Source organism: Streptomyces sp. NPDC042102 (assembly GCF_055582305.1).
In genome coordinates this window covers 1,011,519-1,125,313 of sequence record NZ_JBVJDL010000001.1, presented here as the reverse complement: position 1 = coordinate 1,125,313, position 113,795 = coordinate 1,011,519, and the positions used below count along the sequence as shown (strand labels likewise).

Annotated in this window: 96 protein-coding genes and 4 pseudogenes (2 of these 100 cut by a window edge); 34 read left to right on the top strand and 66 right to left on the bottom strand. The window is 72.5% G+C overall.

Translation table 11 applies throughout. The features are described from left to right. Positions 1-2,460, bottom strand: partial view of a bifunctional lysylphosphatidylglycerol synthetase/lysine--tRNA ligase LysX gene (gene lysX, locus ACZ6KO_RS04650; RefSeq protein ID WP_469299914.1) — the 5' portion only. It extends 843 nt beyond the left edge of the window; only the first 2,460 of its 3,303 coding nucleotides appear in the window; it begins with the start codon at positions 2,458-2,460; the stop codon falls past the left edge of the window. 115 nt (positions 2,461-2,575) lie between these two features. Then, entirely contained in the window at positions 2,576-3,787 is a 1,212-nt protein-coding gene (locus ACZ6KO_RS04645) for a CapA family protein (protein ID WP_469299912.1), read from the bottom strand. A 319-nt stretch (positions 3,788-4,106) separates the two neighbouring features. Here ACZ6KO_RS04645 and ACZ6KO_RS04640 point away from each other — a divergent pair, with 319 nt between their 5' ends. Next, positions 4,107-4,640 (top strand): sigma-70 family RNA polymerase sigma factor, encoded by a 534-nt coding sequence (locus tag ACZ6KO_RS04640; RefSeq protein ID WP_469299910.1) that lies wholly within the window; start codon positions 4,107-4,109, stop codon positions 4,638-4,640. Between the two features lie 258 nt (positions 4,641-4,898). Then, on the top strand, positions 4,899-5,369 hold the full coding sequence (locus ACZ6KO_RS04635) for a hypothetical protein (RefSeq protein WP_469301541.1): 471 nt from the start codon (positions 4,899-4,901) through the stop codon (positions 5,367-5,369). A gap of 12 nt (positions 5,370-5,381) precedes the next feature. Here ACZ6KO_RS04635 and ACZ6KO_RS04630 read toward each other — a convergent pair whose 3' ends face one another. The 4 genes from ACZ6KO_RS04630 to ACZ6KO_RS04615 are packed head-to-tail and all read right to left on the bottom strand — an operon-like array spanning position 5,382 to position 10,041. Next, entirely contained in the window at positions 5,382-5,801 is a 420-nt protein-coding gene (locus tag ACZ6KO_RS04630) for a hypothetical protein (RefSeq protein ID WP_469299908.1), read from the bottom strand. Positions 5,802-5,818: 17 nt separating this feature from the next. Then, complete coding sequence (locus ACZ6KO_RS04625; RefSeq protein WP_469299906.1) at positions 5,819-6,682, bottom strand: Fpg/Nei family DNA glycosylase; 864 nt, start codon at positions 6,680-6,682, stop codon at positions 5,819-5,821. Between the two features lie 43 nt (positions 6,683-6,725). Next, complete coding sequence (locus ACZ6KO_RS04620; RefSeq protein WP_469299904.1) at positions 6,726-8,768, bottom strand: SpoIIE family protein phosphatase; 2,043 nt, start codon at positions 8,766-8,768, stop codon at positions 6,726-6,728. A gap of 25 nt (positions 8,769-8,793) precedes the next feature. After that, on the bottom strand, positions 8,794-10,041 hold the full coding sequence (locus tag ACZ6KO_RS04615; RefSeq protein WP_469299902.1) for a DUF6777 domain-containing protein: 1,248 nt from the start codon (positions 10,039-10,041) through the stop codon (positions 8,794-8,796). A 174-nt stretch (positions 10,042-10,215) separates the two neighbouring features. On the opposite strand from ACZ6KO_RS04615, the gene ACZ6KO_RS04610 reads away from it, so the two are divergent. The 3 genes from ACZ6KO_RS04610 to ACZ6KO_RS04600 are packed head-to-tail and all read left to right on the top strand — an operon-like array spanning position 10,216 to position 13,060. Beyond that, on the top strand, positions 10,216-11,067 hold the full coding sequence (locus ACZ6KO_RS04610) for a YndJ family protein (protein ID WP_469299900.1): 852 nt from the start codon (positions 10,216-10,218) through the stop codon (positions 11,065-11,067). 11 nt (positions 11,068-11,078) lie between these two features. Continuing rightward, positions 11,079-11,612, top strand: a complete 534-nt coding sequence (locus ACZ6KO_RS04605; RefSeq protein WP_469299898.1) for a DUF1990 family protein — start codon at positions 11,079-11,081, stop codon at positions 11,610-11,612. A gap of 11 nt (positions 11,613-11,623) precedes the next feature. Beyond that, the gene (locus ACZ6KO_RS04600) at positions 11,624-13,060 is read left to right on the top strand and encodes a lipase maturation factor family protein (RefSeq protein WP_469299896.1); all 1,437 of its coding nucleotides are present in this window, start codon (positions 11,624-11,626) and stop codon (positions 13,058-13,060) included. Positions 13,061-13,140: 80 nt separating this feature from the next. Here the strand turns inward: ACZ6KO_RS04600 and ACZ6KO_RS04595 are convergent, their stop codons facing one another. Then, on the bottom strand, positions 13,141-14,124 hold the full coding sequence (locus tag ACZ6KO_RS04595; RefSeq protein ID WP_469299894.1) for an NAD-dependent epimerase/dehydratase family protein: 984 nt from the start codon (positions 14,122-14,124) through the stop codon (positions 13,141-13,143). 150 nt (positions 14,125-14,274) lie between these two features. Beyond that, a complete protein-coding gene (locus ACZ6KO_RS04590) occupies positions 14,275-14,451 on the bottom strand; it encodes a hypothetical protein (RefSeq protein ID WP_469299892.1) in 177 nt (58 codons plus the stop codon). Between the two features lie 329 nt (positions 14,452-14,780). Here ACZ6KO_RS04590 and ACZ6KO_RS04585 point away from each other — a divergent pair, with 329 nt between their 5' ends. Then, a complete protein-coding gene (locus ACZ6KO_RS04585; protein ID WP_469301540.1) occupies positions 14,781-15,308 on the top strand; it encodes an HD domain-containing protein in 528 nt (175 codons plus the stop codon). A 135-nt stretch (positions 15,309-15,443) separates the two neighbouring features. Here the strand turns inward: ACZ6KO_RS04585 and ACZ6KO_RS04580 are convergent, their stop codons facing one another. Next, on the bottom strand, positions 15,444-16,925 hold the full coding sequence (locus ACZ6KO_RS04580) for an SDR family NAD(P)-dependent oxidoreductase (protein ID WP_469299890.1): 1,482 nt from the start codon (positions 16,923-16,925) through the stop codon (positions 15,444-15,446). Positions 16,926-17,171: 246 nt separating this feature from the next. On the opposite strand from ACZ6KO_RS04580, the pseudogene ACZ6KO_RS04575 reads away from it, so the two are divergent. Beyond that, positions 17,172-17,984, top strand: a pseudogene (locus ACZ6KO_RS04575) (DMT family transporter); the annotation flags it as partial. A 24-nt stretch (positions 17,985-18,008) separates the two neighbouring features. Here the strand turns inward: ACZ6KO_RS04575 and ACZ6KO_RS04570 are convergent. After that, positions 18,009-19,352, bottom strand: coding sequence for a transglycosylase family protein (locus ACZ6KO_RS04570; protein ID WP_469299888.1), 1,344 nt, complete (start codon positions 19,350-19,352; stop codon positions 18,009-18,011). Positions 19,353-19,537: 185 nt separating this feature from the next. On the opposite strand from ACZ6KO_RS04570, the gene gndA reads away from it, so the two are divergent. Then, positions 19,538-20,980, top strand: coding sequence for an NADP-dependent phosphogluconate dehydrogenase (gndA, locus tag ACZ6KO_RS04565; RefSeq protein WP_469299885.1), 1,443 nt, complete (start codon positions 19,538-19,540; stop codon positions 20,978-20,980). Positions 20,981-21,089: 109 nt separating this feature from the next. Here the strand turns inward: gndA and ACZ6KO_RS04560 are convergent, their stop codons facing one another. The 7 genes from ACZ6KO_RS04560 to ACZ6KO_RS04530 form a co-directional block, all read right to left on the bottom strand. Beyond that, a complete protein-coding gene (locus tag ACZ6KO_RS04560) occupies positions 21,090-21,389 on the bottom strand; it encodes a hypothetical protein (protein ID WP_469299883.1) in 300 nt (99 codons plus the stop codon). A 424-nt stretch (positions 21,390-21,813) separates the two neighbouring features. Continuing rightward, entirely contained in the window at positions 21,814-23,394 is a 1,581-nt protein-coding gene (locus tag ACZ6KO_RS04555) for an FG-GAP repeat domain-containing protein (protein WP_469299880.1), read from the bottom strand. A 221-nt stretch (positions 23,395-23,615) separates the two neighbouring features. Next, positions 23,616-23,999 (bottom strand): VOC family protein, encoded by a 384-nt coding sequence (locus ACZ6KO_RS04550; protein WP_469299878.1) that lies wholly within the window; start codon positions 23,997-23,999, stop codon positions 23,616-23,618. A gap of 139 nt (positions 24,000-24,138) precedes the next feature. Further along, on the bottom strand, positions 24,139-24,558 hold the full coding sequence (gene panD / locus ACZ6KO_RS04545; RefSeq protein WP_469299876.1) for an aspartate 1-decarboxylase: 420 nt from the start codon (positions 24,556-24,558) through the stop codon (positions 24,139-24,141). A gap of 346 nt (positions 24,559-24,904) precedes the next feature. Beyond that, a complete protein-coding gene (locus ACZ6KO_RS04540) occupies positions 24,905-26,017 on the bottom strand; it encodes a serine hydrolase domain-containing protein (RefSeq protein WP_469299874.1) in 1,113 nt (370 codons plus the stop codon). Positions 26,018-26,409: 392 nt separating this feature from the next. Continuing rightward, entirely contained in the window at positions 26,410-27,510 is a 1,101-nt protein-coding gene (locus ACZ6KO_RS04535; protein WP_469299872.1) for a serine hydrolase domain-containing protein, read from the bottom strand. 243 nt (positions 27,511-27,753) lie between these two features. Further along, on the bottom strand, positions 27,754-27,933 hold the full coding sequence (locus ACZ6KO_RS04530; RefSeq protein WP_469299870.1) for a hypothetical protein: 180 nt from the start codon (positions 27,931-27,933) through the stop codon (positions 27,754-27,756). A gap of 154 nt (positions 27,934-28,087) precedes the next feature. Between ACZ6KO_RS04530 and ACZ6KO_RS04525 the strand changes: the two genes are divergently transcribed. The 3 genes and pseudogenes from ACZ6KO_RS04525 to ACZ6KO_RS04515 form a co-directional block, all read left to right on the top strand. After that, positions 28,088-28,417 (top strand): histidine kinase, encoded by a 330-nt coding sequence (locus ACZ6KO_RS04525; protein ID WP_469299867.1) that lies wholly within the window; start codon positions 28,088-28,090, stop codon positions 28,415-28,417. Then, the gene (locus tag ACZ6KO_RS04520; protein WP_469299865.1) at positions 28,417-28,584 is read left to right on the top strand and encodes a hypothetical protein; all 168 of its coding nucleotides are present in this window, start codon (positions 28,417-28,419) and stop codon (positions 28,582-28,584) included. Before ACZ6KO_RS04525 ends, ACZ6KO_RS04520 begins: the two co-directional genes overlap by 1 nt. Before the next feature lie 110 nt (positions 28,585-28,694). Continuing rightward, a pseudogene (locus tag ACZ6KO_RS04515) lies at positions 28,695-30,023 on the top strand (amidase family protein); the annotation flags it as partial. A gap of 87 nt (positions 30,024-30,110) precedes the next feature. Here the strand turns inward: ACZ6KO_RS04515 and ACZ6KO_RS04510 are convergent. Continuing rightward, the gene (locus tag ACZ6KO_RS04510; RefSeq protein WP_469299863.1) at positions 30,111-30,671 is read right to left on the bottom strand and encodes a hypothetical protein; all 561 of its coding nucleotides are present in this window, start codon (positions 30,669-30,671) and stop codon (positions 30,111-30,113) included. A gap of 169 nt (positions 30,672-30,840) precedes the next feature. Here ACZ6KO_RS04510 and ACZ6KO_RS04505 point away from each other — a divergent pair. Then, positions 30,841-31,131, top strand: a pseudogene (locus tag ACZ6KO_RS04505) (hypothetical protein); the annotation flags it as partial. Between the two features lie 58 nt (positions 31,132-31,189). On the opposite strand, the gene ACZ6KO_RS04500 reads toward ACZ6KO_RS04505, so the two are convergent. The 14 genes from ACZ6KO_RS04500 to ACZ6KO_RS04435 all read right to left on the bottom strand — a co-directional run bounded on the left by ACZ6KO_RS04500 (position 31,190) and on the right by ACZ6KO_RS04435 (position 50,778). Continuing rightward, positions 31,190-32,866, bottom strand: coding sequence for a PucR family transcriptional regulator (locus ACZ6KO_RS04500; protein ID WP_469299861.1), 1,677 nt, complete (start codon positions 32,864-32,866; stop codon positions 31,190-31,192). Then, positions 32,863-33,780: a serine hydrolase gene (locus ACZ6KO_RS04495; protein WP_469299859.1), complete on the bottom strand. Its 918-nt coding sequence runs from the start codon at positions 33,778-33,780 to the stop codon at positions 32,863-32,865. The genes ACZ6KO_RS04500 and ACZ6KO_RS04495 overlap by 4 nt, the downstream gene beginning before the upstream one ends. Next, positions 33,777-34,883: an o-succinylbenzoate synthase gene (gene menC, locus ACZ6KO_RS04490; RefSeq protein WP_469299856.1), complete on the bottom strand. Its 1,107-nt coding sequence runs from the start codon at positions 34,881-34,883 to the stop codon at positions 33,777-33,779. Before menC ends, ACZ6KO_RS04495 begins: the two co-directional genes overlap by 4 nt. After that, positions 34,880-35,773 carry a GNAT family N-acetyltransferase gene (locus ACZ6KO_RS04485; RefSeq protein ID WP_469299854.1) on the bottom strand — a complete coding sequence of 298 codons (894 nt, stop codon included), beginning with the start codon at positions 35,771-35,773 and terminating at the stop codon, positions 34,880-34,882. Before ACZ6KO_RS04485 ends, menC begins: the two co-directional genes overlap by 4 nt. Next, the gene (locus ACZ6KO_RS04480; RefSeq protein ID WP_469301538.1) at positions 35,770-36,849 is read right to left on the bottom strand and encodes a M20 family metallopeptidase; all 1,080 of its coding nucleotides are present in this window, start codon (positions 36,847-36,849) and stop codon (positions 35,770-35,772) included. Before ACZ6KO_RS04480 ends, ACZ6KO_RS04485 begins: the two co-directional genes overlap by 4 nt. Positions 36,850-36,943: 94 nt before the next feature. After that, complete coding sequence (locus ACZ6KO_RS04475) at positions 36,944-38,320, bottom strand: serine hydrolase domain-containing protein (protein ID WP_469299851.1); 1,377 nt, start codon at positions 38,318-38,320, stop codon at positions 36,944-36,946. A gap of 315 nt (positions 38,321-38,635) precedes the next feature. Further along, positions 38,636-40,633 carry a S9 family peptidase gene (locus ACZ6KO_RS04470; protein WP_469299849.1) on the bottom strand — a complete coding sequence of 666 codons (1,998 nt, stop codon included), beginning with the start codon at positions 40,631-40,633 and terminating at the stop codon, positions 38,636-38,638. Further along, positions 40,630-41,388, bottom strand: coding sequence for an ATP-binding cassette domain-containing protein (locus ACZ6KO_RS04465; protein WP_469299846.1), 759 nt, complete (start codon positions 41,386-41,388; stop codon positions 40,630-40,632). Before ACZ6KO_RS04465 ends, ACZ6KO_RS04470 begins: the two co-directional genes overlap by 4 nt. Then, the gene (locus ACZ6KO_RS04460; protein WP_469299842.1) at positions 41,385-43,283 is read right to left on the bottom strand and encodes a dipeptide/oligopeptide/nickel ABC transporter permease/ATP-binding protein; all 1,899 of its coding nucleotides are present in this window, start codon (positions 43,281-43,283) and stop codon (positions 41,385-41,387) included. The genes ACZ6KO_RS04465 and ACZ6KO_RS04460 overlap by 4 nt, the downstream gene beginning before the upstream one ends. A gap of 2 nt (positions 43,284-43,285) precedes the next feature. Then, complete coding sequence (locus ACZ6KO_RS04455) at positions 43,286-44,299, bottom strand: ABC transporter permease (protein WP_469299839.1); 1,014 nt, start codon at positions 44,297-44,299, stop codon at positions 43,286-43,288. A gap of 4 nt (positions 44,300-44,303) precedes the next feature. Continuing rightward, positions 44,304-45,890 (bottom strand): ABC transporter substrate-binding protein, encoded by a 1,587-nt coding sequence (locus ACZ6KO_RS04450; RefSeq protein WP_469299837.1) that lies wholly within the window; start codon positions 45,888-45,890, stop codon positions 44,304-44,306. Positions 45,891-46,025: 135 nt separating this feature from the next. After that, positions 46,026-47,387, bottom strand: a complete 1,362-nt coding sequence (locus ACZ6KO_RS04445) for a serine hydrolase domain-containing protein (protein ID WP_469299835.1) — start codon at positions 47,385-47,387, stop codon at positions 46,026-46,028. 227 nt (positions 47,388-47,614) lie between these two features. Next, positions 47,615-50,056 carry an ABC transporter permease gene (locus ACZ6KO_RS04440; RefSeq protein WP_469299832.1) on the bottom strand — a complete coding sequence of 814 codons (2,442 nt, stop codon included), beginning with the start codon at positions 50,054-50,056 and terminating at the stop codon, positions 47,615-47,617. After that, a complete protein-coding gene (locus tag ACZ6KO_RS04435) occupies positions 50,053-50,778 on the bottom strand; it encodes an ABC transporter ATP-binding protein (RefSeq protein ID WP_469299830.1) in 726 nt (241 codons plus the stop codon). Before ACZ6KO_RS04435 ends, ACZ6KO_RS04440 begins: the two co-directional genes overlap by 4 nt. Positions 50,779-50,959: 181 nt before the next feature. Between ACZ6KO_RS04435 and ACZ6KO_RS04430 the strand changes: the two genes are divergently transcribed. From ACZ6KO_RS04430 to ACZ6KO_RS04415, 4 genes are all read left to right on the top strand, one after another. Then, positions 50,960-52,192 carry a sensor histidine kinase gene (locus tag ACZ6KO_RS04430; protein ID WP_469299827.1) on the top strand — a complete coding sequence of 411 codons (1,233 nt, stop codon included), beginning with the start codon at positions 50,960-50,962 and terminating at the stop codon, positions 52,190-52,192. Further along, positions 52,180-52,815, top strand: coding sequence for a LuxR C-terminal-related transcriptional regulator (locus ACZ6KO_RS04425; protein ID WP_469299824.1), 636 nt, complete (start codon positions 52,180-52,182; stop codon positions 52,813-52,815). Before ACZ6KO_RS04430 ends, ACZ6KO_RS04425 begins: the two co-directional genes overlap by 13 nt. A 183-nt stretch (positions 52,816-52,998) precedes the next feature. After that, a complete protein-coding gene (locus tag ACZ6KO_RS04420) occupies positions 52,999-53,166 on the top strand; it encodes a hypothetical protein (RefSeq protein WP_469299822.1) in 168 nt (55 codons plus the stop codon). A gap of 325 nt (positions 53,167-53,491) precedes the next feature. After that, complete coding sequence (locus ACZ6KO_RS04415; protein WP_469299818.1) at positions 53,492-53,866, top strand: nucleoside-triphosphatase; 375 nt, start codon at positions 53,492-53,494, stop codon at positions 53,864-53,866. Between the two features lie 135 nt (positions 53,867-54,001). Here ACZ6KO_RS04415 and ACZ6KO_RS04410 read toward each other — a convergent pair whose 3' ends face one another. Then, positions 54,002-54,901, bottom strand: a complete 900-nt coding sequence (locus ACZ6KO_RS04410) for a LysR family transcriptional regulator (protein ID WP_469299815.1) — start codon at positions 54,899-54,901, stop codon at positions 54,002-54,004. A 107-nt stretch (positions 54,902-55,008) separates the two neighbouring features. On the opposite strand from ACZ6KO_RS04410, the gene ACZ6KO_RS04405 reads away from it, so the two are divergent. Genes ACZ6KO_RS04405 through ACZ6KO_RS04395 form a run of 3 tightly spaced genes read left to right on the top strand, consistent with a single transcriptional unit; the run spans position 55,009 to position 56,354 of the window. Beyond that, entirely contained in the window at positions 55,009-55,746 is a 738-nt protein-coding gene (locus ACZ6KO_RS04405; protein ID WP_469299813.1) for an SDR family NAD(P)-dependent oxidoreductase, read from the top strand. Continuing rightward, the gene (locus ACZ6KO_RS04400) at positions 55,746-56,138 is read left to right on the top strand and encodes a nuclear transport factor 2 family protein (protein WP_469299811.1); all 393 of its coding nucleotides are present in this window, start codon (positions 55,746-55,748) and stop codon (positions 56,136-56,138) included. Before ACZ6KO_RS04405 ends, ACZ6KO_RS04400 begins: the two co-directional genes overlap by 1 nt. 6 nt (positions 56,139-56,144) lie before the next feature. Continuing rightward, on the top strand, positions 56,145-56,354 hold the full coding sequence (locus ACZ6KO_RS04395) for a tautomerase family protein (RefSeq protein WP_469299809.1): 210 nt from the start codon (positions 56,145-56,147) through the stop codon (positions 56,352-56,354). Here the strand turns inward: ACZ6KO_RS04395 and ACZ6KO_RS04390 are convergent. The 7 genes from ACZ6KO_RS04390 to ACZ6KO_RS04360 form a co-directional block, all read right to left on the bottom strand. Continuing rightward, complete coding sequence (locus ACZ6KO_RS04390) at positions 56,272-57,030, bottom strand: HAD family hydrolase (protein WP_469299807.1); 759 nt, start codon at positions 57,028-57,030, stop codon at positions 56,272-56,274. The two genes, ACZ6KO_RS04395 and ACZ6KO_RS04390, sit on opposite strands and share 83 nt — an antisense overlap. 139 nt (positions 57,031-57,169) lie before the next feature. After that, positions 57,170-58,915 (bottom strand): beta-galactosidase, encoded by a 1,746-nt coding sequence (locus ACZ6KO_RS04385; protein WP_469299806.1) that lies wholly within the window; start codon positions 58,913-58,915, stop codon positions 57,170-57,172. Between the two features lie 64 nt (positions 58,916-58,979). Then, complete coding sequence (locus ACZ6KO_RS04380) at positions 58,980-60,905, bottom strand: glycoside hydrolase family 5 protein (RefSeq protein ID WP_469301534.1); 1,926 nt, start codon at positions 60,903-60,905, stop codon at positions 58,980-58,982. 136 nt (positions 60,906-61,041) lie between these two features. After that, a complete protein-coding gene (locus ACZ6KO_RS04375; RefSeq protein ID WP_469299803.1) occupies positions 61,042-61,896 on the bottom strand; it encodes a carbohydrate ABC transporter permease in 855 nt (284 codons plus the stop codon). Continuing rightward, positions 61,893-62,909, bottom strand: a complete 1,017-nt coding sequence (locus ACZ6KO_RS04370) for a carbohydrate ABC transporter permease (protein WP_469299800.1) — start codon at positions 62,907-62,909, stop codon at positions 61,893-61,895. The genes ACZ6KO_RS04375 and ACZ6KO_RS04370 overlap by 4 nt, the downstream gene beginning before the upstream one ends. Then, positions 62,906-64,189: an ABC transporter substrate-binding protein gene (locus ACZ6KO_RS04365; protein ID WP_469299798.1), complete on the bottom strand. Its 1,284-nt coding sequence runs from the start codon at positions 64,187-64,189 to the stop codon at positions 62,906-62,908. Before ACZ6KO_RS04365 ends, ACZ6KO_RS04370 begins: the two co-directional genes overlap by 4 nt. Positions 64,190-64,340: 151 nt before the next feature. Then, complete coding sequence (locus tag ACZ6KO_RS04360) at positions 64,341-65,528, bottom strand: ROK family protein (RefSeq protein WP_469299796.1); 1,188 nt, start codon at positions 65,526-65,528, stop codon at positions 64,341-64,343. Positions 65,529-65,706: 178 nt separating this feature from the next. Here ACZ6KO_RS04360 and ACZ6KO_RS04355 point away from each other — a divergent pair, with 178 nt between their 5' ends. Both ACZ6KO_RS04355 and ACZ6KO_RS04350 read left to right on the top strand, forming a co-directional pair. Continuing rightward, positions 65,707-67,857, top strand: coding sequence for an alpha-galactosidase (locus ACZ6KO_RS04355; protein WP_469299793.1), 2,151 nt, complete (start codon positions 65,707-65,709; stop codon positions 67,855-67,857). Positions 67,858-67,904: 47 nt separating this feature from the next. Next, positions 67,905-68,768: an alkaline phosphatase family protein gene (locus ACZ6KO_RS04350; RefSeq protein WP_469299790.1), complete on the top strand. Its 864-nt coding sequence runs from the start codon at positions 67,905-67,907 to the stop codon at positions 68,766-68,768. A 15-nt stretch (positions 68,769-68,783) separates the two neighbouring features. Here the strand turns inward: ACZ6KO_RS04350 and ACZ6KO_RS04345 are convergent, their stop codons facing one another. The 5 genes from ACZ6KO_RS04345 to galT form a co-directional block, all read right to left on the bottom strand. Next, complete coding sequence (locus ACZ6KO_RS04345; protein WP_469299787.1) at positions 68,784-70,826, bottom strand: APC family permease; 2,043 nt, start codon at positions 70,824-70,826, stop codon at positions 68,784-68,786. Between the two features lie 88 nt (positions 70,827-70,914). Next, entirely contained in the window at positions 70,915-71,688 is a 774-nt protein-coding gene (locus tag ACZ6KO_RS04340) for a GNAT family N-acetyltransferase (protein WP_469299784.1), read from the bottom strand. A 113-nt stretch (positions 71,689-71,801) separates the two neighbouring features. Then, entirely contained in the window at positions 71,802-73,952 is a 2,151-nt protein-coding gene (gene kdpB / locus ACZ6KO_RS04335) for a potassium-transporting ATPase subunit KdpB (protein ID WP_469299782.1), read from the bottom strand. Between the two features lie 561 nt (positions 73,953-74,513). Continuing rightward, the gene (gene galK / locus ACZ6KO_RS04330) at positions 74,514-75,725 is read right to left on the bottom strand and encodes a galactokinase (RefSeq protein ID WP_469299780.1); all 1,212 of its coding nucleotides are present in this window, start codon (positions 75,723-75,725) and stop codon (positions 74,514-74,516) included. Beyond that, positions 75,722-76,774 carry a galactose-1-phosphate uridylyltransferase gene (gene galT, locus ACZ6KO_RS04325; protein ID WP_469299778.1) on the bottom strand — a complete coding sequence of 351 codons (1,053 nt, stop codon included), beginning with the start codon at positions 76,772-76,774 and terminating at the stop codon, positions 75,722-75,724. The genes galK and galT overlap by 4 nt, the downstream gene beginning before the upstream one ends. A 137-nt stretch (positions 76,775-76,911) precedes the next feature. Between galT and ACZ6KO_RS04320 the strand changes: the two genes are divergently transcribed. Further along, positions 76,912-77,721 (top strand): DeoR/GlpR family DNA-binding transcription regulator, encoded by an 810-nt coding sequence (locus ACZ6KO_RS04320; RefSeq protein ID WP_469299775.1) that lies wholly within the window; start codon positions 76,912-76,914, stop codon positions 77,719-77,721. Between the two features lie 97 nt (positions 77,722-77,818). On the opposite strand, the gene ACZ6KO_RS04315 is transcribed toward ACZ6KO_RS04320, so the two are convergent. Genes ACZ6KO_RS04315 through ACZ6KO_RS04295 form a run of 5 tightly spaced genes read right to left on the bottom strand, consistent with a single transcriptional unit; the run spans position 77,819 to position 83,757 of the window. Continuing rightward, complete coding sequence (locus ACZ6KO_RS04315) at positions 77,819-78,832, bottom strand: LacI family DNA-binding transcriptional regulator (protein ID WP_469299771.1); 1,014 nt, start codon at positions 78,830-78,832, stop codon at positions 77,819-77,821. Next, on the bottom strand, positions 78,829-80,649 hold the full coding sequence (locus tag ACZ6KO_RS04310; protein ID WP_469299767.1) for a glycoside hydrolase family 36 protein: 1,821 nt from the start codon (positions 80,647-80,649) through the stop codon (positions 78,829-78,831). Before ACZ6KO_RS04310 ends, ACZ6KO_RS04315 begins: the two co-directional genes overlap by 4 nt. Before the next feature lie 2 nt (positions 80,650-80,651). Then, complete coding sequence (locus ACZ6KO_RS04305) at positions 80,652-81,479, bottom strand: carbohydrate ABC transporter permease (protein ID WP_469299764.1); 828 nt, start codon at positions 81,477-81,479, stop codon at positions 80,652-80,654. Next, positions 81,476-82,423: a carbohydrate ABC transporter permease gene (locus tag ACZ6KO_RS04300; protein WP_469299761.1), complete on the bottom strand. Its 948-nt coding sequence runs from the start codon at positions 82,421-82,423 to the stop codon at positions 81,476-81,478. Before ACZ6KO_RS04300 ends, ACZ6KO_RS04305 begins: the two co-directional genes overlap by 4 nt. Continuing rightward, positions 82,420-83,757, bottom strand: a complete 1,338-nt coding sequence (locus tag ACZ6KO_RS04295) for an ABC transporter substrate-binding protein (RefSeq protein ID WP_469299758.1) — start codon at positions 83,755-83,757, stop codon at positions 82,420-82,422. Before ACZ6KO_RS04295 ends, ACZ6KO_RS04300 begins: the two co-directional genes overlap by 4 nt. Before the next feature lie 261 nt (positions 83,758-84,018). On the opposite strand from ACZ6KO_RS04295, the gene ACZ6KO_RS04290 reads away from it, so the two are divergent. Next, entirely contained in the window at positions 84,019-86,001 is a 1,983-nt protein-coding gene (locus ACZ6KO_RS04290; protein ID WP_469299756.1) for a hypothetical protein, read from the top strand. A gap of 97 nt (positions 86,002-86,098) precedes the next feature. Next, a complete protein-coding gene (locus ACZ6KO_RS04285) occupies positions 86,099-86,608 on the top strand; it encodes a P-loop nucleotide/nucleoside kinase family protein (RefSeq protein WP_469299754.1) in 510 nt (169 codons plus the stop codon). Between the two features lie 15 nt (positions 86,609-86,623). Here the strand turns inward: ACZ6KO_RS04285 and ACZ6KO_RS04280 are convergent, their stop codons facing one another. Further along, the gene (locus ACZ6KO_RS04280) at positions 86,624-87,217 is read right to left on the bottom strand and encodes an MBL fold metallo-hydrolase (RefSeq protein WP_469299752.1); all 594 of its coding nucleotides are present in this window, start codon (positions 87,215-87,217) and stop codon (positions 86,624-86,626) included. 94 nt (positions 87,218-87,311) lie between these two features. On the opposite strand from ACZ6KO_RS04280, the gene ACZ6KO_RS04275 reads away from it, so the two are divergent. Beyond that, positions 87,312-88,286: a GlxA family transcriptional regulator gene (locus ACZ6KO_RS04275; RefSeq protein ID WP_469299751.1), complete on the top strand. Its 975-nt coding sequence runs from the start codon at positions 87,312-87,314 to the stop codon at positions 88,284-88,286. A gap of 28 nt (positions 88,287-88,314) precedes the next feature. Here the strand turns inward: ACZ6KO_RS04275 and ACZ6KO_RS04270 are convergent, their stop codons facing one another. After that, positions 88,315-88,989, bottom strand: a complete 675-nt coding sequence (locus tag ACZ6KO_RS04270; protein WP_469299748.1) for a TetR/AcrR family transcriptional regulator — start codon at positions 88,987-88,989, stop codon at positions 88,315-88,317. Between the two features lie 92 nt (positions 88,990-89,081). Here ACZ6KO_RS04270 and ACZ6KO_RS04265 point away from each other — a divergent pair, with 92 nt between their 5' ends. Continuing rightward, the gene (locus tag ACZ6KO_RS04265; protein ID WP_469299746.1) at positions 89,082-90,128 is read left to right on the top strand and encodes an aldo/keto reductase; all 1,047 of its coding nucleotides are present in this window, start codon (positions 89,082-89,084) and stop codon (positions 90,126-90,128) included. 80 nt (positions 90,129-90,208) lie between these two features. Here ACZ6KO_RS04265 and ACZ6KO_RS04260 read toward each other — a convergent pair whose 3' ends face one another. Further along, positions 90,209-91,741 (bottom strand): amino acid permease, encoded by a 1,533-nt coding sequence (locus ACZ6KO_RS04260; protein WP_469299744.1) that lies wholly within the window; start codon positions 91,739-91,741, stop codon positions 90,209-90,211. A 167-nt stretch (positions 91,742-91,908) separates the two neighbouring features. After that, entirely contained in the window at positions 91,909-92,889 is a 981-nt protein-coding gene (locus ACZ6KO_RS04255; RefSeq protein ID WP_469299741.1) for a hypothetical protein, read from the bottom strand. A gap of 424 nt (positions 92,890-93,313) precedes the next feature. On the opposite strand from ACZ6KO_RS04255, the gene ACZ6KO_RS04250 reads away from it, so the two are divergent. From ACZ6KO_RS04250 to ACZ6KO_RS04240, 3 genes are read left to right on the top strand one after another with little or no spacing between them, the layout of a single operon-like run. Further along, on the top strand, positions 93,314-94,753 hold the full coding sequence (locus ACZ6KO_RS04250) for an FGGY family carbohydrate kinase (protein WP_469299739.1): 1,440 nt from the start codon (positions 93,314-93,316) through the stop codon (positions 94,751-94,753). Beyond that, on the top strand, positions 94,750-96,147 hold the full coding sequence (locus tag ACZ6KO_RS04245) for an FAD-dependent oxidoreductase (protein ID WP_469299736.1): 1,398 nt from the start codon (positions 94,750-94,752) through the stop codon (positions 96,145-96,147). Before ACZ6KO_RS04250 ends, ACZ6KO_RS04245 begins: the two co-directional genes overlap by 4 nt. Beyond that, positions 96,144-97,346 carry an NAD(P)/FAD-dependent oxidoreductase gene (locus ACZ6KO_RS04240; RefSeq protein ID WP_469299734.1) on the top strand — a complete coding sequence of 401 codons (1,203 nt, stop codon included), beginning with the start codon at positions 96,144-96,146 and terminating at the stop codon, positions 97,344-97,346. Before ACZ6KO_RS04245 ends, ACZ6KO_RS04240 begins: the two co-directional genes overlap by 4 nt. 139 nt (positions 97,347-97,485) lie before the next feature. Here the strand turns inward: ACZ6KO_RS04240 and ACZ6KO_RS04235 are convergent, their stop codons facing one another. Next, positions 97,486-98,241 (bottom strand): ArsR/SmtB family transcription factor, encoded by a 756-nt coding sequence (locus ACZ6KO_RS04235; RefSeq protein ID WP_469299731.1) that lies wholly within the window; start codon positions 98,239-98,241, stop codon positions 97,486-97,488. Between the two features lie 36 nt (positions 98,242-98,277). On the opposite strand from ACZ6KO_RS04235, the gene ACZ6KO_RS04230 reads away from it, so the two are divergent. Both ACZ6KO_RS04230 and ACZ6KO_RS04225 read left to right on the top strand, forming a co-directional pair. Then, positions 98,278-98,511 (top strand): alpha/beta fold hydrolase, encoded by a 234-nt coding sequence (locus tag ACZ6KO_RS04230; RefSeq protein WP_469299728.1) that lies wholly within the window; start codon positions 98,278-98,280, stop codon positions 98,509-98,511. Positions 98,512-99,532: 1,021 nt separating this feature from the next. Next, positions 99,533-100,531 carry a calcium-binding protein gene (locus ACZ6KO_RS04225; RefSeq protein ID WP_469299724.1) on the top strand — a complete coding sequence of 333 codons (999 nt, stop codon included), beginning with the start codon at positions 99,533-99,535 and terminating at the stop codon, positions 100,529-100,531. Between the two features lie 38 nt (positions 100,532-100,569). On the opposite strand, the gene ACZ6KO_RS04220 is transcribed toward ACZ6KO_RS04225, so the two are convergent. The 4 genes from ACZ6KO_RS04220 to ACZ6KO_RS04205 all read right to left on the bottom strand — a co-directional run bounded on the left by ACZ6KO_RS04220 (position 100,570) and on the right by ACZ6KO_RS04205 (position 103,937). After that, entirely contained in the window at positions 100,570-100,881 is a 312-nt protein-coding gene (locus ACZ6KO_RS04220; protein ID WP_469299721.1) for an NAD(P)H-binding protein, read from the bottom strand. A gap of 66 nt (positions 100,882-100,947) precedes the next feature. Continuing rightward, entirely contained in the window at positions 100,948-101,769 is an 822-nt protein-coding gene (locus ACZ6KO_RS04215; RefSeq protein WP_469299718.1) for a hypothetical protein, read from the bottom strand. 10 nt (positions 101,770-101,779) lie between these two features. Next, complete coding sequence (locus tag ACZ6KO_RS04210; protein WP_469299715.1) at positions 101,780-102,742, bottom strand: hypothetical protein; 963 nt, start codon at positions 102,740-102,742, stop codon at positions 101,780-101,782. A gap of 10 nt (positions 102,743-102,752) precedes the next feature. Then, a complete protein-coding gene (locus tag ACZ6KO_RS04205; RefSeq protein ID WP_469299713.1) occupies positions 102,753-103,937 on the bottom strand; it encodes a hypothetical protein in 1,185 nt (394 codons plus the stop codon). Positions 103,938-104,047: 110 nt separating this feature from the next. Between ACZ6KO_RS04205 and ACZ6KO_RS04200 the strand changes: the two are divergent. Both ACZ6KO_RS04200 and ACZ6KO_RS04195 read left to right on the top strand, forming a co-directional pair. Continuing rightward, positions 104,048-104,341 (top strand): annotated as a pseudogene (locus ACZ6KO_RS04200) (hypothetical protein); the annotation flags it as partial. 154 nt (positions 104,342-104,495) lie between these two features. After that, complete coding sequence (locus ACZ6KO_RS04195; RefSeq protein ID WP_469301611.1) at positions 104,496-104,672, top strand: hypothetical protein; 177 nt, start codon at positions 104,496-104,498, stop codon at positions 104,670-104,672. Positions 104,673-104,761: 89 nt separating this feature from the next. Here ACZ6KO_RS04195 and ACZ6KO_RS04190 read toward each other — a convergent pair whose 3' ends face one another. Then, on the bottom strand, positions 104,762-105,379 hold the full coding sequence (locus tag ACZ6KO_RS04190) for a TetR/AcrR family transcriptional regulator (RefSeq protein ID WP_469299711.1): 618 nt from the start codon (positions 105,377-105,379) through the stop codon (positions 104,762-104,764). 68 nt (positions 105,380-105,447) lie between these two features. Here ACZ6KO_RS04190 and ACZ6KO_RS04185 point away from each other — a divergent pair, with 68 nt between their 5' ends. Continuing rightward, complete coding sequence (locus ACZ6KO_RS04185) at positions 105,448-106,782, top strand: alpha/beta hydrolase (protein ID WP_469299709.1); 1,335 nt, start codon at positions 105,448-105,450, stop codon at positions 106,780-106,782. Between the two features lie 233 nt (positions 106,783-107,015). On the opposite strand, the gene ACZ6KO_RS04180 is transcribed toward ACZ6KO_RS04185, so the two are convergent. From ACZ6KO_RS04180 to ACZ6KO_RS04155, 6 genes are all read right to left on the bottom strand, one after another. Continuing rightward, positions 107,016-107,729 (bottom strand): thioesterase II family protein, encoded by a 714-nt coding sequence (locus tag ACZ6KO_RS04180; RefSeq protein WP_469299706.1) that lies wholly within the window; start codon positions 107,727-107,729, stop codon positions 107,016-107,018. A gap of 13 nt (positions 107,730-107,742) precedes the next feature. After that, positions 107,743-108,585, bottom strand: coding sequence for an ArsR/SmtB family transcription factor (locus tag ACZ6KO_RS04175; protein WP_469299704.1), 843 nt, complete (start codon positions 108,583-108,585; stop codon positions 107,743-107,745). A gap of 65 nt (positions 108,586-108,650) precedes the next feature. After that, positions 108,651-109,829, bottom strand: a complete 1,179-nt coding sequence (locus ACZ6KO_RS04170; protein ID WP_469299701.1) for a cytochrome P450 — start codon at positions 109,827-109,829, stop codon at positions 108,651-108,653. A 72-nt stretch (positions 109,830-109,901) separates the two neighbouring features. Then, positions 109,902-111,257: an MFS transporter gene (locus ACZ6KO_RS04165; RefSeq protein ID WP_469299697.1), complete on the bottom strand. Its 1,356-nt coding sequence runs from the start codon at positions 111,255-111,257 to the stop codon at positions 109,902-109,904. Then, positions 111,257-112,237, bottom strand: coding sequence for a TauD/TfdA family dioxygenase (locus ACZ6KO_RS04160; protein ID WP_469299695.1), 981 nt, complete (start codon positions 112,235-112,237; stop codon positions 111,257-111,259). Before ACZ6KO_RS04160 ends, ACZ6KO_RS04165 begins: the two co-directional genes overlap by 1 nt. Positions 112,238-112,258: 21 nt before the next feature. After that, a protein-coding gene (locus tag ACZ6KO_RS04155) for an amino acid adenylation domain-containing protein (protein ID WP_469299693.1) crosses the window boundary here: on the bottom strand, positions 112,259-113,795 show its 3' portion. Its footprint extends 10,907 nt past the window's final position; the window shows 1,537 of its 12,444 coding nt (coding positions 10,908-12,444); its start codon lies off the right edge, out of view; its stop codon occupies positions 112,259-112,261.

The following is a 113,795-nucleotide window of genomic DNA, read 5'->3' as shown; positions in this document are numbered from 1 at the left end:
GATGTGGGTGCGGAAGGGCCGGGCGTTGGCGCCGCCGTGGATCTGCTGGAGCATCGGGGTCTCGACCTCCAGGTAGCCGCGGTCCAGCAGTCCCTGGCGCAGCGCCTGGACGGCCGCCGAGCGGGCCCGGACCACGTCGCGCGCCTCCGGGCTGGCGACCAGGTCGAGGTAGCGGCGGCGGACCCGGGCCTCGGGGTCTGCCAGGCCCTTGCGCTTGTCGGGCAGCGGGCGCAGGCACTTGCCGGTCAGCTGCCAGGAGCGGACCACGACCGACAGCCGGCCGCTGCGGCTCGCGCCGACCTCGCCGCTCGCCACCACGTGGTCGCCGAAGTCGACCTCCGCGGTGAAGGCGTCCAGGGCGGCGGGGCCGGACTCCTCGCGGGTGAACATCAGCTGGAGGTCGCCGGACCAGTCGCGCAGGACGGCGAAGACCACGCCGCCCAGGTCGCGTACGACCATCACGCGCCCCGCGACGGTCACCTCCTGCCCGGTACGGGTCCCGGCCGGGGGCCCGGGGTGCGCCGCCCGCAGCTGGGCGACCGTGTGCGTGCGCTGCGGGATGCCCACGGGGTACGGGTCGGTGCCCTGCGCGATCAGCCGTTCCAGCTTGCGGTGGCGGACCCGGACCTGCTCCGGCAGGCGCTCGGCGGCCGGTCCCGCGCCCTCCTGCGCCACGGCCTCCAGGCCCAGGGAGTCGATCGGCGGCAGCCCCGCGGTGGTGACCGGGGCGGTGACCCCGCGGGGATGGCCGTTGCCCCACAGCTTGCGCAGGCTCGGTACGGAGACGAAGCCCTCGGCGACCCCGGAGGCCAGACTCACCCGCGCGAGTGAACCGGCGTCCTGGTAGCAGAGGAACCGGGGGTACCACTCGGGACCGTACTTGACGTTCGAGCGGTAGAGGGCTTCGAGCTGCCACCAGCGGGAGAAGAACAGCAGCAGCCGGCGCCAGAGTTTCAGCACGGGTCCGGCACCGATCCGGCCGCCCTCCTCGAAGGCGGACCGGAACACCGCGAAGTTCAGGGAGATCCGGCGCACGCCCAGCTTGGGGGCGGTCGCGCACAGCTCGGCGACCATGAACTCCATCACGCCGTTGGGCGCGGCGCGGTCGCGGCGCATGAGGTCCAGGGAGATGCCGTCCTTGCCCCAGGGGACGAAGGACAGCAGGGCGATCAGCTCTCCGTCCGCGTCGAAGGCCTCGACGAGCAGGCAGTCGCCGTCGTCCGGGTCGCCGAGCCGGTCCAGGGCCATCGAGAAGCCGCGTTCGGTCTCCGTGTCGCGCCAGCTGTCGGCCCGTTCGATGATCCGCCGCATCTCCTCCTCGGACAGGGCCGAGTGGCGGCGGATGAGCGTGGTGGCGCCGGTGCGCCGGACCCGGTTGACGGCCTGGCGGGTCACCCGCATGTCGCGGCCGTCCAGGTCGAAGTGGGCGACGTGCAGGATCGCCTCGTCGCCCAGTTGCAGCGCGCTCAGTCCGGAGCGGGCGTACGCGGTGGCGCCCTCCTCGGAGGCGCCCATCACGGCGGGCTGCCAGCCGTAGCGGCGGGCGACGCCCAGCCAGGCGTCGATGGCCGCCGACCAGGCGCCCGGGTCGCCCACCGGGTCGCCGCTGGCCAGGCACACGCCGACCTCGACGCGGTAGGTGACGGCCGCCTTGCCGCTGGGGGCGAAGACCACCGCCTTGTCGCGGCGGGTGGCGAAGTAGCCGAGCGAGTCGGCCCGTCCGTACGCCCCCAGCAGCGCCCGGATCCGGGGCTCCTCGTCGCCGTGCAGCGCCGCCGTCATCCGCTGGGAGCGGAACAGGGTGGCGGCGGCGTTCAGCAGGGCGAGGGCGCCGAAGAGGCCGAGCAGGAAGTACAGCGGGCGGGGTGGCCGGCCGTCGAACTGGCGGGCCGAGAAGAGGCCGCCGAAGACCTGCTTGGCGGCCCAGTCCAGCCATTGCCCCTGGGGCAGCGTGCCGGGGAAGAGCGCCACCAGTGCCCAGCCGAGGAACACCGCGGCCAGCAGCCCGAGGCCCAGGACGAGCAGCGCCCGCCAGAGCGCGCCGGGCCGGGACGCGGCGTAGAACTCGCCGCGCGCGACGACGAGGACGACCAGCGCCGCCACCGCCAGACCCATCGAGGGTCCGCCCACCAGGTAGTAGCCCTCGGCCATGATCAGCAGATCGACGAGGATCAGCAGGGCCAGATAGGCGACGACGATCCACCAGGCGACCTTCTTGCGGGTGCCGAGGGCGGCGGCGAGCAGGAAGAGGAAGACCGCGTACGCGAGGTTCGCGCTGACCGGGACCACGAAGATGTCGAGGAACCGGACCACCGGACGCAGCAGCCGCCGCAGGGTCGGAGACAGCGCGAGCAGCGCGCACAGCAGGCCCAGCGCTCCGAAGAACGCGCCGAACCCGTCCGGCACCCGGTTCAGGAAGCGGTGGCGGGTGCCGTGGATCTCCGGTGCGGTGACACTCATGGTTGGCACTGTAGGGAGCGTGGAGCGGGACCGCGCGCCGAGTCACCACGGCCCCGACGGGGTGACGGGCGCCGGGGAGCACGGCCCTCGAACACGGGACCGACGGGGGCGCGGCCTACTTGCCCAGGGTGAGGCCGTCCTTCGCCGCGCCGCGGCCGAGCACGGCCTCCGAGATGGCCTCCTGCGCCCGCCGGTAGTCGGCGTTGTCCGGGTCCTCGGCCAGGGCCACCGGGAGGTTGACCACCTTGCCCGCGCCGATGTCCATCCACTGCGGGATGAACTCGGCCTTCGTCACCTGCCAGCGGCTGCCCGCGGCCGCCGGCGGTTCGAAGCGGAAGCGGCCGATCGAGCCGTAGTTGCCCCGCGGGTCGTACGCGCCGCTGTGGTTGAACATCTGGCCGGCCACCTGGTCGCCCATCCCGTAGATGATCCACGTGCCGTTGACCTTCTCGTACGCCTGCGGGACGTGCGCGTGTGTGCCGAGGATCAGGTCGATGTCCGGGCGTCCGGCCGTCTGCGAGGCCGTCAGCGACTTGCCCAGCGTCAGCTGCCGCTCGTCGGCCTCCGTCTGCCACTCCGTGCCCCAGTGCAGGCTCACCAGGACCACGTCCGCGCCGGCCCGGCGGGCGGCCCGCGCGTCCGCGACGATCTTCTTCTCGTCGATCGTGTTGACCGCCCACGGGCGGCCCTCGGGCAGCGGGTAGCCGTTCAGGTCGAACGTGTACGCCAGATGCGCCACCTTGGCGCCGCCCGCCGAGTACGTCGTCACCGTGGCCGCCTCCGCCGCGGTGCGGGCCGAGCCGGCGTGCTTCAGGCCGACCTTGTCGAAGCGGTCCAGGGTGCGCGCCAGGCCCGCCGCGCCGTCGTCCAGGGTGTGGTTCGACGCGGTGGAGCAGCCGTCGTACCCGGTGTCCTTCAGGCCGTCGGCGACCTGCGGCGGGGACCGGAAGGCCGGGTAGCCGCTGAAGGGCCCGCCGTCCTCGCCGTAGATGGTCTCCATGTGGCACAGCGCCACGTCCGCGGCCGAGACCACCGGCTTGACCAGGGAGAACATCGGCCGGAAGTCGTATCCGTCGCCGCCCGCGTCGGCGTGGGCCCGCTGGTAGACCGACGGGTGCGGCAGCACGTCGCCGGTCGCCACCAGGGTGAACCCCCGGGCGGCGGCGGACGGCGGCGCGGCCGCCTGGGCCGGCCCCGACGCGCCGAGACGGGCCGGGGCCGCGTCCTTCGAGGCCGTGGAGGCCGAACAGCCCGCCGTGGCCGCCACGGCCGCCACCAGCAGGAGGGCCGGCGCGGCCGTGCGGGCGCGCCACGTGTGCTTGGTCATCGGTGCCGTCTTTCCCGAGAAGAGACCATAAATATGACTATCTGATCACCTGAATCCATCAAGGGAGACGACGCAAATCGAGGAACGGTGCCGTCCGCAAAAGCCCCCGGCCACTCCGACGGCCCCGTGTGAAAACCGGGGGACGGCGAGGGCCCCAACCGTTCGCCGCGCCGCTCGACCGTTCGTCGCCCGGTGCGGCCGCCCACCGGCCCCGCCGGGTGCTTGGGCGCACGGCCCGCACCCGACGGTTCCCGGGGCCGCTCCCCGCAGGTCAGGGTGGGCGTGTCGGAGCCCCCGCATCCCGGAAGGAGCCGCCCCGGTGCCCCCCTCCCCCACCCTGCCGCGCACGGACCCCCAGGCGCTGGCCGAACTCCAGCGCGAGCACGGCCGGGCCCTGTTCGGCTTCCTCCTCGGGCTGACGGGCGGCGACGCCCAGCGCGCCGAGGACCTGGTGCAGGAGACCCTCTTCCGCGCGTGGCAGCACCCGGAGGCCCTGGTCAGCGGCCACGACTCGATGCGGCCCTGGCTGTTCACGGTCGGCCGGCGGCTCGCGATCGACGCCCGCCGGGCCCGGCTGTCGCGTCCGCAGGAGGTGGACCCGGAGGGTCTGGAGCAGGCGCCCGCCCCCTTCGACGGCGTGACCAGTTCGGTCACCGCGATCGACGTACGGCGGGCCGTGGGAAGCCTGGGCCCCGAGCACCGCGAGGTGCTGATGCAGGTCTACTTCCGTGACCGCTCGGTGGCGGAGGCCGCCGCCGAACTCGGCATCCCGGCCGGAACCGTCAAGTCCCGGACCTACTACGCCCTGCGCGCGCTGAGGAAGGACCTCCAGGGGTACGGACTGGGCGCCTGACCCCCGGTCCGGCGCCGTCGCGCCCGCGGGCCACCGCTGGAGAACGGCTCAAGGATTGATCTGAATCCGCACGAAACAGGCGCGGAGCGCATCGAAATCGGCATCAGACCGTTCAAGTTGAGTAAACATCCCCCGCCCTGCGAGCCCCTCGGGGAAGGCTCGTGACCGACGGCGGGACGGCTCGAAGTGCGGGAGAAGGTGGCAACGGTGCAGCCCGAGGGTTCGAACGGCACCAGTGGCGGCGGGCTCGCGGTGCCCATGGCATGGCTCTACGCGGAGTACATCGCGGACGAGCTGCTGCGCACGGGACGGCTGATCCCGGTCAGCACCCTGGAGTTCCGGGCCGGCCGCGACACCCTGGCGCTGACGATCTACCTCTCGGACGCGGCCGGCGAGCTCTCCGGCATCCGGGTGGTCTCGCAGCTCGACGAGTGGCTCTCGCTCACGGCGTACGGTCACCCGTGGCGCGACTGGGTGCACACCCGGCTCCTGGACCTGGGCGAGGAGGCCCGGGAGGCCGGCCGGGGCGAGGACCCCGACCTGGAGCTGGCCCGCTCGGCCTGGAGCTGGCTGGAGCGCACCGAGCTCTTCGCCACCAACCTCGACCCGGGCCACCACGGCCACGGCCACGCGGACGTCCCCTCCGGCCTGGACGAGAACGCCCGCGTCTGGACGCCCGCCTGGCAACTGGGGTTACCGCTCGGGCACCTGGCCATGCACCTGTTCTGACGCCCGCGGGCGCTATTCGGTGTTCCGGGGCGGGCCGGCGGGGTGGCGGCCGGGGGTCTCGGCGGAGTCCGCGACCAGGCCGGTGAAGTCGGCCTCGTTGCGTTCGGCGCGGTGCACGTAGCGGCGGGCGATCAGCCACATCACCGGGTAGACGGCGACGCCCAGCACCACCCACACCAGCTGCGCCGAGGGGCCGGCCCGCAGCGTGAACAGCACGGGGAGCGTCCCGATCAGGAGGGTGAGCGCGGCCAGCGCGCCCAGGCCGGCCCGCAGCTGACTGCGCATGAGGGCCCGGACGTAGGTGGTGCCCAGCGTGGTCTGTTCGGAGATCTCCGAGCGGGCGGGGGCGTGCGCGGGCGGCCGGCGGCGGTCGCCGCGCGGCACTCCGGTGACGATCTCCCGCCGCGGCGGGGGCTGCTGCTCCTCGGCCATGGGGCGGGAGTCTACGGCTACTTCAGCAGCCGGGACATGCGCCGGTCGGCCAGTGGTTCGCCGCCGGTCTGGCAGGTGGGGCAGTACTGCAGCGAGGAGTCGGCGAAGGACACCTCGCGGATGGTGTCCCCGCACTCCGGGCAGGGTTCGCCGGTACGGCCGTGGACCCGCAGGCCGCTCTTCTTCTCCGCCTTCAGCCGGCCGGCCTCGATGCCGTGCGAGCGGGCGACGGCCTCGCGCAGGGTGTCCTGGACGGCGGCGTACAGGTGGGTGATCCGGTCCTCGTCGAAGGAGGCCGCGAGCTTGAACGGCGAGACCTTGGCCCGGTGCAGGATCTCGTCGCTGTAGGCGTTGCCGATCCCTGCGATCACGCTCTGGTCCCGCAGCACGCCCTTGATCTGCCGCCGCTCCCCGGCCAGCAGCGCGGCGAAGGCGTCCCGGTCGAAGCCCTCGGCGAGCGGATCGGGACCGAGGCGGGCGATGCCGGGGACCTCCTGGGGGTCATGGACGACGTACACCGCGAGCCGCTTCTGGGTGCCGGCCTCGGTGAGGTCGAAGCCGCCGCCGCCCTCCAGGGCCACGCGCAGGGCGAGCGGGCCCTTGCCGCCGGGCCGGGGCGGCCGCTCGGGCAGGGTGTCCTGCCAGCGCAGCCAGCCGGCCCGGGCCAGGTGGGTGACGAGGTGGAGGTCGCCGATGCGCAGGGCCAGGAACTTGCCGTACCGGGCGACGGTGCCGGCCCGCCCGCCGTGCAGGGCGGTGAGCGGCGGGTCGTACGTCTTGAGCACGCTGACGTTGAGCGGCAGGACGCGCTCGACCACCCGTCCGGTGAGGTGTTCGGTGAGGAATTCCCTGAGGGCCTCGACCTCCGGCAGCTCCGGCATGGTCCCAGCCTGCCGTCCGCGGGGACGGAACGCGAGCCGGGTGTCAGGTCAGGCCGAACTCGCACCATACGCACTTGCCGCCGCCCCGCGGCTCGACACCCCAGACGTCCGCGAGGCGGTCCACCAGCATCAGGCCGCGGCCCGACACCCCGGACTCGCCGGCCACCCGGCGGCGCGGCAGGGCGCTGGAGCGGTCCTCGACCTCGACGCGCAGGCGGCGTTCGGGGCCGGTGAGGACGCGGAGGGTGACGATGGCCGGGCCGTCGGTGTGCATGAGGGCGTTGACGATGAGCTCGTCGGCGACGAGTTCGATCTCGTCGGCTCGGTCGCGGGCGCCCCAGGCCCGGACGGCGGCCCCGATCATGTGGCGGGCCGAGACCAGGGCCTCGGGGTCGCCCGGGGCGACGTGCTGCTGGATGCGGCCGCCGAACTGCGGGACGTCCTCGGCGCGGCGGCGCAGCAGCAACAGGGCCATGTCGTCGTCGCCGCCGCGTTCGTCGATGGCCCCGCAGAGCCGGTCGGCCAGGTGCTGGAGTTCGGCGGGCCCGTCGCGGACCAGGGTGGTCAGCAGCCGGATGCCGTCGTCGAGGTCGGCGCCGGGCTGTTCGACGAGGCCGTCGGTGCACATCAGGAGCGCCTCGCCGGGGTCGAGTTCCACCGTGGTCACGGGGTATTCGAGACGGCCGAACTCCGCCGAGACGCCGAGCGGCATGCCGCCCTCGACGGGCAGCCGGCGGCAGTCGCCGGTGCGGGTGCGCAGCAGGGGGTCGATATGGCCGGCCCGGACCAGCTGGAGGACTCCGGTGGAGAGGTCGGCCTCGGCGTAGGTGCAGGTCGCGAAGCGGTCGGTGTCCAGTTCGTGCAGGAAGACCGAGGCGCGGGCCATCACGGTGGAGGGCGAGTGGCCCTCGGCGGCGTAGGCGCGCAGCACGATGCGCAGCTGTCCCATGACGGCCGCCGCGTGGGTGTCGTGGCCCTGGACGTCGCCGATGACCGCGCCGACCCGGCCGCCGGGCAGCGGGATGACGTCGTACCAGTCGCCGCCGATGTCGCGCCCGAGCCGGGCCGAGCGGTAGCGGACGGCGATCTCGGCGCCGGGCACGGTGGGGATCCGGCGGGGCAGCATGGCCTGCTGGAGCCCTTCCGCGATGTCGTGCTCCTGTTCGAGGAGCATGGCGCGCTGGAGGCTCTGGGCGATGCTGCTGCCGAGGGCGACCAGCAGGTTCCGCTCGTCCTGGGTGAAGCCGTCCTTGTCCTGGTAGAGGAGCCCGATCGCGCCGATCGGGCGGGCCTGGGCGATCAGCGGCAGGTACGCGGCGGCCGAGATCCGCATGTACGTGATCTTCGCCCACAGGGCCGGGTAGCTCTGCGCGAACTCCTCGGCGTCCATGAACCGCGGTTGCAGGGAGCGCACGACCTCGCTCATGGGGTAGTTCTCGTCGATGCGGGTGTACCGGGTGCCGGGCACGAAGCTGCCCTCCGGGCCCTCCGCGACCAGGTGCACCCGCCCGGCCTCCACCAGGCCCATCACCATGCCCATGGTGCCGAGCCGCTCCAGGCCCTGGGAGTCGCTGAGCGCGTTGATGACGTCGCGGACCGTGCGGGCGTGCGCGAGTGCCGCGGTGGTGCTCTCGACCACCGAGGTCTGCCGGCGCCGCTCCTCGTCCAGGCCGAGCCGTTCGGCGGAGTGGCTGAGCTCCTCGGTCGCGTCCCGGACAATGCCGATGATGCGGAACGGGCGGCCCCGCTCGTCCCGCATCACCCGGCCCTGGGTGTGGGTCCAGCGCATGTGGCCGTCGCGGCAGCGGATGCGGAAGTAGGCGCCGTAGGTGTCCTCGCCGCTCTTGAGCGCGCCGGCGACCAGCGCGTCCAGCCGGACCGCCTCGTCCGGCGGGACGCGTGGGGAGAGCGACTCGGGGCGGCCGTCGTACGCGTCGGCGGGCGTGTCGAAGACCTCCAGCGCCGGTCCGTCCATGTGCATGAGCCCGGTGACCAGGTCCCAGTCGAAGCTGCCCATCCGGTTCAGCGCGAGGGACAGGTCGGGGTGGGCGGGCCAGTCGTCCGGCAGCGATACGGTGCTCGGCACCGGTCCACCATGACACAGGAGCGGGTCAGGCGCTCTCCCGGTCGTGGGAACCGGAGGACGACTCCGCGCCGTCGGGCACGGCGAAGGGGTCCACCGGGTTCACGGGGTCCACCGGGTCCACGGGGTCGCTCGGCTCGGCGGCCTCGGGCGGCAGGACCGGTTCCGCCGGGGCGGCGGGGTCGGCGGAACCGGCGGATTCGGGCAGGATCTCGCTGTCCAGCGGTCCGGGGTCGAGGTAGAAGTCCATGCCCGGGTCGCCGGGCTCCGCCGAGGGGTTGCGGGGCAGGGACGGGGGCGCGTCCGGGGTCTGGGGGACGGTGGGCCGGGTGCGCGGGGGCAGCGGCACCCGGGAGGCGTCCGGGGGCGTGTCCTGCGACTGGTTCCGGGGGGCCTGGGGGGCCACCGGGTTCTGGGGGTCTCGGGGGTCCTGGGGGTCCTGCGGGTTCGCCGGGGTCTCGGGGGTGACCGGGATGCCGGCGGCCGGGTCGTACGGCGGGGCGGCCTGCGGAGGCCGGTCCTGGGCGCCGTCGTCGCCGGCGGTGCGCTCCAGCCAGGTGTTGTTCAGGACGTTGACGATCGTCAGGTTCGCGATGGCCTGCATGGTCGGCTCGATGACGATGGTCTGGTTGGGCTGGTAGCCGGGCCACTGCTCGCCCTTGTGCACGGGCTTGCCCTTGGCGGCGCGCGGCGAGAGCAGCGGGTTGCCGCAGCCGCAGCGGACCCGGGGCATGCCGTGCCCGTCGACCAGGACGGCGGTGCCGGCCTGGAGGACGGCCTGGTAGGCGTGGGCCGCACCGTCGCGGAAACCGTGGTTGGTGACCCGGGTGTCGGCCCGCAGCACCACGGGGGTCAGGCCGCGCAGGAATTCCGGGACGCCGGAGACCTCGATGCCGGAGGCCTGGGCGAAGGCGCGGGCCTTGTCGTCGTCCTCGGTGAGGTTGCGCAGCTGCTGCTCGATGTCGCAGCTGCCCAGCCGTTGGGTGCCGCCGTACAGGCCCGGGGTGGCACCGCCGACGGTGCGGATGCCTTCTCCGGTCGGGTTGGGCACGGGGGCCTGGAGCGGCGCCGACTCCTGTGTGGCGGAGGAGCCGGTGAACGGGTCGGGGCCGGCCGCGGCGACCGGCTGGAGGTAGAGGTCGTTGCTCTCCGCGCTGGTCCGCTTCGGTTCGTCCGAGCCGCCGCAGCCCGCGGCGAGCAGACCGAGGGCCGCGAACAGCGCGGCTGCGGCCGGTGCGTGACGGCGCGGCGCCTGACGGGGTGTCGGTGCGTGCACGTGAAATCTCCCTTTCGCCCCGGATCCTCCCTCTTGTCTGCCGTATGTCCGCAGCGCCCGCAAGCCGAGATCCGCCGTCCGCCTCGCCTTGAACATGTTCAACAGAAGCCCTAGGCTCAGTCCTGCGAGTTGAACGCGTTCAAAGCGTCGACCGCACGGGGAGGGGAGTCCACGGTGACGGTGCTGGTGAATCTGATCGTCACCCTGGGCATGGCCGTCATCGTCCCCGTCGGGCTGCGGCTCATGGACCCGGCCGGCCCGCACGTCCTGGCCCGCTGGTGGCCCCTGCTCGCCGCACCCGGGGCCGTCTGCCTGTGGCTGCCGCGCGGGACCACCGCCACCGTGCTCGCCGCACTCTACGCGGCGGCCACGCTCGCCCTCGCCCTGCGCGGTCTGCTGCGGCTGCGCTCCGCCCTGCGCCGTACGCCGCACGCGGGGACGCGGGCGCCGGTACCGGCCGAGGTGGCGGTGGTCACCGCACTGCTCTCGCCCGCCGTCGCGGCGACCGCGCTGGTCGCCGAGCGTGCGGGGGTGCGCCTGTTCGGCTTCGACCTCGACATCCTGGCGCTGACCGTGCCCCACTTCCACTACGCCGGGTTCGCCGCGGCCCTGGTCGCGGGGCTGGTGTGCCGCGCGGCCCCGGCCGGGCCGTGGGCGCGCTGGGCGGCGTACAGCGTGCCGGGCGGCACCGCTCTGGTGCTCGCCGGGTACTTCGTCGACGACTGGGCCGAGCTGGCCGGCGCGCTGGTGCTCACCGCCGGGATGTGGGCCGTGGCCCTGCTGACCTGGCGCGAGATCCGGCCGTCCGCGCCGCGGCGCGGCACCCGGGCCCTGCTCGCCGTCTCGGCCGCCGTGCTGGTGGCCACCATGCTGCTCGCCCTGTGGTGGGCCCTGGGCGAGGCCACCGGGATCCCCCACCCCACCCTGACCTGGATGGCCGCCACGCACGGCCTCGGCAACGCCCTGGGCTTCGCCCTGTGCTCGGTACTGGCCTGGCGCCGGCTGACCGCCGGCCACCGACGTTGAGGAGATCACCGATGACCCGACTGATGAGCGCCGGACGGGACACCCTGAACTACCCCGACCGCGGCGCGACGGCCCGCCGGCCGCTGCCCGCCGGATACCACCACCTGCACCACCGCGCCCCGCTCGGGCACGGCCGGGCCGTCTTCGAGGCCGCCGGTGCGGCGGTGACCACCCTCGCGCTGCACCGCGCCACCGGCTTCACCGTCCGCGCGGACCACGCCTCGGTCCGGCCCGGCAGCCGCGTCGAGATCGGCATCGGTCTCGGGCCGCTGCGGATCACGGCGCCGTGCGAGGTGATCTGGACGGCGTACGCGCCCGGGCGCGCGGGGTTCGCGTACGGGACCCGCGACGGGCACCCCGAGAGCGGGGAGGAGTCCTTCCTGGTGGAACTGGCGGCCGACGGCACGGTGTGGTTCGAGGTGACGGCCTTCAGCCGGCCCGCCACCTGGTACACGCGGCTGGCCGGCCCGGTCGTCCCCTTCCTCCAGCTGCGCTACGCCCGCCTGCTGACCCGCACCCTGCGCGCCCTGGCCGCGGGCGGCTGATACTGGAGTCGATGGACTGGTTCGTGGCGCCCGGGTACTGGCTGGGCCGGCTGGTCTTCCAGCGGGCTCTGGCCGGCGTCTACCTCTTCGCCTTCCTCGGGGCGGCGCTGCAGTTCCGGGCGCTGATCGGGGCGCGCGGGATGCTCGCGGTGCCCGAGTACGTCAGCTGGGTGCCGTTCAAGCGCGCCCCGAGCCTGTTCCAACTGCGCTACTCCGACCGGCTGTTCGCCTGCTGCGCGTGGGCGGGTGCGGCGGTGGCGGCGGCGCTGGCCGCGGGGGCGGGCGACGCCGTACCGCTGGGCTGCGCGATGGCCATGTGGGCGCTGCTGTGGGTGCTGTACCTGTCGATCGTGAACGTCGGGCAGACCTGGTACGCCTTCGGCTGGGAGTCGCTGCTGCTGGAGGTGGGGTTCCTCGCCGTGTTCCTCGGCAACGCGGACGTGGGGCCGCCGGTGCTGGTGCTGTGGCTGCTGCGCTGGGTGCTGTTCCGGGTGGAGTTCGGCGCCGGGCTGATCAAGATGCGCGGCGACGCCTGCTGGCGCGACCTTACCTGCCTGTACTACCACCACGAGACGCAGCCGATGCCCGGGCCGCTGAGCTGGTTCTTCCACCGGATGCCCCGGCGGCTGCACCGGCTGGAGTGCGCGGCCAACCACGTGACGCAACTGCTCGTGCCGGTGCTGCTGTTCACCCCGCAGCCGGTGGCCTCCGTCGCGGCCGGGGCCGTCGTGGCCACCCAGCTGTGGCTGGTGCTGTCCGGCAACTTCGCCTGGCTGAACTGGCTGACGATCACCCTCGCGCTGTCGGCCGTGGACTTCACCGGGCTCGCGGGTCCGCCACCGGCAGCGGCCGGGAACCCGGCGCCGCTCTGGTTCGCGGTGCTGGTGTGCGCGCTGACCGTGCTGGTCCTGGCCCTCAGCCGGCACCCGGTACGGAACATGATCTCCAGGCGCCAGGTGATGAACCGCTCCTTCGACGCCCTCCACCTGGTCAACACCTACGGGGCCTTCGGCACGGTGGGCCGGATCCGCGACGAGGTGGTGGTGGAGGGGACGGCCGATCCCGTACCGCGCGAGGACGGGCAGTGGCGGGAGTACGGCTTCAAGGGCAAACCGGGTGCGCTGCGCCGCGTCCCGCGCCAGTTCGCCCCGTACCACCTGCGGCTGGACTGGCTGATGTGGTTCGCCGCGCTCTCCCCCGGCTACGCGCGGGACTGGTTCGGGCCGTTCGTCGAGCGGCTGCTGGCGGGCGACCGGGACACGCTGCGGCTGCTGCGCCACAACCCGTTCCCGGACGCCCCGCCCCTGTTCGTACGGGCCCGCGTGTACCGCTACCGGTTCACCACCTGGCGGGAGCTGCGCGAGACAGGTGCCTGGTGGCACCGGACGCTGCTGCGCGAATACCTGCCGCCGACCCGGCTCGCGTCGTCCGGGTTCCCCCGCGCCTGAGCCCTGGCCGGAACCCGGCGCCGGGCCCGTACGACGCGCCGCCGGGCCGGCGCGCCGCGCCGGCGGCGCGTGGGCCCTCGCTACCGTGCGAGCAGCGCCGCCTCGCGCTCCGGGTCGAGGCCCGGACGGGGCCGGTCGGCGCGCTGCGGGGCGGCGCCGCCGAGCTCCGTCAGCCAGGCCCAGGTGCCGGCCACGGTCTCCTCGACCGGGCGGCACTCCAGGCCCGCGGCCACCGCCCTGGTGACGTCGCCGCCGTACATGAAGTCGTACAGCTCGCCCCGGGGGAGCCACACCGGCAGCTCGGTCCAGGGCTGCACCCCGGCGTCGAGGAGCCGCTGCGGGTCGGTCCAGTGGAGCTCGGCGCGGCCGCCGGTCGCCTCGGCACAGGCCTGGAGCAGGTCGCCCAGGGTCGCGTGCCCGTTCGGGCAGGCCAGGTTGTACGGACCGGTGAGCCCTGCCGCGGCCGCGTCCAGGGTCCAGCGGGCCAGGTCGCGCACGTCGACGTACTGCAGGGGAAGGTCGCGGGGGCCGGGGGCGAGAACCGGGCCGCCCTGCGCCATCCGGGTGAGCCACCAGGGCAGCCGGCCGACGTTCTCGTACGGGCCGAGGATCAGTCCGGCGCGCACCAGCAGGCTCGCGTCCCCACCGAACGTGGCGGCGGCCAGCTCCCCGCCGCGCTTGTCCTCGGCGTAGGCGACGGAACCGGCGTCCGGCGAGCCCTCGACCAGGGGGCCGTCCTCGGCCAGGCCGAAGGGCGCGGGGTAGGAGTAGACGGAGCGGCTGGAGACGTAGGTGTAGTGGCGTGCGCGGCCGTGCAGGCGGCGGGCGGCGTCGCGTACGGCGGTCGGGGCGCCGCCCCAGGTGTCGACGACGAGGTCCCACTCCCCCGCGGCGAGGGCGTCGAGCCCGCCGGGAGCCGTGCGGTCACCGTGCAGCGGGGCCGCTCCGGGCGGCGGGGCGTGGTGGCCGCGGTGGAAGACGGTCACGTCCCAGCCCCGGTCCAGGGCCTCCTCCGTGAGCGCGCGGCCGACGAATTCGGTACCTCCGAGCATCAAGAGCTTCATGGCGGCCAGCCTGCCGGGGTGCCGGACGGGGAGGGAAGCCTTGATCGCCCACAGCGATGACGCTGTGGGCGTACGCGGCGCCCCCGCGCCGGCGGGCGTCGGGGGCGCCGGGGGCGGCACCCTGGGGGCCGCCCGCGAGAGGTCCGGCGATCAGTCGATGCCGGGCAGGATGTGCGGTTCGGCGAGGTCGTCCTCGTACCCCGCGAGCCGGATCGGTGCGGAGCGGGCCCACACCTCCAGGCTGCCGAGCTCGTCGGAACGCGTGCGTCCGCGCCGTTCAGGCCGCTCGCCGCGGCCTTGGTCCTGTTGCGTCATTTCTGGTGTCACCGCGCACTCCTTTGTGTCGGGTAACCCGTCGGGCGTACCGCGCCGGGCAGGTAAACAGGGCATCCGAGCGCGGTGGCGCTGTCGTTCTCGACACGGAGAGTGGCCCTGGTGGGGCCGTCCGTGTGCATCAGAGTACACATATGAGCGGGCCCCCGCTCGATGGGAAAGTAAAATCCGTGTTGCCCCCTCACCTTCGCCCCATGTTCATGAAGTCGCACGTCGGCGTGTCGCCGGCAGATGATCTGCTCGCCGGCGTCACATGCGGACGACGGAAGGGAGTGGCGGTGGGAGACGTCCGGGTGCCGACGGTGGACACGGTCGAGGAACTGATGGATCTGCTGCGGGCCTGCCAGGGGGCGTGGGACACGCCCGACCGCAGCGGCGACCCGGTGGACCTGCACGACCACGGGCTGCAGACGGCGGCGCTGCTGCGCCGCTCGCACCCCTTCGACAAGGAGCTCCAGGTCGCCGGCCTGGTGCACGACCTCGGGCACCTGCTCTTCCCGGGCGACGACGCGGGCCACGCCGACCGCGCCGCCGCGGCGGTCCGGCCGCTGCTGGGCCACCGGGTCGCGCGGCTGGTCGCGCTGCACGTGCCCGCCAAGCGCTACCTGTCGGCCGTCGAGCCGGAGCGGCCGCTGTCCCCGCAGAGCGAGCTGACGCTGCACGCGCAGGGCGGGGTGATGGGCGAGGCCGAGGTACGCGCCTTCGAGGCCGACCCGGATGCGGCGGCCGCGGTGATCCTGCGTCAGGCCGACGACGCCGGCAAGGTGGTGGGACTCGACGCGGGCGTGATGGAGGACTGGCGTCCGGTCCTGGAGCTGGTCGCGGCGGGGGCGTACGACCGCACGGTGTGAACCGCACGCGGTGAACGGCACCCTGTGAACCGCACGCGGTGGGACGCCTCGCCCCCGGCCGCGTGCTCGCGGCCGGGGGCGTGGCGTCCGGGGGCGTGGCGTCCGGCACGGGCGGGGCCGGGCCCGCCCCCGCGGCTACCAGTTGGCGGGCGCGTAGTCCTTGAGGAAGACGCCGTACAGGTCCTCGCCCGCCTCGCCGCGCACGATCGGGTCGTAGACCCGGGCCGCGCCGTCGACCAGGTCGAGGGGCGCGTGGAAGCCCTCCTCGGCCAGGCGCAGCTTGTCGAAGTGCGGGCGCTCGTCGGTGATCCAGCCGGTGTCGACCGAGGTCATGAGGATCCGGTCGGCCTGGAACATCTCCTGGCCGCTCGTCCGCGTCACCATGTTCATCGCGGCCTTGGCGGCGTTGGTGTTCGGGTGACCCGCGCCCTTGTAACCGCGGCTGAACACCCCTTCCATCGCCGAGACGTTGACGACGTACGCCCGCCCGCCGGCCGACTTCCGGGCGGCCTCGGCCATCGCCGGCCGCAGCGCGCTGATCAGGATGAACGGCGACGTGTAGTTGCACAGCTGGGTCTCCAGCAGCTCGACCGGAGTGATCTGGTCGATGGTCTGCACCCAGGTGTTGGACTGCACCACGTCCGGCAGCAGGCCGCCCGCGTCGATGGCGGTGCCGTCGAGGTGCCGCTCGAGGCTGGCGTTGCCCGCGACCAGGGCCAGGTCGGCGACCTTCTGCGCCTCGAGCCCGCTCACCCCGACCGGCAGCGCCGCCAGGCCGTCGACCGCGCCGGAGTTGAAGGCGCCGATGACGTGGTGGGCGGGCAGCTCACCGGCCGGCAGCGGGGCGCTCTCCCCCTCCACCAGTGCCGCGTACGCGGTGGGCAGGCGGCGCACGGTCTGCGTGGCGTTGTTGATCAGGATGTCCAGCGGGCCGTCCGCGGCCACCTGGTCGGCGAGCGCGACGGCCTGCGCCGGGTCGCGCAGGTCGATGCCGACGACCTCCAGGCGGTGCATCCAGTCCGCCGAGTCGTCCATCGCCTTGAAGCGGCGGATCGCGTCCTTGGGGAAGCGGGTGGTGATCGTGGTGTGGGCGCCGTCGCGCAGCAGCCGCAGCGCGATGTACATGCCGATCTTGGCCCGGCCGCCGGTGAGCAGCGCGCGCTTGCCGGAGAGGTCGGCGCGGGCCTCGCGCTTGGTGCGGTTCAGCGCGGCGCAGTCCTGGCACAGCTGGTGGTAGAAGTAGTCGACCTCGACGTACCGCGTCTTGCAGACGTAGCAGGAGCGCGGGCGCTGGAGTATCCCGGCGATCCGGCCGGCCTCCGTGACCGAGGAGGGCAGGATGCCCTCGGTCTCGTCGTCGATGCGCTGCGCGGAACCGGTCGCGGTGGCCTCGGTGACGGCCTTGTCGTTGGCGGTCTTGGCGGCGCGGCGCTCCTGGCGGCGGCGCTGCTTGACCGTACGGTAGATCCCGGCGGTCGCGCGGCGGACCGTGATCGCGTCGGGGTGGTCGACGTCGATCTTGTCCAGCTCGTCGAGCACGCTGAGGCAGACCGCCAGTCGCTCGGGATCGATGCCCGGCCCGTATGCCTGGTTGTCTTCGGTCTCGGTCACCGTCATGGCCGCTGCCGTTCCTCGATGCTCGCCCGCAGCCCGCTGGGTGAGCGCGGCGCGGAAATCCTGCGGGAAGTCCCCAAAAGGGGAACTGTACGGATCCGGCGGGCTCCGGGACAAACCCGCGGGCGTGCACCTCACCCATCGCGAGCGGATCATCACGTCGCGTACTCCCGTACTACGACTGGAGTATGAGTGATCACCTCCCGTGGAGGGAGGCACGGAGGCCTGTGAGCAGGCATCGTGGAATACATGAGTGCCCTGGTGCTGTCCGTCCTGCTCTGCCTGGTCTCCGCCCTCGCCTACGCGGGTGGCGCCATCGTCCAGGAGCAGGTCGCCCGCAGCACCCCCGACCGGCGGTACGCTCCGCTGCGCCGGCCCGTCTGGTGGCTGGCCGTGGGGCTCAACGGCATGGGCGCGCTGCTGCACGTGGCGGCGCTGGCCTACGGCCCGCTGAGCCTGGTGCAGCCGCTGGGCGCGCTCACCATCGTCTTCGCGCTGCCCATGGCGGCCCTCTTCGTACGCCGCCGGGCCGGCGCGGCCGCCTGGCGGGGCGCGCTCATGGCCACCGTGGGGCTCGCCGGGCTGCTGGCCCTGACCGGCGGCGACGGGCGGGCCGAGCCGGTCCTGGCGGGCGACGAGCAGACGCTGCTGCTGTCGCTGACGGGGGCCGGGGCGGCGGTGCTGTTCCTGGCGGCGCAGCGGATGCGCCGGCCGGTGCTGCGCAGCGTGCTGCTCGCGGCCGCGGCAGGGACGGCCTTCGGCATGGCCTCGGTCTTCACCAAGTCCGTCGCGGACGGCTTCACCGGCGGCGCGCCGGACGTGCTGTGGACGCAGCTGGCGGCGATCGCCGTGCTGGCCTCGGCCGGCCTGCTGCTGTCCCAGGCGGCGTACCAGGGCGCGGGCCTGACCGCGCCGCTGTCCACGGTGACGGTGGTCAATCCGGTGGTCGCGACGGCGGTCGGCATCACGCTCTTCGACGAGGGCTTCCGCTACGGGACGGCGGGGGCCGCGGCGGCCCTGGCGGCCGGCACGCTGGCGGCGGCCGGCCTGCTGCTGCTCACGGCCGTGCCGGCGCAGCGGCGCGGGTCAGATCCGCACCCCCTGGGCGCGCAGATACCGGAGCGGGTCGATGTCGGAGCCGTAGCCGGCCCCGCTGCGCATCTCGAAGTGCAGGTGGGGGCCGCTGCTGTTGCCGGTCGACCCGGAGCGGCCGATCCGCTGGCCGCCGGAGACCTGCTGGCCGGCCTTGACCGACACCGCCGACAGGTGCGCGTACTGGGAGAACTTGCCGTCGGCGTGGCGGATGACGATCTGGTAGCCGTACGCCCCCGCCCAGCCGGCCGAGACGACCTGGCCGGGGCCGACGGCCTTGACGGAGGTCCCCGTCGGTACCGGGAAGTCGACACCGGTGTGGTAGCCGCTGCTCCAGGAGGATCCGGAGACCCTGTAGGCGGTGCCGATGGCCGCGTCGACGGGGGCCGTGAAGCCCACCGAGGGTGCCTTCTGCCCCGCTGACACGGGCTGGGTCCGCTGCTGCTCTGTGGGCTTGGCCTGCGGGGTGGTGGGCTGGGGCGCAGGGGTGGGTTTGGCCTGCTCCTGCGGCGTGGGCCGCGGCTTCTCGGACGGCTTGGGCGCGGGCGGCTTCTGCGCCTGCGGGGGCTCGCCGGGCTTGACCGGATCGGCGGTGCGCGGGGGCTTCTCCGGGGCCGGGGCGGGCGGGGTGAGGGTGACCCGCAGGGTCAGGCGCTGGCCGGGGAAGATGAGGTCCGGGTTGTCGCCGACGGTGGCGCGGTTGGTCTCGTAGAGGGCCTGCCAGCCGCCCTCGACGTGCTGGCGCTGGGCGATGGCGGAGAGCGATTCGCCGGGGGCCACGACGTACGGGCTGGGCAGCACCGTGGTGCCGGTCGGGCGGGGTGCGGCGCCCTGCGGGGGCTGCGCCGGGGGCTTGGCGGCCTGCGAGGGAGCCTGCTGCGGGGAGGCCTGCGTGCGCGGGGGCTGGGCGCCCGGGGCGGACTTCGCCGAGGGGGCGGGCGTCAACAGCGGTGCCGGACCGCCGCGGGCGAGTCCGGCCTTCTTGGAGCACACCGGCCAGGCCTGCGGCCCCTGCCCCTTGAGCACCTTCTCGGCGACCGCGATCTGCTGTTCCTTGGTGGCCAGGTCGGCGCGCGCGGCGTAGGCGGTGCCACCGAAGGCCCGCCAGGTGCTCTGCGTGAACTGGAGCCCGCCGTAGTAGCCGTTGCCGGAGTTGATGTGCCAGTTGTTGGTGGACTCGCAGGCCGCGACCTTGTTCCAGGTGTCGACCGACGCCGCCTCCGCCGTGCCGGCGCCTATGAAGGGGAGCGCTATGCCGGCTCCGCCGGCGGTGAAAGCAAGCGACGCCCGGTTGATGCTGCTCGGCTGGTACCGGCGGTGCCGGCCCCGTACACCCATGGGGAGCCCCCTTGAAGACATCAGGAACCGCACAACCTAACGGGGCGCCCAGGGCATGACAAGGGGCGCAAGCGGGCGCACTCAAGGGGAAGTTGACATTCCATAGCCCCGTAAGCGGGCCGTCCGTGCCGGTACCGGGGTAGCGTCGGTACGGACCGCACACCGAGGCATTCAGGAGCGCACGCATGAGCAGCACAGCCCAGATCGGCGTCACCGGGCTCGCGGTGATGGGCAGCAATCTGGCCCGCAACTTCGCCCGTAACGGCTTCACCGTGGCCGTGCACAACCGCACGGCCGCCAAGACCCGCGCACTGGTCGAGGAGTTCGGCCACGAGGGGACGTTCGTGGCCGCCGAGTCGGCCAAGGACTTCGTCGCGGCGCTGGAGCGCCCGCGCCGTCTGATCATCATGGTGAAGGCCGGTGAGCCGACCGACGCCGTCATCCGCGAGTTCGCCGAACTCCTCGAGCCGGGCGACGTCATCATCGACGGCGGCAACGCCCACTTCGAGGACACCCGGCGGCGTGAGCGGGAACTGCGCGAGCAGGGCATCCACTTCGTGGGCGTGGGCATCTCGGGCGGTGAGGAGGGCGCGCTGCTCGGCCCGAGCATCATGCCGGGCGGCTCGCAGGAGTCCTACGCCTCCCTCGGCCCGCTGCTGGAGAAGATCGCCGCCAAGGCCGCCGACGGCACGCCCTGCACCTCGCACGTGGGCCCCGACGGGGCCGGCCACTTCGTGAAGATGGTGCACAACGGCATCGAGTACGCCGACATGCAGCTGATCGCGGAGGCCTACCACCTGCTGCGCGACGTCGCCGGCTACTCCCCCGCCCGGATCGCCGAGACCTTCCGGACCTGGAACAAGGGCCGGCTGGACTCGTACCTGATCGAGATCACGGCGGAGGTGCTGGCCCACACGGACGCCGCGACCGGGCAGGCGTTCGTCGACGTGATCGCCGACGCCGCCGAGCAGAAGGGCACGGGCCGCTGGACCGTGCAGATCGCCCTGGACCTCGGGGTCCCGGTGTCGGGCATCGCCGAGGCCGTCTTCGCGCGGGCCGTCTCCGGCCACGGCGCGCTGCGGGTCGCGTCCGCCTCGCTGGCCGGCCCGAAGGCCGCGGCGCTGTCGGGCGAGGCGGCCGACGCGTTCGCCGCGCGGGTCGAGCAGGCGCTGTACGCGTCGAAGATCGTCTCGTACACGCAGGGCTTCCACCAGATCCAGGCCGGCAGCACCGAGTACGGCTGGGGCGTGGACCTGGGCGCGGTGGCCTCGCTGTGGCGCGGCGGCTGCATCATCCGGGCGGCGTTCCTGGACCGGATCCGGGCCGCGTACGACGCCCGGCCGAACCTGCCGAGCCTGCTGGCCGACGAGGGCTTCGCGGGCGAGATCGGCGCGGCGCAGGACGACTGGCGCGCGGTGCTGGTGACGGCCGTGGAGCAGGGCATTCCGGTGCCGGCCTTCGCGGCGTCGCTGGCCTACTACGACGCGCTGCGCGCCGAGCGCCTCCCCGCGGCGCTGACCCAGGGCCAGCGCGACTTCTTCGGTGCCCACACGTACCGCCGCACGGACCGTGAGGGCTCGTACCACACCCTGTGGAGCGGCGACCGCTCCGAGGTCCGCACGGACTGACCGGGCTGCCCGGGCTGCCTTGGCATCACGGGCATCACAGGCATCACAGGCCGACGGCGGCGGCCCCTCGGGGCCGCCGCCGTCCGCTGAACGCCGGGAGTCGCGGGCCTTACCTGCCGATGGCTCCCCGCATCAGGGCCTCGTTGCTCAGGATCCGGGTCCCGGGCAGGCCCGCGATGCCGATGTCACCGGCGGCCGCGGCGCCGTTGTGGGAACCGACCGTGTTGTCGCGGCCGGCGTTGAAGACGTCGTCGCCGGCCACCTGGGTCAGGTCGCCGAAGACGATCGAGTACGTCTGGCTGATCGGTGCGTAGACGGTGAAGTCGTCGGCGGCGCAGGCACTGGACGCGCCCGCCAGGACGAGGCCGGCGGCGGCGAGAGCGGTCAGGGCGGAGCGGATCGATCGCACGGGTACTGCCTTTCGTGGAGGAGCTGGGCAGTGCGAACGTAGGCCGCCCGGCACGACGAGACCCCGTACCCGCCGCCGAACGGCCCGAGTCCATCCGTACGGCGCAGCCGCCCGGCCGCGCTCCGGCCGGCCGGCTCAGGGGCCGGGGCCGCCGGACGCCCCGCGGCCGAGCGGGCCGGGCTGGGGGATCGGGGCCGGGGCCGGCGGGGTCGGGACCGGGTCCGGTTCGGGGAACGGGCCGGGTTCGGGGGGAACGGGCCGCGGGATCGGCTCGGGGTCCGGGAAGGGTCCCGGGCCCGGCTCCGGCGGGGGTTCCGGAGGCGGGGGCTGGGTCTGATCGAGATGTGGTGCCATGCACCCCACCTTCCCCCGATCCGTCCCGGTACGCCCGCCGTCGTACGCCCGCCGTCGTACGCCGCGCCGGTCAGCCGACGACGACCGGCGTGCCGTCGATCCCGGTGGCGGTGCCCCGGAAGTACACGGTGCGGCCGGTGGCGTCCACGGCCGGCAGGTCCGCCAGGCCGTCACCGGTGAGGTCACCGGCCGTGCCGAGCGACGGGAACGCGGCCGCGGTCACGCCCGAGCCGATCTTCACCCGGGGGGCGGTGGCCCAGCGCGCCGGGTCGAGGCGGCCGTCGGTGCCGTGCGCGCCGCTGACCCGGTAGAGGTCGCCGGTGGTCCCGTGGCGCAGCCACAGGTCCGCGATGCCGTCACCGTCGGTGTCGCCGGGCGCGGTGACCGTGTAGGCGTCCCAGTCGGCCTCGCCGACCAGCAGCGGCGGCCGCACCGCGTCCAGGTAGCTGCTGCCGCCGAAGTACACCCACAGCCGCTTGCCCTGCTGCACGAGCAGCTCGGGCCCGCCGTCGCCGTCGAGGTCACCGGCGGCCGCGATCGCCTGCGCGTCGCCCCAGTGCTCGTTGCCGGAGTCGCAGCCCATGTCGGGGTCCTGGACCGGGCAGAACACCGACAGTTCGAAGGAGTCCGACGGCAGGCTGGTTCCCATGCCCAGGTTCTTGTGGACCCACAGGCGCCGGTCCTGGCCGCCCGGGCCGTGGAAGGCGATCAGGTCGTTGTACCCGTCCTCGGTCCAGTCGCCGCTGACGACGGCCTGGGCGCCGGCCGGGAAGGCCGGGCCGGCCTCGACGGGCGCGGCGAACGTGCCGTCGCCGCGGCCCGGGAAGAGGCGCAGCCGGTGGTCGGCGCCCACGCTCCACAGGTCGCGGTGACCGTCGCCGTCGAGGTCGCCGGGCGCGTCGCGCAGCCCGGTCCGGTCGGCCATGAAGAGGTAGTTGACGGTGTCGGAGCGGTTGCCCGCCCGGTCGACGCTGTAGGCGCGGACGTAGTGCGGGCCGGCGTTGGGCGGGGTGATCACGACGCTGCCGCCGGGGGCCACGGTGGCCTCGGTGCGCGACCAGTCGGTGGAGTAGACGATGTGGTCGACGTCCTCGACCCCGCCCGCGTCGAAGCGGAAGGTGCCCGGCGTACGCGCCTTGCCCGTCCCCGTGCCCGCGGAGCCGTCCCGCTCCGGGAACTGCTCGGAGCTGACCTTCGGCGGCACCGCGGGCCGGGTCAGGTCCAGGGAGAACGCGCACCCGGCGGACCAGGGCGAGGTCTGCCCGGCACCGTCCTTGGCGCGGACCGTCCAGCGGTAGTCACCGGCCGGCAGGGTGCCGTCCCGCAGCACCACCGTGCTGACCCGGCCCCGGGCGGCGGGGACCGTGTAGGCCGCGGCGGGGGCGCTCTCGCCCACGCGGGTGACCTGGAACTCGGCCTCGTACCCGGAGGCGCCCGCGCCGTCCGGGACGTCGACCGTCGCCATCAGGCTCAGGCTGGTGAGCCCGACCGGGCCGCCGGAGCACGGCGTGGCCGGGAACGTGTTCAGCGCGGTCGGGGTGGCCGGCGGGGCGGCGGCCGCGGTGGCCGCCGGTGCCAGCAGGCCGAGGGTGGTGGCGGTCAGGCCGACGACGAGGGCCAGCGCGAGCGGCCGCGGTCGGGTGCGATGCATGCGTACTCCTGGTATCTGATGATCATCGCGACCCTAACCGCCGTGTCCGGTGACCGGACAGGAATATCCGCGCCACCCGTCACCCCCGCCACGGCCGGGAGTCACCCCTGCCCCGACCCATGCCCCATGGCCGCATGGCCGCCGCGGCCACGCGGTCTCGGCCGAGCAGTCCGGCGCCACCACGTGCCGCAGCACCGCCCCGCGGTGCTGCCTTCGCCCCGTCACTCGCCGTTCTGCTGGAGTACGGAGAGGATGTTGCCCGCGGGGTCCTTGAACCATGCGATCGCAGGTCCGGGCGGGTTCTCGCGGGCGATTCCCTTGTCGTCCTGACCGAATCCCTCGTAACGCTCGAAGGTCACCCCGCGCGCGAGGAGGCCGTCGACGGCCTCGTCGATGTCGGCGACGGGGAAGTTCAGCACCGTGAAGGTCGCGGGCTCGTGGTTGTCCTTGGGGTAGAGCAGCACGGTGGTGTCCCCGCCGAGATTCAGGAACAGCATGCCCTGGTCCCCGGAGACGCGGACGCCGAGCGTCCCGCCGTAGAACTCCCTGGCCCGCTCGATGTCGTCCACCGAGAAGCCGCTGAATGCTTTGCTGTCGCCCAGCATGGCCGCCGCCTTCCGCCGTCGGAGGGATCGCGCCTCGGCCGACAATCCGGTCCATCGGCCCGTCGGCCCGTCGCTCCCATCGTCCCTCCGGCGGCGTGCGCACGCACCGCCGGGCGATCACCGCCCGGCGGTGCGCCCGTCAGAGCGCGACGGCCTGCGGGCTGCGCAGCTGGTCGGTGCCCGGCACCGGGGCGGACGGGTCCGCGCCCAGCTCGACGATCCGGTTGTCGGCGTCGACGTGCACGACGCGCGGGGTCAGCGTGCGCGCCTCGGCGTCCTCGACCTGCGCGTAGCTGATCAGGATCACCAGGTCCCCGGGGTGCACGAGGTGGGCCGCGGCGCCGTTGATCCCGATCACGCCCGAGCCGCGCTCGCCCTCGATGACGTACGTCTCCAGGCGTGCGCCGTTGTCGATGTCGACGATGTGCACGAGCTCCCCGGGCAGCAGATCGGCCGCCTCCATGAGGTCGGCGTCGATCGTCACGGACCCGACGTAATGCAGATCGGCCTGGGTGACGGTGGCCCGATGGATCTTGGACTTGAACATTGTACGCATCATCGAGGTACTCCTGGACATAGGCTCCCTGCCTGCGTTTTTGCAGGTCAAGGGCGGTTTCCCTACCTTACAACGAGTCGCATTTTCGGTCAGCCTTCACCAGGTTTTTGAGGACTGATGCTGATCAATTGCTGACTTTTCTGACGCACCGTCAGGTGGCTGCAGGAGAGCTTCGCCAACCCTCCTGGGCCCCACCGCGACGACTGCACAAGCCTACGCAGCAGCCTCCGAAGGGTGTCCGTGATCACCGTCACTCTGGCGGTCTGGGCCGAGGAACGGGGCCAGGGCCGGGGCCGCCGGAACGCGTCGGCGACCCCGCGGGCCGTCATCCCGCCTGCCTCTGCCTGGATCAGCGGCACAGCGCCGTGTCGACGGCAGCCTCCACCCGCTGGGAGGCTGCACCCGTCGGGGCGGTGGTTACCGCGATGCCGGCGGCGCGTCCGTCCTCTGTGACGCCTCCTCGTGTCCGGTATCCCAGGGCGGTTCCGCCGTGGCCCCAGTAGACGCCGCCGCATGACAGCGGCGTGCTGGTGAGGCCCAGTCCGTAGCGGACGCCGGGGCCGCGTGCCTCTGCGGGGACGGTGGTGCGCATCTGGGCGAGCTGGGCCGGGGGCAGGAGCTTGCCGTCGAGGAGTGCGGTGTAGAAGCGGTTGAGGTCGCTGTTGGTGGAAACCAGGGCACCCGCAGCCCACCCCATGGACATGTCCATGGTGGTGTAGTCGATCAGAGGTCCGTCGTCCGTTTCCCGTTCGTAGCCCTTGGGGTGGGGCTCGCGGAGCGTCGTCTCTCCGGGGGTGGGGAAGTAGGTGTGGCGCAGTCCGATGCGGTCGACGATGCGCCGGTCGATCTCCTCACCTATGGGGCGGCCGGTGACCTTCTGGATGATCAGGCCCGCGACCAGGTAGTTCGTGTTGCTGTACTCCCACTTCGCGCCCGGGGAGAAAGGGGCCTTCTGCGCGAGGGCGCCGTCGAGCAGGTCGCGTGGCTCGAAGTACCGGTACCGGACGGCGGGGAAGTCCGCGAAGACGGGGGCCTCCATGTATTCGGGCAGGCCGCTGGTGTGCTGGAGGAGTTGGCGGATGGTGATGTGGCGTCCGTCGATGCCCTCGCCGCGCAGCAGGCCGGGCAGGTAGGTGTCGACGGGGGCGTCCAGGGCGAGCTTCTCCTCGGCGACCAGCTGCAGCGTGACCACGGCCGTGAAGGCCTTGGTGTTGCTGCCTGCCCGCACCTGCCCGTCCTCGGGCACCTTCGCGCCGGTCCTGAGGTCGCCGACACCTGCGGTGTAGTGACGCGTCCGGCCCTTGCTGTCCGCGACGCTCGCCGACGCGGAGGGCATCTTGTCGTCAGTCACCAGGGCGTTCAGGCTTTTTTGAAGGGGGTCCGGCTTGGCGGCGGAGGCCGCGGACGGGAACAGCGCACCGGTGGTCATGACGGCCCCGGTGAGCACGGTCACGGCCAGCAAGGCCTTACGCCGGCCGCCTCGCGAAAGAGTGGGACGAAACCTCGGCGATACACGTGCGTGCATGGAACAACTCCTGTCGTGACTGTGAAGAGCAAGCGAAGAGCGAGTCGGTGCGCGCCTCGTGACGGTGGCGGATTCCGTCTCCGGGACCGGATACGGGCTCTTGCAGGATGTGGGCCATGGCGGACGGCCCGTCGCTCCGGTGGCCTGGCGACGCTCGTGAGCACGGGCCCGCCGGGGTATCGGTCGCCGTTCCCGCGAGCGGGAGCGGCGACCGATACCGTCAAGCGCCGGTGGCGGCAGGGGCCCGCCCACCGGCCTGACCCGCCCTCATCGGGCGTCTGCGGCCGCGGTGCGGGAGCGGTGGCTTTCCGGTTGGGTCAGTGAGGGTTTCAGCGGCACAGGGTCGTTTCGATGGCGGCCTGTGCGTGCTGTTCGGTGGCACTGTCGGCCGGCATGGCGGTCAGTGCGATGTTGACCGCACGGCCGTCCTCCGTGACACCTCCCAAGGTGGCGTATCCCGGAATGGTTCCGCCGTGGCCCCAGTAGACGCCGCCGCACGGCAACGGCGTGCTGCTCAGGCCCAGTCCATAACGGACACCCGTGGCGCCTGCGGGGACGGTGGTGCGCATCTGGGCGAGCTGGGCCGGGGGCAGGAGTTTGCCGCCGAGGAGTGCGGTGTAGAAGCGATTGAGGTCGCTGTTGGTGGTGATCACCGCACCCGCGGCCCAGCCCCAGGACGGGTCGAGTTCGGTGACATCGCGCCAGGGCGAGTCGGCTGTGTCCCGGTGGTAGCCCTTGGCGTGGGGCTCGTGGATGGTCATGTCTCCGGGGGTGGGGAAGTACGTGTGGCGCAGTCCGATGCGGTCGACGATGCGCCGGTTGATCTCCTCGCCCAGCGGGCGGCCGGTGACCTTCTGGATGATCAGGCCCGCGACCAGGTAGTTCGTGTTGTTGTACTCCCACTTCGCGCCCGGGGAGAAGTGGGCCTTCTGCGTGAGGGCGCTGTCGAGGAGCTCGCGCGGCTCGTAGTACCTCTGCGGATCCTTGAGGACAGCGCGCTTGTCCAGGTATTCGGGCAGGCCGCTGGTGTGCTGGAGGAGTTGGCGGATGGTGATGTGGCGTCCGTCGATGCCCTCGCCGCGCAGCAGGCCGGGCAGGTAGGTGTCGACGGGGGCGTCCAGGGCGAGCTTCTTCTCGGCGACCAGCTGCAGCGTGACCACGGCCGTGAAGGCCTTGGTGTTGCTGCCTGCCCGCACCTGCCCGTCCTCGGGTACCTTCGCGCCGGTCCTGAGGTCGCCGACACCTGCGGTGTAGTGACGCGTCCGGCCCTTGCTGTCCGCGACGCTCGCCGACGCGGAGGGTATCTGGTCGTCGACCACCAAGGTGTTCAGGCTCTTTGAAACGGTGTCCGGCTTGGCGGCGGAGGCCGCGGACGGGAACAGCGCACCGGTGGTCATGACGGCCCCGGTGAGCACGGTCACGGCCAGCAAGGCCTTACGCCGGCCGCCTCGCGAAAGAGTGGGACGAAACCTCGGCGATACACGTGCGTGCATGGAACAACTCCTGTCGGTAGGGGAACAACATCAGTGGGTCAGTGAGAGGTGGTCGTGGTGCGACGGGCCTGCCGGTGGCTCGGCCTGGTCCTGTGATGGTCGCGGCGCATGAAGGAACCGCTTTCCGCTCGTGCCCCCGCCCGAGGACGGGAAGCATGAGAGAGGCGGGGCCTGGTTCCGCTACGTGATTCGAGGAGACCTTCGGCGGCGCAGCAGCCGGCGGGCGGGCAGCATGACAGCCGCCGTGCCCGACAGGAACACAGTGCCGAGTACGGCCGCGCAGACCGAGGGGGACACCGACAGCGTCTGGGAGACCTCTTTCAGGGCCACGGCGAACGGCGTGGCCCGGGTCGTCGTCATCGGTTGCACGGTGGTCCTTCGGTTCCCTCGATCGGCCAGAACGGGTACCGAACGTAATCGCGCAAGCCCAGAGGGCGGCAGCGGTCCCTCCCCCGAACCGGGGGTGTAGCGCACTCCACCTGCCGGGTGGACCCTGCCCCCCCTCACCACCTGGATGCAGGCGATCGTCCTGTCCGCGGTGTGCGTCCGGCTCTTCGCCGCCCTCTTCTTCTGGCTGGCCCCCGCCATGGTGAGGCTGGAGACATGGATCGCGGAGACCATGCTCGGTACGTGGACCGGCGCCGGCCGGCGGATCGAGGAACTGACCGCCTCGCGCGCGGGATCCCTCCAGGCCCACGAGGCGGAACTCCGACGGATCGAACGCGACCTCCACGACGGCACCCAGGCTCAGCTCGTGGCGGTGGCCATGCGACTGGCCCTGACCGAGCGCCGGTTCGAAAAGGACCCCCAATTGAGGCCAGGACCACCGTGGACGAACCCCTGATGAAGCCCGTGCTCTGGCTGGTGCTCTTCGCCTCCACGGTGGCGGCGGTCTACGTCAGCACCTTCACCCACTCCACCGGTACCACGAGGGTCCTGGCCGGGGTCGGCACCGGCGTCGTCTTCGTCGGATCGGCGCTGGGACTGTGGCTGACCAGCGGCAAGAAGTGACCTGTAGCGGCGAGAGCGCCTGAGGAGGGGGTGTCCGGCAGTGAGCCGGACACCCCCTCCTCCCGCGTGACGCGGAGAACGGACACCCCCTCAGGAGGTGTAGTCCGCACCACTCCCGAACGGGGAGTCATCCCTGTCGTTCCGAAGCGCTGGACATTGCACGCAAGAGCGACGAGCTGCGCCGCACCGGTGAAGTGCGGGGGCCGCTGGAAGGCATCCCCGTTCTCATCAAGGACAACATCGACACCGCAGACCGCCAGCCCACCACCGCCGGCTCCACGGCCCTGTTGCACTCCAAGCCGGCACAGGACGCCTTCCTGGTAAAGAAACTGCGCGACGCGCGTGCGGTGATCCTGGGCAAGGCCAACATGTCGGAATGGGCCGACTTCAGGTCCCCCGGGCAGACGGCCGGCTGGAGTGCCACTGGCGGCCAGACCCGTAACCCCTACGTACTCGACCGGAGCCCCTGCGGATCGTCCAGCGGCTCCGCAGTCGCCGCCGCAGCCGCCCTGGCCGCTGTGACCATCGGCTCCGAGACCGACGGCTCCATCGTGTGCCCCGCGAGTGTCACCTCCACCGTCGGCATCAAGCCCACCCTCGGCATGGTCAGCCGCAGCGGCATGATCCCTATCACCAGCCGCCACGACACTGCCGGCCCGATCGCCCGCAATACGACGGACGCCGCCCTGGCGCTCTGGGCCATCCATGGATCGGACACCGCCGACACGGCCACGTCAGACGCCGACACCGCCCTCCCCTCCGACTACCGCGAGGTGCTCGACCCGGACGTGGACCGCGCCTTCGACATGGCTGTCCAGCGGCTCCGAGCGCTCGGCGCAACCATCGTCGAGGGCGCGGACGTGGCCGACTCCAAAGACATGATGCAGAAGGACATGCTTCCCGCCGTGCTGACCGAGTTCAAGCACGACCTCAACGCCTACCTGGCCGCCACCCCAGGCCTCCACCCCAAGAACCTCACCGAACTCATCGCGTTCAACAAGCGGAACTCCACCGTCGAGATGTCGAAGTTCGGCCAGGAACTCTTCGAGATGGCAGACAAGACCGACGGAGATGTCAACGCACCGGCCTACCGTCAGCACCGCAGCGCCGCGACCCGTCAGGCCCGTCAGGCCATCGACGGCGTCCTCGCCGAGCACCGGCTCGACGCCATCGTCACCCCCACTGGCATCCCCGCTCCTACCGTCGAAGCGCTCGACCCCACCCCCTTCGAAAGTTCCACCCGTAACTCCGCAGTGGCCGGCTACCCCCACATCACCGTGCCCGTCGGCTACGCACGGGACACGCTGCCGCTGGGCGTCTCTTTCCTCGGAACGCGCTACAGCGACGCGAACCTGCTCAGCTACGCGTACGCCTTCGAGAGGGCCACCCCGGTCCGCAAGGCGCCCGCCTACCTCCCCACCCTGCCCGGCCGGTCCTAGTGCTACAACGGTCTTTGCTGTGACGGGCGGGCAGGGCTCACGTCGGGCCGGCTGATGCCTGGCAGGGAGTGCCGGCCGAAGGCTTCGTCAGTGGCTTTCCCGGTCACCGGCGGTCGGGCTCGCTGCCCTTTCACGGTGGAGGTGGTGGCTGGTGGCGTTCTGGGAGAGGGCGAAGCCGAGGATGTAGATCTTCTGCCGGGCCAGGCCGTAGGAGATCATGCGGCGGTTCCACAGGCTCTGGTCGAGCCGGTTGTGGAGGGACTCGGCGTCGCTGCGGTAGGGGTAGAGCAGCTGGTGGGCGCGGGTGTTCTGCGGGATCTGCTGGAGGTGCTCGGCGCGGTGGAAGTCGCGCTCGGTATCGCTGGGGCGGGGCTTGCCGGTTGTGCGGTCGGTGCCGGTGCGGTCGGCGGGGTGGGTGGTGATGGCCACGGGGACAGGCACGGTGTGGGTGCCGTGGCGGCAGGGGATGCGCACCAGGTGGTACCAGCGGCTCTTCGCCGCCCCGAGGCGCGGCTCGAGACGGGTGATGGAGACGAGCAGGAGGTGGCTGGTGCCGTCGTCGAGCCCGACGCGTTCGGCGATGCGGCCATCCTGCCACCACAGGTCGTGGCGGCAGCGGCCGTAGCGCAGTACAGCACCCCCATGCACCCGGGCAGGTGCGAGGACTGGCGGGTGAAGGTGCGTACCGCGACGGTGGCCTCGTCCTCGTAGGCGCCGTCGGCGACGTGGCGGAAGGCGAGGATGACGCGTCGCCAGTACCCGTCCTCGCGCCACGAGGCGAAGAACCACTTCGTGCCGCGCGCGGCGCGCTTCTCCTTGGCTCGACGCGTTCGCCGCCTGGTACCACTCGGAGACCGACCTGCGGGGCCGCGACGACAGGCTCGGTCGGCTGCACGCCGTCGCGCATGGTGCGGACCTGATGTGGTTGTTTGCCTGCGTGCTCTGGGGCCGTTGGTCCCGGCGCTCGCTGCCCAGCATTCAGGTGGTTCGGGTAGGCCTTCCGGGGTGCGGTCAGTCTCCACCCGCGACGTTCGGGCGCAGGCGGGCCGTGTGGCTGCACTGCTCGACGGACTCGGGCTGCGGAACGTCGCCGTGGCCGGTCGCTTGAGCGGCGGGTACGTCGCCGAATGCGTTCGGGCCACGGCGCGCTGTCTGGATCGACCACGTCATGGCCCGGTGTCTTCCGTCTCCCCCCGCCCCTTCCATGGGTGGCGTGCAGGTTGGGCCGGACGGGACGGAGCCGTTCCGGGAGGGGGAGGCGGTGTCAGGCGGAGGTGAAGCATGGCCTCGAAGCGGGCCGCTGGGTCGCCGGGATCGAAGCCCGATACCTGCGCGAGGCGTTTGAGTCGGTAGCGGAAGGTGTTGGAGTGGACATGGATCGCGGCGGAGGCGGCGATGACATCGCCGAAGTTGTCGAGCCAGGCGGCGAGCGTCTCGGTGAGCGCGCTGTGGTGTTCGGCGTCGTAGGCGCGGAGACGGGTGACGGGATCGTCGGACGGATGGGCATCGATGTGGACCTGGTCGGCGAGATCGAGGAGCAGGGAGGGCAGGTAGACGTCTTTGAGCGCGGCGGCGCGGTGGGGAGTGCCGGTGGCGGTGAGCACACGCAGGGCGCGGTCGGCATCTGCGCGCGAGCGGGGCAGATCGCTCGGGTCGGCGGCGGGTCGGCCGATGCCGATGACGGCCGGGACTCTGCTGCCCACCCGGGAGAGGAACGCGTCGGCCACGCGTGTGGCCGTCTCGTCGGAGCTGCCCGGCAGCACGGCGTACGTCACGTCGCCGAGGTACGCCGTAGCGGCCCGGGGATGGACCGCGGAGAGGTGAAGCGCGAGTGCCTCCGCGGTGCGACGACCCGTGGCGAGCAGGTCGGGGGCGACGTCGTCGCCCAGCACAGCGAGTGCCAGGACGCAGGCCGACTGGTGCGTCAGGCCGAGTCGGGCCGCGGCCCGGGGTGCGGCGGCGCCACCTTCGAGGACGGTGGCCACGAGGTCGGCGCGCAACCGGTGGCCGACGTCCTCACCGGCCCGGCGGCGCAGCAGATGCAGCGCGGCGACGTTCGCGGCCTCGACGAGGGCGCGTTCGCCGTCAGGGCCCAGGCGGTCCCGGATGATCACCCAGATGGAGCCGAGGATCTCCCCGCCGGCCCGGACGGCGATCGCCGCCCGTGGCTTGTCGTGCGGGCCGGCGACGTACAGCACCCCCTCGCTGCGGTAGAGGGCGTGGAAGGCGCCGCGTGCCTCCAGATCGCGCAGCTTGTCGGCCGGCACCTGGCGGTCCAGGACGGTCGTGATCCGGGCCGGGTCGCCCTCGTCCTGACGGCTGGAGAAGGCGAGTACCTTCCCGCCGCGATCCTCCACCGTGACCGGACCGTCGAGGAGTGCCGCGATCGCGTTGGCCAGGGCGAACAGATCGCCCGAGAGGGGGTTGTCCCACGCTGACCCGCCTGGGGTCTCGTCCGCGAAGTCGTCGACGGCCAGCAGGCCGCGGAGCAGTGCGGCCGCCTGGGCCCAGGAGGCGCCCTGGGTGAGACCGAGGACGGGTACGCCGGTGCGGTTGGAGGCCGCCGTGACCGCGTCGTCGACGTCCACCGGGGATCGGACGACGATTGCCGCCGCGCCGATCCCGGCCGCCCGCTCCGTGAGCGCGGCGACCGAGGGAGCGCCGGCGACGCCGACGCCGAGGACGACGGCACCCGGCCACCGTGCGGGCTCCTCCAGAGGATCGTGGATGAGCACGCCGGACACCGGACGGGAGGGGTCCGGGGTGCCGGCGGCGAGTTCCACGAGGGTCGACCCGAGATCGGCCAGGACCCGCCCGAGGACGACCGGGGCCGCCGGGGTCATCGTCCCGCCGCCACGGGGGCACGGAGCGCGTCGACCGCGATCCGGGCCGCCCGTCCGATGACCCGGTCCGCCTCGGGATCGAGCTCGCGTGGTGTCGCGGCCCTGGTGAACACCGCGACCGCGTAACGGCCGCCGTCGCGGTGCTCGACGACTCCGGCCTCGTTGCGCCAGCCCGGCAGGGTGCCCGTCTTGCCCGCGATCCGGTAGCCGTCGCCGAATCCGGATGCCAGCCGGTGCGGCCAGATCTGGCGGGCCATCACCTCCCTCACCTCGCGGCAGGCCGCGGCCGGGCCCGCTTCGTCCCGCCAGATCTGGGCGAGGAGGGCGGCGGTGTCGCGGGCGGTGGACCGGGTCGTGCGTTCCGGCACGCACAGCGACAACCGCATGAGCTCCTCGGCGGGCAGAGCGGCGAGGGCGGGCTGAGCCTCGGCCAGGGAGGTGGCGCCGAGTTCGGCGAGCAACGCCCCGATGAGGTCGGAGCAGCCGCCCACCAGATGGGTGTGGGAGCGGCCGAGACCGGCGAGGAGGCCGTTGACCCGGGCGAGGCCCACCCGGCGCAGGACGACGTCGGTGGCGGCGTTGTCGCTCATCGTCAGCATCATGCCGACGAGGTCGCGCAGACTCATCTCGACCCGGTCCGCGCAGCCGGAGATGCCGATGCCGCCGTCCCGCAGTCCCAGCGGCACGGGGTGGCGCTCGGTGCGGTCGAGCCGGCCGGCCTCCGCTTCGCATGCGTACGCCAGGGCGATCGGGATCTTGAAGACCGAGGCCAGCACGACGGGGGCGTCCTCATCGAGTCCGACGGCCGCCCGTCCGTCGATGTCCTGGGCGAAGAGGTGCCCCTGGACGCCGGCTTCCGCGAACGCGGTCTCCAGGGTCCGATGCGCGGTGGCCGTGGTGACGACGGTGTTCACGGCGTGATCCATTCGGTCGACACGGTGATGTCGGAGAGGAGACCGGGAACGGGCGTCACCCCGAGCCCCGCGCCACGGGGCACGTCGAGGTGCCCGTCGCGCAGGACGAACGGCTCGGTGATGTCCGTGCGGTAATAGCGGCTCGATGCCGAGACGTCGCCGGGGAGGGTGAAGCCGGGGAGGGCGGCCAGCGCGACGTTGGCGGCCCGGCCGAGCCCCGTCTCCAGCATGCCGCCGCACCACACGGGCACACCGTGCGCGACGCTCACGTCGTGGATCCGCCGGGCCTCCAGGTAGCCGCCGACCCGGCCGGGCTTGATGTTGACGACGGCGCACGCGCCCATGGCGATGGCGTCGGCCGCCGAGCGGGCGGACACGACCGACTCGTCGAGGCAGACCGGGGTGCGCAGTTGCCGCGCGAGCAGGGCGTGTGCGCGCATGTCCTCCTCGTCGAGCGGCTGCTCGATCAGCAGCAGGTCGAACTCGTCCAGTCGCGCCAGGTGGTGTGCGTCGGCCAGGGTGTACGCCGTGTTGGCGTCGACCTGGAGCGGTACGTCGGCGCCGAAGCGTTCCCGTACGGCGCGCACGGGCTCGACGTCCCAGCCCGGCTGGATCTTGAGCTTGATACGACGGTAGCCGTCCTCCAGGTACCCCTCGACTGCGTCGAGCAGTTCGGGGACCGAGTCCATGATTCCCACAGAGACGCCGGCCGCGACCCGGTCCGCGGTGGCGCCGAGCCACTCGGCGAAGGACAGCGAGCGGGCCCGCAGCCAGGCGTCCAGGACGGCCATCTCCACCGCGCTCTTGCCCATCCGGTGCCCCTTGAAGGAGGCCAGGGCCGGGGCGACCGTCCACGGCGTCACCTCCGGCCTGGCGAAGAGGCCGGGCAGCAGGTGGCGGCGGAGCACGTCGGCGGCCGCGTCGGTGTACTCGGAGGAGTACACCGGGGAGGTCATGGTGGCGCACTCGCCCCAGCCGTCCCCTCCGGTGGTCTCGATCCGCAGCAGAAGCAGGTCGCGTGCGGTCTGTGCGCCGAAGGACGTCCGGAACGGCGACACCAGGGGCATCGCGATCCGGCGCAGTTCCGCTCCGAGGATCTTCATGCGTCAAGCTCCAGACGTGGTGACAGGACGTACCAGCCGTCCCGGGTGAAGGTGATGACGGTGTGCCGCCCGGCGGCCATCAGGCTGCCGAGGACGTCGCGTACGGCCAGACGCCAGGCGGTGGCGGCCGCGGCGCGGCCGTCCCTCCGCAGCGCCTCGATGTCGGGCGGGACGCGGACCAGGACGGTCCTCCGGGACACGTTGCCGGGCCGCTCGCCCTGGACGGGGAGGCCGTCGGGGCCGATGTCGAGGGCGACCACGGCGGACGGGCACGGCGCGGCCGGCTCTCCGGCGCGCCCAGTGCCCGGCGTGGGGCGAGCCGCCGGTCCGGCGGTGAGGTCCCAGCGCACGAGCAGCCGGTCGGAGTCGGTTCCCGCGTTGACGCCGTCCCGCATGGCGCCGTAGAAGTTCGGAAGGTACTCCGTGGGTACGGCTCCGAGTTTGCGGAGGTTGAAGTAGGCGTTGCGGCTGACCAGTGGGTCGTAGGTCCACGTGATCGTGGTGATGCCGCGGCCGAGGGACCAGGCACGCTGGTGGAGTTTGAGCGCGAAGCCGATGCTGCGGCCCCGGGCACCGTCGTCGACGGCGGCGACATGGGAGTGGAGTCCGGCCGTGGACAGCAGCCCGAGGCAGGTGCCGATCATCCGGCCGTCCTGCTGGACGGCGACGACGTAACTGCCGGAGTGGGCCAGCACCAGAAGCAGTTCCGGAGTCATCAGGGGGTTGTCCGGTGCTGGGCGCCACACGCGGTGGAGCAGGTCGCGCGCCTCGCACATGGCGTCGAGGTCGTGCAGCTCGCGGATGGTGACCCCGGCGGCCAGAGCGGCGCGCTCGGCCGCAGGCAGGGCGGAGCCGAGCTCTTCCGAGGGAGCGGTGCGAGGGCCGGTCATCGGGACCGCCCGCAGAACTCGTCGACGAGCGCGGCCACCAGAGCGGCTCGTGCCGGGAGTTCGGCGACGGCGACGTGCTCGTCGTCGGCGTGCGCGCCGCCGCCGACCGCGCCCAGGCCGTCCAGGGTGGGGGCGCCGACACCGGCGGCGAAGTTGCCGTCGGAGCCGCCTCCGACGGCCGCGCCGCGCAAGGGGCCAAGGCCGAGGGCGGTGTTCAGCTCCTTGGCCAGGGCGAACAGTCCGGCCGACGAAGTGGCGGAGAGCGGTGGCCGGTTGGGGCCGCCGGCCAGGGTGAGTTCCGCGCCGTCCAGCGCGCACGCCAGGCCGCGCAGGGCGGCGTCGACCCTCCACTGTTCCCGCTCGGTCCGGGCTCGGACGTCGATCTGGAGGGACGCCGTGTGGGGCACGGTGTTGCGGGTCGTGCCGGCGCCGGCGACGGTGGGCGTCACGGTGGTGCCGGCGGTCCGGTCGGTCAGACCATCGACGGCGAGGACCTGATGGGCCAGCTCCGTGGTGGCGTTGACTCCTCGCTCCGGCTCCAGGCCGGCGTGCGCGGCGCGTCCGGTGATCGTCAGGTCGTACAGTGAGGCGCCCTTGCGCTCTGTCTTCAGGGCCCCGTCCTCGGCGGCCTCCAGGACCAGGACTGCCCCCGTGCGGCGGGCCTCGTCCTCGATCAGGGCGCGGGAGTCGGCGGAGCCCGCCTCCTCGTCGGAGGTGACGAGGACGGTGACTCCGTCCAGGTCGTCGAGGCTCGCCAGGGCGTGGAAGAGCTGGACGAGTCCGGCCTTCATGTCGAAGCAGCCGGGCCCGGTGAGGATGCCGTCCTTGACCGCGAAGGGGTGGGTGGCCAGGGAGCCGACAGGCCAGACGGTGTCGAGGTGGCCGAGGAGCAGGACGCGGTCGCCGCTGCCGAAGCGCCAGCGCAGGTGCGGTCTGCCGGTGTCCTGGAGCCATTCCGGGGACTGGCCGGTGAGCCGGGTGCCGAGCGCGGCGAGCACCGCGGCGCAGTGGGCGACGGCGTCGATGTCCGACGTCGGGGACTCCGCGGTGACGAGGGCCTCGACGTCGTCGATCATCTCGGGGAGCCGGGCCCGCAGCCGGGCGACGGCGGCGGGTGAGGCGGAGCGCGGGCGCGCGGGGGTGCGGGGCCGGGCGGTGGAGGGGTTCATCTCAGCTCACCTTCGGGGTCGCACGGCCGCCGTGGTGCACGAAGCGCGAGCCGTCGGGCAGGGTGAAGAACGCGACCGGCATCCAGCTGCCGTCGTCGGGGCGCCGGGCCACGAAGGTCCCGGGCGCCAGTGGTCGCAGCGGAAACTCGGTCTCGGGCCGCTCGGCCAGACCGGCCAGGATCCCGGTGAAACGGTCGCGCAGCAGCAGCCCGCCGTCCTGTTCGACGACCTCGATCCGGGTGGAGCTGCGCTCGTACACGCCCGTCACGTCGGCCGGGTCCACGTCGACCGGGCCTTCGGCGGGGAGCAGGGCAGCCGGCATGGACACGCCCGCGAATTCGTCGGCGATCTCCCGGAACAGCTCCGCGTACAGGGCGCCGGCGCTGCCGCCGTTCGCGCAGAGGCAGATCGCGAGATCGACCTCGGGCAGCACCCGCAGGTACGCGCTCTGTCCGATGGTGCTCCCGTCGTGCCCGTACGTCGCGAGCCCGTCCCACTCGCCGAGCACCCAGCCGAGGCCCCAGGCACGGCCGGCCGGGTACGGACCGGGCAGTTCGACCTGCGGGGTCTGCATGGCCCGCACGGAGTCGCCGCTCAGCAGCCGGGTGCCGTCCCCCGTGGAGCCTCCGTCCAGGTGGAGGCGGACGAAGGCCAGGACGTCGGCGGTGGTGGAGCAGATCAGACCGGTCGGGCCCGTGGAGCGTGCCATCGCCCACTCCGCGACGACCCGGGGCGGGTCGCCGTAGTGACCCGTCGCGGCGCGGTGGCGCAGGACGTCGTCCGGGAGGGTCGCGGTGTGGGTGAGCCCGAGGGGCCGGAAGAGCCGGTCTCGCATCAGCGCGTCCCAGCGGATTCCAGTGACCCGTTCCATCACCCGGCCGATCAGCGTGTATCCGGCGTTGCAGTACGACATGGTGGCGCCGAGCGGATGACACGCCGGCAGGTCGGCGAGTAGTTCCGCGTACCGCTCCAGACAGTCGTCGCCCCGGCCGGTGTCCGGGAAGAAGTCGCCGTCGATGCCGCTGGTGTGGGCGAGCAGATGCCGCAGCGTCACGCTCCGGGTCAGGTGCTCGTCGGCGAGGCGGAGCTCGGGCATGACCTCGACGAGCGGGTGGTCCAGCGTCAGGGCCCCCTCGTCCACGAGACCCATCGCCGCCGTGGCGGTCCACACCTTGGTGATGGAACCGATCTGCCACAGCGTGTCGGTGGTCGCCTCGATCCGGGCACCGGCGTTGGCGAGGCCGGCGGCGGCCTCGATCTGCCGCCCCTGGTACCAGATGCCCAGACCCGCTCCGGGCACCGAGTGGCGGGCGGCGAGGGCGGTCAGTCGTGCGGTCCAGTGGGCCGTGTCGGGCGGGATGGTCGGTTTCGCGGTCACGATGAACTCCTGAGGGGCGTGCGGATCGTGGGTGGCGCGGTTCGTGTGGGTGCGCGGGTGGTGTGCGTGGCGTGGGTGGTGTGCTGCCGCGGAGGGCGGGTGCCGGTCGCGGCTCCCCCTGCCTGGTGGGGCGGAGGGCCGCGACCGGCCGTGCGGAGGCCGGCCGGATGGGGCGGAGTCCGTACGGGGCGGAGCCGGTGGCCCTCGTGGGGGCGGCTCCGGGCTCGGCGGAGTCGACGTCAGGGCGACTCGCAGCGCCGAGAGTCGGGGGCCGGGCGCCGGTGAGGACGGAGCCCGGCGGGCGGGTGCCGGAGGTCAGCGGGAGCCGGCGGGTTCGGGGGCCGAAGCGGCGTGCGGGACCGGGCCGCCGAAGGGGCGGAGGGTGTGCCCGGTGACCCAGTCGACGACACGGCGGCAGTAGTCGGCGCGCTGCGACGGCCGGCCGTTCAGGACGAACAGATGCGAGCCGCCGGGGTAGAGGACCATCCGGACGGGCACCCCGCGGGTGCGCAGCGCGTGGAACCACTGCTCGGCCTGGCCTGCCGGGCAGACGTCGTCGGCCAGACCGTGGAGGATCAGCGTGGGGGCCCGCACTTCGTCGACGTGGGTGAGCGGGGAGAGCTCCCGCCGCCGGCCGGCGTCCGCGATCTCCTCGTGCGCGATCTCCAGGCCCTCCACGGAGGTGGCGACCAGCGACGGCAGGTCGGCGATCAGACCGCCCGGCACGACCGCGGCGAAGAAGTCGCTGCGGGCGGAGAGCCAGCAGCTGAGATAGCCGCCGTAGCTGTAGCCGGTGAGAGCGATCCGCTCCGGGTCGACGAGCCCTTCGGCGACCATCGCCCCGACCGGCTCCAGCACGTCGCGCTCGTCGCCCTCGCCCCAGGCGTCGACGGCGGCGGTGAGGAAGTCCTCGCCGTAGCCGTCGCTGCCGCGGATGTTGAGGGCGAGGATCGTCCAGCCGCGGCTGACCAGCTCCTGGTGGTAGAGGTGGACGGGGTCGGCGTGCGGGGCCCAGCAGTTGTGCGGTCCGCCGTGGAGATCGACGAGCAGCGGCCCGCCGGCGGGTGCCCGGGGGTCACGGGTGACCAGGCCGTGCACCCGCGTGCCGTCCGAGATCGTGAACTCCCGTTCGGTGACGGGCGCGAGCGTCACCTCGGGGAGCGCCCCGGCCATGTGCGCGGTGAGCCGGGCGCGTGCGCCGGTCTCCAGGTCGAGCAGCTCGATCTCCCCGTACGAGGCGCCGTCCGCCACGGCGAGCGCGGCCTTCCCCGCCGCGACCGAGCAGCCCGACACTCCGCTGCCCGCGGGAAGCGGAAGTTCCACCGCGGGGGCGCTCCCGAGGGCGGGTCCGCCGTCCAGGCGCAGCCGGTACAGCCGGGTAGCGCCCCGGTCCCGGGCGCAGAAGACGACGCTCTCGCCCTTCGATCCGTGGAACTGCGGGAGGGCGCCCGGATAGCCCGAGCCGCCGGGCATGACGTTGCGGTCCAGCCCGGCGGCGAGCTCCGTGGGCGCCGAGCCGTCCAGCGGCTGGAGCCGCAGCGACTCGTGGCCGGCCCCGTGGGCGGTGCGGCCGGTCAGCAGCAGGGCGTCGCCGTCCGGGTGCCAGGCGACCGCGCGGACCGGTCCGGCGGTGGGCCCGACGGGGGTCGGCAGGGCCGAAGGGCCGAAGGCGTCGACGACATGGGCGGCGACGGCCCCCGTGAGGTCGTAGTCCCTGCCGACGACGGCCGGAAAGGCCAGTCGGGTGCCGTCCGGCGACCAGGCGGGCGTACCCGTGACGTGGAAGTCGCCGAGGGTCAGCCGGGTCACCCGGCCCGAGGCGGTCTCCACGACGAACAGCTGGGTGCGGCCGGTGCCGCGCATGCCCCGCCCGTCCACCTTGCCGAGGCGGTCCACGACGACGGGTTCGTCCGGGGCCTGGCGGTGCACCTCGGCGGTGACGGCGATCCGCGAGCCGTCCGGGCTCCACACGGGTATCGCCGCGCCGTGGTCGAGCTCGGTCAGCCGACGGACCCCGCCGTCGTCGCAGCGGAGCAGATGGAGCTGCCCGCCACGCAGGAACGCCAGCGTCGTGCCGTCCGGGGACCAGCTCGGGGTGTGGTCGTCCGGCCCGGAGGTGAGGCGGTGGGGGGCGGGGCCCGCCGGCCCGCCGCCGGTGGCGACGAGCCACAGCGAACGCACCGGCCGGTCGAGCCCGGCGTCCTGAGTCGTCAGGGTGTACGCGACGCGGCCGCCGTCCGGCGCCAGCGCCGGCTGGTCGGGGATCGCGAACCGGTACAGGTCGTCGACGCGCAGGGGCCTGGTCGTGGTCACGGGGTCTCCTCCAGGGTGGGGACGCAGGACAGCAGGGACGCGGTCACCGCGTGGCCGGGGGCGTGCAGGACCCGGTCGGCGGGCCCGTGCTCGACGAGCCGGCCGCGGTCCATCACGGCCACCTGGTCGGCCAGGTAGCGGACGACCGCGAGGTCGTGGGAGATGAAGAGCAGGGAGAAGCGGAGTTCCCGCTGGAGACGGCGCAGCAGGTTGAGCACGGCCCCCTGGACGGAGACGTCGAGCGCCGAGGTGATCTCGTCGGCGATCAGGACGCCGGGCCGGGCAGCCAGCGCCCGTGCCAGCGCGACACGCTGCCGCTGGCCGCCGGAGAGTTCTCCCGGGGTGAAGCGCGCCCGGTCGGGATCGAGCCCGACGAGCTCCAGGTAGCGTCCCGCCTCCTCCGCCCGGGCCCGCGCGGACGCCCCGGGCCTGGGCGACCAACGCGACGGCGGCAGGGCCTCCGCGACGGCCGCGCCGACGGGCATCCTCGGGTCGAGCGAGGCGTACGGGCTCTGGAAGACGAGCTGCACCGGGCCACGGCCGGGACGGCGGGACACGGGCGTGCCGTCCACCAGGATCCGGCCGCCCGTGACGGGCGCCAGTCCCACGGCGGCGCGGCCGAGCGAGGACTTGCCGCACCCCGAGCCGCCGACCAGGCCGGTGACCCCGCCGTCGGGGACCAGGAGGTCGACGCCGTCGACGGCGGTGAAGCGGCCGTACCGGACCCGCAGCTGTCGGAGTTCGAGGGAACTCATGCGGTGGCCCCCTCGGTGGTGGACCCGTCCCGGACCTCCGGGATCGCGTTCCCCGGGCCAGGAGCGGCCGGGGTCAGCGGGTGCCAGCACGCGACACGGGCAGCCGTCCCGTGCGGGACGAGCTCCGGGGCGTCGGTGCGGCAGCGGTCGTCGGCGTGCGCGCAGCGGGCGGCGAAGGGGCAGCCCGGGTGTGCGTCGTCGGGTTCCGGCGGCCGGCCCGGGATCGTGGCCAGTTCGCGGTCCCGGTCGGTGGTCAGGGTCGGGACGGCCCCGATCAGGGCGCGGGTGTACGGATGCGCGGCCCGCCCGGCCAGGTCCGCGACCGGCAGGTCCTCGACGATCCGGCCGGCGTACATCACCAGCACCCGCTCGCAGACCCCGGCCACGATCGCCAGGTCGTGGGAGATCAGGAGCAGGGCCGCCCCGGACTCCCGGCGGACCTCGCCCAGCAGGTCGAGCACCTGCCGCTGGACCGTCACGTCCAGCGCGGTCGTGGGCTCGTCCGCGATGATCAGCCGAGGCGTGCCCATCAGCCCCATGCCGATCACGGCCCGTTGGCGCATGCCGCCCGAGTAGGAGTGCGGCCGCTGCCGCGCCCGGCGCGCCGCGTCGGGGATCCGGACCGCGCGCAGCCGGTCGACGGCGCGGGCCCAGGCCACGGAGCGGGCGGCCCGCTCGTGGACCTCGACGACCTCCGACAGCTGCCGGCCGACGCTGAGCGCCGGGTTGAGCGAGGCCATCGGATCCTGGAAGACCATGGCCAGAGCCGTACCGCGGGGCCGTTCGGAGAGCAGGTCCCGGCCCTCGAAGCGGAGCGTGCCGGCCTCCACCAGGCCGGGCGAGGGCACCAGGCCGGCCACGGCCTGAGCGGTCAGGCTCTTGCCCGAGCCGGACTCGCCGACCAGACCGATCGCCTCGCCTTCCCTGACGCTCAGACAGGCACCGCGCACCGGCTGCCGCCCGCCCGGGAACGTGACCCGCAGGTCGTGCACCTGGAGCAGGGCCCCGTCGGGGCGGGCCGGCCGCGGCGCGGGACCCGGTGCCGCCACGGCACCGCCCGCGGGGGGCCGTACCGGCCGGCCGGCCTGGGCGAGCACCTCGCCGACCAGCGCGAAGACCACTCCGGTGAGGATCACGGCCGCTCCAGGAGCGAGCGCCGCGACCGGGTTGAGATAGAGCCGGTCCAGCTGGTCGTCGAGCAGCCGTCCCCAGTCGTACGCCGGCGCCTGCACCCCCAGGCCAAGGAAGGACAGCCCGGAGAAGGCGACCAGGGTGCCCGCCGCTGCCTGGGCGGCGAAGAGCAGGCAGGGTTCGGCGATGTTCGGCAGCAGGTGACGGGTGATCATGCGCAGTCGGCCGACTCCCAGGATCCGGGCCGCGGCCACGTACTCCGACCCGGCGACGGAAGCGGTCAGGTTCTGCACCAGCCGTGCCCCGGGCGGGACCATGGCCAGCCCGACGGCCAGGACCGCGCCCGAGGCCCCGACGCCGAACACGGTGGCGAGGAAGAGGACGAAGAGCAGGCCGGGGAAGCTGATCAGGACACCCACGACCGCCGTCACCCCACGCCCCGCGCGACGGCCGAGGACGGCGGGCGCGACGCCGAGGAGCAGGCCGCCGAGCACGCCGATCGCGGTCGCGGCCAGCGTGAGCCCGAGCGTGAGCCGGGTCGCCACCACCACCCGGGCGGCGATGTCCCGGCCGAGGTTGTCGGTGCCGAGCAGATGGGCCGCGCCGGGCCCCTGGAGGATGGCCCCGGTGTCCACCCGCTCGGCGGCGGAGCCCAGGACGACCGGTCCGAGGAGGGCGACCAGGGCGAGCGCCAGGACGCCGGTGAGGGCGGTCAGTCCCACGGGCGTGCGCAGGGCGTGCCGGAGTCGGCATGCGTACGACATCGTCAGCTCCCTCGGACGGTGGATCGGGGGTCCGCGACGGCCACGGCCACGTCGACGGCGAAGGTGATCAGCAGCGCGGCCGTCCCGTAGACCAGGACCACGGCCTGCACCATCGGATAGTCCTTCTCGGTGATCGCCTGGACGATCGTGGTCCCGAGGCCGGGCCACGCGAAGACGTTCTCGACCAGGACGGTGCCGGTCAGCAGCGTCATCAGCGTCAGGCCGCCGACGGTCAGGGAGGAGGCCAGCAGATTGGGCAGGGCGTGCCGCAGATACCGCAGCCGGGCGGGCAGCCGCTTGGCGTACGCGGTGCGCATGTACTCCTCGCCCAGGACCCGCAGCGTCTCCACCCGGACGATCCGGGCGAGCGCGGCGGCGGGGACGACGGACAGCGCGACGACGGGCAGTACATAGGAGTCGGGGCCGCCGCGGGAGGCCACGGGAAAGAGGGGGAAGGTGACCGCGAAGCAGGCCACCAGCGCGACGGCGAGCAGGAACTCGGGCACCGCGGCGAGGGCGCCGGTCACCGAGCCGAAGGCCAGCTCACCGCGGCGACGGCGTCCGTCACGGGTGAGGACGGCGGCCCACATGCCGCCGGGGACGGCGGTCAGGATCACCACGAGGAAGGCCGGCAGGGCGAGGGACAGCGTGGCCGGCAGCCGGGCGGCGATGACGTCGGAGACCGGGAGCCCGGCACCGATCGACTCGCCGAGCCGGCCCTGGAACAGCTCGGCGAGGTAGTGCGCGAACTGCTGCGGCACCGGGCGGTCCAGGCCGAGCGCCTGTCTGCGGGCCTCGACCAGCGCCGGGTCGGCGGTGGGGCCGAGCGCCGTGCGGACGGGGTCGCCCGGTATCAGGTGGATCATGGCGAAGGAGGCGGTGACCAAGGCCGCGAGCGAAACGACGAGCCGTCCCGTACGGCGCAGGGCGAAGACGGTCCACGGGCCCGGCGCGGTGCGGCGGGGGCGGGCCGGCGGCGTGGCGGCCGGGTCGTGGGGCACAGGGGTCTTCCGCATGTCGTCACCCCCTGCGCAGACTGCCGGGGACGATGCCGCCGCCGTCGACCTCGAAACGGATGCCCTTGCCGAACGTCCGGACCGTGCCGTCGACGAACGGGGTGACGTCGGTGCGCCTGATCAGCTCGGCGTCGGCCCGGTCCCACAGCGGGCAGCCGGCCCGGCCGGGGAGGGCGGCGGCCTCGGCGGCCAGCCGTCGGTAGTCCGGGTTGTCCACGGAGCCGAGGTTGCTGCCGGCCGGCGGAGGAGGACCGTCGAAGAAGCGGGTCAGCTGGTCGGGCAGCGGCACGCTGATCGGGCTCCAGGCCACGTCCCAGTCACCGCGCGAGAGCGCGGCGAGCAGGCCGGAGCCGTCGATCGGCTTGGCGGTGGCCTTCACCCCGAAGGCGTTCCACTCCTTGACGGTCAGCTCGACCGCCGCCGTGACCTGCGGCCCGGCGATGACGGGGTGGACCAGGGTGACGGAGAGCGTCTGGCCGTCCTTCTCCCAGACGCCGCCGTTCTTCCTCCAGCCGGCACCGGTCAGTTCGGCCTCGGCCTTCGCCGGGTCGTGCGGGGGCACGTTCCCGGTCACGGTGTCGCCGGTACAGGGGGTCGGAGGGGTCTCCCCGAGGTTGGTGGCGGGCGTTCCGGTGCCACCGGTGGCGACGGAGCCGATCCGCTCCAGGTCGAGGGCGCCGACCAGGGCCCGCCGGACGGCCTGCGCGGCGGTGGGCCGGGCCGCGGACTCGTGGAAGAGGAGTTGGCCGGTGGGCGTCCGGGTGCCCTTCCACGGGACGCCCGCCGCGATGAGCCGTTCCGCGTCCGGCCCGTTGACCTGCCCCGCGTCGATCTGCCCGCCGAGCAGCAGGTTGGCGGTCGTCGACTCGTCCGCCACGACCTTGAACACCAGCTTCTCAGGATCGGCGGCGTCCGGTGCCGGGCCGGTTCCGGCCGGATCCGTCCGGCGCACGTACGTGTAGTGGTCGCCGGGTACGGCTTCCGTGAGCCGGTAGGCGCCCGTGGCGGCGGTCGCCCGGGAGAGCCGGGACAGATCGGTGAGGCTCTTGCGGCACACCAGGGGCAGCATGCGGGCCATCTCCACGAGGAACGGGGCGGAGCCCGAGGTGGTGACGGTGACCGTCCGGGTCGACTCGTCCGCCGTGGCCGTCGCCCCCGCGTTCGCGGGCACGGCGAGACCGAGCAGCGGAGACCGGTTCGCGGGGTCGGCGACGTGGTTGTATCCGGCGGCGACATCGGCGGCCGTGAGCGGACTGCCGTCCTCACAGGTCAGCCCGGGCCGCAGGACGAAGCGTGCGCGGCCGTCACGGACCGACCAGCTCTCGGCCGCCCCTGCGGTCGTCGACCCGTCGGCAGCCAGGCGTACCAGGGTCGCGTAGGCGAACCGGTTCATCATCAGCGCCGTGCTGTCGACGGTGCCGAGGGGACTGAGGCTGCCCGGGTCGGAGCGGATGGCGACGGTGACCGTCCGCGCCCCGTCGGCGGACACCCCGCCGCCGCATGCGGTGGACATCAGCGCTGTCGCCGTGACCACGGCGAGCGCGCGGGCCGCACGCTCGCGTCGTCCGGCGGCCCTCCTCGGTGAGGTCATGGTGTCTCTCCTTACTGATGACGGACCTGGAGGCCGTCGGCCGGGCGGGGCGGGACGCGGTGATGGAGCCGGCGCGGTGGCCGGCCCGGGCGGCCACCGGCGCGAGGGCCGGTGGGCCGGGTGCGGTGCGGACGTTCAGGCGCGGGGGATGGCACGGGTCCCGTGCAAGTACGCGGCCCGGTCGCCGTCGCCGAGGAAGGTGACGGTCGGGAACTCGCCGTTCTCCCGCGCCGTGCCGATGAGCGTGTGCGCGTCGAGCGGGATCATCGTCAGGTCGCTCAGCGGATCGGTGCCGTGCAGCTCCGCGCTCGGGCCGAGCGGCCACAGGACGAGCCGGAGACCGTCCTCGGTCTCGGTCACCTCGGCCCGCTGGGTGACCGACTCGTACCGTCCGGCGAAGTACCGGGGGTCGACCGCAGGAGGCTCGGCCGGCGGCGTGGGCATCGGGGGGACGGTGACCCCGGCGAGTTCGGCGAGGAGTTCCGTGAGCAGCCCGTGCAGGCCGAAGAACTCACCGCCGTTGATGAGGATCACCACCGCCACGTCCTTGCCCGGGACGGCGCGGAGCAGGGCGGTCTGGCCCATGGTGCCGCCGTCGTGGCCGATGACCGGACCCCCCTCCCAGTCGAAGATCTCCCAGCCGAGGCTCCAGTGGTCGCCCAGCCGGCCCGAGCCCGGAACCACGACCTCGGGGCGCCGCATCGCGGCGGCGGACGCCTCGCTCAACAGGCGGGTGCCGTCGGGGGCCAGGCCGTCGGCGAGGTGGAGCTGAGCGAAGCGCAGCTGGTCACGGGCGGTCAGCGTCAGGGTGGCGCCCGCCGGGGCGTTGGAGCGCGGCATCTCCCAGAACGGTGCCTTCACCGGCTCGCCGTCAGGTCCGGGGACGTGGCCCATCGCCACCCGGTGCCGGATCGCCCGGCCCGGCGAGGTGACGGCGTGGGTCATTCCGAGGGGCGCTGCGATCCGCTCGTGCAGGGCCGCCTCCCACGTCAGGCCCGTGAGCACCTCGACGATGCGTCCGAGGACGACATAGCCGCTGTTGCAGTACGAGAACATCTCGCCGGACGGGAAGAGCTGTCGGGCGGGGCCGGGAAGCGCCGTCACGAATCGTTCGACGGCGTCGTCGCCCGGGCCGTGGTCGGAGAAGATGTCGCCCTCGAACCCTCCGGTGTGACAGAGGAGTTGGCGTACCGTCACTGACTCGGAGGTGCGGGCGTCGGCGACCCGGAAGCCGGGCAGGTGGTCGGCGACCGGGGAGTCCAGGGTGAGCAGTCCCTCGTCGACCAGCTGCATGATCAGGGTGGCGGTCCACACCTTGGTGATCGATCCGGTCTGGAAGACCGAGTCGGTGGTCACCGGGTAGCCGAAGTCCCGGTCGAGCACACCGTAGGCGGCTTCGGTGACCTCGTCGCCGTGCAGGACGGCGATGCTCGCGCCAGGTATGCCGTGCCGCTCGGCCACCTCGGCGAGCCGTTCGCGCAGATCCTCAGATTTCATGGAAACGCCTCCGATGGAGAGAGGGCCGCCCGTGGTCGAGCGACGGGGACAGGAAGGGAGGGGGCGAGAACCGCCGTCGGATCCCGCCGTGCCGCGTGAACCGTTCGGGGTGATGGGTGAACGGTAGGAAGCGGGCGTCCCGCCTGTGATCGTCGTGGAGCACGAAGGAACGGAGTCCGTGTGGTGCCCCCGTCCGAAGACGGGCACGCCCGGGACGCGCGGGCCTCCTACTCGATCCGGGGTGAGCCGCGACGACGTACCAGCCGTCGTGCCGGCAGCATGACCGCCGACATGCCCGCCAGACAGACCACGCCGAGGATGGCGACGCAGACGGCGGGGGAGACGGACAGCGCGGGCAGCCCGGTCACCGCGAGGGCGAAGGTCAGCAGGGTCAGGGCCGCCACCAGCGCGCCGACGACCGTGCCCGTCCCGAGGACGAGCAGCGTCTCCAGCCGCAGCATGGACAGCACCTGGCGGCGCGTCGCGCCGATCAGACGGAGCAGGGACAGCTCGCGCCGGCGGGACGCGGTGGCCACGCCCAGCGTCGTCACCACGCCGATCAAGGTGAACAGGGCGATGGCCGCGACGGCCATCAGGCCCGGAAGACCCTGGCTGCGTGCCTGCTCGGTCAGCGCCGCACCGTACGCGGACGCGGATGTGGCGTGCACCCCGGGGAGCCGCTCGGTCACCGGCCGGAGGTCGGCGTCCCCGCTCACCAGCAGGTAGTCGTCATGACCGCCGTCGGTGACGTGCGCGGCGACCAGGTCGTGCGGCAGCAGCACGTCGCCGAAGCCCATCCCGCGGTCGTAGACGGCGACCACCCGGGGGTGGATCAGCGTGCCGTCGCCGAGCCAGAAGGACATGGTCTCGCCGAGGTCGTCGCTGTCGCCGATGTTCGAGCTGACCGCGACGGTGTCGGCACCGCGCAGATCGGCCAGCGAACCCGAGGTGACGCCCGGATCCAGGTTCGACAGCGCGCCCTTGAGGCCCTGCGCGGGCAGCGACTGGAGCTGGTCGCCGACCGATTTCACGACGGTGGTGCGCTTGACGGCCGTCACCGCGTCCGCCCCCGGCGTCCTCCGCACGTCCTCGTACGCCGCGCTCGGCACGCCCGGACCGTCAGCGACGAGCACGTGGTCCGCGAGCAGGCCGGCGGCCGACTGGGTACGGGTGGCGTTGACGGCCGTGTTCTGGACGAAGAGCTGGCCGGCCCCGAAGGAGAGCGCCAGCGCGATCGGAGTGATCACCGACGCCAGCCGGACGGCGGCAACGGAGGCCGTCTCCGCGGCGAGCCGGCCCGGGACCGGGAAGAGCAGCCGCAGCGGAAGGCTCAGGACGCGGATGCCGGCCCGCGCGATCCAGGGCCCCAGCAGCGCGGCGGCCCAGATCAGGGTGAGCGCCAGTCCGCCCATGGCCGCCCTGGCGATCTGCCCGCCGAAGGCGAGCGCCGTGGAGGCCGCGCCCAGCCCGACGGCCAGGAAGACGAGCCCGGTGACCATCCGCCAGCGCGGCAGCCGCGCCGGCTCCGTCGCCGCCTCGCCCAGGGCCTCGACCGGTCGGACGCGGGAGACGCGCCGGGCGGCGAGCCAGGCGGAGCCGACCGCGGTGAGTACGGTGAGCAGCACGGTGCCGGCGACGGGCAGCGGACCCAGCACGAGCGACAGCTCCCGCGGCAGCACACCGTGATCGGCCATGAATCGGTGCAGGACCGCCCCGAGCCCGAGCGACCCCAGGCCGCCGAGGAACGCGGCGGGCACGGCGACCTTGAGGGTGCCGCGGACGATCAGCCGCCGCACCTGCCGGGGGGTGGCGCCGATGGCGCGCATCACCGCGAGCTCACGGGTCCGGTCCCGTACGGAGATGTCCAGCAGCCCGGTCAGGATCAGCAGCACGACCAGCAGGGCGATGCCGCCGATCGACGCGCTCACCCCGATCAGGTCGAGCCGCGCCGCCGCCACCCCCGGGTTCTCGACGTCTCCGCGCGAGGCACCGGTCGCGACCAGCAGACCCGGGGCCGCCGCCGCGAGCGCCTCGGGGGACGTGCCGTCCTCGCCGAGGATCACCAGCGCGTCGGCCTGGCCGGGATGGCCGGCGAGCGTCCGCGCGGTCCGGTCGACGAACCACACGCCCGCGAGGCCGGCGCCGTCCGCCCCCGAACCGTCGGAGACCAGCCCGCTGACCTGGTAGGGCTCCGGTGCACGGCCGCCTGCCTGCAGACGGACGGTGTCCCCGACCTCCGCGCCGCTCCCGGCGGCCATCGCCACCTCGTGCGGTGCCTGCGGGGCACGACCCGACCGCAGTTCGACCGGGCCGAGCGCGGTCGATTCCCATCCGTGACCGGTGAGCACGGTGCCGTCCGCGGCGACGACGGGCACGGACACGTCCGCGACGACCTGGACGACACCTGGCACCTCCGCCAGCCCTTCGGCCAGGGCGATCGGCACCCGGGCCCGTTCGAGCAGCGGTCTGACCTCCGTACGCTGGGACTCACCGGAGTCCACGATCTTCTCGACCCGCTGGCTCGCTGCGACGACGGCCACGGCCGGGGCGTAGCGGTCGACCGCCCCGTGCGCCCGCAGCGCCGATTCGAGGAGGACGCCGAACGCGCCCGTCAGCGCGGCGGCGAAGAGCAGCGCCGCCGCCACGCCCGCGGCGATCCCGCGCCTCACAGCGAGTCCCAGCGGGCCAGGACGGCCTCCGCGGACGGCGCGGTCAGTTCGTCGACGATCCGGCCCCCTCCGAGGAAGACGACGCTGTCGGCCCACGCGGCCGCCACCGGATCGTGGGTGACGAGGACGACGGTCCGCCCCATCTCGTCGACCGCCTCGCGCAACAGCTTCAGGACGTGCCCGGCCGACCTCGGGTCGAGCGCGGCCGTCGGCTCGTCGGCGAAGACGATCTCGGGGCGCGTCACCAGCGCCCGGGCGACCGCCACCCGCTGCTGCTGGCCACCCGACAGCCGTGCAGGGAGGTGCCCGAGACGGCCCGCCATGCCCACCCGGTGGACGATCTCCGTCAGCCACTGCCGGTCGGCCTTCCTGCCGCCGAGGGACAGCGGGAGGGTGATGTTCCGCTCGACGTCCATCGACGGCATCAGGTTGTAGCCCTGGAAGACGAAGCCGATCCGCTCGCGGCGCAGCCGGGTCAGCTCGGCCTCGCGCAGCCCGCCCATGTCCACGTCGCCCAGCCGCACCGACCCGTTCGTCGGCCGGTCGAGACCGGACGCGCAGTGCAGGAACGTGCTCTTGCCCGAGCCGGACGGGCCCATGATCGCGGTGAAGCTGCCGGTGCGGAACCTCCAGCTCACCCGCTCCAGCGCGGTCACCTCGCCGTAGGACTTGGAGACCTGGTCCAGGGACACGGCGTACGGTGTGTCCCCGCTCGTCGTCATCCGTCGCATGATGTGGCCCTTCGATGCCTTTGGTCGGTCATGAGCAGGCTTCGAAACTAGGCTCGGGAGAGGGGCGGCCGGCAGCGGTCACACCCCCGCTCCGGGGGTGTAGCGGGCTCCACCACGAAGGTGGAGCGGGCGCTTATGACAAGGGATCAACCGTGACGTACCGTCGTGACCCATGGACCTGAAGGCACGCGCACGTCACAGCCTGCGTTCCACGCGGTATGTCCTCGGCGGCCTCAGGACCGCCCTGCCGGCCCTGGCCGGCTATGTGCTGTTGCCGCTCGTCTGCGTCGCACTGATCGTCGCGCCGGTCCTGCCCTGGGCGATCCGCCCCCTGCGGTCCCTCGCCGACGCCGAGCGCCGCCGCACGGAACGCCGCCTCGGCCGGGCGGTGCGACGCCCGTACCCGACGCTCCAGGGCAGTGCCCGCCGGCAGACCCTCCAACTGCTGCGATCCTCAGGGACCGGCAAGGACGTGGCGTGGATGCTGCTCCACGGCATGGTCGGCCTGATCCTGCCCGTCCTGGTCCTCGGCGCCCTGTTCAGCCTCCTGCTGACCCTCTCGATCCCGATGTGGTGGTGGACCCTCCCCAGCGGCACCCTCACCCTCCTGGCCGCCCCCCTGACGACCTGGCTCCAGGCGATCGTCCTGTCCGCCGTCTGCGTCTGGATCTTCGTCCTCCTCTTCCTCTGGCTCGCCCCCGCCGCCGCCCTGCTGGAGACCCGCATCGCGGAGATGCTGCTGGGGAACTGGACCGGCGCCGGACGCCGGATCGAGGAGCTGACCGCCTCCCGGGCCGGGGCGCTCCAGGCCCACGAAGCGGAACTCCGGCGGATCGAGCGGGACTTGCACGATGGCACCCAGGCGCAGCTCGTCGCGGTCGCCATGCGGCTCGGCCTGGCCGACCGCCGGTTCGACAAGGACCCCGAGAGCGCCAGGAAGCTCATGCTCGACGCCAGGACGACGGTGGACGAGGCACTCGTCCAGCTGCGCACGGTGATCCGCGGCATCCACCCGCCGATCCTGTCCGACCGCGGACTGAACGGCGCGATCCGCTCGCTCGCCGCGGGACGGACGATCCCGGTCGCCCTCGACCTGCCCGACCCCGCCCGCCGGCCGCCGGCCGCCGTCGAGGCCGCCGCCTACTTCGTGGTCGCCGAGGCGCTCACCAACATCGCCCGGCACAGCGAAGCGCGGCAGGCGCGGGTGTCCCTCCGGTACGAACGGACCGGGCTGCGCGTCCTCGTCCAGGACGACGGGCGTGGCGGCGCGGTGCCCGGAGCCGGCGCGGGAAGCGGACTGGCCGGTGTACGCCAGCGAGTCGCCGCCCTGGACGGTACGACGAGGATCGACAGCCCTGTCGGTTCCGGAACGACGATTGAGGTGGTACTGCCGTGCGGATCGTGATCGCGGAGGACAACGTCCTGCTCCGCGAGGGCCTGATTCTGTTGCTGGAGGACGTCGGCCACGAGATCGTCGCCGTCGTGGGGAGCGGGCCCGAGGTGGTGCCCACGCTGCTGGAACACCGGCCCGACGCGGCCGTGCTCGACGTCCGGCTGCCCCCCGGATTCCGCGACGAGGGCCTGAGAGCGGCCATCGAGGCCCGCAGGCTGATGCCCGGCCTGCCCATCCTCGTCCTGTCCCAGTACGTCGAGGAGAGCTACGCCGCCGAGCTGCTGGGCCAGGGCGCCTCCGGCGTCGGCTATCTGCTCAAGGACCGGGTCTCCCGCATCGAGGAGTTCCAGCAGGCCCTGGAGCGGGTCGCCGCCGGAGGCACCGCGCTCGACCCCGACGTGGTCTCCCAGCTCATGACCCGCCGCGACCCTCTGGACGCTCTGTCCCCGCGCGAACGTGAGGTCCTCAGCCTCATGGCCCAGGGCTTCGACAACCCGACGATCGCGACCACCCTGTTCATCACCGAGCGCTCGGTCAGCAAGCACATCGGCAACATCCTCGCCAAGCTGAACCTTCCCCCCAGCGACAGCGGCCACCGCCGGGTCCTCGCCGTCCTCGCCTACTTGAAGGCATGAGCCCCGGACACGGACGGTGACGGCGGTCGCCGTCCCCACCCCGCAGGTGTAGCGGGCTACACCTGCGGTTCGGGAGCAGGACCCGATGTGCCGGCAAGGGGTCGGCGGCGAGAGTGGACGACGTAAGCGACCCGCTCTCGCCGCCCCTCGGGGGGACGGCGGGGACACACTCAGGAGGGACCTATGAGGCCCGCACTCTGGCTGCTGCTCGCCATCTCCACCGCCGCCGCGGTCTACGTCAGCACCTTCGCCGATTACACCGGCACCACCAGAATCCTGGCTTCGGTGGCCTCGGGCGTCGTCTTCGTCGGCTCGGCACTCGGCCTGTGGCTGACCAGCAGCAAGGAGTGACCTGTACGAGCGGGAACGAGTGAAGAGGCTGTCCGGCATGATCCGGGCAGCCTCTTCTTTCTGGTTCGCTCGGCGTGCCGTGGCTCTTCTCCCCGCGCGAGCGGGGACGTTCCCGGGATCGCGTCATCCTGGACCAGATGCCGTCGCTCGCTGAAGTGCGGAACAAAGGCAGGGTCGGCCACGTTCGATTTCGATTCCGCTCATCCGCGCCGCCATGCCCGTGGGCACGCCACGACCCGAACCGCCACCGATCCGCAACGTAGACGCCCCGTTCGGCCGAGCCCGACAAGCCGCCCTCCGGCAGGCGGCGGGCGAGGATGGCCGTGTGCCGACAAGGATCCTGCTCGAAGGCCGCCCCGGTGCGGGCAAAACGACCGCCCTGCGCCGACTGGCCGCGCTGTTGCCCGCCAGAGCGGCCACCGGGGAGGCGACAGGTCGGCTGGTGCTCATCGACGAACTGGGGCGGATGGAACTGGCGTGCAGGGCTTTCCGGGACGCGGTCGACGCGCTGTTCTCCGCAGATGTCGACGTCGTCGCCACGGTCCACGCACACCACGACCCGTTCACCGACGCCCTCAAACGACGCACCGACATCGAGGTGGTCCACCTGACGCCGGCCAACCGGGACGCCCTGCCCGGGGAGCTGGCGTCCCGACTGAAGCAGCCCGGGGCGCGCGGAGGTCCTCCCTCTCGCTTGTGAGTTCCGGCTGCCGGGATGTTGCGGCGGTGCCCCCCAAGCTCTGCGACTGCCTCACGACGGAGGCTGGTGCACTCACCCCGAGCCTCGAGATCGAGCGACCCGTGGTCGCCCCGGCCTCCGGAGACGGATGCTCGGTCATGGGCGCGTCAGATGGGCGGTCAGTTCGTCGACGAACGCCTGCAGGTGGGGCGGGCGGGCGCCCTGGCGGGTGCCCAGGTACCAGGTGCGGGCCATGGGCGTGGCGCCGATCTGGATCAGCGCGAGGTCGTGGGAGTTCGTGTACGGCGCGGCGACCCAGTTGGGGAGGATCGTCGCGCCCTGGCCGCCGGCGACCATTTCGATGACCAGGTCCGTGATCAGGGGCATCGTGGTGATGCGGGCGGGCCTGGCCTGCGGGGGCAGGGGCAACGGGATCGAGGGGATCCGGGACTGGTCGTAGGCCTCGTAGAGGATCAGGTGGGCGTCCGTGAAGTCCTTCGCCGTGAGGTGGGGGCGTGCGGCCCACGGGTGGTCCGAGGGGACCACGGCCACCATCTCGTCGTCGAAGAGGCGGGTCAGGCTGATCCGGTCCATCTCCCGGTCCGGCTTGGTGACCAGAGCGACGTCCACGCGGTCGGCGAGGAGCGCGGGGACCGGTGCGTCGTCGGGGACGGGCTCGATACGGACCTCGGCGTCCGGGTGCCGGTCGCGGAAGGCGCGGATGACCGGGGGCAGCCACTGGAAGGTGGTGCTGCACTGTGCGGTGAAACGGACCCGGCGGTCGCGGCCGTCACGCATCTCCTGGAGGTCGCGGGTCGCCGAGCGCAGCTCGGCCAGGACCTGATGGGCCGCCACCAGCATGCGCCGGCCTGCGGCGTTCGGGACCAGCCTGCGGCCCGTGCGGTCGAAGAGCGGCATGCCGAGCCGGTCCTCCAGGCGGGTGAGGCGCTGACTGAGGGCGGGCTGGCTGACGTAGAGGCGCTCCGCCGCTGCGGTGAGCGAGCCGGAGTCCGCGGTGGCGGCGAGGAGTTCGAGATCGCGTAGATCCAGAGTCATAACAAGGGATTATGACAGGCTTCAAACTTCGACGTGGTGTTATCGATCGAGCGCTCCTAGGTTCGTCGGTGTCGGAACGGATGACAGCGAATCAAGGAGTGGTGAGGGTGTCGACGAGCATGACCGCGGTGGTCACAGGGGCATCGAGCGGGATCGGGCTGGGGATCGCCCGGGCGTTCCTGGCCCAGGGGGCCAACGTCGTGATCAACGGCCGGGACGCGGACCGGCTCGGGAAGGCCGCCGCACAGCTGGGGCAGGGCGAGCGGGTCGCGCAGGTCACGGGCAGCATCGGGGACGCGGCGACGGGTGAGGCGCTCGTGCGGGCCGCCGTGGAGCGTTTCGGAGGCGTGGACGTGCTCGTGAACAACGCCGGCACCTTCGCACCGAAGCCGTTCACCGATGTGACGGAGGAGGAGCTGGACGGGTACCTGGCGGGCAACCTCAAGGGGACCTACCTGACGACCCAGGCCGTCGTGCGCCGGATGCGGGAACAGGGCCGCGGCGGAAGCATCGTCAACATCGGTACGGTGCTGGTCGACCATGCTGTCGCCGGGTTCCCCGCGTCCGCTCCGGTCATCAGCAAGGGCGGCGTGCACACGCTCACCACGAGCCTGGCCGCCGAACTCGCGGCGGACGGGATCCGCGTCAATCTGGTGGCGCCGGGCGTGATCCGGACCCCACTGCACGAGGGTGCGGACGTGGACTCCTTCGGCGGGCTCGCGTTGCTGAACCGTGTGGGCGAGATCTCCGAGATCGCGGACGCGGTCGTCTACCTCGCGGGCGCCGAGTTCGTCACCGGCCACGCCCTGCGCGTGGACGGCGGTCATGTGACGGGGCGCTCCTGATGAGCGCACGGCACGATGTGGAGAAGGTGCTCGGGCAGTACTTCGACGGCCTCTACCACGGGGACACGGACCTGCTGGGCCAGGTCTTCCACCCGGGCGCCGTCTACGCCACCGCGACCGACGGCGGGGGCGACGGCGAACTGATGCGGCTGAACATGGACGAGTACTTCCCGGTGGTCCGCCGCCGTGAACCGCCGGCCGCTCGGGGTGAGGGGCAGCGCGACCGCATCGTCTCGGTCGAGTTCGCCGGGCCGGTGACGGCACTGGCCCAGGTGGAGTGCTCGATGGGACCCAGGCGTTACCAGGACTTCCTGACGCTGGTGCGGGTCGGGGGACGGTGGCAGATCATCTCGAAGGTCTTCCACTTCGAGACGGTTGAGGATGAGGACTGAGCTGCGATGCCCTATGTGAATGTGAAGATCACGCGAGAGGGCGCCACACCCGGGCAGAAGGCCGAGATCATCGCGGGCGTGACCGATCTGCTGGTGAAGGTGCTCGACAAGAGCCCGGCGACGACGTTCGTGGTCATCGACGAGGTCGAGTTGGAGGACTGGGGAATCGGCGGACTGCCGGCCGAGGAGTACCGCAGGCAGCAGCTGGGGAGTTGAGCCGGTCCCGGCCGATCACCCGTGCTGCCGTGAGAGTCCGGAGCAGAGCGGGGTCCACGTCCACCAGGCTGTGGACCACGCTCCGGCCCGGTGCCGCGGATACAGGGGTCAGGGACGGAACGGCCAGTACCTTGAGGTCCGCGGCCTCGGCGGAAGCGATGCCCGCGGGACTGTCCTCGATCGCCACGCAGGCCGCCGGGTCGGTGCCGAGGGCCGTCAGAGCCGCCTGATAGGGGTCCGGGAAGGGCTTCGTACGGGGTGTCTCGCGCGCCGCGACGGTGATGGCGAAGCCCGGCCGGCCCAGCACGGCGAGGACGGTGTCCACCACGGGACGCGGCGATGCCGAGACCAGGGCCGTGGGCACACCCGATGCGGCCAGCTGTGCCAGCAGGCGTTCGGCTCCTGGGAGCGGGACCGCGCCGTCACGGACGAGCCGGGTGAATCGGCACTCCAACGCGGCCGCGAGCCGCACCGGGTCGGCATGGCCGGGCCGGCGGGAGGCGACGTGGGCAGCAGTGTCCTCGATCGCACGGCCGAGGACGTACGGGAGGTCCGCGTCCGTGAGGACGAGGCCGAGTTCCAGGCATTCCTCCTGCACGGCCTGCCGCCACAGATGTTCGGTGTCGACGAGCGTGCCGTCCATGTCGAACAGGACGGCCTGGAGTTCGTCGGGCACGGGTCCTCCCTCCGGTCTGCTGTGCCGTGTCGGGTGTCGATGTGTCGGGCGGGCCCGTGTCACCCGTCCGCCCGGAGCACGAAGTGCACCGGGCGGATCCGGAACGGGCGGAACGTGAGGTGGAGCGAGGTGATCCGTGTCAGTCCTCGAGGATGCCGAGGTCGGCACGGCCGCGCAGCTCGACGCTGCGGGAGGCCGTGGCGTGGAGTTCCAGGACGGTGAGCTCGTTGCGGCCCGGGCGCAGGGTCGGGGCGGGGACGTACAGGGTGCTCTGCGGTCCCCTGGACCAGTAGCGGCCCAGCGGGAAGCCGTTGATCCAGGCGTGTCCCTTCGTCCAGCCGTCCAGGCCGAGGTACGCGTCGGCGGTCCGGCGGAGTTCGAAGGTGCCGCGGTGGAAGGCGGGGCCGGCCACGGGTGAGGAGAGCGTGAGGGCGAGGGCGTCGAGGCGGTCCAACGGCAGGGCGCTGCTCGTCCAGGTGCCGAGAGCTGCGCCGTTGACGGTGACCTGGCCGAGGAGGCCCTTGCGGTCGTGGATGGCCGGGCCGTAGTTGACGCGGCCCTGGTTCTCGACGAGGACCACCAGACGTGCGCCGATCCGGGGCGAGACGAAGGCCAGGGCGTGCTCGTGGTTCTCCCGTTCGAGTACGCCGACGGGCTGCCCCTCGACGAAGACCTGGGCGCGGTCGCGGACCGCGTCCACGCGCAGCACGGCGGGCCCGGCGCACGGCAGCTCCGTCTCGTACCGGACGAAGCCGAAGCACTGGCCCAACTGCTCCATGGTGAGCGGGCGCTCGGCGCGGACCGGAGTGCCGAACAGGTGCTCTTGATCGAACAGTCGTCCGCAGTGGTCGAGGTCCACGGCCACGGGGGCGAGCTTCGGGCCCGGCGCGGGAAGCGGTTCGTCAGGGACCTCCGCATGCCGGGCGATGACCCCGCGGAACGCCTCGTACTTGGGTGTGGGGTCGCCGGCTTCGTCGAGGAGCGCGTCGTAGTCGTACGAGGTGACGGTGGGGCGGTAGGCGCCCTTGTCGTTCGCTCCGTTGGTGAATCCGAAGTTGGTTCCGCCGTGCAGCATGTAGATGTTGACGGAGGCACCCGCGGCGAGCAGGCGATCGAGGTCGGCCGCGGCGTCGGCGGCGTCGCGGGTGGTGTGGATGCCGCCCCACCGGTCGAACCAGCCGATCCAGAACTCCGAGCACATCAGCGGCCCGTGCGGCTGGATCCGCCGCAGTTCCGCGAGGCCCGCTTCGACGCGGCTTCCGAAGTTGACGGTGCGCAGGACGCCGTTCAGTCCGCCGCGGACGAGGTCGGCCGGCTGGTCGCAGGTGAAGAGGGGTACGTCGACGCCGTGTGTGCGGAGCAGGTCGGCGAGGTCCCGGAGGTAGTCCGGGTCCTGGCCGAAGGCCCCGTACTCGTTCTCCAGCTGCATGGCGATGACCGGTCCGCCCGCGGAGGAGAGGTACGGCCCGAGGGGCGGGACGAGGGCGCCCAGGTATCCGTCGACGGCGGCGAGGAAGCGGGGGTCGCGGCTGCGCAGCCCGATGTCCTCCTCGGCGAGCAGCCAGGAGGGCAGGCCGCCGCCCTCCCATTCGGCGCAGATGTACGGGCCGGGGCGCAGGAGGACGTGCAGGCCGGCTTCGGCGGCGAGGGTGAGGAAGCGGGGGAGGTCGAGACCTGCGTCCAGCCTGAACTCACCGGGGCGGGGAGCATGGAGGTTCCAGGGGACGTAGGTCTCGATGGTGTTGAGTCCCAGCAGCCGCGCCTTGTTCAGCCGGTCGGCCCACTGCTGCGGGTGGACGCGGAAGTAGTGCAGTCCGCCCGAGATGATGCGGAACGGGCGGTCGTCGAGCAGGAATCCGCTCTCGGCGATCTCCAGGCGAGGCATGCCGGGTACTCCTGGGTGTCGGTGGATCGGGAGGAGGGGTCGGGAGGAGGGGTCGGGAGGGGGATCAGGCGAGGGGGCGGCACAGCAGTGCGTCCGGGACGCCGTAGTGCTGCCACCTCCAGGTGAAGGCGACGCCGGCGAGGTACTCGTTGTCGGCGCACTGGCCCTTGTAGTAGCCGGGTGCCCAGTCGCTCTGGTGGGAGCCGCCGGTGGCAGGCCGGTTGTCACCGTGGTCGAACCAGAGGACGCGGTTGGTGGTGGGCAGGGCTGCCGCCGCGGGGGCGCACAGGAGGGAGACCATCGCGTTGCGGTTCACGCTGTAGCCGACGGCGAAGGACCGCTCGGGGCACTGGAGCTTGTTGTAGCCGCTCGCCCAGTCGCCGCCGGTGACGAAGCGTTCGTCGGAGACCACGGTCCAGGCCCCGCTGCCCTTCGCCGGCTGGCCGGCGTCGGTGCACAGGCCGCGGCTGTCGCTGCGGCCCAGACCGACCAGGCGCTGGGTGTCGGGGCAGTTGCCCTTGCGGTTGCCGGGTGACCAGTCCGGCTTGGCCAGCATGGTGGCGGAGACGTTCTGGTCGCCGTAGTCGAGGTTGAGCATGTTCCATCGCGGGCCCCGCGCGATCTGGCCGGTCCTGCCCGGCGCGTCGACCAGCTTGTACCAGTCCGCGGCGCGCCAGTCACCGGCGTCCATCACGCCGAGTCGGGTGCCGTCCTGGGCGTAGCTGACCACGGCCCAGCTGTCCTGCGGCCTGCCGCCGGCGTCGGTCCAGCCGACGAGGGGCCAGATGGCGAAGTCGGTGTCGTTCCTGACCATGATGTCGGTGAAGCGGGTGAACCAGTCGCGTTCCCTGTCGTCGGCCGGGCCCCGGCCCCCGGCGCCGAACTCGCTGATCCACACGGGAGCGGTGAAGTGCTGCCCCGACCGGGTGACGAACAGGGCCTCGCGGTCGACGGCCTTGACGAGCTCTTCGGGGGTGAGCTCCTCGTAGCGCGGGTCGTGGGTCTCGCCCGTTCCCGTGGCGCCGGTGTGGTTGGGCCCGGTGTAGCCGTAGAAGTGGGCCGCGTAGACCAGCTTGTCGGAACGGATAAGGGTGTTGGACAGCGTCGCCACCGGTGTGAGCATCGGGCGGCCGTGGCTCGTCAGGTCGGTCGGGATGCCCTGCCAGTTGATCCCTTCCATGACGATCAGCATGTCGGGGACGGCCTGGAGGATCTTGTTGCCCGCATCCTCCATCGCCTTGTACAGGTCGTGGTCGTTGCCCCAGCCCCAGTTGGGGTCGTTCCACGTGTCGCGGCGTACCTCGTTGCGCAGGTCGGCTCCGACGACCCGCTTGTCGCTCTGGTAGCGCTTGACCAGGAACACCCAGTCGTCGATCCACTGCTGGGTGGACTGGCCGCTGTTCCAGCGCTCGTTGCCGTCCAGTCCGCAGCAGAAGCGGTAGCTGGTGGTGTGGTTGTTGAGGATGACGGCGAAGCCGTCCGCCGTGAGGGCCGCCACGACCGCGTCGAAGACCTGCAGCGGGGTCTTCCCGCGGAGCTGCGGGTTGGCGGCGACGGCGGCGTCCGGGACGACGGACGTGTCGTGGATCAGTGCGTTGGCGAACGGCAGCCGGATGCTGTTCAGGCCCATGGCGTGGAAGTCGCGGAGGATCTGGCTGATCGGGGCCCGGTCCAGGCCGAGCGGGATGTTGTGCGACATCTGGTCCGCCTGGTGGTTCGTCACGTCGTCGACGTCACCGCTGCCCTCCCAGGTGCCCTGGGCGCCGGCCCAGTTGCCCGACTTGAGTTTGAAACGGTTGCCGTCGGCGTCCACGACGTAGCGGCCCCGTGTGGAGAGAGGGGCGGCCCACGACGCGGCGAGTTGCTCGCCGGTGAGCACCCGGGGCGGGGCAGCGTTGGCGTTGGCATTGGCGTTGGCGTCGGCGGTCGTCGCCGCTGCGGAGGCGGTGAGGGTGCCGACGAGCAGCACGGACGACAGAGCGAGAGCCATCGTCGCGCGGCGGAGCACGGTGGTGCGAGGTGTCACGGGGGACTCCTTGCGGATGGGGTTCGTGTGGCTGCGGTGAGGAGCAGGGTGCGGTGGTGGATCGTGGTGCGGTGGTGGATCGTGGTGCGGTCCGGGGGCCTCAGCCCTTGAGGCCGCTGGTGGCGATGCCTTCCACGATGTAGCGCTGGGCGACCAGGAACATGACGACCAGGGGCGTCACCGTGACGACGGCACCGGCGAACAGACCGGGCAGGTTGATCGTCTGTGAGGTCATGAACGTCGAAAGGGCGATCTGGGCGGTCCACGTGGACGGGTCCTGTCCGATGACCAGCGGCCACAGGAAGGAGTTCCAGTTGTCGATGAAGGAGAGCGCGCCGAGCGAGGCCAGCATCGCCCCGGAGCTCGGCAGGGCGATCCGGCGGTACAGCCCGAGCCATCCCAGGCCGTCGAGCCGTCCGGCGTCCTCGATCTCGCTCGGGAACTGCAGGTAGAAGTTGCGGAACAGCAGCACCGCGAACGGGTTGAAGAGACCGGGCACGATGATGCCCCACAAGGTGTTGATGCCGCCCATGGAACCGACGACCACGAACGTCGGTACGAAGGTGACCGAAGCGGGGATCATCAGTGTCGCCACCACCAGGGCCAGCAGCACCCCACGTCCCGGCACCGGGATCCGGGCCAGGGCGTACCCGGCGGCGGAAGCCAGGAGCGTGGACACCGGCGCGGTGATGGCGGCGATGAGCAGCGAGTTGCCGAGTGCCGGGGCCATGGAGACGGCGGGGTCGTCGAAGAGGGCGGTGAAGTTCTCGACGTGCAGGGTCGCCGGCCACCAGGTCCACTCCGGCGAGGTCAGCTCCCGGGCATCCATGAGCGAGTTGCGCAGCATCAGGTAGAACGGTGCCAGGAAGACCGCGGTCAGCAGGCCGATGGCCAGCCCACGGACCAGCATGCGCACGATGCCGGAGGGCCCTTGCACGTTGTTCGCGCGTCTCATTCGCCGCTCCTGCCGAAGCCGGTGAACCGGCCCTGGAGCAGGGTCACTCCGACGATGAGGACCGTGAGCACGAAGGCCCCGGCGGAGCCGACGCCGTAGTTCTGGCTTCCCATCGCGGTGTTGTAGAGGTGGACCAGTGGGGTCTGGACGGGGGCGGTCCCGGTGCCGGACAGCCCGCTGCTGAAGAGGTTGTAGAACTCGTCGAAGGCTTGGAACGCGGCGATGAACAGCAGCATCAGCACCGCGACGGAGGTGTTGCGCAGCATCGGCAGGGTGACACCCGTCAGCAGGCGGCGTCCCGTGGCGCCGTCGAGCGCCGCGGCCTCGTACAGCTCCCGCGGGATGGCCTGGAGCCCGGCGAGGAAGAGCACCATGTAGAAGCCGACCTGGAGCCACAGGCGCAGGGTGACGAGCGCGACCCAGTAGAGCGGTGGCGAGGTGGACTGGAGCCAGGGGACGGGATCGGCTCCGAACCACCCTGCGACGGTGTTGGCGATGCCCGTCGGCAGGCCGTTGAACAGGGACATCTTCCACAGGAGTGACGCAGCGACGTACGAGACGGCCGCCGGGATGAGGAAGGTGGTCCGGAAGAGGGCCCGTCCGCGGCGGACGCGGTTCACCAGCAGGGCCAGTCCCAGGGACGCCGCGAAGGTGATCGGCACGATGAAAGCGGTGAAGAGCAGGATCTGGAGGAGGGAGGCCCGGAAGGCGTGGTCGGACAGGAGGGTGCGGTAGTTCTCGAACCCGACCCAGTGGCCGAGGGAGACGGTGCCGCGCGCGTCGCTGAGGCTGAGGAGGAAACTCCAGCCGATGGCGACGTACTTGAAGAGGGCGAGACCCATCAGTGTCGGAGCGGTGAGCAGGAGGAACGCGATCCAGCCCGACCGGCCGACGCGGGTCCGGCCGGCTCTGGTCCGGCGGCGGCCGGCCCGGGCGCCCCGCGGAGTGACCGCGGGGCGCCCGGCGCGCGCGGGCTGTGCGGGGGTGTCGGTGGCCGGGTTCATCGATGTCATCGGCCTGGCTGCTGGTCGATCTCGCTCTGTGCCTTCTTCACCGCTCCGGCGAGGAGGGCCGCCGGATCGCCCTTCCCTTCGACGATCTCCACCGCGGCCGCATTGAAGGTGTTGGTCACGGCGGAGTCCCAGGTACCCGGGTTGTGCCTGCCGTACTTCGCCGCCAGGGCCACGGTCTCCTGGGCCGCGCCGGTGGTCAGCTTCTGCGCGGTCGCCGCCACGGACGCACGGGGCGGGACGTGGAAGCCGTAGCTCTCGGCGAAGTCCCTTTGCAGGTCGGCTTGCCCGACCCACAGCCACTCGACGAACCGCTTGGCCGCGGCCACGTTCCTGCCCTTGGCGTTGACGTTGCTGGTCCACCCGCCGACACGGACCACGGGGGCGCCGCCGGCCTTGAAGGCGGGCCACGGCAGGACACCGAAGTCGTCGCCGAGTGCGGCCGAGATGGCGGGCATCGCCCACAGGCCGCACCACTGCATCGGCACGACGCCCTGGGTGAAGGCGGCGGGGTCCCACCAGTCGGTGGTGAAACCGAGCAGCAGCGACTTGTCGTCGTGCAGGCGCTTGAGGCCGGTGACCGCCTCCAGGGCCTGCGCCGATCCGAACGCCACCGTGCCGTCGGGGGTCACGAGGTCGCCGCCGTTGGACCAGACCGCGATGCCCGGCGCGTCGCCGACGCCGTCGTTGCCGATGAACAGGCCCTTGCCGCGCTCCGTGGTCAGGGCCTTCGCCGCGGCGACGAGGCCGTCGAAGGTGGTGGGCGGGGTGATCCCGGCCTTGGCCAGGACGCTCTTGCGGTAGTAGAGCATCATGACGTCGTCGATCATCTTGACGCCGTAGAGCTTGCCGTCGACGGTGACCGAGCTGAGGGCGTTGCTGTTGAAGTCGCTCTTGGCGTCGCCGTAGATGTCGTCGAGGGCGGCGGTCTGGCCGCTGCGGGCGTACCGCTCCTTGAAGTCGCCGGTCTCGAAGACGTCGGGGGCGGAGTCGGTCAGCAGACTGGCGTTGAGCTTGGCCGCGTAGTCGCCGGGCACCCACGTCACCTTGACCGCTATGTCAGGGTTGGCCTTCGTGAAGGCGGTGGCGTAGCGGAGCACCGCCTGTTGGGTGCCGGCTTCGCCATAGGCGTGGTACCAGACGTTGAGGGTGGTCCCGGCACCGGAGGAGGAGCCGGCCATCGGATCGCTGCTGCAGCCGGTCGCGAGGACCGTTCCCGCGGTGATGAGCAGGGATCCCGTGAGGAACCCGCGTCGGCTGAGATCCGGTCTGCGTGCGCTCATGTCGCATGTCCTTTACGAGGGGGTGTGTGCGGGGGCGGGGCGGATGGGCTCCCCGGCCGTCGCCTCGGTCCGTGCCGGCAGGCAGGCAGGCAGGCGAGGGCGGTGGCCCGGGAGTGGTGCACGACGGCTCGAAGGGCGGGGACGTCGCCCGTCAGCCGGCGCCGGTCATGGCCTGCGCGGGTTGGGGGAAGAGGGCCTGGATGGCCACGGCCGCCCCGCCGCGGGCCCATTCCTGCCAGGGCAGGGGGCGCAGCGACAGCGAGCAGCGCGACGCCGCACCGAACGCGTGTGCGGCGTACGCCTCCTGGATGTGGCGGCTGAACAGGTCGTAGGCGTCGACGCCTTCACCGCTGACGACGACCCGCTCCGGACCCACGAGGTTGACCAGCGCCGAGATGCCCACCCCGATGGCGCGTCCGGCCCTGGCGAAGGCCTCGCGGGCTTCCGGATGGCCCGCTCGGGCCATCTCGACGACCTCACGGAAGGCCAGGCGCGGATTCGCGGCGGCAGCGCGGACGGTGTCGAGGATGACGTCGGTCGAGGCGATGGCCTCGACGCAGCCGCGTGCGCCGCAACGGCAGCGCGGCCCGGTCGGGTCGACGCAGATGTGTCCCACCTCGCCCGCGACGCCGTGGGCGCCCCGGAGCAGCTGCCCGTTGACCACCAGCGCCGAGCCGATGCCCGAGCCGATGGTGACCAGGGCGAAGTAGCCCGTTCCGATGCCTTCGCCGAACCAGTGTTCCGCGACGGTCAGGGCCCTGACGTCGTTCTCGACGGTGACCGTCAGACCGGTCGCGGCGGTGAGCAGTTCGGCGAGCGGGACGTCTTGCCAGCCGAGCAGCCCCGAGCGGCGGAGCCGGCCGCGGTCGCGGTCCACGTCGCCGTTGACCGCGACCCCGAGGTGGCGGGTGCGATCGCGGAACGCGGGCTCGCTGTCCAGGAGTTCGCCGGTCAGCTCGGCGACCGCGGCGGAGACCGTCCGGGGAGTGCACCGGTCGAGCGGACGGGCGGCCGTGGCCCGGATGCCGGCCCGCAGATCGCACACGGCGCCGAACACCTGGTCCGCGCTGATCTTCAGCCCGACGAAGTACTCCCGGTCGGCGGCGACCGCCAGCGGGTTCACCGGGCGGCCGGCACCGGGTGCGGTCCGCTCCGGCGGCAACTCGTACAGGTAGCCGTCCTCGATGAGGGGACGGGCCGCCTTCGTGACGGCCGTGGCGGAGAGGCCCGTTCGCCGGGCCAGCTCCACCCGGCTGAGCGGGCCCTCCGCCAGGAGCAGTGCGAGGACCGCGGTCTCGGCAGGGGCGCTGACCAGAGGCTGGGGGTGATGTCGGAACACGGGGTGAAACGTAGAGCAAATAAATAACTTCTTCCAGTATTGATTTCGGAGTTGGCGAGCCCCTACTGTCGGGTCACCTCCGCGCCCAAGTCCCCTCTGCTGACGGCGACTTGCGCGACCCTTCCCCACACGTCGCCTGGGCCGGGCCTTGTCCTTCCCGCCTGTCAGGGGTCCATCCGTGCTCGCCACGCCTCCGCTCGTCACCTTCGATCCAGAGCAGGGCCTCGCGGTCCTGCGTACGCCGAACAGCGTGTACGCCGTTCGCATCGCCACCGACGGCAGTCCACGGCACCTGTACTGGGGGCCGGCGGTCGCCGCCGACGTCCTGGCCTCGCTGCCGGAAGCCCTCTCCCCCGCCGCGAGCAGCTTCGAGGCGGACGCGGCCGCGGACGAACTCGCCCCGCAGACCGGGCCGCGCTTCGGGCCGGCCGGCCTTCAGGTCCGCTTCTCCGACGGCACGCGCGGCGCCCAATGGCGTTTCGCCGGCCACACCGTGGACGGCGGCGAGCTGCGGCTGCACCTCGAGGACCGGCACCGCCCGCTGCGCGCGGACCTGTGCTACCGCGTCCGGCCGCACACGGACGTCGTCGAGCGCTGGACGGAGTTGTCGCACACCGGGGCTCCTGGCGATCCGGCCGTCGCCGCGCCGGTGGACCGGACCGGCCCGATCGCCGTGGAGCGGCTCGACTCGGCGGCGTGGACCGTACCCCCGCTCGACGACTACCGGCTCAGCCATCTGGTGGGAGGCTGGAACTCCGAGTTCCAGCTCCAGCGCGACCGGCTTCCCGTGGCCGAGACGGTCCTGACGAGCCGTCGGGGACTCACCGGTCACCACGCGAGCCCCTGGCTGGCCGTGGACGACGGCACCGCGGACGAGGAACGCGGTGAGGTGTGGAGTACGGCGCTCGCATGGAGCGGGAGCTGGCGCGTCACCGTGCACCGTGATCCCGTCGGCCGCACCACGTGGACCGGCGGCTTCGGCCACGAAGGGATCGGCTGGGTCCTCCGGCCGGGCGAGAGCCTTCGTACTCCGGTGTACGCCGGCCTGTACACCCCGCACGGCTTCGGCGGGGCCAGCCGCGTCTGGCACGCGTACGTACGTACGCACGTACTGCCCGGACCCGAGCGGGACCGGCCGGTCCTCTACAACTCCTGGGAGGCCACCGGATTCGACGTCTCCGAAGCCGGTCAGATCCGTCTCGCGCAGCTGGCGGCCCGGCTCGGCGCGGAGCTCTTCGTCCTGGACGACGGCTGGTTCGGCACGCGCGAGGACGACCGGTCCGGGCTCGGTGACTGGACACCGCGGCCCGAGGCGTTCCCGGGGGGCCTGCGCCCGCTCGCCGACGAGGTGCACCGTCTCGGCATGCGGTTCGGGCTGTGGGTGGAGCCTGAAATGGTCAACCGCGACAGCGAGTTGTACCGTGCTCACCCGGACTGGGTCATCCACTCCCCGCACCTCGACGCGACCGAACTCCGCAACCAACTGGTGCTGAACTTCGCCCGGCCCGAAGTCGAGGCCTGGGCCCTGGCGACCCTCGACCACCTGGTCCGCGAGCACCACGTCGACTGGTTGAAGTGGGACGCCAACCGGCCCTTCACCGAAACCGGCTGGGACCTCCACCCCGACCCCGACCGGATCTGGATCGAGCACACCCGGGCCGTCCACCGGATCATGGACCGGCTCCGTGCCGACCACCGCGGGCTGCGCATCGAGGCGTGCGCCGGCGGCGGCGGACGCGTCGACCTCGGCATGCTCGCCCGCACCGACCAGGCCTGGACCTCGGACAACACCGATCCGGCAGACCGGATCGGCATCCAGCACGGTTTCTCCCAGCTCTTCCCCGCCCAGGCCATGGCCGCCTGGGTCACGGACAGTCCCAACGTGGCCACGGGCCGGCACACGCCGCTCCGGTTCCGCTTCCACGTCGCCATGGCCGGAGCGCTGGGCCTCGGCGGGGACCTCGCCTCCTGGTCCGAGGAGGAACTCGACGAGGCGGCCGGGTTCGTCGCGCAGTACAAGCGGATCCGTCCGATCGTGCAGCGCGGCATCCAGCACAGGGTCGCCCCACCCGGCCCGCTGTCGGCCGTCCACTACGCCGCACCGGACGACAGCGAACACGTGCTCTTCTTCTGGCGCGTCACGAACCGCTGGGGCCGGCGTCACGCACCGGTGCGGCTCCCCGCACTCGACCCCGGCGCCCGCTACCTCGACCTGGACCTGCAGCGCGAGTACAGCGGGGCGGTCCTGGTCCACCGGGGGATCGACCCGGGCCTGCCCGCCGGCGACCACGCCAGCGCCCTGATCCGGCTGCGTCGCCTGGACTCCTGAACCCTCCAGCGCCCCGCTCCCCCGCCCCGCTATCCCTTGGACTTCTCATGGACACCGCCCAGCACAGCGCACACGTCCTGGTGGTCGGCATCGACGGTGTACGCCTCGACCTCCTCTCCGAGCTCGACACCCCCCACCTCGACGGAATCGCCCGCGCGGGGTTCATCGCGCCGGTCGAGGTGGACGCCGGTACCCCGACGATGTCCGGTCCGTGCTGGACCACGATCGTGACCGGCGTCGGCGTCGCCAAGCACGGGGTGTGGGCCAACCGACTGGACGGCAACCGCCTCGACGTGTTCCCCGACTTCACGACCCGGCTCGCCACCGACTGCGGACTGCGGACCTTCGTCGTCGGCGGCTGGGCACCGCTCTTCCTCGCCCGGCAGGGCGGCCCGCTGTTCACCGCACCCACCCGACTCGGCTACGTCGCCCCCCGCGCGGACACGCCCGCGGCCTGGGAAGAGGTGGACGAGCGGGTGACCGTCGAGGCGGAGCACCTCCTGAGCCTGGACGAGGACCTCCACGCCGGCTTCGTCTACCTGGGCGCTGTCGACGAGACCGCGCACTTCCTCGGCTGTGGCGAGCGGTACCGCCGGTCCATCGAAGCGGCCGACCGCCGGCTGGGCCGTCTCCTCGGCTCGCTGCGCCGTCGTCCGGCGTCCGAGCGGTGGACGGTCATCGTGGTGACGGACCACGGCCACCGCGACGAAGGGGGCCACGGGGGCCGGAGTCCGCTGGAACGCACGGCATGGATCGCCGCGTGCGGTCCCGGAATGCCGGCGGGAACGTCCCCGGCAGGCCTGCAGCACGCCGATGTCGCCGCCCAGGTCTACACGTCCCTCGGAATCGCCCCCGACCCGCACTGGACCCTCGACGGCCTCCCCTTCACCGCTCGGGCCACGAGCACCTGATCCGGCCGGAGGAACTCAGCGGACGTCTCTCGTCGTGGCGTGCTCAGGGGGGTTGGGGGGTTCGCCGCGGCGGACCGAACCGGGGGCGCGGGCGGCGGCGTGGTCGGCGACGGCGGCGGAGGAGAGCTGCCACGGGACGCTGGTGACGGTGACGCCGGGGGTGAAGAGCAGCCGGCTCTTGAGCCAGAGGGCGGACTGGTTGTGCAGGAGGTTCTCCCACCAGTGGCCGACGACGTATTCGGGGATGAAGACGGCGACGACGTCGCGGGGACCGGCGCGGCGGATCGAGCGTACGTACTCGACCACGGGCTTGGTGATCTCGCGGTAGGGGGATTCGAGGACCTTCAGCGGCACCTCGATGGCGAAGTCGTCCCACTGCTTGCGCAGGGCGGCCAGTGAGTCGCGGTCGACGGCGACGGTGAGCGCTTCCAGGTGGTCGGGCCGGAAGGCGCGGGCGTAGGCCAGGGCGCGCAGGGTCGGCTTGTGGACGGTGGAGACGAGGACGATCATCTGCACGCGGGACGGCAGCAGGCTGTCCGCGCGGGCGTCGGTGACGGCGAGTTCGGCGGCGGTGTGGTCGTAGTGGCGGCGGATGCTGCGCATCATCAGCCACAGCAGGATCCCGGCGAGCACGGCCAGCCAGGCGCCCTGGGTGAACTTGGTGGCGAGCACGATCACCAGGACCAGGCCGGTGACGGCGGCGCCGGTGCCGTTGATGGTGCGGGCCAGGTGGTGACGGCGGCGTGTGGCCGGGTCGGTTTCGGTGCGCAGTTCGCGGTTCCAGTGCCGGACCATGCCGGACTGGGAGAGGGTGAAGGAGGTGAAGACGCCGAGGATGTAGAGGTGGATCAGGCTGGTGACGTTCGCCTTGTACCCGTAGAGCAGCAGGCCGGCGGCGATGGCCAGGGCGAGGATGCCGTTGGAGAAGGCGAGCCGGTCGCCGCGGTTGTGGAGCTGGCGCGGCAGGTAGCGGTGCTGGGCGAGGATCGAGGACAGCAGCGGGAAGCCGTTGAAGGCGGTGTTCGCAGCGAGGATCAGGATCAGCGCGGTGGCGGCCTGGATGTAGAAGAAGCCGATGCTGTCGCTGCCGCCGAAGACGGCCGCGGCGAGTTGGGCGATGACGGTGCGCTGGGTGTAGCCCTCGCAGTCGGCCAGGCCGGTGAGGCGGCAGGCGTCCTCGGCGATGTGGACCTTGGTGACGATCGCGAGGGTGGTGACGCCGGCGAACATGGTGATCGCGATGATGCCCATCGCGGCCATGGTGGTCGCGGCGTTCTTCGGCTTGGGCTTGCGGAAGGCCGGTACGCCGTTGGAGATCGCCTCCACGCCCGTCAGGGCGGTGCAGCCGCTGGAGAACGCGCGCAGTACCAGCATGAGCAGGGCGAGCCCGGCCAGGTCCGCGTCGCCCTCTTCCGGGGTGATGCCGTATCCGGCGCTCTCGGCGACCGGTGCGTCGCCGAGGAGGTAGCGGAGCAGGCCGGTGCCGACCATGATCAGCACGCCGCCGATGAACAGGTACGTGGGGGCGGCGAAGAGCCGGCCGGACTCGCGGACGCCCCGCAGGTTCATCGCCGTCAGGAGGGCCACGAAGCCGAGCGCCATCGCCACCCGGTAGGCGGCCAGCTGTGGCAGGGCCGAGATGATGTTGTCCACCCCGGAGGCGACCGAGACCGCCACGGTCATGACGTAGTCGACCAGCAGCGAGGCCGCCACGACCAGACCCGCGGACGGCCCGAGATTCGTCGAGGCGACCTCGTACGAGCCGCCGCCGCTCGGATAGGCGCGGACGACCTGGCGGTACGACAGCACCACCACGGCCATCAGCGCGACGACGGCGGCGGCGATCCACGGGGTGAAGTGCAGGTAGGCCAGGCCGCCCAGGGTGAGGACCAGGAGGATCTCCTGCGTGGCGTAGGCCACGGAGGACAGCGGGTCGGACGCGAAGATCGGCAGGGCCAGCCGCTTGGGCAGCAGCGTCTCCCCCAGCTCCTCACTGCGCTTGGCCCGCCCGATCACCAGGCGCTTCAGTATCTCCGTCAACTCCGTCGCCTTCGACACGGCGCGAGCGTATGGCGATCACCTGAAGATCGGCAGCGGTGGCGGGCATTCGGCGTAACCGACCCACGGCGTCAGGCGTGTCCGGGGATCAGCCGGCGTGCCGCTTCTCTTCGCGGGCCGGCCCGGTGACGTAGTGCACGTACTCGCGGGACAGCCGGAACCCGGCCGACCATGCCAGGAGCCGGCTGGGACGGTTGTCCCGCGAGCAGCTCCAGCTCGGTACGCGATCACGGGCTGCGATGTCCGCGCACAGGGCGCTGACGCAGGCCAGCGCCAGGTGCTGGCGCCGGTGGCCGGGATCGGCCAGCGCGGCGACGTCCTCGAACCGGCTGCCGAGGACATAGGTGCAGGCCAGCGCGAGTACGCGGCCGTTGTCGACGGCGCCCCAGGCGTGGCCGGACGCCGCGAGCCGTTCCGGTCCGCCCCAGGTGTGGTGGATCCACGCGCTGTCGGGTCCGAGGGCGGCCACGGCCTCGGTGTCGGCGGTCGTGAGCCGCCGTACCGTGACGCCGCGCGGCGGGTGTGCGGCGATGGGCGGGGCATGGTGGAGGTACACCATGCGCTCCCAGGGCTCCATCCGGGTGAACGACGCGCGCAGGAGGGGCCGGAAGCGGCTGGGCGCCTCGACGTAGCTGCCGGCGAAGGGAGCCAGCGCCCCCTGTTCCAGGACGTCCGGGTCACCTCGCAGCACGACGTGGTTGCCGCATGAGACGGCCAGGACCCGGGGGCTGACGGCGCGGTCCGCCCACCATTGGCCTGATCCCGTGGCGAGCACGTGCTCGGCAAGGGCCGCGACGCCTGGCGCGCCGCCCGGGAACCACCTGGTCAGGGCGGGAAGGCGGGAGGGATCGATGGGGATCACGGAGCAGGCCCTTCGGGGAGTTCGGGTGGCGGCGCCCGGACCGGGATCGCCGTGCGAGAAGGCCGGGTGCGGTCACGGAGCCGGGCGGGCCCGTGACCGCGTTCCGGCGGAGTTCATCCGATGCCGGGGATGGCGGAGACCACGAGGTCGATGAGTTTGATGCCGACGAACGGCAGCACGAGCCCGCCGAGGCCGTAGACGGCCAGGTTGCGGCGCAGCAGGTCGTGCGCCGAGGCGGGCTGGTAGCGGACGCCGCGCAGGGCGAGCGGGATCAGCGCCACGATGATCAGGGCGTTGAAGATGATCGCCGAGGTGATCGCGGACTGCGGGCTGTGCAGGCCCATGATGTTCAGCGCGCCCAGGCCCGGGTAGGCCGAGGCGAACATGGCCGGGATGATGGCGAAGTACTTGGCCACGTCGTTGGTGATCGAGAAGGTGGTCAGGGCGCCGCGGGTGATCAGGAGCTGCTTGCCGATCTCGACGATCTCGATGAGCTTGGTGGGGTTGGAGTCCAGGTCCACCATGTTCCCGGCCTCCTTGGCGGCCGAGGTGCCCGAGTTCATCGCCACGCCCACGTCGGCCTGGGCCAGCGCCGGGGCGTCGTTGGTGCCGTCACCGGTCATCGCGACCAGCTTGCCGCCGGCCTGCTCGCGCTGGATGAGTGCGAGCTTGTCCTCGGGGGTGGCCTCGGCAAGGTACTCGTCCACGCCGGCCTCGGCCGCGATGGCCCTGGCGGTGAGCGGGTTGTCGCCGGTGACCATGACCGTGCGGATGCCCATGCGGCGCAGCTCGGCGAAGCGTTCGCGGATGCCGTCCTTGACGATGTCCTTGAGGTGGATGATGCCGAGGACCCGCGGGCCGTCCCAGTCGTGGACGGCCACCAGCAGAGGGGTGCCGCCGGAGGCGGAGACGGCGGCCGACCACTCGGCGGCCTCCGCCGGCACGGCGCCGCCGCGCGTGACCACCCAGTCCATGACTTGGGCGGCGGCACCCTTGCGGATGGCGCAGCCGGCTCCGTTGTCCCAGCTCAGGTTGACGCCGCTCATCCGGGTCTTCGCGCTGAACTCGATGAAGCACGGGTTGCTCAGCGCGCTCTCCGCCGGGGGCTGGAGGCCGTACCGGCCGGCGAGGGCGACCACGGACCGGCCCTCGGGCGTGTCGTCGGCGAGGGACGACAGCTGGGCGGCGTCCGCGAGACCGTGCAGGTCCTGGCCGGGCAGCGGGATGAACTCGGCGGCCTCGCGGTTGCCGAGGGTGATGGTGCCGGTCTTGTCCAGGAGCAGGGTGCCCACGTCACCGGCGGCCTCGACCGCGCGGCCGGACATGGCCAGCACGTTCCGCTGCACCAGGCGGTCCATGCCGGCGATGCCGATCGCGGAGAGCAGGGCGCCGATGGTGGTCGGGATGAGGGTGACCAGCAGGGCGACCAGGACGGTGGTGGACTGGGCGGCCTTCGCGTAGCCGGCCATGGACTGCAGGCTGACCACGACCAGGATGAAGACGATGGTGAGAGCCGCCAGCAGGATGTTGAGGGCGATCTCGTTCGGCGTCTTCTGCCGGGACGCGCCCTCGACCAGGGCGATCATGCGGTCCAGGAAGCTGTTGCCCGGACGGGAGCCGACCCGCATGACGATCGAGTCCGACAGCACGGTCGTACCGCCCGTGACCCCGGACCTGTCGCCGCCCGACTCGCGCAGGACGGGCGCGGATTCGCCGGTGACGGCGGACTCGTCGACCATGGCGGCCCCGTCCACCACGTCCCCGTCGGCCGGGATCAGCTCGCCCGCCTCGACGAGCACGAAGTCCATCGGCTGGAGCTCGGACGGGGTGACGGCCTCGGTCTCGGCGCGGCGCAGGTCCGTCCCGTACGACCAGTGCTTGAACCGCAGGGCGACGGTGTCGGTACGCGCCTTGCGCAGCGAGGCGGCCTGGGCCCGGCCGCGGCCCTCGGCCACCGCCTCCGCGAGGTTGGCGAAGAGCACGGTCAGCCACAGCCAGACGCTGATCACCCACGTGAACACGGACGGGTGGAAGAGCGCCGACAGGGTGGTGAGCACCGAGCCGACCGCGACGACCAGCAGCACGGGCTTCCGGGCCAGCTCACGGGGGTGAAGCTTGCGTACCGCTTCCCGTACCGACTCGGCGAGCCGCTCGGGCTCCAGGATGTTGGCCGGCCCGGGACGGCCGCGGGGCGGCCGTGTGACCGGCGGCGAGGGCGGGCTCCCCAGGCCCGGCGGAACGTGCTGCGCTGCGGCAGGAGACATGAGAAGTCAGACCTTCGGCGGTGGGAATCGGCAGGCGCCCGCACGGCCGGGCAGCGGGCGCGCATCATCGGAGTGCGAGTGCCGCCGCCGGAAACCTTCGGCATGAGCCCCCTCGGCTGTCGTCATGCGATGGTCGGGGTCCCCGGCGGCGGGAACGGGCAGGAACCTACCGTCCCGATCATGTTCGTCCCCCGTGCGGGCCGAGGAATTGGTGCGCTCTTGACGGCGGTGTGCGGAAGCCCGTCAAGGACCCGCCAGGAACACGCCAAGGCATCGGGCGCGGGAGGTCCGGAAGCGGAATCGGCGGGCAGCCACCGATTCGCGGGATGCGGGGCGAGGGCGCCGTCAGTGACGCGTCGTGGCCGCTGCGGCCGAGGGCCGCCGAGGTCGAGCCGGTCAAGGCCGCCGACCGGCTGCGCACCGTCGGCCACGACCTGCGCACCCCACCGGCCGGGGCCCTGGCCGCGGTGAGCTCGCTGCGCAGCCCGGACACGGAGGAGTTCTCGGCGGAGGACCGGGCGGAACTGCTCGCCGCGGCCGAGACGCCCCGGTGCCAGGCCGTCAGCGCGGAGGCCGGTCCGGCGCCAGCGGGAAGAGGCGTCGGGCGCCCGCCGCCGGGGCGACGGCGAGAAGGCGCGGCGGGCGGAAGCCGGCCGTGGCGAACGCGGCCGGCACCTCCCGGTGCACCTGGTCCTCCCGTGCGGCCTCGGTCAGTACGACGACGCAGCCGCCGAAACCCCCTCCCGTCATCCGGGCACCGAGCGCCCCCGCTCCTCGTGCGGCGGTCACGGCGAGGTCGGCTTCCGGGCAGGAGACCCGGTAGTCGTCGCGCAGCGACGCGTGGCCGGCGGTCAGGATCGGGCCGAGCCCCGCGACGTCCCCCTGGAGCAGCCGGGTGACGGCCTCGGCGACGCGGTCGTTCTCGGTCACCACGTGACGGACCAGCGGAACGAGGTCGTCCGGGAGGACGCGCAGGGCGCGCGGCAGGTGGGCCGCGGGCAGGTCGCGCAGGGCGGGCACGCCGAGCAGCTCCGCCGCGCGTTCGCATCCGGCGCGCAGGGCCGCGTACGCCCCGTCGCCGAGATCGTGGGTGACCCGGGTGTCGACCAGCAGCAGCCGCAGCCCGTGCCGCGGCAGGTCGAGGGGCACCTGCCGGGGGCGGTCCGGGATGCGGGCGTCGAGGTGGAGGGCGGCCCCGGTGGTGCAGCAGATCGAGGCCATCTGGTCCATGATCCCGCAGGGGACTCCGGCGAAGTCGTTCTCCGCGCGCTGGGCGAGGCGGGCCAGTTCGGGGCCGTCCAGGCGCAGTCCGTACATCTCGTCGAACGCGAGGGCAGCGGCACATTCGAGTGCGGCGGACGAGGAGAGGCCCGCCCCGGTGGGCACCGTGCTGTCGACGTGGAGGTCGGCGCCCCCGACCGCGTGTCCCGCCTCGGCGAGCGCCCACACCACACCGGCGGGGTAGCGGCTCCAGCCCGTCACCGTGCCCGGGGACAGCGCGGTCACGGCGAGGTCGGTGATCCGGCCGTCGCCCTGCGCGCTGTGCAGGCGCAGCCGGCCGTCCGCGCGGCGCCGGGCGGCGAGCAGGGTGGTCTGCGGGAGGGCGATCGGGAGGGCGAACCCGTCGTTGTAGTCGGTGTGTTCGCCGATCAGGTTGACCCGGCCCGGGGCCGCCCAGACCCCGTCGGGGCTCTCGCCGAAGATCCGCCGGAAGGTGTCCGCGACCCGGTCCGCACGGTCGCCGTCCTCGTCGCGGGCATCACTCGCGTTCATACCAGGGCCTCCCTAAGTCGCCGGGCGGCCGTCTCGGGGGCCACGTCGTTGACGAAGGCCTCCGTGCCGGATTCCGTCCCGGCGAGGAACTTGAGACGGTCCGGGCTCCGGCGGATCGTGAACAGTTCGAGGTGCAGGGCCAGTTCCGCGCCCCGGGTACGGGGTGCCTGGTGCCAGGCCGAGACGTAGGGGGCGGGGGGGACCCTCCGCTCCGGCTGCCCCGGCGGGGCGAACAGCAGGTCGAACCGGCGCAGCAGGTCGAGATAGATCCGCGGGAACTCGGCCCGCTCGGCCTCGTCGAGCCGGGTCAGGTCGGCGACGCGGCGGTGCGGGTAGAGGTGCACCTCGTACGGCCAGCGGGCCGCGTAGGGCACGAAGGCCGTCCAGTGCTCCCCGGCCGTCACCACCCGCTCGGTGGCGGCGCGGGCGTCGGCCAGCAGGTCCTCGAAGAGGTTGCGGCCGGTGGCGGCCCGGTGGGCGGCCGCCGCGGCGGTCATCTTCGCGGTGCGCGGTGTGACGAAGGGGAAGGCGTAGATCTGGCCGTGCGGGTGGGCGAGCGTCACTCCGATCTCGGCCCCCCGGTTCTCGAAGCAGTACACCTGTTCCACGCCCCGGAGCGCGGAGAGTTCCGCGGTGCGGTCGGTCCAGGCGTCCAGGACCAGCCGGGCGGCGACCGGGGTGAGGTCGGCGAACCGGGCTTCGTGATCCGGGGTGAAGCACACCACCTCGCAGCGTCCCACCTCACCGGCGAGGGAGGGGAAGCGGTTCTCGAAGACGGCCACCTCGTAGTCGGCGGCGGGGATTTCGCTGAGCCGGCCGTCCCGGGAGGGACACAGCGGGCACTCCCCGGCGGGCGGGTGGTAGGTGCGGTCCTGCCGGTGGGAGGCGATCGTGACCCAGTCACCGGTCGCCGAGTCCCGCCGTAGATCCGGTCTGCCGCTCGCGCGGTGCAGCGGGCGCGTGTCCGGTGCCTCGCGGCCGGGGGATGCGCCGGAGTCGAAGTAGATCAGTTCGCGGCCGTCCGCGAGTGTCACGGTGGTCTTCTTCACCCACCAAGAATAAACATCATCGAACACCATTCACCAGAACCAAGCGCCGCACGGGGCGCTCTTCCCGCAGGATCGAACACAATGGCTGTGGTATCTTGCGGTTTTCTGACCGAATTCACCTGGATCCGGGAGCGACCGTGGCCGATCAGGCTGCCCAACTGGCCCACCAGCGAAGGGCGTTCATCCTCGACGCGGTACGCCGCGAGGGCGCGGTGCGGGTGACGGATCTGGTCGGCGCACTGGGCGTATCGGACATGACCATTCGCCGGGACCTGGACGCGCTCGCCCGGCGTGGTGCCGTGCAGAAGGTCTACGGCGGGGCCGTCGCCCCGGACGGTGCCAGCGGCCACGAACCGGGATTCGACGCCAAGTCGGTCCTGCAGGGGGAGGCCAAGGCCGCCATCGCGGCGGCCGCCGCCCGTCTGGTGGAACCGGGCAGCGTGGTGGCGGTCTCGGGCGGTACCACTGCGCACGCGGTCGCCGCCCGGCTCCTCGACGTCCCGCGCCTGACGATCGTCACCAACTCCCTGCCGGTCGCCGACCTCGTCCGGACCGCCGGGCGGGACACCGACGCCGACGGCCCCACCCTGCTCCTCACCGGCGGCTCCCCCACCCCCTCCGCCGCGCTGGTCGGCCCGCTCGCGGACCTGGTCGTCGAGTCCCTCCACGTGGACCTGCTCGTCCTCGGCGCGCACGGCGTGTCGGAGAAGGCGGGGCTGACCACCCCCAACCTCATGGAGGCACGGACCAACCGGGCGCTGGTCGCCTCGGCGCGGCGGGTCGCCGTGGTGGCCGACCACACCAAGTGGGGGGTGGTCGGGCTCAGCAGCTTCGCGGAACTCGGCCGGGCGGACTGGTTCGTGACCGACGCGGCCCTTCCCGCCCCGGCCCGCGCGGCCCTCTCGGACGCGGTGGGCGAGCTCGTCGTCGCCGACGAGCGAAACTGAGCGGCACTGAGCGGCACTGAGCGGCACTGAGCGGCACTGAGCGGCACTGAGCGGCACTGAGCGGCACTGAGCCGCACACTGCGCGGCGCCGCCCGGATCAGAGGCCGGCGGCCGGCGCCCCCGGGGCCGGTCCGGTGCTCGCCCGGATGACCAGTTCGGGGTCGAAGAGCAGCTCCCCCACCGGGACGTCACGATTGCCGACGAGCGCCAGCACGCCTCGACCCACCTCCAGAGCGAGCCGGTCGGCGGGCTGCCGCACCGTGGTCAGGGGCGGATCGGTGAACTCGGTGACGGACGAACCGTCGTAGCCCACCACCGACACGTCCCCGGGCACCGCGCGCCCCTGGCGGCGTACGCCCCGGATCGCACCGAGGGCCATGTAGTCGCTGGCCGCGACGATGGCGGTGGCGCCCAGGGCGAGGAGCGGGCCGACCGCGGCCTGTCCCCCCTCCACCGTGTACGACTGCCGGATCACCCAGCGCTCGGGGTCCTCGATGCCCCGCTTGGCCATGGCCTCCAGGAAGCCCTTCACCCGGCGGTCGGCGGGCCGGTTGCCGGCCGGTCCCGAGACCATCCCGATCCGGCGGTGCCCCAGCCGGTGGAGGTGGTCGACGGCCAGTTCGGCGGCGAGGGCGTCGTCGGTGGAGAAGACCGGGACGGGCACCCCGTCCGCGAACTCGCCGTTGATCCCCACGTACGGGACCCGGCGCTGGCGCAGCAGCTCGTACGTGTCGGTGTCGGAACCCTCGACGGTGTTGGAGGCGGACAGGAAGACGACGGCCGCGACGCCCTTGTCGACCAGCGCGGAGACGAAGTCCCGCTCCTGCACCCCGCCGGGGAAGGCGGGGCACAGGACCGTCTTCAGTCCGTGCGGGGCCAGGGCCGACTCGATGCGTTCGGCGACATCGGCGAAGAACGGGTTCGAGACGAACTCGGTGATCACCGCGACGAGCTGACCCTGGGTCGGGCGTTCGTAGCCGAGCTCCGCCATGGCGTGCTCGACGGCGTCCCGGGTCTTCTTCGACACGCCCTGGCGTCGGTTGATCACCCGGCTGACGGTCGCCTCGCTGACCTGAGCGCGGGCGGCGACGTCGGTGATGCCGACCTTCATCGCGGTCCTTCCGTGAGCGTGAGCGATGCCAGGCCGCCGCGCGGCACGGCCAGCGGGCGGACCCCCTCCGGCAGATGTGTCGGCGGATCGTCCATGATACGGCCGTCGGGCCCGTGGACCACGCCCCGGACCCGGCCGCCGCCCCCCGTCACCTCGACCACCACCCGGTCCCGGTCCGAGCCGTTGACCAGGTGGAAGTGCCGGTACGCGGAGAAGTCCAGCGGGACGACACGGTCGCCGTGCACGCTCAGCAGGCAGCGGTCCCCGGTGCCGGCCCGCACCAGCGGGTACAGCTCGTCGGGCCGGCCCGGTTCGACCTCCCCGTCCAGCAGCAGCTCGCGGTGCAGGCGCCACTGCCGCAGCCAGAACGCGATCGTCTCCCGGTGCGCGGCGGGCACCCGGTCCAGCCGTACGGAGATCTGCGGCACCGCGTGGAGCGAGCCGATCAGCTGCCGGGCCACCGAGGCCACGGGGGCGTCCGGCGACCACAGCAGCATGTCGGAGTGGACGGCCCCGCCCACCGCGAGCAGCGCGGTGTCCAGGGTGCGCACCCGGTTGGCGGTGGCGTCCGCCGGGCAGTCGAAGGAGCGCAGCATATTGCCGAACGGGGCCATGCCGGGGCCCGTGTAGGGCTGGCGCAGCTCCAGGAGCAGGTCGGGGCGTACGGCTTCCAGGGCCGCGCGCAGGTCCGTCAGCAGGACGGACATGGCCCGGCCGACATCGCCCGCTCCGTCACCCGCGTACACCATGGCCTGCTCGAGGAAGTCGAGCTTCAGCCCGTCGAGTCCGTACGCGCGGACCAGCCGCAGGCAGAGCCCGACGACGTGCGCGCGCACCTCCGGACGGCGCGGATCGAGCACCCGCGCGCCGGGCACGGTGGCCGGGGCGGGCGCGTGGGAGGCCCACCGGTCGTGGCAGGCCGCGCCGGGGCCGAGCAGCAGGGGGGCCACCCAGGCCAGGTAGCGCAGCCCGTGGGCGCGGACCCGGGCCACGTGGCCGGCGAAGTCGGGGAACTTCTCCCGGTCCGGCCGCCAGTCCCCGCAGCCCGCGTAGCCGCGGCCGCGGCCCAGCTCCTGCCAGCCGTCGTCGAGGATCAGCGTGCCGCAGCCGAGTCCGGCCGCCAGTTCCGCCTGCTTCTCGACGCCGGCCGCGGTGACGTCCTGGTTGAAGGCGTACCAGGTGGAGTAGACGGGGAGCCGGGCCGCGTCGGGCACCGGCATGGGGGCGAGCGCGGCTGCGAACCAGGCCCGCAGGGCGCGCATGGCCCGCGCCACGGACGGCGAGCGTGGCACCAGCAGGACTCTGTGAGGCTGCCGCGAGGGGGGCAGGCTCAGGTGGACGACGTGGGTGCCGTGCTCCTCCGACACCCCGAAGCGCAGGTCCGCCTCGGGGACCGGATCGGCCACGGCGAAGGTCAGCAGCGTGGCGCCCGCGTGGTCGTACAGGCATCCGGCGGCGTGTCCGTCGGTCAGCGAGACCCGGGAGCGCCCTTCCCAGTCCGCGAGGAGGGTACGCCGCCAGCCCCCTTGAGGGTGCCAGTACCCGGCGGCGTCGCCCAGGGGGACGGAGAAGCGGATCTCGACCGGGGCTCCGTCGGCCCGCACCTCCAGCAGGCGCAGGCCGCCGGAGGGCTCGCCGAGGCTCCAGACCGGACGGACTCCCGGGTCACGGCTGAGGACGGCGACCGAGACCCCGTCCAGCAGCGGCTCGTGGCGGGCGGGCGGCAGCCCGGCGGTGGTCACCGCCTCGGGGCCGCCCTCCGGGGCGGCGGTGGTCACTGTCTCGGGGCCGTCCTTCGGGGCGGCGGTGGTCGGCACGGTCACTCCTTCACGGCACCGGCGAGCAGGCCGGAGACGAACTGGCGCTGAAGCGCGAGGAACACGAGGGCCATGGGGATCGCGGCGGCCGCCGTCCCGGCGAGGATGGCTCCGTAGTCGGTCTCGTCGAGGCCCTGGAGGGAGGCCAGGGCGACCGGGACGGTGTACGAGGCGCCGTCGCGCAGGACGACCAGCGGCCAGACGAAGTCGTTCCACTGGTAGAGGAAGAGGAAGATGGCGAGGGCGGCCAGGGCCGGCCTCATCGGGGGCAGGACCACCTTCCAGAACAGCCGCAGTTCGCCGCAGCCGTCCGTGCGTGCCGAGTCGAGGAGTTCGTCGGGGAGCGCGGCCATCGACTGGCGCATCAGGAAGATGCCGAAGGGCAGTGCCAGATTGGGCATGATCACGGCCTGGTAGGTGTTCAGCCAGCGCAGCTCGGCCATCATCTGGAAGAGGGGCACGAGGGTGACGTGGGCCGGGATCACGAGGCCGAGCATGATCAGTCCGAACAGGGCGTCACGGCCGCGGAAGCGGTACTTGGCGAAACCGTATCCGGCCAGTGTGCAGACGGCTCCCGCGCACACGGTGTAGACGACCGCGATGAGCAGGGAGTTGAGGACCACCCGCCCGAAGTGCGCCGAGTCCTGGAGCGTCTGGAGGTTGGCGGCGAGATGGCCGCCGGGCAGCAGGGGCGGCGGGCTGTCGAAGATCTCCGCGGAACTGTGGGTGGCGGCGATCACGAGCCAGTAGAAGGGAAGGACGACGGCGGCGAGCACGATGGCGAGTCCCGAGGTCAGCAGGATGCCCCTGCCGCGGTGGCGGGTGGTCACGGTTTCTCCCCCAGCAGACGGAACTGGATCACGCCGAGGAGGCCGATGAGGACGGCCAGGGCGTAGGCGATGGCGGAGGCGTATCCGAAGTCGAAGTACTTGAAGGCGTTCTGGTACAGGTACACGCCGATGGTCAGCGTCGCGTTGTCCGGGCCGCCGCCGGTGAGCACGTACGGCTCGTCGAAGATCTGGAGGGTGCCGATGGTGGAGAGCACGGCGGTGAGCAGGAGCGCGGGGCGCAGGCCCGGCAGTGTGACGTGGCGGAAGGAGGTCCACGCCCCGGCCCCGTCGACGGCCGCCGCGTCGTAGAGCTCGGCCGGTACCGACTGCAGACGGGCGAGCAGGATCACCGCGTTGTACCCGGTGTAGTGCCAGGTCAGGGCGAGACCGAGGGAGACCTTCGCCCACAGGGGGTCGGTCAGCCACGGCACGGCGTCCAGGCCTGCGAGCCCGAGCAGCCAGTTGACCAGTCCGTAGTCCTTGTTGAGCAGGACGGAGAACATGATTCCGTAGGCGACCAGGCCGGTGACCACCGGCAGGAAGAAACCCAGCCGGAAGACCGCCCGGCCGCGCAGCAGGGTGGAGTTGAGGGCCACGGCCAGGCCGGTGGCCAGGGCCAGCATGAGCGGCACCTGGACGGCGAGGATCACCGCGGTGTTCTCCAGGGCGGTCCAGAACAGCGGATCGCCCAGCAGCCGGGTGTAGTTGCCGGTCCCCGCGAACCGCTCGGTCCCGCCGGCGGTGGTGTGGAGGCTGATCCAGAAGGACCGGACGATCGGGTAGCCCTTGAAGGCGGCGAACAGCAGCAGGGCCGGCAGGACGAAGAGGTACGGGGCCATGCGCCGGCGCCGCCGCCCCGCGGACCACGCGGCCACCGCCGGGGCGGGGGCGGCCGTGGCGGTGGCGGGGGCGGGGGCCGTGCGCCGGGCGAGTGTCCCGGTCATCGCGCGACCTTGCGTCCGGTCTGCCGGGCGAGCTGCTCCGCCGCCTCCTTCAGCACCTTGGCCGGGTCGGCGCCGGCCAGCAGCACCTTGGACTGGGCGTCGGTGACGAGCTTGAGTGCACGGGCGTAGTCGGCGGTGTAGTTGAAGGCGGGCGAGGGGGCTTTGAGGGCGTCGAGGAACACCTCGCCCCTCCGCTGTCCGCCGAAGAAGGCCGAGGGTTCGTGGAAGACCGGGTCGTCGTAGGCCTTCATCAGGGCCGGGGCGATGCCCTTGTCGCGGTAGATCCGGACCTGGGAGGCCGGGCGGGTGAGGACGAACTCGACGAAGGACCAGGCGGCGGCCTGGTTGCGGCTGGAGCCCGCGACGGCGAGGTGGGTGGAGTTGACGGTGGCCGCGCTGGAGCCGCCCCGGCGCACGGGCGGCGGGAGCCGCACCTTCCACTTCCCCGCCTGCTCGGGTACCTGCTCCTCGATGATGCCGCCGAACCAGGTGGGCATGGGCAGAACGGCCGCGGTGCCCTGCTTCAGGGAGGCCATCAGGGCGTTCCAGCCGCCGGCGAGGTCGCTGACCAGACCCTCGTCGTTCATCGTCTTGATGAGCGACATGGCCTTCACGGCCTCCGGTGCGTCGAGCGTGATCTCCCCGGCGTGGTTGAAGTAGAAGGCGCCCTGGAGCTGGAGGAGCATCTGGAAGACGTTGGCGGAGTCCGCCTGGGAGGCGGGTTTGTCGATGCCCAGCAGGTGGGCGCCGGTCTTCGCCTTGATCTTCTTGCCGGCCTCGATGGTCTCCTCCCAGGTCTGCAGGGCGCCGGCGTCGACCCCCGCTTCCTCGAAGAGGTCCGCGCGGTAGTAGAAGCCCGCCGAGTTCGCCTCCCAGGGCAGGGCGTTGACGCGCTTGCCGTCGGGGGACACGGTCTGCCACATGCCCGGGGCGAAGGCGTCCCGGTGGGCGTCCGCGCCCAGCGGACCGAGATCGGCCAGCCCTCCGGCGAACTTCTCCACGTAGCCCGGCAGGTAGTCGACACCGATGTGCAGGACGTCGGCCAGGCCCTGACCGCCCGCCGCCAGCCCGGTGGTGATCCTGTCCCAGATCGCCGGGTTGCCGATGTCCTCGACGGTGACCTCGATCTCCGGATAGGTCTTGTTGAACTCCGGTACGAGCGCCTTCATCTCGGCGGCCGGGCCCTGCCATGACCAGACCGTGACGCGGCCCCGGTGCTTCTCCCCGACGCTGCCGCCCTGGCCGGTGTCACCCGTGCCGGAACAGGCGGTCAGACCGGCTCCCGCGGCGATCGCTCCGCCGATCCGCAGCACTCTTCGCCGTCCCAGTTCCATGCCTGACCCACCCCTGTTCGCACCGTTGCGGAAGCCGACTGGCCGGGACTGTAACAACGCCAACTCGGCACTTGCAAGCATTCGTTGAAAACTTTCATCTGACTCGGCAATGGGTTCTGGCAACTTCATTGCAATCCCGCGCCCGGGATTGCTAGCGTGCCGCGCGCCCAGCTCAGCGCAGACCGGTCCCCCGCACCATCGACCGCGACGCACCATCGACCCCGACCCGACCCCGACCCGACCCCGACCCGGGAGAACCTGATGACGCGTTCCCGTGTGCCGCTCCTGACCGCCCTCGCCCTGCTCGCCCCGCTCGCCCCCCTCACCCTCGGCGGCCCCGCCGCGGCGGCTCCACCGGACGCCGCCGGACGACCCGCGCCCGCCCCGCTCACCGTCGTCAACCCCGGGTTCGAACAGGGCGCCACGGGCTGGCAGTTCACCTCCGGTACCGGCGTCGCCACGAACTACCCGCACGGCGGCGCGCGGCTCGCCTACCTCGACGGCGGGCCCGGCCTGAAGGTGTCCCAGGCCGTGACGGCCACCGGCAGGGGCGTCTACGACATCTCCGCCTGGATCGCCACGGGCGGCCCGAACGGCCGGTACGTCGCCCGCGTCAACGGCGTGGTGGCCGCCGAGCAGATCCTGCCCGGCGCCTCCCAGTACCGCCGCTACACCCTCAGCCGGATAGCCCTCGCCCCCGGTGACAGGCTGGAGATCGCGTTCGAGTCGGGGGACGCCTGGGTCAACGCCGACGACGTGATGCTCTCCCCCGCCTCGCCGGCCGACCCCCGGGTCAGCTCCTCGGACCCGGAGATCGTCGAGATGTTCGACTGGGCCAAGCGGAAGGCCAACAGCTGGGTCCACCTGCCGCAGACCCAGGGGCCGCTCAACGTCGACGAATGGAACACCGGCGGCACCGGCACCGGGACCTACGGCGCCTCCTACTGGGCCGGTTACGCCAACCGCAGCGGCTACTACTCCCGCGACATGGCCCACCAGCTGGCCGGCGCGGGTGTCCTCGGACTGCACGCGGAGAACAAGGCGATGCTCCGCTCCTTCGCCGCCTCCGCCACCGCCGAGCACAAGTACTACCCGGCGTGGGCCTTCAACTTCGACACGAGGACCTACCTCTCCATCGACTACCGCAGTCCCACGAACTTCGTCCGCGAGGTGCCGGCCACCTTCGAGCTGGTCCAGAAGGCCGAGGAGGCCTACCGCTGGAGCGGGGACCGCTCCTACCTCCGGGACCGGGTCCTGTGGGACTTCTACCGGCACGCGACCGAGGAGTTCGTCACCCTCCACGACGGGCTCAAGGACAACGGCGCGGTCAAGGTGGCCGAGGGCACCGGGGGCGGCATCTTCCAGGGCACCGCCAGCTACAACGAGCTGAGCGGCGAGCCGCTCGCGGAGGCGGGGGACGCGATCGGCTCCCAGTACCAGGCCTACCTGGCGATGGCCTCGCTCGCCCGCGCCAAGGGCAGCCACGGGCTCGCCGACCGCTTCGACGCCAAGGCCCGTGACCTCAAGGCGTACTTCAACGCGACCTGGAGCGGCTCCGGTTCGGGAGCGGACATGGTGCGCGGCTACACCACGGACGGGCGGCCGCTGACCGGGTGGGGCAAGGAGAACAGCTGGTTCATGCCGCTGAAGCAGATCATCGAACCCGGGCCGCGCCGGGAGGCCTACCTGGACTACATCGACGAGCAGGCCTCGGGCGCCGGCCGGCCCGCCAACATCGAGGCCCTCACGTACCTGCCGGACACCTTCTTCCGGAACAACCGCAACGACACCGCGTGGAAGTGGATGAAGGCCGTCTACGACCGCAAGGACATCCAGCACGTGAACACCAAGCAGGGCACCAACGGGGACTACCCCGAAGTCTCCTTCACCCTGCTCGGCCAGACCGTCGAGGGCCTCATGGGGGTCGTCCCCGACGCCCCGGAGCGTTCCCTGACCACCCAGTCCCGGCTGCCGTCGGGGATGGACTGGCTGCGGATCGACGACCTGCGGATCGGCGACTCGTCCTTCTCCCTGCGCCACGACGGAGCGACGAAGTCCTCCCTGACCCACAGCTCCGGCCGCTCCGCCCACACCTGGGAGGCCCGCTTCCCCGGCACCCACGCGACGCTCACGGTGGACGGGGTGGCCCGGCCTGCCCGGACCAAGGTGGTCGACGGGGTCACGTACACCTACGTGACGCCGGTCGTGGCCCCCGGACGCACGGTCACGGTCGAGGTCGGCTGACGAAGGGGGCGCATGGCGGCGCGGCCGTCGCCATGCGCCCGGCCTTTTGTGGTGGCGTGGGCGATGATCCCTGCAGGCTCGGTGAGAGGAGGGGGTCATGGTCGATCAGCGAGCAAGGCTGGTGCTCCTGTGCGGCCTGCCAGGTGCCGGTAAGACCACGGTGGCCAGGAGGCTGGAGCAAGAGCTGTCTGCTGTGCGTCTGTGTCCTGACGAGTGGCTTGCGGGATTGGGCTTCGATCTCTTCGACAACGAGGCGAGGGAGCGGGTCGAGCAGTGCCTTTGGCAGCACGCCCAGGCGCTGTTGGCCTCCGGTGCTGTTGTGATCCTGGAGAACGGTTTCTGGGAGCGGGCAGAGCGTGACGAGAAGCGGCTTGTCGCCCGCACGATGGGCGCTGCCGTCGAACTGCGTTATCTCCAGGTGCCGATCGAAGAGCTGCAGCGGCGTATCGCTCTGCGGAACCACGAACCGGGCTCTGTCGTACTGACGGCCGAACTCCTCGGACGTTGCCAGGAGCAGTTCGAGCCACCGACGCAGGGCGAGCTCGACTTGTTCGACGCACCGCTGCTCCAGGACTGCACGACGGCGCCGGTCACAGCCACTCAATGATGACTGCAACACCCTTTAGACGGGAGTGGTCGCGCCGGGCGTGAACGGGGCGCCGTGACCGGGGACGATCAGGTCCGCGGCGGCCAGCACCCGCCGCCGGGAGGCGCGCAGCAGCTCGCGGTCCGGGGTCACCGGGTCGTCCGCCGGGCCGCATCCGTGCCACCACAGGTCGCCCGCGAAGGCGACCACGCCCGCGTCCGTGCCCGCCAGCAGCGTGATGTCCTCCAGGCTGTGCCCGGGGGTGCGGATCAGCCGCAGGGAGGGGGTGAGTTCGTACCCCTCCGCGTCCCGGTTCGTCCAGGCGTCGCCCAGGTACTCGACCTTGTGGTCGTGGACCCGGGCCCGGCCGAACAGGCCCGCGTTCATGGTGTTGTCCGGGTGGTGGTGGCTGAGTACGACGTCGGTGATGTCGTCGGGGCCCAGCCCCAGGCCGGCGAGCGGGCCGAGGATGTCGTGACGGCTCGCCACCATGCCCGGATCGAAGATCACGTGCCGTCCCGCGTCGTGGATGTAGGACACCGTCGCGGCGACGCCGGGGCCGGTCGAACCCACGTAGCCGGTGGTCAGGATCGTGTACGCGGCGCTGCGGCCGCCGGGTGCGTCTGTCATGGCCCCGATTCTTCCGAGCGGTGTCCGCCGTCACGAGTGGCACGGCTGCCGCCTATCGCGGGTTTCGTGCCAACTCCCGTGTCACACTGCCCCCATGCCGCCCTTCACATCCGTCGCCGCGTACGTCCCGCCCGGAGTCGGCATGCTGGCCGTCGGCATCGTCTGCGAGGTGTTCGGTCCGCACGGGGAGGGGGTGCCCGGCTTCGACTTCGCCCTGTGCGCACAGCGGCCCGGAACGGTGGCCACGGACTCGGGCGTGCCGCTCACCGTCGCGCACGGGCTGGACCGGCTCGCCCGCGCCGACCTGCTGATCACCCTGCCGGGCACCGGCTTCCGTACCGCGCCCCCGGCCGGCGTACTCGACGCGCTGCGCGCGGCACACGCGCGCGGCGCCCTGGTCGCGGCCCACTGCGTCGGTACGTTCGCGCTCGCGGCCGCCGGGCTGCTGGACGGTCGGAGGGCGACCACGCACTGGCGGTTCGCGGGGCTCCTGGCCCGCCGCCACCCGGAGGTCACCGTCGAATCCGACGCCCTCTACGTCGACGAAGGCAGCGTCGTGACGGGCGCGGGAGCCGCGGCCGGGTTCGACCTGTGCCTCCACCTCCTGCGGCGGGAACACGGGGCCGCGCTGGCCAACGCCGTCGCCCGGGACATGGTGCTGCCCTCGCACCGCGAGGGCGGTCAGGCCCAGTACCTGTCCGCGCCGGTCCCCGAGGACGGGGAGGACGAGCGGTTCACCGGACTCCTCGCCTGGGTCCGCGAGAACCTCCACGAGCCGCTGCCCGTCGAGCAGCTGGCCCGGCGCGCCATGATGAGCAAGCGGTCCTTCGCCCGCCGCTTCCGCGCCGCGACCGGCACCACCCCGCACGCCTGGCTGCGCGGCCTGCGGCTGAGCCGGGCCGAGGAGCTCCTGGAGACCACGAGCCTGCCGGTGGAGGAGGTCGCCCGCCGCGTCGGCTACGGCAGCGCGGCGGTCCTGCGCGAGCAGTTCGTACGCCGACGCGGCGTCCCGCCCCGCTCCTACCGGCGCGCCTTCGCGGTCCCGGCGCCCCGGCCCCCGGGGCCGTAGGCGGGGCGGGTGCGGCACGGGCCGGCCCTCACCGCGCGGTACGCGGATACGCTCCCGCGCGGGCGGCGGCCGCGGCCGCCGCGGCGGCCCGGTCGGCCGCCTCGGCGTCCAACGGGGCGGGGGTGGTGAGCAGGCGGTAGTAGAGCGGGGCGGAGACGGCGCGGATCACCTCCTCCGGATCCGTGTCCGCGGGCAGTTCGCCCCGTTCGACGGCCTGTTCGACGCAGGGCGCCCACTGCGCGACCCGGACCGCGTAGAAGCGGTGCAGGGCCTCGGCGGCGCGCGGGTCGGTGCCCGCGGCCGCGATCACCGCCCGGAACAGCGGCCCTTGGCGCGGATCGGCCAGGGTCCGCGCCACGAGGGCGGCGTTGGCGCGGAGGTCGCCCTCCAGCGAGCCGGTCTCGGTGCGCGGCAGGGACTGCTCGGCCATGTCCACGAGCAGGTCGGCGACCAGCCCGGCCGGGGTCCCCCAGCGGCGGTAGACGGTCGTCTTCCCGACGTCCGCGCGGCGGGCGACCTCGGCCAGGTCGAGCCGGTCGAACCCGGCTTCGGCCAGCAGGTCGCCCGCCGCGTCGAGCACGGCAGCCCGGACCCGGGCCGTCCGCCCGCCGGGCCGCACGGTGCCCGGCCCGGTCCCGCCCTGCCCGGTCTGACCCGGCTCCTCGGCCGCGGCGCCGTCCCGGCCCACACCCTCATCCGCCATAACGGTTCTCCAGTTCCATTAGGAGCCCATCCCTGTTACCTTGAGAGCAGCTTAACGGGTCACGCGTTCCATTAATACGTGAGGAGTCCGTCATGGAATACAGGCAGCTCGGTGCGTCCGGTCTCGAGGTCCCGGTGCTCAGCTTCGGGGCGGGCACGTTCGGCGGCAGCGGACCGCTGTTCGGCGCCTGGGGGGACACCGGGGTCCGCGAGGCGCGCCGGATGGTCGACATCGCCCTCGACGCGGGCATCACGCTCTTCGACACCGCCGACGTGTACTCGGCCGGGGCCTCGGAGACCGTGCTCGGCGCGGCCGTCGAGGGGCGCCGCGACCGGGTGCTGATCTCGACCAAGGCGGGACTGCCCATGGCCGACGGCCCCGACGGGGCCGGCACCTCGGGCACCCGTCTGGTGCGGGCCACGGAGGACGCCCTGCGCCGGCTCGGCACCGATCGCATCGACCTCTTCCAGCTGCACGCCTTCGACGCGTCCGTGCCGGTGGAGGAGGTGCTGGAGGCGCTGGACCGGCTCGTCCGGGACGGCAAGATCCGCCACGTCGGCGTGTCCAACTTCGCCGGCTGGCAGCTGATGAAGTCCCTGGCCGCGGCCGACCGGCACGGCTTCCCGCGCTACGTGGCCCACCAGGTCTACTACTCCCTCGTCGGCCGCGACTACGAGTGGGAGCTCATGCCGCTCGCCCACGACCAGGGCGTCGGCGCGCTCGTCTGGAGCCCGCTGGGCTGGGGCCGCCTCACGGGCCGGATCCGGCGCGGCAGCCCGCTGCCGGTCGGGAGCCGGCTGCACGCGACGGCCGATTTCGGCCCGCCGGTGGACGAGGACCTGCTGTACGACGTCGTCGACGTCCTCGACGAGGTCGCGCGGGAGACCGGGCGGACGGTCCCCCAGGTCGCCCTGAACTGGCTGCTGCGCCGCCCCACCGTGGCCTCGGTCATCATCGGCGCCCGCAACGAGGAGCAGCTGCTCCAGAACATCGGCGCCGTCGGCTGGTCGCTGGCTCCGGAGCAGGTCGCCCGGCTCGACGCCGTCAGCCACCGCCCCGCCCCCTACCCGTACTTCCCCTACGAGCGCCAGGAGGGCTTCGCCCGCCTGAACCCGCCGCTGCTCTCCCCGGCGCCGTGACCCCGTCGCCGCCCGCCCTCACGGCAGAGGCGGAGGACGGGCGGCGACGGGGCGGAGGGACGACAGGGGTACGGGATCCCCTACACGATGCCCTCGGCGATCTCGGCCTGCTCCTTGGCCGTGCCGTACGCCGACGGGGTCCCGTACGAGCGCCGCGCGACGTACCACCACACGCTGGCGAGGACCAGGACGACCGCGAGGGCGATCACCGCGTAGTTCATCGAGTCGATGGTGACCGGCGACTTCTGCGGCAGGCAGAACAGGACGGTGACCACGGCCACCCAGACGACGGCGATCCAGCCGATCGGCCGGCTCCAGCGGCCGAGGCTCCACGGGCCGGGCTGGAAGCGGTCGCCGGCGCGCAGCCGCAGGTAGATCGGGATGGCGTAGGCCGGGGTGATGCCGATGACGTTGATGGCGGTCACGGCCCCGTACGCGGTCGCGGAGTAGAGCGACGGCAGCGCGAGCACACCCGCGACGGCCACCGAGAGCCATACGGCCGGGACCGGCGTCTGGGTGCGGCTGCTGACCTTGCGCCACAGGGCCGAGCCGGGCAGCGCGTTGTCCCGGCTGAACGCGAAGACCATCCGGCTCGCGGCCGCCACCTCGGCGTTGCCGCAGAAGATCTGCGCGACGATCACCACGAGCAGCAGCGCGGTGGCGCCGCCGGTGCCCAGGGCGTCGAGGAAGATCTGGGCGGGCGGGACGCCCGTGGCGGTGTTCTGGGTGGCCGCGTAGTCCTGGATGGCGAAGGTGAGACCGGCGAGCAGCGCGAATCCGGCGATCCAGGAGACCCAGATGGCGCGGACGATGCCCTTGGCGGCGGAGACGGAGGCGTTGGAGGTCTCCTCGGACAGGTGCGCGGAGGCGTCGTAGCCGGAGAAGGTGTACTGGGCGAGCAGCAGGCCGATCGCCGCCACGTAGAACGGGTTGGCCCAGCCGGTGTCGTTGACGAACTCGGTGAAGACGAACGACGGCGACTGGTGGTGGTCGGGGATGATCGCCAGGGCGCCGACGATCACGGCGACGCCGGCCAGGTGCCACCAGACGCTGATCGAGTTGAGCACACTGACGAGGCGGACGCCGAAGAGGTTGAGCACGGCGTGCAGCAGCAGGATGGCCAGGAAGATCAGGAAAGTGGAGCCGGCGGTGGGCTCGAAGCCGAACTGGAGGTTGAGGAAGGCTCCGGTGAACAGGGCGGCGCCGTAGTCGATGCCGGCGATCGCGCCGAGCAGGCCGAGCAGGTTCAGCCAGCCGGTGTACCAGCCCCAGCGGCGTCCGCCGAGCCGGTCGGCCATGTAGTAGAGCGCGCCCGAGGTCGGGTAGGCGCTGGTCACCTCGGCGAGGGCGAGCCCGACGCAGAGCACGAAGAGGCCGACGCCGACCCAGCCCCACAGCATGACGGAGGGGCCGCCGGTGCCCAGGCCGAAGCCGTAGAGGGTCATGCAGCCGGAGAGGACGGAGATGACGGAGAAGCTGATGGCGAAGTTTCCGAAGCCGCCCATCCGGCGGGCGAGGACGGGCTGGTAGCCCAGCTCTCTGAGCCGTTCCTCCTCGTTCTGGTGGGCCGGTGCCGTGTGATCCTGGCGGCCTGCCCAGGCGGTGCGGGACATGACGGTACCTCCGGGGGTGGTGGAGCACGGGGGACGAGTGGTGCACGGGGGTGAGGAGCGGTGGGACGAGGAGCGGTGGGACGAGGGGTGGCGCGGTGAGGGGGTGGGGCTGCGGAGGGGGACGCGGCCGGGTGCGGGGGATGCGGCCGGGGTACGGCGGGAGGCTGTCAGGTGCCCGCGGCCAGGCTGCGGGACCTGGCGCGCAGGAACACCTCCTCGGCCAGTGCCTGGTCGGCCGGGTCGCGGGTGCGGTAGGCCCACGGCAGGGTGGTCCAGTACCGGCCGATGGCGTCGAAGACCCGGGCCGCCTCGGTGAACTGGAGGGCTCCCCAGAGCGCGTGCGCGAGATGGTTGAGGTCGAGCGGCGAGGCGTGCCCGAGGTCGGCGTGGTGGAACCACGCCTCCATGGCGTGGGTGGCGTCGCGGATGGCGTCCTCGGCGACCCAGTGCAGGTCCAGGGCCCGCTCCTGGCCGCGTTCGCGGCGGTAGCGCTCGACTCGGGCATAGAGCGGCAGGACGTGGACGGCGGACCCGGTCGGGGCCGAACCAGCCGCCCACTGCACGAAGTTGGCGGCCTCGGAACGCGGTCCTGACGCGCGCGCGTACATGAACTGGAGCATCCGGTGGTACGCCTCGCGGTTGTGCGGGTCCCGCTGATCGGCCTCGGCGAGGATGCCCCAGGGCCCGGGGGGCAGCATCGGGCCGGGCGGCGGGAGGCGGTGCTCGTCCATCCGTACGCCCTCGTCGAGGAGGGCGAGGGCGAGCAGGCAGACCCAGGGCACGGGGTCGGCGGGGGCGAGGTCGGCGCTGTCCCGGCACGCCCGCCAGGCCTCCTGCCACAGTTCGCGCGTACGGGGATGGCCCGCCCGGTGCGCGCGGACGGCCCGTTCGACGGCGACCCGGGTGTGCATCACCGCGGCGGCGACACTGTCCGGCTGCTCGGCCCGCCAGGCCTGGACCACGTCGGAGCCGGCGGCGACCGCGGCGAGGACCTGGGTGCGCTGGGTCCACAGCCCCCAGCCGCCGGTCCGCTCCAGCAGCTGTGCCATCGCCACCCAGCGCCCGGTCCGCAGGTCCTGGACGGCGACGCGCAGCTCGTTGTCGTGGCCGGCGGGGTGGTAGACGGGCCGGAAGTCGCTGCCCGCCATCACCCCGCCCCGCACGACGAACGGCAGGTGCGGACGTGCCTTGCGCTGGTCGTGGTCATCAATCCTCGGATCACGTGGAGAGTGGGGCCGGTCGGCATGCGGCTGCCGCGCTGCAGCCCGGCCGCCGCCAGGGACGCCCAAATCCCTTCAGGAACCCTGCCGTTGACCCCCGGCCTGCGTCCTTTTCCGTTGATCGGCGATCACTATAGAGCGCGTGTGCGCATCTGCTGCAAGATTCTCGATCGAACGGAAGTAACCGGCCATCACCGGGAGATGACTTTGCGTCAGTATCGGCTGGACGGTGAACCTGCCTGACGGGAAGGGTTCTTGACGGGCGGCGTCCGCTGATGAAGGCTTCCCCGCGACGATCAAGCAGCCCGGCCGGGAAGCCGGACGGGCGGCCGACACCAGGGACGGAGCGGTGATGACGGGCCCGGTGCTCGCTGTCGACCAAGGCACATCGGGAACCAAGGCGCTCGTCGTCTGCCCGGAGCGCGGGGTCATCGGCTCCGGTTCCGCGCCCGTACGGCCCCGGTACCTGCCCGGCGGCCGGGTGGAGGTCGACCCCCGCGAGCTGCTGGACTCGGTCGTCGGGGCCGGGCGGGCGGCGCTGGCGGCCGCCGGTGAACCGGTGGTGGCGGTGGGGCTGGCCAACCAGGGCGAGACCGTGCTCGCCTGGGACCCGGTCAACGGTGAGCCGCTGACCGACGCGCTCGTCTGGCAGGACCGCCGCGCCGAACCGCTCTGCGCCGAACTGGCCTCGTTCGCACCGTCGTTGCTGGAGCGGACCGGACTGCCGCTGGACCCGTATTTCGCCGCACCCAAGATGGCCTGGATTCGCCGCCACCTCACCCGGCAGGGCGTCGTGACGACCAGCGACGTATGGCTGGTACACCGGCTCACCGGTGCGTTCGTCACCGACGCGGCGACCGCCGGCCGGACCCAGCTGCTCGACCTCGACACCGTCGACTGGTCGCGGCCGGCGCTCGACGCGTTCGGCCTCGCGGACGAGCGGCTGCCCGCCGTCGTCGACGCGGACACCCCGGTCGGCACCACCACCGCCTTCGGGCCCGAACTGCCGCTGACCGGACTGCTCGTGGACCAGCAGGCAGCGCTGCTCGCCCAGCGCGTCACCGAGCCCGGCACCGCCAAGTGCACCTACGGCACGGGGGCGTTCCTGCTCGCGCAGAGCGGTCCGCTCCCCCGCCGCAGCACCACGGGTCTGGTCGGCTGCGTGGCCTGGCGGCTCGCCGGCCGCACCAGCTACTGCCTGGACGGTCAGGTCTACACGGCCGCGTCCGCCGTGCGCTGGCTCACCGAGCTCGGCGTGATCTCCGGAGCCGAGGACATCGACACGGTCGGCGGGAGCGTCCCGGACGCCGGTGGCGTCACCTTCGTACCCGCGCTCGCCGGGCTCGCCGCCCCCTGGTGGCGGGGCGATCTGCGGGGCTCGGTGACCGGTCTGGGCCTGGACACCACGGCCGGGCACCTGGTGCGCGCGCTGTGCGACGGCATCGCGGCCCAGGTGGCGGAGCTCGCCGACGCGGCCGCCGCCGACCTGGGCGCGCCGCTCACCGCGCTGCGGGTGGACGGCGGGCTGACCCGGTCCGCGCTGCTGATGCAGGCCCAGGCCGATCTGCTGCAGATCCCCGTCGAGGTCTCGGCGCTGCCGGACGTCACCGCGCTCGGCGTCGGCGCGGTCGCCCGCCTCGGGTACGACCGCGCGCTCACCGTCGCCGAGGCCGTCCCGCGGTGGGAGCCGTCCGCCGTGTACGAACCGGCGGCGGACGCCGGGCGCGCGGCCGAACGCCGGGCGCGGTTCCGTACGGCGGTCGCCGCCCTGCTCGACGCCGGACCGGCATGAGCGTCACCACCAGCGGCGCCCTGCCCGGCGGGACGTACGACGTGACGGTCGTCGGCGCCGGGGTCGTGGGTACGGCGATCGCCCGCGAGCTGGCCCGGCTGCCGCTGCGCACCGCCGTGGTCGAGGCCTGCGACGACGTGGGCGAGGGCACCTCCAAGGCCAACACCGGCATCCTGCACACCGGTTTCGACGCGGTGCCCGGCTCCCTGGAGTCCCGCCTCGTCCGGGAGGGGCAGCGGCTGCTCGCCGCGTACGCCGCCGAGAGCGGCATCCCGGTGGAGCCCCTCGGGGCGCTGCTGGTGGCCTGGGACGAGGAGCAGCTGGCCGCCCTGCCCGGCCTGGCGGACAAGGCCGTGCTGGGCGGCTACCGGGCGGCCCGGATCGTCCCGGCCGAGGAGGTGCGGGCCCGCGAGCCGGAGCTGGGGCCCGGCGCGCTGGGGGCGCTCCACGTACCGGGCGAGTCCGTCATCTGTCCCTGGACGACCACCCTCGCGTACGCGACCCAGGCCGTGCGCGCCGGTGTCGACCTGCACCTCGGCTGCCGGGTCACGGCGGTCGCTCCGGGCGATCCGCACACGCTGGCCACGAGCCGGGGGCGGCTGCGCACCCGGTACCTGGTCAACGCGGCGGGCCTGTACGCCGACGACCTCGACCGGCTGCTGGGCCGGGACGGCTTCACCGTGACGCCCCGGCGCGGCCAGCTGATCGTCTTCGACAAGCTGGCGCGCCCGCTGGTACGGCACATCCTGCTGCCGGTGCCGGGCGCGCTCGGCAAGGGCGTGCTGGTGTCGCCGACGGTGTACGGGAACGTGCTGCTCGGGCCGACCGCCGAGGACCTGGACGACAGGACGGCCACCGGTTCGACGGCCGACGGGCTCGCGCTGCTGCGCGAGAAGGGCCGGCGGATCCTGCCGGCCCTGCTGGAGGAGGAGGTCACCGCCGTGTACGCCGGGCTGCGGGCGGCCACCGAGCACGACGACTACGCGATCTCGGCGTACCCCGCGCAGCGGTACGTCACGGTGGGCGGGATCCGCTCGACGGGGCTGACGGCCTCGATGGCCATCGCCGCCCACGTGGTGGAGCTGCTCGCGGACGGCGGTCTGGACGTGACCGGGGCGCGCGAGCCGGAGCCGGTGCGGATGCCGAACCTGGGCGAGGCGTTCCCCCGGCCGTACCGGGACGCGGAACGGATCGCGGCGGACCCGGAGTACGGCAGGATCGTCTGCCACTGCGAGCGGGTGACCCGCGGGGAGATCCGCGACGCCCTCGCGGCGACCGTCCCGCCCGCCTCGCTGGAGGGCCTGCGGCGGCGCACCCGGGCGCGGGGCGGGCGCTGTCAGGGGTTCCATTGCGGGGCCGCCGTACGCGCGCTGTTCGAGGGGGCCCGCCGGTGACCGGTGTGTGCGAGCGCGCGGTGGACGTGCTGGTCGTCGGGGCCGGTCCGGCCGGGCTGGCGCTGGCCGCCCGGGTGGCGGCGGCGGGCACGGGGCGGGTCGAGGTCCTCGAACGCGACGAGGAGGCGGGCGGGATGCCCCGGCACTGCCGGCACGGCGGCTTCGGGGACCCGCCGCGCCCCTGGCTCGCGGGCCCGGCGTACGGGCGGCGGGCCGCCCGGGCGGCGCTGGCGGCCGGGGCCGCGGTCCGCACCGGTGTGACCGCCACAGGCTGGGCCGGTCCGCTTTCCCTGACGACGACGAGCCCGGCGGGCCTGGAACGGATCACGGCCCGGGTGGTGGTCCTGGCCACCGGCGCCCGGGAACGCCCGCGCAGCGCCCGCCTGGTGCCGGGTTCCCGGCCTGCCGGAGTGCTGACCACCGGGGAGGTTCAGCAGGCGGTCCACCACTACGGCCAGGACGTCGGCCGGCGGGCCGTGGTGGTGGGCGCCGGTCCGGTGGCCCGGCACGCCGTCCGTACGCTGCGCCGGGCGGGCACCCGCGTGGTCGCGGTGATCACGGAACTGCCGCGGGCCGCCGCGGTGCCGGGGGTGCCGCTGCTGACAGCCACGACGGTGGCCGAACTGCGGGGCCGGGGGCGGCTGTCGGGCGTCGCCGTCCGGCACGCCGACGGCCGGTGCGGGGTGCTCGCCTGCGACACGGTGGTGTTCACGGGCGATTGGGTCCCCGACCACGAACTGGCCCGGCACGGGGGCGTCGGCCTGGACGCGGGCACCCGTGGACCCGCCGTGGACGCGGCCTTCCGTACGTCGGTGCCCGGTGTCTTCGCCGTCGGCAACGCCCTGCACGGCATCGAACGCGCCGCCACGGCGGCCGCGGAGGGCGCCGCCGCGGCGGCCCCGGTGCTGGCCCACCTGGCGGGCGCGCCCTGGCCCGAGCCCGGCCCGCCGCTGGTCGTGCGGGCGCCGCTGGTGTGGGTGACGCCGAACCGGGTCACGGGCGTCTTCGACCGGCCGCTGCGCCTGCGCTCCGGGGAGCCGCTGACCGCACCGGTGGTGACGGTCGCCCAGGACGACCGGCTGCTGTGGCGACGGCGGATCCCGGGCCCGGTCTCGCCGGCGCGGTCGCTGCGGCTGCCGCCGGGGTGGACGGCGCGGGTCGAGCCGGCGGGCGGGCCGGTCGTCGTGGGACTGGGCTAGGTCGTCTCTTTCGGATCTTGCCGGTTGAGCCCGCATCGTCCGGTGCCCGGCGTCCTGCACGACCCCTGGGAGGACCTGCACCAGGCCTCGGCGCTTGGCCGGCATGGCATGGCGGCATGGGTTGTCATGCCCAATGTGGTCAGGGAACCGAGGTGTCCAGAAGGTTGGTCGCCCGTTCCGTGCGCAGGTGGAGAGCGGTGCGGCCCGTGCGCTGAGTCGACACCAGGCCCGCCCCGCGCAGCGCTCCCAGGTGTTGCGAGACTGCGCTGGGGGTGATGCCGAGGCGGCTGGCCAGGGCGGCTGTCGTCAGAGGTTCGGCCAGAGCTGTGAGCAGGGCTGCCCTCGTGTGTCCCAGAACCGGCGAGAGGCCCGCCGGCGTTGGCGGGGGCGCCTCCCAGAGCAGCCCGACACCCACCGCCGGATAGCGGATAGATGCAACCGTGACCGGGGACTTGTCGACACCGACGTTCGGCCAATTGAAGACACTGGGCAGCAGGACCAGACCGTGCTGGCCGGCGTCGACCGTGTAGATCGCGTGCGGGGTGCGTCGGCCATGCACCACGAGCTGGTCGCCGTCCCAGGCGAGATCCCGGTGCAGCTCGGTGAACAGCGCCTGCACCCCGCCGTCCACCAAAGTGAGCGCGCGCCTGCCGATGTCGGCTTCCAGCACCGCGCGCATCCGGCCCCAGTGCGGGGCGATCAGCAACTCGTGGCAGCGGCGCAGCGCTTCCACCAGCCGCGGCAGCATCGCCGCTGGCTCGGGGGGCTCCTCGCGACCCAGAACCGCGCTGCACTCCCGACGGAAGAAGTCCTCTCCCGTAGCCCGCAGCAGGCCCAGCTCTGTGGCCGTCGAAGGCAGCCGCTCCTGCGGCACCGGGAACAGGAACGACGGCATTGGCCCGGCGATCAGCGCCCGTAGCAGCGGCAGCTCATGCTCGCCCGCCAGCAGCGGCCGGCGCCAGTACTGCTACTCGCCGGGGAAGTCGATCTGGCGGCACCTCCCGGCGCGATGGCCGAGTTTGCCGAGCTCTTCCCGCATGCCGAGCTCGTCGTTCAGCCCAGGACCGGGCACTTCCCGTGGCTCGACGATGCAGAACAGTTCGTGGCGAGCACCGTGGCGTTCCTGGCAGAAGCCAGCACCTGTCGCCGTCCCCTGAGCCGCTAGAAGAGTCTGGCTCGCTCCGCTGGGAAGGAATCCCTGGCGGAAACAGTCACTGGCCGGGAACCCAGAGGCAGTCAGGGCGCCCTTTCCCGCGGTCCGTGTCGCACGGGTACATCCACGGCTCAGCACGCCACAACAGCCGAGCCCGGCAGCTACACGCGCCTGCCCGGTGACGAACTGGCCGCCACGGCCTGATGCCACGCCCCGTCGGGCGGCTGCCCGATCCACCCGCCCCGCGACAGCGCGGGCCGGGTGGTGAAGGGGAGCCGGGCAGCCCGACCACGCCCGCCCCGCCCACAGGCCAGGCCCGGCGGCCGGGCGGCGCGGTGTCGGTGCCCGCACCGTCTGCAATGCCGTCGAACACCGCGAAGGAGCAGTACCGGTGACCGGGCCCGACCCCGCCATCCCGCCACTGGAGACCAGGGACGACAGCCGGCGCATCCCCCGGCCCCGGCGCGTCGAGCCGCCCGTACGGAGCCGATCCGCACCGCCGAAGACGTCCCGCCCGGCGCGATCGCGGTCCTCGTGATCACCGGTGTTGCCGCCGTGGGGCTCGTCCTCAAGTGGGACGTGCCGAAGGCCGTCGAGTGCTCCCGCGGCGGCTTCTTGCCGGCGAGGCCGGCGGGTCCGGCGAGGACCGCGCCGTCGAAGGTCTCGGTTGCCAGTGGTGGCGGGTACTTGCAGAGGCTCCCCGAGAGCTGACCGGCCGCGACGGGGGCGGTCGGCCTGCTCGGCCCCGGGTTGCCGTGGCACAGGGTGGCGAGCACTCTTGAGGAGTAGAAGCGCACTGCAAACCGGTCGGGGATTTCGACACTCCGGTCGCTCCTGTGAAGTCGGTCCAGGTCAGCGATCTCTTGCGAGTGCTCCAGCCTGCTGGGCCCCTACCTGCAACGGTTAGCTGTCATTTCCGTGCCCCTCGGCGACGACTGCGCTGCGGTTCGTCGGCGGCTTGAGAACACGACGACCGGCAGCACCCGAGTCGGAAGTGTGTGCCATGAGGAGATTGTGGGTCAGCCTCGGGGCCATGGTGCTCCTGCCGCCTGTGGGAGTGATCAGCTCTGCCGAGAGTGGTCATGCGGTGGGCACCAATGTGTATGTGACCGCAGGGAAGACCTTGACGGTTGTGGCGGATCCGGGGGCAACCAACCGGATCAAGATCACCGCATCGGGGGCGGACTTGGTCGTCACGGATTCGGGGGCAACACTCACGGCGAGCAGTGGATGTGCAGGAGTTTCTGAAGTCCGTTGCCCTGATGCCGGGGTGCTGGAGATACACGTACACGTGAAGGACGGTGACGACGAAGTCACGGTCGCTCCCCAAGTGTCCAGGCCGACGTCCCTTGTGGGTGGCGACGGCAATGACGTCCTGCAAGCCGGGTCTTGGCCAGCTCAGCTCTGGGGTGGGGCCGGTAGCGACAAGCTGTTTGGTGGGTTCTCCGACAACAAAGCCTACGGCGGACCAGGTGACGACTCCCTCGCCGGCGGCCCCAGCTCCGACAAGCTCGTAGGCGGGGACGGTAACGACTACCTGTATGCGCTTCAGAGTGGTGACCTCCTCCAAGGCGGTGACGGCGAAGACGAACTCATCGGAGATGTCGGTCACGACACCCTCGAAGGCGGGCCGGGGTACGACCGCCTGTACGGCGGGGACCAAAACGACACTCTGAACGGCGGAACCGGCAAGGACTTCGTGCTCGGCGGGAACGGGGACGACAACGCAACGGGTGGCCCTGAACACGACGTCGTGCGCGGTGACGCCGGCGAGGATTGGGTACGCGGCGGAGCCGACGACGACATCCTGCTGGGTGGCGAGGGCTGGGACTCCCTCGATGGCGAATCGGGGAACGACCATGCCGAAGGTGACGCCGGATGGGACAAGTTGTGGGGCGGCGTAGGGAACGACGACCTCTTCGGCGAGATCGGCAATGACACGCTCCAGGGCGACGATGGCACTGACTATCTGAATGGTGGCGTAGGCACCGACCGCTGCCGCGGCGAACGCGAAGCGCATTGTGAGCGTTGAACTGCCGCATGCCTTCAGGGGCGGAACGACGTCATCGATCACCACGAGCCTGGTCCAACAGCCCGAAGGGTGCTCCTGAAACTCGCGAACATTTCAGGCCTCCGCAGAGCAAGTGCTCTCCACCCTCGGCTACAAGCGTTCTCCGTTCTCGCCCACGTAGCCACGGGTAGGGCGATGCTCCAGGCGAGGTCACTGCGGGCGATGATTTCATCGGCGATGTCCTTGTCCGCGATGAGTGTGCCCATCATCAGCCTCGCCGCCACGGCCTGGTAGAGGGACTGGCGCTGGGCAGTGTTGCCCGAGCCGAGAGCGGAGAGCCACACGAGACGCCTTACGCCGGTAGCGGCCATGGGCTGCGGCGACTTCGCGCTGTACCTCGCGCTGGGGCGGCTGCTCAGGCTGCTCGGCCAGGACGGTCACTGCACCACGACCACGTCGTCCGGCTTCTCCTTGTACCGCTCGAACCGCTCCAGGGCGAGTGCGTCGGAGACGGGAACGAGCTCTCTGAGATCGAGGTCGTCCTCGGGGATCCTGGAACCGATGCCGAACTTCCCGTCCTTGGTCGTGCCACAGAACAGGCCCACGATCCTTTGGTCGGTGGTCGCGACGAGCGCCGCACCGGAGTCTCCCGATCGTGTGGGACCGCTGAGCCTGTCCATCCTCATCAGCCCCGCAATGCCGACGAACCGGTCCGGACTCGTGGTGCGCCGCATGAACCCCCAGTGGTCGAGGTCGACGATGCGCCCCGACCGGATCTCGCCCGTCGTCTTTCCCACCCAGCGCACCTGTTCTCCGTCCCGGGGGGCCCGCACTTCGAGCGGCGCGGGGTCGACGCCCAGCCATTCGTGGAGCCTGCCCAGCGGGCCGGTGTAGAGGCCGCCGGCGATCCGCGTCGACGTCTCGGCGGGCAGGGCCTGGAAGTAGGCGAAGTCGAACCGGGAGTCCGAGCGGTTCGACACGTCCCGGCGGTACGCATCCCAGGACTCGTACAGCACCGCCGCGCAGACCCCCGCGACGACGCCGATCCGGCGGGCGTCGCGGTGGTTCACGTTGTTGGGCTGGTAGACCGGCGCTCCTTGCACCGGGAGCGCATGGGCGTTCGATATCCCTATCCTCATACGGTCCTTGCCATTCGGCGACCAGAGGATGGTGGCTCCCAGCGTTCCGGCTGCCATGGTCGGGCCGCAGTGGATCTCGTATCCGCCCGGAGTGGGCCGGACGGCCTGGTCGAAGGGCACGGCAGGGCTCCTAGGACGGGGCGGGCGTCGCCGGTTCGACCGACGCGAGGGTCGGACGGTTCCCCACCGCTCTGACGGCGGCCTCCTCCAACGGCGGTTTCCTGAGCTCGTCGACGTTCCAGGGGCCGGAGATCACGACGGGCTGGGTGCCGGACACGATGGAGGACAGCGGGTTCCCGTCGGCGTCGAACACGGTCACGACGTCCACCAGCTGCCAGAAGAGCAGCATCTCGGGGTAGTCGTTCTTGTTCTCGTACTCGTTCGACACGAACGAGGTGCTCTGGGTCGTGACGGTGACCTGCTGGCTCGTGGTCGACGAGGTGCTCAGTGCGGCGGACACCGACGCGCTGATCGGGCCCCAGCCGGCGCTGGCGCTCGCGCTCACGGACTTGTTGACGGTCTCCTCGTTCGACGAGCTGTCCTGGGTGCCGGAGCTGGCCGTGTAGGTGACCGTCTTGGTCTGCCCCGGCGCGATGCTGTACGACTCCGGCTGGCGCTGCCAGAACTGTTCGCGGCTCACCGTCGTACCGATCGGCAGCTTGCCGGTGCCAACCAGGATCCTCGGCCCGTCCGGTGGGATCACCCGTGTCCTGCTGGGCATCGGGACATCCCCGATGTCGTTCGGGTCCAGCAGGTCCGCGCCCGACAGGGTGGTCAACTGGCGCGGCCGGTCACCCATCTCGAAGGCGGCGGCGAAGGCACCCGAGGCGGAGACCCGGGCGAGCCAGACGGAGCCGGGCCACGTGCTGACCATCATCTGCCCGCCGTCGGGGTCCAGGCGGGTGCCCGGATAGCCCGCCTCCCAGTAACCGCTCCGCTCGTTGTAGCCCGCGTGGTCGCCCAGACCGTCGACCCAGAAGAGGTCCAGGTGGAGCGAGGTGTCGTTGGTGACGACCAGGGTGCTCACGTCGCCCCGCTCGTGGGAGTGGAGGGTGCCGTCGAGAGCGGCTTGGTAGAAGGCGTTCATCTCCATGGCGTGCTCCCTACTCGGAACTCAGGTAGTAGGCGCGCGGACCTTGGTCGAAGACGGCCGACATCGGCGAGGCGTGCGCGGCCACCGGGAGGCCGAGATCCGCGCTCAGATCGCGGGACACCCACCGCCCACCGGTCCATTCCAGGTTGATCAGATGGTTGTCGCTGTCCAGGTAGAAGACGTAGTTCCGGACGTCGTCGGCGGACAGGACCGCCGCCAGCGCGCTGGATTCCTCCGCGGCCGGGGCACCGCCCCCGCCGTTCGCGAGCCGGCCCGGGGTGGTGGGCGCCCAGCCCTTCCCCGAGTTCTCCACCTCGGCGATGAGGCCGTCGGTGTCGGCGTAGTAGGCCCGGATGCGCTCGCGGGTGGTGAGCCTGGCGACGAGCGGGCTGCTCCGGCGGGCGACCGGAGCGCCCGAGGCCGACGGCAGGTTCGTGAAGGACCACCACTGCTGGCCGGGTTTCCCGACAGTGTGCGCCACCTCGATGGCCCTGTCGTTGGCGTCCAGGAGGTAGACGCGCCGGGAGTCCGCGCCGAAGCCGACCGCCGAGAGCGGGCCGACGGGGGACAACTCGGGCAGTCCGATCTCCGCGCTGAGATCGGTCACCGCGGCCCTCTTCTCGCGCGGCCAGACCACCTCGACGAGGTGGTTGCGCGTGTCCAGGTAGTAGACGAGCACACGGCTGGTGTCGGCGGTGACCATCGCGGTCAGCGCACTGGCCGGGGACACCGTCGGCGCCTCGTCGTACCAGTGCCAGCTCCATCCGCCACCGTTGTCCCACAGCCGGCACAGGTAGTTGTTCGTGTCGACGTAGTGGATCGTGATCCCACCCGGCTCCGTCGCGACCAGCGGGCTCACGCGGCCGGCGACGGATGCGCCGAGCTCGCTCGTGAGATTCCGGTGGAACACCACGCCCTTCTCGACCGCCAGCTCGATGACGCCGCCGTAGACGTCCATGTAGTAGACGCGTTGCACGTCCGTCTTCAGCCGGAGGGCGGCGAGGCCGTTGCTCGGTGACGCGAAGGGGGCGATCCGCTTGGGCGGGCCGGGGCCGCCCGCCGGTCCCGAGTCGTCCTGGGAGGCGTCGGCCAGCGCGAAGTTGAGGTCGGTGTACGTCCAGACGTCGTCGACCAGTGCCACCTCGACGACGGTGACGATCTTCTCGCTGCCCGAACCGGCTGTACTCGCCGTCATGATCTCGATCCGTCCGTGCGTGACGCCTGTCGGTTCCCGAGTCACCCCCCACCTTCCATCACGTGGAGCGACGGCGCGATTCCACAGGGTCATGCAGGTGACGCGTCCGCATGCCACTGTCGATTCGGCGACGCCCCGATCGACGTCCTGGTGTGGGGCGCTTCGCCGCACGTGGAGGCCGCTCGCGCTACCCCGCCGAACGAGGTCTTCGGGCACGACGGGACGAGTTACGTGCGGGAGCTGCTGAAGGCGAACCAGGTTCCCAGTCGGCTGGACCACGGATCGCCGCACGTCTGCATCCGGCCCGTCGGTGCCACCGGCCGTCGGATCAACCAGAGCCCACACCGCACGACTTCCGAAGGATGTTCGCCACCGAGGCCGTCACCGGCCGCCTGCCCGTCCGCATCGCCGCCCGCATCCTCGGACACAAGACGCTGACCACCATTCAGGCATACCTTGCGGCAGGAGTCGCACGACTTCCAGCAGCACTTCGAGCTCCGCAAGGTGTCACTGGGCACCTGCGGGCGAGCCTAAGGAACCCCCTGCCCGGTCCTCCAGATGGATCCTCGCCAGCGGCCCCGCCTCCTGGAGATCATCCAGAACCTCCGCGAGCGCATCCGCGAGGCCCGCGCCAACGGCCTGCTGGGCGAGGTCGAGGGACTTCAAGTCAGCTCTGACGCCGCGATGGCCGAGCTCAACAGCCTTGAACGGGCTCCGACCGATGGCCGGCCGTAGCTGGTTGACCTTGGCATGCCGGTCTTCACCGACCACGCACCACGGCTTCAGCCAGGATCGGGAGAGTCCGGATACCGGCCCTGATCCTGTCACCGAGCGAGTTCGGCTCGGCGAAGACTGCGGAACACCTCCGCGGTCGTCCATCCGCGCAGCGTGGCGTGAATCGACGAGCGGAATGCGGCCTCGGCCGTGGTGGCGTCGAGGGCCCCGGCCAGTTCGAGGGTCACAAGCCCATGCAGGGTTGACCAGATCGACAGGGCGATGGCCGTTGCGTCGCCGGCGAGGACGGACGCCGTCAAGGCGCGATCGATTGCCGCGAGGAGCGGACGGATCGGGTCACTGGCACCGACTTCTCCCGACGGGTCGAAGGACTGCACACCACCGAAGAGCACCGTGTACAGGTGGCTGTGTCCGCACCCCCAACGACGGTAGGCGACGGCCAGCGCGTAGAGGTCGGCGAGAGGATCCGCGGACGTCTGCACCGCCGACACGTCCCGGAACAGGCCGGCGACGGCTCTGTCGCGCACCGCACCGATCAGCCCGTCCTTGCCACCGAACAACGAGTACACCGCCGTCGTCGACGCCTCGGCAGCAGCGGCCACGGCGCGGACCGTGACCGACTCCCGCGGACGGGTGGCGAGCATCTCGGTCGCGCACTCCACAAGCCGCTCTTTGACGGCCTCGTCGTTCGTTCTGGGCCTACCCACGGTCAGCAGCCTACATCCTTTGATAACGTCGTTTTGAAACGACGTTCTGAAACTGTCGGAGGTCCGCTGTGCCCACGTCCGCCATACGTCTCGTCCGCTTCACCGGACGCTTACTGCTGGCCCTGGCCGCCGTCGCGGCGCTGGTCGTCGTCTTTCTCGCACTGATCGCCCTCACGGACGGGGCAGGTTCGGGGCTCGCTGCGTGGTTGACGACCCTCGGGGCCGGGACTGTCCTCGCGCTGTGGCGGGGCCGGCACCGCACCTGGCCGACGAGGCTCGTGCCGTTCCTGCCGGTGATCGTCTCGGCGGCGTTGACGGCGACCGTCTGCATCCCGACCGTGCCGACAGCCCGGCGGTACCCGCCCGCGCTGCCGTTCGTGTCCACTCAGCACTGGAACCTGGCCACGGGCAGTCGGGTCGCGGTGTATCACTACCCGCCCGCGGACCCCGGCCCCCGGCATCCCGTCCCGTTCGTGTACCTCCACGGAGGACCCGTCCGAGGTATCTCGGTGCAAGACCACCGGTTCCTGCAACTCCTGGCACGCCAGGGCTACGACGTCTACGCCTACGAACAGGCCGGCGGCGGACGAAGCGACCTGCTCACCATGGACCAGTACACGATCTCCAGGTCGGTCCGTGACCTCGCCGCCTTCGTCGACCGCCTGGACAAGGGCAAGGTCGACATCCTCGGATTCTCCGGAGGCGGAGTCGTACTCACCCGAGCCCTGGCCGACCCTGGCGTCGCCGCACGCCTGCGCCGGGCGATCATCGCCGAGCCCGGGCCCATGGACGGCCCCACCGCACACATCACCGGGCACAAGGGCCGAGCATCCGCACGGGGCCTCGCCCCGGCCCCGACCGGACCGCGCTCGACGCATGTCCCCCGGTACGCCGTGGCATTCGGCCTCATGCGACTCGGACTCCTCACCCCCGACACCGGACTGATCGGACAGGCCGAAGGCGACAACGCCTTCACCGCCGCAGACCTCGGCAGCGACACCGCCTCCGCCTACTGCGCGCGCGACGCGCACCGCATTCCCGCCGAGGACACCGCACAGAACTTCTCCTTCAGCCCCGCCGCCAGCCTCCGCGTCCAGCAGACAGTCAAGGACTCGCCCTCCATCGCACCGCTACTGAGGCAGTCCCGGACCCCCGCGATGCTGATGATCGCCGAATGCTCCTCCCAGGTCCGTCAATGGGCGACCGCCGTCCTTGCCCATGACCCCGCTGTCCAGCGCACGCAGTACATGCCCGGAGTCGGACACCACATGTGGAACGGCCTGGACGACAACAACGACCGAGCCGCCGCCGTCATCACTGCGTTCCTTCAGGACAAGCCAGCCCTCCTGCCGGACTACCCGACCCGCGACGAGATCCCTGCCTTCCTGCGCGACCACAAATGAAGATGTTGCAGCCCGTCACCGGCAACGGCGGGCGAACCCTCGAAGCCGCCCGGGCCCTGACCGCTCAGTCGGTCTCCGGCCCACGGCAGACAAAGATCGGCTGCCGCTGCCTGCCTCGTCGGCGACGAGATCGATAACGGCGATGCTGCAGCCGACCACCAGGGCCGCGGACGCTTCCGCGCTGTTATCGGTCCATGACCTGTGGGAACGCGAGCGGTCGGCAGCGGGTGGTGTCAGGGGCCGGACACCACCCGGACCACCTGCTCCACCTGCGGGGTCAGGTAGAAGTGGTCGCCCTCGAAGACATGGGCCGCGAACGGCCCGTCGGTCACCTCCCGCCACTGCGCCACCTGCTCGGGCGTGACCTGGGGGTCGCGGTCGCCGGTCAGGGCGACGACCTCCGCGCGCAGCCGCGGGGCGTCCGGGCGGGGCCGGTAGCTGTCGATCAGGTGGTAGTCGTTGCGGAGGATCGGCAGCAACAGCTCGCGCAGGTCGGGGTCCTCCCACACGGCCGCGTTCGTGGCGCCCAGCGCGGTGACCGAGGCGATCACGTCCTCGTCGTCGCGGACACGCTCGCGGGGGCCCGCGTCCCTGCGGCGGCCCGAGACACACAGCCGTCGCACGTGGGTGGTCCCCGCCGCCTCCAGGAGCAGCAGCGTCTCGTAGGCCACCGCCGCGCCCATGCTGTGCCCGAACAGCACGGTGGGCACGGGGTCCTCGGCCAGGAGCTCGGCGGCGACCGCGGCCGCCAGGGTGTCCATGGCCGGGACCAGGGGCTCGGCGAAGCGGCTCTCGCGGCCCGGGTACTGGACGGCGAGGAGCTCGACCGAGGGGTCCAGCGCGCGGGACCAGGACCGGAAGAAGCTCGCGCTGCCGCCGGCGTGCGGGAAGCACACCAGGCGCAGGGGCGGCGCGGGCAGGGGGCGATGGCGTACCAGGTAGGACATGGGGCTCGATTCGTCAGCCGAGTATGGCCTCACCCAGGGGGGTGAGGAGGTGGACCGAGGAGTTCTCCCTGCGTTCCGTGGTCACGAAACCGGCCCGGCGCAGGACCGTGACGTGCTTGCTGGCCGAAGGGTTGGAGATCTGGAGCTGTTCGGCGATCTCCCCCGTCGAGCGGGCGTCCTGGAGGGTGACCAGGACGTCCGCCCGGGTGCGGCCCAGCAGGGCCCGCAGGGCGGATTCGCCCTCCCGGCCCTGCCACAGCGCGGCGGCGGCCTCGGGCGTCGGGGTGACGTTGTAGACGAGGACGGGCAGGCCGGACCAGCCCAGGGCCGCGTCGATGAGGAAGGGCTGCGGCGCGAACAGGGAGGGGACGAGCGTCAGGCCCCGCCCGGCCAGGTCCGTCTGCCGCCCGGGCTGGGAGTTGTCGATCCGCAACAGTGGTGCTTCCCAGCGGACGCTGCCGTGCAGGCTGTTGAGCACGTGCTCCATCCCGCCGGCGAGCATGGCCCGTCCGCAGGCGTCGCGTTCGGCCTTCAGGATGCGCAGGATGCGGTCCCAGAACGGCTGGACGGCCGCCGTGTGGAACAGGTCCGTCTCGCGCGGGACGGGCGAGGTGAGGGTCTCCAGCAGGGAGAGCGCGGGCTCCATCGCGGACGGGGCGGAGGGAACGGTCGGTGCGCCGTGCGCTGCCGAGACGCGGCGCATCCGGATCCGCGCCGCCCGGCGCCATTCGGCGAACCCGTCGCGCTGCTGGTCCGTCAGCCGGCCCCAGGCGAAGTGGGTTTCGAACGAAGCCCCCAGCGTGCTGATGACACGTACACGGGCGATATCCTCGACATTGAGGCGCAATTCCAGCAAACCAACGCTCCCCCGGCTATTTCCTCATGATCATAAGCAAATGGGGACGGCGGGCGCCACCCCGGTCAGCGCCACTCCATCGACACCGGCAGGCTGCTGTAGCCCTGGACGAGGTTCGAGCGCATCCACCGCAGTTCGCCGGCGAGCCGCACCCCGCGCGCCTCGGCGGCCAGCTGCCGCAGCAGCTCCTTCAGTTCGACCCGGGCCAGCGCCGCGCCCAGGCAGTGGTGCGGTCCGGTGCCGAAGCCGAGGTGCCGGTTGGGCGTACGTCCGGGCAGGAAGGTGTGCGGATCGGGGAAGAGCCGCTCGTCGCGGTTGGCGGCCGAGAGCCAGGCCACCACCGCCTGGCCCTTGCGGATCTCCTGGCCGCCGACGACGCAGTCCTCGGTGGCCACCCGCAGGACGTGCGCGGCCGGGGAGGTCCAGCGGACGAGCTCCTCCACGGCCCGGTCGGTGAGCTCGGGGTCGGCGTGCAGGGCGTCGAGCGTGCCGGGGAACTTCTGGAAGACGTGGAAGGCGCCGGTGATCGAGTGCCGGGTCGTCTCGTTGCCGCCGATCAGCACGTTGTCGCAGTTGATCAGCACGTCCTCGGTGGACAGCCGGCCGTCCGCGAGCAGGGCGCTGACCAGGTCCGTCCCGGGCTGCCGCTGCCGGCGTTCGATCAGCTCGTGGAAGTAGAAGAGGATCTCGGTGTGCGCCTCGGCCGGGGTCATCTTCGAGAAGGAGCTGTCCTCGCCGCCGAACGCGTGGTTCGTCAGCTCGATCAGCTGCTCGCGCTCGCCGATCGGAACGCCGATGACCTCGCAGACGATGGCGGCGGGCAGCCGGGGGCCGACTTCCAGGGCGATGTCGGTGGTCTCGTCGGACTTCAGCCGTTCGACGATCTCCTTCACCTCGTGCCGCAGCACCGATTCCAGTTCGGGGGCGCGCAGCCGGGACAGGAACGGGCCGATGAGGCGCTTGAGCACGGTGTGCCAGTCGCCCTCGCTGACCACGAGCATCCGGCCGCCGGAGGTGTCGGCGTGCTCGGCGTCGAAGCCGATCATCATGCCGTGCTCGGAGGTGAAGGGGGCCTTGGGGGAAAGGACCGCGGCGACGTCACGGTGCGAGAAGACCGACCAGAAGCCGCCCGGCGAGAGGCCCGGTCCGCTCCAGATCTTCGCGTCCGAGGCGACGTACTCCCGCCACATCTCGAAGCGGTCGTCGGTGGTGTAGAGATCGGGGTGTGCCAGATCGATGGTCATGGTGATCTGTCTTCGCCTGTCTGTCGGGGGCGCGCGTGAGTAACGCGCTGAGAGGGAGGGGGAACGAGGGCGTCACGCCGGGGTCTTCTCCGGCTCGGGCAGCTCCCGCGCGGCGGGTTCCCCGCCGGGCAGCCGGGGCGCCCGGCGCAGGACGGGGCTCAGCACCGCCGCCAGTGCGCTGACGGCCGCCAGCACGGCGCAGACCAGCAGGGCGGTGGAGCGGCCCGTGAGGTCCAGCAGCACACCGCCCGCCAGCGGGGCGATCGCGCCGCCCGCGCCGCTGGCGATCCCGGCCACGCTGATGACGCGTCCCCGGTGGCTGTCGGGGGTCAGCAGTAGCTGGTACGTGGTGAAGCAGGCGCTGGACGTCGGCGCGGCGAACGCGATGACGCCGAGCAGGACGCCGGGGGTCCAGCTGCCGGGGAGCAGCGCGATCCCCGCCGTGCACGCCGCGAACAGCCACAGCACGACGATGATCGGCCGGGAGCCGGGCATGGCCTTCATCAGCAGCGGCGCGGCCAGGGCGCCCAGCAGGCCGCCGGCGCCGACCAGGCCGGCCATGACACCGATGAGTCCGGTGGCCATGCCGCCGCCCTGCGCCGAGGCGATCACGATGAAGTAGACGGCGCCGAAGAAGAGGTTGGTCGCCGTCGCGAAGGCCAGGCCCAGGCGCAGGTAGGGGTGGCGGGCGAGCCACCGGACCCCCTCCAGCAGCTCCCCCGCACCGCCGCGGCCACCGGCGGCGGGGACCGCCCCGTCCGTGGCGGACGGGGCGGACGGGGCGGACGAGGCGGACGAGGCGGACAGGGCGGACGAGGCGGCGGGATTGGCGGGGGCGGCCGGTGGCTGCCGCTTCATGAACAGCAGCAGCACCAGCCCCGCCAGGTGTGCGGCGCACCCCACGACGAACGGGAAGGCGTTCCTGACCGCCAGCAGGAAGCCGCCGGCCGCGTTCCCGGCGAGGTGGCCGGCGTACGTGCGCGCCGAGTTCATGGCCACGGCCCGCGACAGTTTCTCCTCCGGGACCAGGCCCGGGATCATCGCCTCGCCCGCCGCCATCATCATGGCCGTGGCCGCGCCGTTGACCAGCGCGAGCACCACCAGGGCGGGCAGGGAGACCTGCCCGGCCCACAGCAGCAGGGCGAGCCCGCCGAAGACCGCCACCAGGGCGGCCTCGCACCACAGCATCACCGACCGGCGGTCGTACCGGTCGGCGACCGCCCCGGCGGGCAGGCCCGCCAGGAGCATGGCCGCCGCGTCGACGAAGCCGATGACGCCCGCCTGGGACGGCGATCCGGTGATCGCCAGGGCCAGCAGGGGCAGCACGATCAGCGAGGTGCTGTACGCGAACTCGCTGAACGCCTGGCTCGTCCACAGCAGGGTGAACGCGCGGCCCTGCCCCCGGTCCCGCTGTGCGGACGCCGCCATCAGGCGAGCAGCCGCGAGCGCGACTTGGTGTGGACGTACGTACGGCGCAGGTCGCGCACCATGCTGGTGCGCTTGAGCCAGCGGTCGGTGCCGTCGTAGCGCGGGGTGAAGGTGTCCCGGCCGTGGATGACCCGGTAGTTGTCGATGAACGCGGCCTCGCCGGGGCTCAGCACGACGCGCTGCGCGGCGGCCGCCAGCTGCCGGGCGGCCTCGTCCATGGCCCGCCCGGCCTCCTCGTCGCCCTCGACCGGGCTGGTGAAGTCCGCGTCGATGCGCAGGTACGGGGAGTCCGCGGGGCCGAACAGCACCGAGGCGACCTCGTGCGGGCGCTCCTCCAGGGCGGAGGGGTGCTCCGCCGTGTGCAGCGGGACGACCTCGTGCGAGTCGTCCGGGAAGAACCGGAACCGGTCCTGGTGCAGCACCTCGCGCAGCGGTCCGGCCACCTCGACCGCGTCGACCTCCGCCACGGTGGTGCCCACGCCGTCGGGGTTGCGCAGGCACATCAGCGCCACGTAGTCGCCGCGGCAGGTGTGGAAGACGTCCTCGGTGTGCAGGGTGAGCTGCTGCTCACTGCTGGCGCTGGTGAGGGAGGCCTCCTGGCCCTTGGAGGGGCACACGTCGTGGACGAGGCGGCCGTTCTGCTGGTTGGTCCAGGCGAACGGGTCGCCGAGGACGGAGGCGATCAGGAGCAGCACCAGTTCCTCACGGATCGCGGCGCCCTCCTTCTCGGCGACCTGCCAGCTCGGCGGGGTGGGGACGAGGTTCTCGTCGACGGGCAGGTTCGCCACGGCGATGACCGCGTCCTCGGCGGCGCGGGCGGCGACGAGGAACTGCCGTACGCCCACGGGCAGTCGCTCGGACTCGACGCGGATCCGGTCCGCGTACTCCATGGGGGTCCACACGGGGTGGGCGGCGAGGAAGGCGTCGGCGATCCGCGCCACCTCGTTCTTCTCCGTGTCGTTCAGCACGTATCGGGCCACAACAACATCCTTTGCGTTTCGTCAGTTACCGGTGGTCGCGGCGATCTGCCGCAGTGCGTCGAGGAAGGCGTCCGCGAGGGCGCGGACGGTGGTGGGGGTGTGGGTGGCGGGGGCGTGCATCCAGTCGATGCGCAGCTCGCCGTCGCTGACGGCGGCCACGATGTCGATCAGGTGCGGGCGCGGCTGCGCGGCGGCCTGGTCGGCGCCGAGGCTGTCGAAGCGGTCCCGGACCAGGCCGGTGCCGTCGCTGCCGCCGGCGCCGCCGGTCCCGGCGTCCCACTGGCCGAGGTAGTTGAAGCTGATCCTCGGGTACGGGGCCGCGGCCAGCGCGGTGTGCGCGGGGCTGCCCGGCTGGGACAGGTGACGCAGGGCGCCGTAGCCGATGCCGCGGCCGGGCAGCTTTCGCAGGCCCTTCTTGACGGCCTTCAGCGCCGGGCCCCAGTCGCCCGCCGGGACGGCGAGGGTGACGGGGTAGATGGTGGTGAACCACCCGACGGTCCGGGACAGGTCCACGTCGTCGAACAGCTCCTCGCGGCCGTGGCCTTCGAGGGCGATCGTGACGGGGGCGCCGGCCCAGTCCTGGAGGACCCGGCCGAGGGCGGCGAGCAGCACGTCGTTGATCTGTGTGCGGTGCGCCGCCGGCACCCGGTGCAGCAGGGCCTCGGTCTCGGCGCGGCCGAGCGTCGCGGATTCCACCGCGAGCTCGCCGTACGTCGGGGAGGTGCCCGGCCCGGCGTCGGCGGGGCCGTCGCACGGGATGTCCACCGCGCCGCCGGAGGCCTTCTGCCAGTACGCGCTCTCGTGGTCGAGGGCACCCGAGCGGACGTGGTCGTGCAGGCGTCGTGCCCACAGCTGGTAGCTGCTGGACTTCGGCCCGAGGTCCACCGTACCCCCTGCGGCGAGCTGTTCGTACGCCGCGACCAGGTCCTCGAGGAGCACCCGCCAGGACACGCCGTCCATCACCAGGTGGTGCACGGCCAGGAACAGCCGGGGGGCCTCGCCGGCGGGCATGCGCAGGAAGACACCCCGTACGACGGCGCCGGTGGCCGGGTCGAGGGCGCTCTGCGCCTCCTCCGCGGCGGCGTGCAGGGCCTGCCCGGTGCCGGTCGCGAGGGTGGTCAGGTCCCGTACGGCGAGCAGGCCGGCGGCGCGCACGCCGTACTCCTGGGTCCAGGTGCCGGTGGCGGCGTCCCGGGCGAAGCGCATCCGCAGGGCGTCGTGGTGGTCCACGACCGCGGCCAGGGCCCGCTCCAGGAGCGCGGGGTCGGTGTCGGGGGCCAGGCCCACGTGCACCGACATGGCGTACCGGCGCGGATCGACGGTGTGCGTGTCGAAGAACCACCGCTGGATCGGGGTGAGTTCGACGGCCCCCGTGACGGCGGCGGGCGTTTCGCCGCCGGCCTCGGACGCGGCCCCGGTGTGCTCCACGACGGCGGCCAGTTCGGCCACCGTCTGGTGGACGAACAGGAGCTTCGAGCTCAGCTTCAGACCCGCCTGGCGGGCCCGGGAGATGACCTGGATGGAGAGGATCGAATCGCCGCCGAGGTCGAAGAAGTTG

Coding starts and splice junctions, on each gene's coding strand:
- ACZ6KO_RS04645 (WP_469299912.1), bottom strand. CDS start 3,787: ATGACCAAGCACACGTGGCGCGCCCGCACGGCCGCGCCGGCCCTCCTG.
- ACZ6KO_RS04635 (WP_469301541.1), top strand. CDS start 4,899: ATGGCATGGCTCTACGCGGAGTACATCGCGGACGAGCTGCTGCGCACG.
- ACZ6KO_RS04630 (WP_469299908.1), bottom strand. CDS start 5,801: ATGGCCGAGGAGCAGCAGCCCCCGCCGCGGCGGGAGATCGTCACCGGA.
- ACZ6KO_RS04625 (WP_469299906.1), bottom strand. CDS start 6,682: ATGCCGGAGCTGCCGGAGGTCGAGGCCCTCAGGGAATTCCTCACCGAA.
- ACZ6KO_RS04605 (WP_469299898.1), top strand. CDS start 11,079: ATGACCCGACTGATGAGCGCCGGACGGGACACCCTGAACTACCCCGAC.
- ACZ6KO_RS04600 (WP_469299896.1), top strand. CDS start 11,624: ATGGACTGGTTCGTGGCGCCCGGGTACTGGCTGGGCCGGCTGGTCTTC.
- ACZ6KO_RS04595 (WP_469299894.1), bottom strand. CDS start 14,124: ATGAAGCTCTTGATGCTCGGAGGTACCGAATTCGTCGGCCGCGCGCTC.
- ACZ6KO_RS04585 (WP_469301540.1), top strand. CDS start 14,781: ATGGATCTGCTGCGGGCCTGCCAGGGGGCGTGGGACACGCCCGACCGC.
- ACZ6KO_RS04580 (WP_469299890.1), bottom strand. CDS start 16,925: ATGACGGTGACCGAGACCGAAGACAACCAGGCATACGGGCCGGGCATC.
- ACZ6KO_RS04570 (WP_469299888.1), bottom strand. CDS start 19,352: ATGGGTGTACGGGGCCGGCACCGCCGGTACCAGCCGAGCAGCATCAAC.
- gndA (WP_469299885.1), top strand. CDS start 19,538: ATGAGCAGCACAGCCCAGATCGGCGTCACCGGGCTCGCGGTGATGGGC.
- ACZ6KO_RS04555 (WP_469299880.1), bottom strand. CDS start 23,394: ATGCATCGCACCCGACCGCGGCCGCTCGCGCTGGCCCTCGTCGTCGGC.
- ACZ6KO_RS04550 (WP_469299878.1), bottom strand. CDS start 23,999: ATGCTGGGCGACAGCAAAGCATTCAGCGGCTTCTCGGTGGACGACATC.
- panD (WP_469299876.1), bottom strand. CDS start 24,558: ATGATGCGTACAATGTTCAAGTCCAAGATCCATCGGGCCACCGTCACC.
- ACZ6KO_RS04530 (WP_469299870.1), bottom strand. CDS start 27,933: ATGACGACGACCCGGGCCACGCCGTTCGCCGTGGCCCTGAAAGAGGTC.
- ACZ6KO_RS04525 (WP_469299867.1), top strand. CDS start 28,088: ATGCAGGCGATCGTCCTGTCCGCGGTGTGCGTCCGGCTCTTCGCCGCC.
- ACZ6KO_RS04520 (WP_469299865.1), top strand. CDS start 28,417: ATGAAGCCCGTGCTCTGGCTGGTGCTCTTCGCCTCCACGGTGGCGGCG.
- ACZ6KO_RS04500 (WP_469299861.1), bottom strand. CDS start 32,866: ATGACCCCGGCGGCCCCGGTCGTCCTCGGGCGGGTCCTGGCCGATCTC.
- menC (WP_469299856.1), bottom strand. CDS start 34,883: ATGAAGATCCTCGGAGCGGAACTGCGCCGGATCGCGATGCCCCTGGTG.
- ACZ6KO_RS04485 (WP_469299854.1), bottom strand. CDS start 35,773: ATGACCGGCCCTCGCACCGCTCCCTCGGAAGAGCTCGGCTCCGCCCTG.
- ACZ6KO_RS04480 (WP_469301538.1), bottom strand. CDS start 36,849: ATGATCGACGACGTCGAGGCCCTCGTCACCGCGGAGTCCCCGACGTCG.
- ACZ6KO_RS04465 (WP_469299846.1), bottom strand. CDS start 41,388: ATGAGTTCCCTCGAACTCCGACAGCTGCGGGTCCGGTACGGCCGCTTC.
- ACZ6KO_RS04460 (WP_469299842.1), bottom strand. CDS start 43,283: ATGTCGTACGCATGCCGACTCCGGCACGCCCTGCGCACGCCCGTGGGA.
- ACZ6KO_RS04455 (WP_469299839.1), bottom strand. CDS start 44,299: ATGCGGAAGACCCCTGTGCCCCACGACCCGGCCGCCACGCCGCCGGCC.
- ACZ6KO_RS04450 (WP_469299837.1), bottom strand. CDS start 45,890: ATGACCTCACCGAGGAGGGCCGCCGGACGACGCGAGCGTGCGGCCCGC.
- ACZ6KO_RS04445 (WP_469299835.1), bottom strand. CDS start 47,387: ATGAAATCTGAGGATCTGCGCGAACGGCTCGCCGAGGTGGCCGAGCGG.
- ACZ6KO_RS04435 (WP_469299830.1), bottom strand. CDS start 50,778: ATGACGACGAGCGGGGACACACCGTACGCCGTGTCCCTGGACCAGGTC.
- ACZ6KO_RS04430 (WP_469299827.1), top strand. CDS start 50,960: ATGGACCTGAAGGCACGCGCACGTCACAGCCTGCGTTCCACGCGGTAT.
- ACZ6KO_RS04420 (WP_469299822.1), top strand. CDS start 52,999: ATGAGGCCCGCACTCTGGCTGCTGCTCGCCATCTCCACCGCCGCCGCG.
- ACZ6KO_RS04410 (WP_469299815.1), bottom strand. CDS start 54,901: ATGACTCTGGATCTACGCGATCTCGAACTCCTCGCCGCCACCGCGGAC.
- ACZ6KO_RS04400 (WP_469299811.1), top strand. CDS start 55,746: ATGAGCGCACGGCACGATGTGGAGAAGGTGCTCGGGCAGTACTTCGAC.
- ACZ6KO_RS04395 (WP_469299809.1), top strand. CDS start 56,145: ATGCCCTATGTGAATGTGAAGATCACGCGAGAGGGCGCCACACCCGGG.
- ACZ6KO_RS04385 (WP_469299806.1), bottom strand. CDS start 58,915: ATGCCTCGCCTGGAGATCGCCGAGAGCGGATTCCTGCTCGACGACCGC.
- ACZ6KO_RS04380 (WP_469301534.1), bottom strand. CDS start 60,905: ATGGCTCTCGCTCTGTCGTCCGTGCTGCTCGTCGGCACCCTCACCGCC.
- ACZ6KO_RS04375 (WP_469299803.1), bottom strand. CDS start 61,896: ATGAGACGCGCGAACAACGTGCAAGGGCCCTCCGGCATCGTGCGCATG.
- ACZ6KO_RS04370 (WP_469299800.1), bottom strand. CDS start 62,909: ATGACATCGATGAACCCGGCCACCGACACCCCCGCACAGCCCGCGCGC.
- ACZ6KO_RS04365 (WP_469299798.1), bottom strand. CDS start 64,189: ATGAGCGCACGCAGACCGGATCTCAGCCGACGCGGGTTCCTCACGGGA.
- ACZ6KO_RS04350 (WP_469299790.1), top strand. CDS start 67,905: ATGGACACCGCCCAGCACAGCGCACACGTCCTGGTGGTCGGCATCGAC.
- kdpB (WP_469299782.1), bottom strand. CDS start 73,952: ATGTCTCCTGCCGCAGCGCAGCACGTTCCGCCGGGCCTGGGGAGCCCG.
- galK (WP_469299780.1), bottom strand. CDS start 75,725: ATGAACGCGAGTGATGCCCGCGACGAGGACGGCGACCGTGCGGACCGG.
- ACZ6KO_RS04315 (WP_469299771.1), bottom strand. CDS start 78,832: ATGAAGGTCGGCATCACCGACGTCGCCGCCCGCGCTCAGGTCAGCGAG.
- ACZ6KO_RS04300 (WP_469299761.1), bottom strand. CDS start 82,423: ATGACCGGGACACTCGCCCGGCGCACGGCCCCCGCCCCCGCCACCGCC.
- ACZ6KO_RS04295 (WP_469299758.1), bottom strand. CDS start 83,757: ATGGAACTGGGACGGCGAAGAGTGCTGCGGATCGGCGGAGCGATCGCC.
- ACZ6KO_RS04290 (WP_469299756.1), top strand. CDS start 84,019: ATGACGCGTTCCCGTGTGCCGCTCCTGACCGCCCTCGCCCTGCTCGCC.
- ACZ6KO_RS04285 (WP_469299754.1), top strand. CDS start 86,099: ATGGTCGATCAGCGAGCAAGGCTGGTGCTCCTGTGCGGCCTGCCAGGT.
- ACZ6KO_RS04280 (WP_469299752.1), bottom strand. CDS start 87,217: ATGACAGACGCACCCGGCGGCCGCAGCGCCGCGTACACGATCCTGACC.
- ACZ6KO_RS04275 (WP_469299751.1), top strand. CDS start 87,312: ATGCCGCCCTTCACATCCGTCGCCGCGTACGTCCCGCCCGGAGTCGGC.
- ACZ6KO_RS04270 (WP_469299748.1), bottom strand. CDS start 88,989: ATGGCGGATGAGGGTGTGGGCCGGGACGGCGCCGCGGCCGAGGAGCCG.
- ACZ6KO_RS04265 (WP_469299746.1), top strand. CDS start 89,082: ATGGAATACAGGCAGCTCGGTGCGTCCGGTCTCGAGGTCCCGGTGCTC.
- ACZ6KO_RS04260 (WP_469299744.1), bottom strand. CDS start 91,741: ATGTCCCGCACCGCCTGGGCAGGCCGCCAGGATCACACGGCACCGGCC.
- ACZ6KO_RS04255 (WP_469299741.1), bottom strand. CDS start 92,889: ATGGCGGGCAGCGACTTCCGGCCCGTCTACCACCCCGCCGGCCACGAC.
- ACZ6KO_RS04250 (WP_469299739.1), top strand. CDS start 93,314: ATGACGGGCCCGGTGCTCGCTGTCGACCAAGGCACATCGGGAACCAAG.
- ACZ6KO_RS04245 (WP_469299736.1), top strand. CDS start 94,750: ATGAGCGTCACCACCAGCGGCGCCCTGCCCGGCGGGACGTACGACGTG.
- ACZ6KO_RS04235 (WP_469299731.1), bottom strand. CDS start 98,241: ATGCCGTCGTTCCTGTTCCCGGTGCCGCAGGAGCGGCTGCCTTCGACG.
- ACZ6KO_RS04230 (WP_469299728.1), top strand. CDS start 98,278: ATGCTCGCCCGCCAGCAGCGGCCGGCGCCAGTACTGCTACTCGCCGGG.
- ACZ6KO_RS04225 (WP_469299724.1), top strand. CDS start 99,533: ATGGTGCTCCTGCCGCCTGTGGGAGTGATCAGCTCTGCCGAGAGTGGT.
- ACZ6KO_RS04220 (WP_469299721.1), bottom strand. CDS start 100,881: ATGGCCGCTACCGGCGTAAGGCGTCTCGTGTGGCTCTCCGCTCTCGGC.
- ACZ6KO_RS04210 (WP_469299715.1), bottom strand. CDS start 102,742: ATGGAGATGAACGCCTTCTACCAAGCCGCTCTCGACGGCACCCTCCAC.
- ACZ6KO_RS04205 (WP_469299713.1), bottom strand. CDS start 103,937: ATGACGGCGAGTACAGCCGGTTCGGGCAGCGAGAAGATCGTCACCGTC.
- ACZ6KO_RS04195 (WP_469301611.1), top strand. CDS start 104,496: ATGGATCCTCGCCAGCGGCCCCGCCTCCTGGAGATCATCCAGAACCTC.
- ACZ6KO_RS04180 (WP_469299706.1), bottom strand. CDS start 107,729: ATGTCCTACCTGGTACGCCATCGCCCCCTGCCCGCGCCGCCCCTGCGC.
- ACZ6KO_RS04170 (WP_469299701.1), bottom strand. CDS start 109,829: ATGACCATCGATCTGGCACACCCCGATCTCTACACCACCGACGACCGC.
- ACZ6KO_RS04165 (WP_469299697.1), bottom strand. CDS start 111,257: ATGGCGGCGTCCGCACAGCGGGACCGGGGGCAGGGCCGCGCGTTCACC.